This is a genomic window from Lentzea sp. NBC_00516 (assembly GCF_036346835.1).
GTDB lineage: Bacteria > Actinomycetota > Actinomycetes > Mycobacteriales > Pseudonocardiaceae > Lentzea > Lentzea sokolovensis.
In genome coordinates this window covers 2,403,782-2,519,124 of record NZ_CP107840.1, presented here as the reverse complement: position 1 = coordinate 2,519,124, position 115,343 = coordinate 2,403,782, and the positions used below count along the sequence as shown (strand labels likewise).

At 69.2% G+C, this 115,343-nt stretch carries 99 protein-coding genes (2 of these 99 running past the window's edge); 55 read left to right on the top strand and 44 right to left on the bottom strand.

Annotation, left to right across the window (positions count from 1 at the left end; translation table 11 throughout):
* Both OG205_RS11445 and OG205_RS11440 read right to left on the bottom strand, forming a co-directional pair.
* Positions 1-2,149 carry the 5' portion of a SpoIIE family protein phosphatase gene (locus tag OG205_RS11445; protein WP_330276182.1) on the bottom strand. The gene continues 2,069 nt to the left of window position 1, outside the view, so 2,149 of the gene's 4,218 nt are visible here — the first part of the coding sequence; the start codon lies at positions 2,147-2,149; the stop codon falls past the left edge of the window.
* A 172-nt stretch (positions 2,150-2,321) separates the two neighbouring features.
* The gene (locus tag OG205_RS11440) at positions 2,322-3,230 is read right to left on the bottom strand and encodes a LysR family transcriptional regulator (RefSeq protein ID WP_330276181.1); all 909 of its coding nucleotides are present in this window, start codon (positions 3,228-3,230) and stop codon (positions 2,322-2,324) included.
* A gap of 106 nt (positions 3,231-3,336) precedes the next feature.
* On the opposite strand from OG205_RS11440, the gene OG205_RS11435 reads away from it, so the two are divergent.
* Genes OG205_RS11435 through OG205_RS11410 form a run of 6 tightly spaced genes read left to right on the top strand, consistent with a single transcriptional unit; the run spans position 3,337 to position 9,266 of the window.
* Complete coding sequence (locus OG205_RS11435) at positions 3,337-4,314, top strand: fumarylacetoacetate hydrolase family protein (protein WP_330276180.1); 978 nt, start codon at positions 3,337-3,339, stop codon at positions 4,312-4,314.
* Positions 4,311-5,264 carry a cyclase family protein gene (locus tag OG205_RS11430; RefSeq protein ID WP_330276179.1) on the top strand — a complete coding sequence of 318 codons (954 nt, stop codon included), beginning with the start codon at positions 4,311-4,313 and terminating at the stop codon, positions 5,262-5,264. The genes OG205_RS11435 and OG205_RS11430 overlap by 4 nt, the downstream gene beginning before the upstream one ends.
* Before the next feature lie 13 nt (positions 5,265-5,277).
* Positions 5,278-6,402, top strand: a complete 1,125-nt coding sequence (locus OG205_RS11425; RefSeq protein WP_330276178.1) for an FAD-dependent oxidoreductase — start codon at positions 5,278-5,280, stop codon at positions 6,400-6,402.
* Entirely contained in the window at positions 6,393-7,403 is a 1,011-nt protein-coding gene (locus OG205_RS11420; protein ID WP_330276177.1) for an amidohydrolase family protein, read from the top strand. The genes OG205_RS11425 and OG205_RS11420 overlap by 10 nt, the downstream gene beginning before the upstream one ends.
* Positions 7,400-8,338 carry a VOC family protein gene (locus tag OG205_RS11415; protein ID WP_330276176.1) on the top strand — a complete coding sequence of 313 codons (939 nt, stop codon included), beginning with the start codon at positions 7,400-7,402 and terminating at the stop codon, positions 8,336-8,338. Before OG205_RS11420 ends, OG205_RS11415 begins: the two co-directional genes overlap by 4 nt.
* A gap of 1 nt (position 8,339) precedes the next feature.
* On the top strand, positions 8,340-9,266 hold the full coding sequence (locus OG205_RS11410; protein WP_330276175.1) for a fumarylacetoacetate hydrolase family protein: 927 nt from the start codon (positions 8,340-8,342) through the stop codon (positions 9,264-9,266).
* A gap of 76 nt (positions 9,267-9,342) precedes the next feature.
* Here the strand turns inward: OG205_RS11410 and OG205_RS11405 are convergent, their stop codons facing one another.
* Complete coding sequence (locus OG205_RS11405; protein WP_330276174.1) at positions 9,343-10,560, bottom strand: MFS transporter; 1,218 nt, start codon at positions 10,558-10,560, stop codon at positions 9,343-9,345.
* 526 nt (positions 10,561-11,086) lie between these two features.
* Here OG205_RS11405 and OG205_RS11400 point away from each other — a divergent pair.
* The 3 genes from OG205_RS11400 to OG205_RS11390 all read left to right on the top strand — a co-directional run bounded on the left by OG205_RS11400 (position 11,087) and on the right by OG205_RS11390 (position 13,819).
* The gene (locus tag OG205_RS11400; RefSeq protein ID WP_330276173.1) at positions 11,087-11,986 is read left to right on the top strand and encodes a fibronectin type III domain-containing protein; all 900 of its coding nucleotides are present in this window, start codon (positions 11,087-11,089) and stop codon (positions 11,984-11,986) included.
* A 292-nt stretch (positions 11,987-12,278) separates the two neighbouring features.
* Positions 12,279-12,866, top strand: coding sequence for a hypothetical protein (locus tag OG205_RS11395; RefSeq protein ID WP_330276172.1), 588 nt, complete (start codon positions 12,279-12,281; stop codon positions 12,864-12,866).
* A 179-nt stretch (positions 12,867-13,045) separates the two neighbouring features.
* A complete protein-coding gene (locus tag OG205_RS11390) occupies positions 13,046-13,819 on the top strand; it encodes a maleylpyruvate isomerase family mycothiol-dependent enzyme (RefSeq protein WP_330276171.1) in 774 nt (257 codons plus the stop codon).
* A 69-nt stretch (positions 13,820-13,888) separates the two neighbouring features.
* Here the strand turns inward: OG205_RS11390 and OG205_RS11385 are convergent, their stop codons facing one another.
* Entirely contained in the window at positions 13,889-14,635 is a 747-nt protein-coding gene (locus OG205_RS11385) for an MBL fold metallo-hydrolase (RefSeq protein WP_330276170.1), read from the bottom strand.
* 347 nt (positions 14,636-14,982) lie between these two features.
* On the opposite strand from OG205_RS11385, the gene OG205_RS11380 reads away from it, so the two are divergent.
* The 3 genes from OG205_RS11380 to OG205_RS11370 all read left to right on the top strand — a co-directional run bounded on the left by OG205_RS11380 (position 14,983) and on the right by OG205_RS11370 (position 19,508).
* On the top strand, positions 14,983-17,220 hold the full coding sequence (locus OG205_RS11380) for a glycoside hydrolase domain-containing protein (protein WP_330278146.1): 2,238 nt from the start codon (positions 14,983-14,985) through the stop codon (positions 17,218-17,220).
* The gene (locus OG205_RS11375) at positions 17,217-18,494 is read left to right on the top strand and encodes a glycosyltransferase (RefSeq protein WP_330276169.1); all 1,278 of its coding nucleotides are present in this window, start codon (positions 17,217-17,219) and stop codon (positions 18,492-18,494) included. The genes OG205_RS11380 and OG205_RS11375 overlap by 4 nt, the downstream gene beginning before the upstream one ends.
* 153 nt (positions 18,495-18,647) lie before the next feature.
* A complete protein-coding gene (locus tag OG205_RS11370) occupies positions 18,648-19,508 on the top strand; it encodes a hypothetical protein (protein WP_330276168.1) in 861 nt (286 codons plus the stop codon).
* A gap of 42 nt (positions 19,509-19,550) precedes the next feature.
* Here OG205_RS11370 and OG205_RS11365 read toward each other — a convergent pair whose 3' ends face one another.
* The 3 genes from OG205_RS11365 to OG205_RS11355 form a co-directional block, all read right to left on the bottom strand.
* Positions 19,551-20,519, bottom strand: coding sequence for a hypothetical protein (locus tag OG205_RS11365; RefSeq protein WP_330276167.1), 969 nt, complete (start codon positions 20,517-20,519; stop codon positions 19,551-19,553).
* Between the two features lie 29 nt (positions 20,520-20,548).
* Complete coding sequence (locus OG205_RS11360; protein WP_330278145.1) at positions 20,549-20,908, bottom strand: PadR family transcriptional regulator; 360 nt, start codon at positions 20,906-20,908, stop codon at positions 20,549-20,551.
* A gap of 71 nt (positions 20,909-20,979) precedes the next feature.
* Positions 20,980-22,293: a hypothetical protein gene (locus tag OG205_RS11355; RefSeq protein ID WP_330276166.1), complete on the bottom strand. Its 1,314-nt coding sequence runs from the start codon at positions 22,291-22,293 to the stop codon at positions 20,980-20,982.
* Positions 22,294-22,388: 95 nt separating this feature from the next.
* Here OG205_RS11355 and OG205_RS11350 point away from each other — a divergent pair, with 95 nt between their 5' ends.
* Positions 22,389-22,862, top strand: coding sequence for a MarR family winged helix-turn-helix transcriptional regulator (locus OG205_RS11350; protein ID WP_330276165.1), 474 nt, complete (start codon positions 22,389-22,391; stop codon positions 22,860-22,862).
* A gap of 48 nt (positions 22,863-22,910) precedes the next feature.
* Here OG205_RS11350 and OG205_RS11345 read toward each other — a convergent pair whose 3' ends face one another.
* Positions 22,911-23,234, bottom strand: a complete 324-nt coding sequence (locus tag OG205_RS11345; protein WP_330276164.1) for a carboxymuconolactone decarboxylase family protein — start codon at positions 23,232-23,234, stop codon at positions 22,911-22,913.
* A gap of 76 nt (positions 23,235-23,310) precedes the next feature.
* On the opposite strand from OG205_RS11345, the gene OG205_RS11340 reads away from it, so the two are divergent.
* Positions 23,311-24,213, top strand: coding sequence for a helix-turn-helix domain-containing protein (locus OG205_RS11340; RefSeq protein ID WP_330276163.1), 903 nt, complete (start codon positions 23,311-23,313; stop codon positions 24,211-24,213).
* Between the two features lie 26 nt (positions 24,214-24,239).
* Here OG205_RS11340 and OG205_RS11335 read toward each other — a convergent pair whose 3' ends face one another.
* Entirely contained in the window at positions 24,240-24,938 is a 699-nt protein-coding gene (locus tag OG205_RS11335) for a type 1 glutamine amidotransferase domain-containing protein (RefSeq protein ID WP_330276162.1), read from the bottom strand.
* Positions 24,935-25,339, bottom strand: coding sequence for a nuclear transport factor 2 family protein (locus OG205_RS11330; protein WP_330276161.1), 405 nt, complete (start codon positions 25,337-25,339; stop codon positions 24,935-24,937). Before OG205_RS11330 ends, OG205_RS11335 begins: the two co-directional genes overlap by 4 nt.
* A 158-nt stretch (positions 25,340-25,497) precedes the next feature.
* Between OG205_RS11330 and OG205_RS11325 the strand changes: the two genes are divergently transcribed.
* A complete protein-coding gene (locus OG205_RS11325) occupies positions 25,498-27,075 on the top strand; it encodes a Na+/H+ antiporter (protein WP_330276160.1) in 1,578 nt (525 codons plus the stop codon).
* Entirely contained in the window at positions 27,072-28,031 is a 960-nt protein-coding gene (locus OG205_RS11320) for an amidohydrolase family protein (RefSeq protein WP_330276159.1), read from the top strand. Before OG205_RS11325 ends, OG205_RS11320 begins: the two co-directional genes overlap by 4 nt.
* Positions 28,032-28,042: 11 nt before the next feature.
* On the opposite strand, the gene OG205_RS11315 is transcribed toward OG205_RS11320, so the two are convergent.
* Positions 28,043-28,831, bottom strand: a complete 789-nt coding sequence (locus tag OG205_RS11315; protein WP_330276158.1) for an SDR family NAD(P)-dependent oxidoreductase — start codon at positions 28,829-28,831, stop codon at positions 28,043-28,045.
* A gap of 88 nt (positions 28,832-28,919) precedes the next feature.
* Here OG205_RS11315 and OG205_RS11310 point away from each other — a divergent pair, with 88 nt between their 5' ends.
* On the top strand, positions 28,920-29,909 hold the full coding sequence (locus tag OG205_RS11310; protein WP_330276157.1) for an aldo/keto reductase: 990 nt from the start codon (positions 28,920-28,922) through the stop codon (positions 29,907-29,909).
* 589 nt (positions 29,910-30,498) lie between these two features.
* Positions 30,499-32,076 carry an HEXXH motif domain-containing protein gene (locus OG205_RS11305; RefSeq protein WP_330276156.1) on the top strand — a complete coding sequence of 526 codons (1,578 nt, stop codon included), beginning with the start codon at positions 30,499-30,501 and terminating at the stop codon, positions 32,074-32,076.
* A 21-nt stretch (positions 32,077-32,097) separates the two neighbouring features.
* Here the strand turns inward: OG205_RS11305 and fxsT (OG205_RS11300) are convergent, their stop codons facing one another.
* The 4 genes from fxsT (OG205_RS11300) to OG205_RS11285 form a co-directional block, all read right to left on the bottom strand.
* Positions 32,098-36,516, bottom strand: coding sequence for an FxSxx-COOH system tetratricopeptide repeat protein (gene fxsT, locus OG205_RS11300; RefSeq protein ID WP_330276155.1), 4,419 nt, complete (start codon positions 36,514-36,516; stop codon positions 32,098-32,100).
* A complete protein-coding gene (locus OG205_RS11295) occupies positions 36,513-37,544 on the bottom strand; it encodes an AAA family ATPase (protein WP_330276154.1) in 1,032 nt (343 codons plus the stop codon). The genes fxsT (OG205_RS11300) and OG205_RS11295 overlap by 4 nt, the downstream gene beginning before the upstream one ends.
* On the bottom strand, positions 37,541-39,049 hold the full coding sequence (locus OG205_RS11290; protein ID WP_330276153.1) for a VMAP-C domain-containing protein: 1,509 nt from the start codon (positions 39,047-39,049) through the stop codon (positions 37,541-37,543). Before OG205_RS11290 ends, OG205_RS11295 begins: the two co-directional genes overlap by 4 nt.
* Before the next feature lie 102 nt (positions 39,050-39,151).
* Positions 39,152-39,571 (bottom strand): effector-associated domain 2-containing protein, encoded by a 420-nt coding sequence (locus OG205_RS11285; RefSeq protein WP_330276152.1) that lies wholly within the window; start codon positions 39,569-39,571, stop codon positions 39,152-39,154.
* Between the two features lie 199 nt (positions 39,572-39,770).
* On the opposite strand from OG205_RS11285, the gene OG205_RS11280 reads away from it, so the two are divergent.
* From OG205_RS11280 to fxsT (OG205_RS11270), 3 genes are read left to right on the top strand one after another with little or no spacing between them, the layout of a single operon-like run.
* The gene (locus OG205_RS11280) at positions 39,771-41,273 is read left to right on the top strand and encodes a VMAP-C domain-containing protein (protein WP_330276151.1); all 1,503 of its coding nucleotides are present in this window, start codon (positions 39,771-39,773) and stop codon (positions 41,271-41,273) included.
* 2 nt (positions 41,274-41,275) lie between these two features.
* Entirely contained in the window at positions 41,276-42,307 is a 1,032-nt protein-coding gene (locus tag OG205_RS11275) for an AAA family ATPase (protein WP_330276150.1), read from the top strand.
* On the top strand, positions 42,304-46,581 hold the full coding sequence (fxsT, locus tag OG205_RS11270; protein WP_330276149.1) for an FxSxx-COOH system tetratricopeptide repeat protein: 4,278 nt from the start codon (positions 42,304-42,306) through the stop codon (positions 46,579-46,581). Before OG205_RS11275 ends, fxsT (OG205_RS11270) begins: the two co-directional genes overlap by 4 nt.
* A 2-nt stretch (positions 46,582-46,583) precedes the next feature.
* Here fxsT (OG205_RS11270) and OG205_RS11265 read toward each other — a convergent pair whose 3' ends face one another.
* Positions 46,584-48,257, bottom strand: a complete 1,674-nt coding sequence (locus tag OG205_RS11265) for an aKG-HExxH-type peptide beta-hydroxylase (protein WP_330276148.1) — start codon at positions 48,255-48,257, stop codon at positions 46,584-46,586.
* Positions 48,258-48,259: 2 nt separating this feature from the next.
* Positions 48,260-48,502 carry a hypothetical protein gene (locus tag OG205_RS11260; protein WP_330276147.1) on the bottom strand — a complete coding sequence of 81 codons (243 nt, stop codon included), beginning with the start codon at positions 48,500-48,502 and terminating at the stop codon, positions 48,260-48,262.
* Positions 48,503-49,076: 574 nt separating this feature from the next.
* Between OG205_RS11260 and OG205_RS11255 the strand changes: the two genes are divergently transcribed.
* The 3 genes from OG205_RS11255 (at position 49,077) to OG205_RS11245 (ending at position 51,374) form a co-directional block, all read left to right on the top strand.
* Positions 49,077-49,322 carry a hypothetical protein gene (locus tag OG205_RS11255; RefSeq protein WP_330276146.1) on the top strand — a complete coding sequence of 82 codons (246 nt, stop codon included), beginning with the start codon at positions 49,077-49,079 and terminating at the stop codon, positions 49,320-49,322.
* A gap of 244 nt (positions 49,323-49,566) precedes the next feature.
* The gene (locus OG205_RS11250; protein ID WP_330276145.1) at positions 49,567-50,277 is read left to right on the top strand and encodes a ThuA domain-containing protein; all 711 of its coding nucleotides are present in this window, start codon (positions 49,567-49,569) and stop codon (positions 50,275-50,277) included.
* A complete protein-coding gene (locus OG205_RS11245; protein WP_330276144.1) occupies positions 50,247-51,374 on the top strand; it encodes a Gfo/Idh/MocA family protein in 1,128 nt (375 codons plus the stop codon). Before OG205_RS11250 ends, OG205_RS11245 begins: the two co-directional genes overlap by 31 nt.
* A gap of 41 nt (positions 51,375-51,415) precedes the next feature.
* Here the strand turns inward: OG205_RS11245 and OG205_RS11240 are convergent, their stop codons facing one another.
* Positions 51,416-51,901 carry a DUF5980 family protein gene (locus tag OG205_RS11240; protein WP_330276143.1) on the bottom strand — a complete coding sequence of 162 codons (486 nt, stop codon included), beginning with the start codon at positions 51,899-51,901 and terminating at the stop codon, positions 51,416-51,418.
* A 106-nt stretch (positions 51,902-52,007) separates the two neighbouring features.
* Between OG205_RS11240 and OG205_RS11235 the strand changes: the two genes are divergently transcribed.
* The gene (locus OG205_RS11235; protein WP_330276142.1) at positions 52,008-52,424 is read left to right on the top strand and encodes a DUF6892 domain-containing protein; all 417 of its coding nucleotides are present in this window, start codon (positions 52,008-52,010) and stop codon (positions 52,422-52,424) included.
* A gap of 19 nt (positions 52,425-52,443) precedes the next feature.
* On the opposite strand, the gene OG205_RS11230 is transcribed toward OG205_RS11235, so the two are convergent.
* Complete coding sequence (locus tag OG205_RS11230; RefSeq protein ID WP_330276141.1) at positions 52,444-52,827, bottom strand: winged helix-turn-helix transcriptional regulator; 384 nt, start codon at positions 52,825-52,827, stop codon at positions 52,444-52,446.
* Positions 52,828-52,934: 107 nt separating this feature from the next.
* Here OG205_RS11230 and OG205_RS11225 point away from each other — a divergent pair, with 107 nt between their 5' ends.
* Entirely contained in the window at positions 52,935-53,771 is an 837-nt protein-coding gene (locus OG205_RS11225) for an enoyl-CoA hydratase/isomerase family protein (RefSeq protein WP_330276140.1), read from the top strand.
* 11 nt (positions 53,772-53,782) lie between these two features.
* Here OG205_RS11225 and OG205_RS11220 read toward each other — a convergent pair whose 3' ends face one another.
* Positions 53,783-54,253, bottom strand: coding sequence for a nitroreductase family deazaflavin-dependent oxidoreductase (locus OG205_RS11220; protein ID WP_330276139.1), 471 nt, complete (start codon positions 54,251-54,253; stop codon positions 53,783-53,785).
* A gap of 81 nt (positions 54,254-54,334) precedes the next feature.
* Here OG205_RS11220 and OG205_RS11215 point away from each other — a divergent pair, with 81 nt between their 5' ends.
* The 5 genes from OG205_RS11215 to OG205_RS11195 all read left to right on the top strand — a co-directional run bounded on the left by OG205_RS11215 (position 54,335) and on the right by OG205_RS11195 (position 58,087).
* Positions 54,335-54,955 (top strand): TetR family transcriptional regulator, encoded by a 621-nt coding sequence (locus tag OG205_RS11215; RefSeq protein WP_330276138.1) that lies wholly within the window; start codon positions 54,335-54,337, stop codon positions 54,953-54,955.
* A gap of 159 nt (positions 54,956-55,114) precedes the next feature.
* A complete protein-coding gene (locus tag OG205_RS11210) occupies positions 55,115-55,882 on the top strand; it encodes an IclR family transcriptional regulator (RefSeq protein ID WP_330276137.1) in 768 nt (255 codons plus the stop codon).
* 89 nt (positions 55,883-55,971) lie between these two features.
* Positions 55,972-57,006: an aromatic ring-hydroxylating dioxygenase subunit alpha gene (locus OG205_RS11205; protein WP_330276136.1), complete on the top strand. Its 1,035-nt coding sequence runs from the start codon at positions 55,972-55,974 to the stop codon at positions 57,004-57,006.
* Positions 57,003-57,161 (top strand): hypothetical protein, encoded by a 159-nt coding sequence (locus OG205_RS11200; RefSeq protein WP_330276135.1) that lies wholly within the window; start codon positions 57,003-57,005, stop codon positions 57,159-57,161. Before OG205_RS11205 ends, OG205_RS11200 begins: the two co-directional genes overlap by 4 nt.
* Entirely contained in the window at positions 57,158-58,087 is a 930-nt protein-coding gene (locus OG205_RS11195) for a PDR/VanB family oxidoreductase (protein WP_330276134.1), read from the top strand. Before OG205_RS11200 ends, OG205_RS11195 begins: the two co-directional genes overlap by 4 nt.
* 119 nt (positions 58,088-58,206) lie before the next feature.
* On the opposite strand, the gene OG205_RS11190 is transcribed toward OG205_RS11195, so the two are convergent.
* Complete coding sequence (locus OG205_RS11190) at positions 58,207-58,626, bottom strand: MarR family winged helix-turn-helix transcriptional regulator (RefSeq protein WP_330276133.1); 420 nt, start codon at positions 58,624-58,626, stop codon at positions 58,207-58,209.
* 65 nt (positions 58,627-58,691) lie between these two features.
* Here OG205_RS11190 and OG205_RS11185 point away from each other — a divergent pair, with 65 nt between their 5' ends.
* Both OG205_RS11185 and OG205_RS11180 read left to right on the top strand, forming a co-directional pair.
* Complete coding sequence (locus OG205_RS11185) at positions 58,692-60,170, top strand: aldehyde dehydrogenase family protein (RefSeq protein ID WP_330276132.1); 1,479 nt, start codon at positions 58,692-58,694, stop codon at positions 60,168-60,170.
* A gap of 43 nt (positions 60,171-60,213) precedes the next feature.
* Positions 60,214-61,326, top strand: a complete 1,113-nt coding sequence (locus OG205_RS11180; RefSeq protein ID WP_330276131.1) for an NAD(P)-dependent alcohol dehydrogenase — start codon at positions 60,214-60,216, stop codon at positions 61,324-61,326.
* Positions 61,327-61,341: 15 nt separating this feature from the next.
* Here the strand turns inward: OG205_RS11180 and OG205_RS11175 are convergent, their stop codons facing one another.
* Positions 61,342-61,977, bottom strand: coding sequence for a TetR family transcriptional regulator (locus OG205_RS11175; protein WP_330276130.1), 636 nt, complete (start codon positions 61,975-61,977; stop codon positions 61,342-61,344).
* Between the two features lie 58 nt (positions 61,978-62,035).
* Between OG205_RS11175 and OG205_RS11170 the strand changes: the two genes are divergently transcribed.
* The 5 genes from OG205_RS11170 (at position 62,036) to OG205_RS11150 (ending at position 66,293) form a co-directional block, all read left to right on the top strand.
* On the top strand, positions 62,036-62,824 hold the full coding sequence (locus OG205_RS11170; protein WP_330276129.1) for an SDR family oxidoreductase: 789 nt from the start codon (positions 62,036-62,038) through the stop codon (positions 62,822-62,824).
* Between the two features lie 10 nt (positions 62,825-62,834).
* Positions 62,835-63,920, top strand: a complete 1,086-nt coding sequence (locus tag OG205_RS11165) for an NAD(P)H-dependent amine dehydrogenase family protein (RefSeq protein ID WP_330276128.1) — start codon at positions 62,835-62,837, stop codon at positions 63,918-63,920.
* A gap of 119 nt (positions 63,921-64,039) precedes the next feature.
* Positions 64,040-64,435 carry a GntR family transcriptional regulator gene (locus OG205_RS11160; protein ID WP_330276127.1) on the top strand — a complete coding sequence of 132 codons (396 nt, stop codon included), beginning with the start codon at positions 64,040-64,042 and terminating at the stop codon, positions 64,433-64,435.
* On the top strand, positions 64,432-65,340 hold the full coding sequence (locus tag OG205_RS11155) for an ABC transporter ATP-binding protein (RefSeq protein WP_330276126.1): 909 nt from the start codon (positions 64,432-64,434) through the stop codon (positions 65,338-65,340). Before OG205_RS11160 ends, OG205_RS11155 begins: the two co-directional genes overlap by 4 nt.
* A complete protein-coding gene (locus OG205_RS11150) occupies positions 65,328-66,293 on the top strand; it encodes an ABC transporter permease subunit (RefSeq protein ID WP_330276125.1) in 966 nt (321 codons plus the stop codon). Before OG205_RS11155 ends, OG205_RS11150 begins: the two co-directional genes overlap by 13 nt.
* On the opposite strand, the gene OG205_RS11145 is transcribed toward OG205_RS11150, so the two are convergent.
* Positions 66,232-67,635 carry a glutamate decarboxylase gene (locus OG205_RS11145; protein ID WP_442916817.1) on the bottom strand — a complete coding sequence of 468 codons (1,404 nt, stop codon included), beginning with the start codon at positions 67,633-67,635 and terminating at the stop codon, positions 66,232-66,234. The genes OG205_RS11150 and OG205_RS11145 overlap by 62 nt on opposite strands.
* Positions 67,636-67,969: 334 nt before the next feature.
* Here OG205_RS11145 and OG205_RS11140 point away from each other — a divergent pair, with 334 nt between their 5' ends.
* Positions 67,970-69,046, top strand: coding sequence for a BtrH N-terminal domain-containing protein (locus OG205_RS11140; protein ID WP_330276124.1), 1,077 nt, complete (start codon positions 67,970-67,972; stop codon positions 69,044-69,046).
* Between the two features lie 139 nt (positions 69,047-69,185).
* Entirely contained in the window at positions 69,186-69,563 is a 378-nt protein-coding gene (locus OG205_RS11135; protein ID WP_330276123.1) for an STAS domain-containing protein, read from the top strand.
* Here the strand turns inward: OG205_RS11135 and OG205_RS11130 are convergent.
* Positions 69,560-71,548 carry an ATP-binding protein gene (locus tag OG205_RS11130; RefSeq protein ID WP_330276122.1) on the bottom strand — a complete coding sequence of 663 codons (1,989 nt, stop codon included), beginning with the start codon at positions 71,546-71,548 and terminating at the stop codon, positions 69,560-69,562. The two genes, OG205_RS11135 and OG205_RS11130, sit on opposite strands and share 4 nt — an antisense overlap.
* 168 nt (positions 71,549-71,716) lie before the next feature.
* Here OG205_RS11130 and OG205_RS11125 point away from each other — a divergent pair, with 168 nt between their 5' ends.
* Entirely contained in the window at positions 71,717-72,598 is an 882-nt protein-coding gene (locus tag OG205_RS11125; protein WP_330276121.1) for a cyclase family protein, read from the top strand.
* A 10-nt stretch (positions 72,599-72,608) separates the two neighbouring features.
* On the opposite strand, the gene OG205_RS11120 is transcribed toward OG205_RS11125, so the two are convergent.
* On the bottom strand, positions 72,609-73,214 hold the full coding sequence (locus OG205_RS11120) for a response regulator transcription factor (protein ID WP_330276120.1): 606 nt from the start codon (positions 73,212-73,214) through the stop codon (positions 72,609-72,611).
* Complete coding sequence (locus OG205_RS11115) at positions 73,211-74,386, bottom strand: sensor histidine kinase (RefSeq protein ID WP_330276119.1); 1,176 nt, start codon at positions 74,384-74,386, stop codon at positions 73,211-73,213. The genes OG205_RS11120 and OG205_RS11115 overlap by 4 nt, the downstream gene beginning before the upstream one ends.
* A gap of 62 nt (positions 74,387-74,448) precedes the next feature.
* Here OG205_RS11115 and OG205_RS11110 point away from each other — a divergent pair, with 62 nt between their 5' ends.
* Both OG205_RS11110 and OG205_RS11105 read left to right on the top strand, forming a co-directional pair.
* Positions 74,449-75,414, top strand: coding sequence for an ABC transporter ATP-binding protein (locus OG205_RS11110; protein ID WP_330276118.1), 966 nt, complete (start codon positions 74,449-74,451; stop codon positions 75,412-75,414).
* Positions 75,411-76,154 (top strand): ABC transporter permease, encoded by a 744-nt coding sequence (locus OG205_RS11105; protein ID WP_330276117.1) that lies wholly within the window; start codon positions 75,411-75,413, stop codon positions 76,152-76,154. The genes OG205_RS11110 and OG205_RS11105 overlap by 4 nt, the downstream gene beginning before the upstream one ends.
* Before the next feature lie 65 nt (positions 76,155-76,219).
* Here OG205_RS11105 and OG205_RS11100 read toward each other — a convergent pair whose 3' ends face one another.
* From OG205_RS11100 to OG205_RS11085, 4 genes are all read right to left on the bottom strand, one after another.
* Entirely contained in the window at positions 76,220-77,113 is an 894-nt protein-coding gene (locus OG205_RS11100; protein WP_330276116.1) for a CPBP family intramembrane glutamic endopeptidase, read from the bottom strand.
* Positions 77,114-77,209: 96 nt separating this feature from the next.
* Positions 77,210-79,432, bottom strand: coding sequence for a heavy metal translocating P-type ATPase (locus tag OG205_RS11095; protein WP_330276115.1), 2,223 nt, complete (start codon positions 79,430-79,432; stop codon positions 77,210-77,212).
* 6 nt (positions 79,433-79,438) lie between these two features.
* Positions 79,439-81,325: a cytochrome c oxidase assembly protein gene (locus tag OG205_RS11090; RefSeq protein ID WP_330276114.1), complete on the bottom strand. Its 1,887-nt coding sequence runs from the start codon at positions 81,323-81,325 to the stop codon at positions 79,439-79,441.
* Positions 81,326-81,453: 128 nt separating this feature from the next.
* Positions 81,454-82,659, bottom strand: coding sequence for an FAD-dependent oxidoreductase (locus OG205_RS11085; protein WP_330276113.1), 1,206 nt, complete (start codon positions 82,657-82,659; stop codon positions 81,454-81,456).
* 289 nt (positions 82,660-82,948) lie between these two features.
* Between OG205_RS11085 and yicI the strand changes: the two genes are divergently transcribed.
* Positions 82,949-85,174: an alpha-xylosidase gene (yicI, locus tag OG205_RS11080; protein WP_330276112.1), complete on the top strand. Its 2,226-nt coding sequence runs from the start codon at positions 82,949-82,951 to the stop codon at positions 85,172-85,174.
* A 47-nt stretch (positions 85,175-85,221) separates the two neighbouring features.
* On the opposite strand, the gene OG205_RS11075 is transcribed toward yicI, so the two are convergent.
* The 3 genes from OG205_RS11075 to OG205_RS11065 all read right to left on the bottom strand — a co-directional run bounded on the left by OG205_RS11075 (position 85,222) and on the right by OG205_RS11065 (position 87,990).
* The gene (locus tag OG205_RS11075) at positions 85,222-86,061 is read right to left on the bottom strand and encodes an SGNH/GDSL hydrolase family protein (protein WP_330276111.1); all 840 of its coding nucleotides are present in this window, start codon (positions 86,059-86,061) and stop codon (positions 85,222-85,224) included.
* A 104-nt stretch (positions 86,062-86,165) separates the two neighbouring features.
* Positions 86,166-86,975 (bottom strand): rhamnogalacturonan acetylesterase, encoded by an 810-nt coding sequence (locus tag OG205_RS11070; protein WP_330276110.1) that lies wholly within the window; start codon positions 86,973-86,975, stop codon positions 86,166-86,168.
* A gap of 40 nt (positions 86,976-87,015) precedes the next feature.
* On the bottom strand, positions 87,016-87,990 hold the full coding sequence (locus OG205_RS11065) for a pectinesterase family protein (RefSeq protein WP_330276109.1): 975 nt from the start codon (positions 87,988-87,990) through the stop codon (positions 87,016-87,018).
* Positions 87,991-88,142: 152 nt separating this feature from the next.
* Between OG205_RS11065 and OG205_RS11060 the strand changes: the two genes are divergently transcribed.
* Both OG205_RS11060 and OG205_RS11055 read left to right on the top strand, forming a co-directional pair.
* Positions 88,143-91,160 carry a glycoside hydrolase family 2 TIM barrel-domain containing protein gene (locus tag OG205_RS11060; RefSeq protein ID WP_330276108.1) on the top strand — a complete coding sequence of 1,006 codons (3,018 nt, stop codon included), beginning with the start codon at positions 88,143-88,145 and terminating at the stop codon, positions 91,158-91,160.
* 7 nt (positions 91,161-91,167) lie between these two features.
* A complete protein-coding gene (locus OG205_RS11055) occupies positions 91,168-92,055 on the top strand; it encodes an extracellular catalytic domain type 1 short-chain-length polyhydroxyalkanoate depolymerase (RefSeq protein WP_330276107.1) in 888 nt (295 codons plus the stop codon).
* A gap of 15 nt (positions 92,056-92,070) precedes the next feature.
* Here OG205_RS11055 and OG205_RS11050 read toward each other — a convergent pair whose 3' ends face one another.
* On the bottom strand, positions 92,071-92,508 hold the full coding sequence (locus tag OG205_RS11050) for a MarR family winged helix-turn-helix transcriptional regulator (protein WP_330276106.1): 438 nt from the start codon (positions 92,506-92,508) through the stop codon (positions 92,071-92,073).
* A gap of 87 nt (positions 92,509-92,595) precedes the next feature.
* Here OG205_RS11050 and OG205_RS11045 point away from each other — a divergent pair, with 87 nt between their 5' ends.
* Positions 92,596-93,405, top strand: coding sequence for an SDR family NAD(P)-dependent oxidoreductase (locus OG205_RS11045; protein ID WP_330276105.1), 810 nt, complete (start codon positions 92,596-92,598; stop codon positions 93,403-93,405).
* On the opposite strand, the gene OG205_RS11040 is transcribed toward OG205_RS11045, so the two are convergent.
* The 6 genes from OG205_RS11040 to OG205_RS11015 form a co-directional block, all read right to left on the bottom strand.
* Positions 93,406-94,236: an SGNH/GDSL hydrolase family protein gene (locus OG205_RS11040; RefSeq protein ID WP_330276104.1), complete on the bottom strand. Its 831-nt coding sequence runs from the start codon at positions 94,234-94,236 to the stop codon at positions 93,406-93,408.
* 125 nt (positions 94,237-94,361) lie between these two features.
* Complete coding sequence (locus OG205_RS11035) at positions 94,362-95,015, bottom strand: pectate lyase family protein (RefSeq protein ID WP_330278143.1); 654 nt, start codon at positions 95,013-95,015, stop codon at positions 94,362-94,364.
* 8 nt (positions 95,016-95,023) lie between these two features.
* Positions 95,024-95,206: a hypothetical protein gene (locus tag OG205_RS11030; RefSeq protein WP_330276103.1), complete on the bottom strand. Its 183-nt coding sequence runs from the start codon at positions 95,204-95,206 to the stop codon at positions 95,024-95,026.
* The gene (locus OG205_RS11025; RefSeq protein ID WP_330276102.1) at positions 95,203-96,195 is read right to left on the bottom strand and encodes a pectate lyase family protein; all 993 of its coding nucleotides are present in this window, start codon (positions 96,193-96,195) and stop codon (positions 95,203-95,205) included. Before OG205_RS11025 ends, OG205_RS11030 begins: the two co-directional genes overlap by 4 nt.
* Positions 96,196-96,214: 19 nt before the next feature.
* Positions 96,215-97,174: a pectate lyase family protein gene (locus OG205_RS11020; protein ID WP_330276101.1), complete on the bottom strand. Its 960-nt coding sequence runs from the start codon at positions 97,172-97,174 to the stop codon at positions 96,215-96,217.
* A gap of 66 nt (positions 97,175-97,240) precedes the next feature.
* On the bottom strand, positions 97,241-98,338 hold the full coding sequence (locus tag OG205_RS11015) for a pectate lyase family protein (RefSeq protein ID WP_330276100.1): 1,098 nt from the start codon (positions 98,336-98,338) through the stop codon (positions 97,241-97,243).
* Between the two features lie 695 nt (positions 98,339-99,033).
* Between OG205_RS11015 and OG205_RS11010 the strand changes: the two genes are divergently transcribed.
* From OG205_RS11010 to OG205_RS11000, 3 genes are read left to right on the top strand one after another with little or no spacing between them, the layout of a single operon-like run.
* Positions 99,034-100,380, top strand: a complete 1,347-nt coding sequence (locus OG205_RS11010; RefSeq protein ID WP_330276099.1) for an alpha/beta fold hydrolase — start codon at positions 99,034-99,036, stop codon at positions 100,378-100,380.
* A 22-nt stretch (positions 100,381-100,402) separates the two neighbouring features.
* On the top strand, positions 100,403-101,563 hold the full coding sequence (locus OG205_RS11005; RefSeq protein WP_330276098.1) for a sensor histidine kinase: 1,161 nt from the start codon (positions 100,403-100,405) through the stop codon (positions 101,561-101,563).
* Positions 101,560-102,210 (top strand): response regulator transcription factor, encoded by a 651-nt coding sequence (locus tag OG205_RS11000; protein WP_330276097.1) that lies wholly within the window; start codon positions 101,560-101,562, stop codon positions 102,208-102,210. Before OG205_RS11005 ends, OG205_RS11000 begins: the two co-directional genes overlap by 4 nt.
* An 18-nt stretch (positions 102,211-102,228) precedes the next feature.
* On the opposite strand, the gene OG205_RS10995 is transcribed toward OG205_RS11000, so the two are convergent.
* Together OG205_RS10995 and OG205_RS10990 are read right to left on the bottom strand one after the other, a co-directional pair.
* A complete protein-coding gene (locus tag OG205_RS10995) occupies positions 102,229-104,793 on the bottom strand; it encodes an ABC transporter substrate-binding protein (RefSeq protein ID WP_330276096.1) in 2,565 nt (854 codons plus the stop codon).
* Positions 104,794-104,943: 150 nt separating this feature from the next.
* Complete coding sequence (locus OG205_RS10990) at positions 104,944-108,501, bottom strand: S8 family serine peptidase (protein WP_330276095.1); 3,558 nt, start codon at positions 108,499-108,501, stop codon at positions 104,944-104,946.
* Between the two features lie 120 nt (positions 108,502-108,621).
* Between OG205_RS10990 and OG205_RS10985 the strand changes: the two genes are divergently transcribed.
* Positions 108,622-109,122 (top strand): SigE family RNA polymerase sigma factor, encoded by a 501-nt coding sequence (locus OG205_RS10985; protein ID WP_330276094.1) that lies wholly within the window; start codon positions 108,622-108,624, stop codon positions 109,120-109,122.
* On the top strand, positions 109,122-110,195 hold the full coding sequence (locus OG205_RS10980; RefSeq protein WP_330276093.1) for a hypothetical protein: 1,074 nt from the start codon (positions 109,122-109,124) through the stop codon (positions 110,193-110,195). The genes OG205_RS10985 and OG205_RS10980 overlap by 1 nt, the downstream gene beginning before the upstream one ends.
* A gap of 169 nt (positions 110,196-110,364) precedes the next feature.
* Here OG205_RS10980 and OG205_RS10975 read toward each other — a convergent pair whose 3' ends face one another.
* Entirely contained in the window at positions 110,365-110,649 is a 285-nt protein-coding gene (locus tag OG205_RS10975; RefSeq protein WP_330276092.1) for a hypothetical protein, read from the bottom strand.
* Complete coding sequence (locus OG205_RS10970; protein WP_330276091.1) at positions 110,634-112,730, bottom strand: ATP-binding protein; 2,097 nt, start codon at positions 112,728-112,730, stop codon at positions 110,634-110,636. The genes OG205_RS10975 and OG205_RS10970 overlap by 16 nt, the downstream gene beginning before the upstream one ends.
* A 150-nt stretch (positions 112,731-112,880) precedes the next feature.
* Here OG205_RS10970 and OG205_RS10965 point away from each other — a divergent pair, with 150 nt between their 5' ends.
* From OG205_RS10965 to OG205_RS10955, 3 genes are all read left to right on the top strand, one after another.
* Positions 112,881-114,797 (top strand): S8 family serine peptidase, encoded by a 1,917-nt coding sequence (locus OG205_RS10965; protein ID WP_330276090.1) that lies wholly within the window; start codon positions 112,881-112,883, stop codon positions 114,795-114,797.
* A 190-nt stretch (positions 114,798-114,987) separates the two neighbouring features.
* Complete coding sequence (locus tag OG205_RS10960; RefSeq protein WP_442916778.1) at positions 114,988-115,299, top strand: gas vesicle protein GvpO; 312 nt, start codon at positions 114,988-114,990, stop codon at positions 115,297-115,299.
* Between the two features lie 17 nt (positions 115,300-115,316).
* Positions 115,317-115,343, top strand: the 5' end (the start) of a protein-coding gene (locus OG205_RS10955) for a gas vesicle protein (RefSeq protein ID WP_330276088.1). Its footprint extends 279 nt past the window's final position; only the first 27 of its 306 coding nucleotides appear in the window; the start codon lies at positions 115,317-115,319; its stop codon lies beyond the right edge, outside the window.

Here is a 115,343-nt window from a genome sequence, read left to right as displayed (position 1 = left end):
CCTGCCCGGCTCTGGCGGACAGCAGCAGCACCGGCACGGCCATGGTCCGCGGGTCCGCTCGCAGGGCCGCGACCAGCGAAAGACCGTCCATGCGCGGCATCATCACGTCGCTGACCACCAGGTCCGGCGGATGAGCGCGCGCGGTCTCCAGCGCCGCCTGGCCGTCGTTCACGGCACGGACCTCGTACCCGGCCCTGAACAGCAACCGGGTGAGGTACTCCCTCATGTCCGCGTTGTCGTCGACGACCAGCACGGTCGCGGGCACCTGCGGCGCGGCGCCGGCCGCCGGGCTGGGCAACAGCTCCTCGACGGCGGGACCGGAGTCCGGCAGCCACTGCAACGCCTCCTGCACGTAGGGGGCGGCGATGTCCGACACCGTCGGCGGCACGGGCTCCCGCGACACCGCCTCGGCGGGCAGGTGGTCCGTGCCGAACGGCAGCTCGACGGTGAAGCTGGTGCCCTCTCCCTCGACGCTGTCGGCGCGGATGGTGCCGCCGTGCAGATGGACGAGCTCCTGCACGAGCGCGAGCCCGATACCGCTGCCCTCCCTCGACCGCGACCAGCTGTTCTCGATGCGGTGGAAGCGTTCGAACAGCCTGGGGATCTCGTGCCGCGGCACGCCGACCCCGGTGTCGCTGACCGTCACGACCGCGTTGTCCGCCCCGGCGCGCACGGTGATGCCGACCGAGCCCTCGACGGTGAACTTGAGCGCGTTGCTCAGCAGGTTCAGCACGACCTTCTCCCACAGGCCGAGGTCGATGTGCACCGGCTCTGGCAGGGGGGAGCAGTCGATCTCGAAGTCCAGCCCCGCCTTCTCCACGGCCGAGCGGAAGACGCCGGCCAGCTCCGCGGTGATCGTCGCGAGCTCGACGGGCTGGAAGCGCGCCTGCATGCGGCCCGCCTCGAGCCGGGAGACGTCCAGCAGCGTGTTGACCAGCTTGCCGAGCCGCAGGCCGTTGCGGTGGATGACCTCCAGTTCCTGACCTGCCTGCGGGTCCGCCTCCGCCAGCCGGTTCCGCAGGTCCTGCACCGGGCCCATGATGAGTGTGAGCGGGGTGCGGAACTCGTGGCTGATGTTGGAGAAGAACGTGGTCTTGGCACGGTCGAGCTCGGCGAGTTCCTCGGCACGTCGTTGCTGCGCCTGGAAGTCGTGCGCTCCCGCGATGCCGGAGGCGATGTGTCCCGCGACCAGGTCGACGAACCCGCGGTAGCCGTCGTCGAGCGGCCGGTGCCGGTTCAGACCGGCGACCAGGAACCCGTGCGGTGCGCCGCCCGGCCGCTGCAGCGGCACCACCAGGGCGCTGGCGGGAGGTCTGTGCCAGTCGCCGCTGGGAAGATCGGTGAACCGTTCGAGCTCGACCTCGACGGAGCCGCCGCCCAGCACGGTCGCCACCGGCCACGGCGGTGACTCGTCCGAGGGCGAGAGGATCGCCGGAGCGATCGGATGACCCGGCTTGATCCCCGTCGTCCCGGCCAGCCGGGCGCGGCCGTGGTCGGCGAGGTAGATCAGGGTGAACGGCAGGTCCCGCCGGTTGCGCTCGAGCTGCGCGCAGTCGAACGCCAGCACCTCTCGTTCCTGCCGCGCGACGGTGGGATCCGAGCCGAGGTCCCGAAGCGTCGCCATCCGCCGTTCACCGATGACGCGTTCGGTCTCCTCGCTGACCACGCACAACATTCCTGCCACCGCACCGTGGTCGTCACGCAGCGGGCTGTAGGAGAAGGTGTGGTAGGTCTCCTCCGAATACCCGGAACGCTCCAGGAACAACAACAACGCCTCGTCCCAGGTCGCATGCCCGGTGCTGAGCACGCTGTCCACTCTGGGCTCGACGTCCTCCCAGATCTCCGCCCACACCTCGGCGGCCGGTCTGCCCAACGCCCACGGGTACTTGCGTCCCAGCGTGTTGCGCCGATAGGCGTTGTTGCAGAAGAAGGTCAGCTCCGGCCCCCACGCCAGCCACATCGAGAACCGGGACGACAGCAGGACGCTGACAGCGGTCAGCAGGCTCTGCGGCCAGCCGGCCGGCGGACCGAGCGGGGTGGCGGCCCAGTTCACCGCGGCGAGGTCGCGGCCGATCTCCGGGTCCTCGGCGAACACATCGGTGAGCGCGGAACGGTCGTCTCCGTGTCCGTTGTTGTCAAAGCGCCCCACCGACCGTTCCCTTCGCCGCACCCCGACATGCTGATCTGTCCAGGGTGCCGACACCCGGCGACGGCTGCACAACGAGTGGCGACGAATGTGCGGTGGACAACATCGGCGTCGGCCACCCGCCGGGGAGGTCCGAAGTGGACCGGACGAGGCGCGTGAGCACCCGGACCGTCGCCTATCCGGTTCCGTTCACGGCCTGACCGACTTTCCTGATCACCTGGCGCAGCCACGCGTGTCCCGCGTCCTGGGCGTGCACCGGATGCCACCACATGGCCTCCTGGAGCGGCACAGACGGAAACGGGGAGGGCAGCACGCGGACGCCGGCGATCGGGAAAAGCCCGACCAGTCGTTTCTGCACGAGGGCAACGCGTCTGGTGCCCGCGACCAGCATCGGCAGCAGGTGGAACGAGGGGACCGAGACGTCCACTCGGGGGCTGATGCCGAGCATGCTGAGCTGCCGGGTCACGGGTGCGTCGTAGGCGCGTTGGTAGACCGCCCACGGCATGTCCGCGAGCTGGTCCAGGGTGAGTTCGTCGCCGACGGCGGGGTTGTCGTCGGCGACGAGGCACACCCATTGGTCGCTGAACAGTTCCACCGCGGGGAAGCCGTCTATGACGCCGTGCGGGAGCAGGAGACCGTCCACCGTGCTCAGCAGCGTGCCGAGGTTCTCCAGCAACGCCGGGGACGTCTGGTGGAACGTCAGGTGGACTCCGGGGGCCTCGTCGTGCAGCACGCGGGCCAGCGGCACGCCGAGGACCGTCGCGCCGTAGTCGGAGGTGACGAGCGTGAACTCGCGGGTGTCGGTGGCGGGATCGAACGTGGCCTGGCTGGTGAACACGCGTTCCAGCACGTCGCAGGCGGTGGCGGCGCGGTCGCGGAGCACGGCGCCGAGAGGGGTGAGGCTGTAGAGCGAGCCGGTGCGGGAGAGCAGCGGGTCGTCGAAGTGACGGCGCAGGCGCGCCAGGGCCGCGCTCATGGCCGGCTGCGTCAGGCCGATGCGCCGGCCCGCCCTGGTGACGTTGCGTTCCTCCAGCAGGGCGCGCAGGGCCACGACCAGGTTGAGGTCGAGATTCGACAGGTTCACCGCACCTCCGGTCATGCACGGCGTGGATGGAGAGCATCAAGAACATTCATTTCCGTGATCCTCTGGTGGCGGCCACAGTAGTCCTCACGACACGGGAGGACACCTCATGGCAACACCGCCGCAACCCGTCCGGTTCGCGCTCGGCACCTTCTCCCGGGCGGACGGCCAGTCGTTCCCCGGCCTGGTGGTGGACGACCGCGTGGCCGACCTCGGCCGGGCCCTGGAGTGGCGGTCGGCCTCGACGCTCGACGTCCTCGAGCGATGGCCGGAGGCACTGCCCTCGTTGCGCCACCTGGCGGGCGAGGCCCAGGAATGGCTGCCGCTGGACGGGTTGCGCGTGCACGCGCCGGTCGCGCCGCGGCAGGTCTTCCAATCAGGGGCCAACTACCGCCAGCACGTCATCGATCTCGTGGTCGCGCACCGCCCGGCGGACTCCGCCGAGAGCGAGGAGCAGGCACGGGCGCGAGCGGCGGAGCTGATGGACCGTCGCGCACGCGAAGACCAGCCGTACGTGTTCATCGGTCTGCCGTCGGCGATCACCGGCCCCTACGACGACGTCGTGCTGCCGTCGTGGTGCGAGCAGCCGGACTGGGAACTGGAGCTGACGGCGGTCATCGGCACTCCGGCTCACCGCGTGTCGCCGGAGGAGGCGTTGCGGCACGTCGCCGGTTACACGATCGCCAACGACCTCACGGCCCGCGATCTGGTGTTCCGCAACGACATGCGGGAGATCGGCACCGACTGGCTGCGCTCGAAGAACGCGCCCGGCTTCACCCCGCTCGGGCCGTACCTCGTGCCGGCGGAGTTCGTGCCGGACCCGGCGGACCTGCGACTGACCCTCAAGCTCAACGGGGACACCATGCAGGACGAGTCCACAAAGGACATGATCTTCGACGTCGCCCGCATGGTCTCCTACGTCTCGCAGACCACCACGCTGCTGCCGGGCGACCTCGTCCTCACCGGTTCCCCCGCCGGCAACGGCATGCACCACGGGCGCCTGTTGCGCGACGGCGACGTCATGGAGAGCACCATCACCGGGCTGGGCGTCCAGCGCACCCGGTGCGTCGCGCAGGAGCGGGCATGAACCGCGCCGACCCCGAGTCCGCGATCGCCGAGGCCGCCGCGACGTGCTCGAACTGGGGCCGCTGGGGCGCTGACGACGTCCTCGGCACACTGAACTTCCTCACCGAGGACAAGCGCAGGGAGGCCGCCGCGCTGATCCGCAAGGGCGCGAGTTTCTCGCTGTCCCAGCGCTTCGACGTGGACGGCCCGCAGAAGGGCTGGCGCCGCCGCACGAACCCGGTGCACACGATGCTGGACACCGGGACCGACGCGGCCGCCGGGCTGCAGGGCTTCCCGCACGGCATCGGCGGCGCGGACGACGTGATCTCCATGCCGTTGCAGTGCTCGACCCAGTGGGACGGCCTCGGCCACATCTTCGACCACGGCAGGGCGTGGAACGGCCGTGACGCCGCCACCACCGTGACTTCCGCGGGTGACCTGGTCACCGGCATCGAGCACATGGCCGCTCACGTCGCCGGGCGCGGCGTGCTGCTCGACGTCGGCAGAGTCATCGGTGGCGGCGAACTGCCCGACGGCTTCGCCATCACCGAAGCCCACCTCGTCACCACCGCCGAGGCGCACGGCGTCGACGTCGGCCCCGGCGACATCGTGCTCGTCCGCACCGGGCAACTGGCCCGCGCCAGGCGGGACGGCTGGGGTGACTACGCGGGTGGACCGGCGCCGGGCCTGTCGTTCACCACCGCGCCGTGGCTGCACCGCACCGAGATCGCCGCGATCGCCACCGACACGTGGGGTTTCGAGGTGCGTCCCAACGAGTTCGACGACGCCTTCCAGCCGTTGCACCAGGTCGTCATCCCGCACATCGGTCTGCTGGTGGGGGAGATGTGGGACCTGGACGCGCTGGCCGCGGACTGCGCCGCCGACGGCGTGCACGAGTTCTGGCTGACCGCCGCGCCGTTGCCGATCACGGGAGCCGTCGGCTCGCCGGTGAACCCCGTCGCCGTGAAGTGACCGAGGAGCCTTGATGACCCGCACCGTGCTCGTTCTCGGCGGTGGCACCGCCGGCAACGCCCTGACCGTCCTGCTGCGCCGCGCGGGACATGCTGTCGACCTGGTGGAGGCCAGACCGGACTGGAACGCCACCGCCGGATCCGGCATCACCCTGCAGGGCAACGCCCTGCGGGTCCTGCGCGAGGTCGGCGTGATCGACCAGGTGCTGCGCGACGGGTTCCCGTTCGACGAGCTGGGCATCCTCGCGCCGGACGGTGCGGTGCTGACCGTGCGGCCGACCAGCCGCATCGGCGGCGACGACCTGCCTGGCACCCTCGGCATGCAACGCCCGCGCCTCCAGCAGATCCTCATCGACGCCGTCCGCGCGTCCGGCGCCTCGGTCCGCCTCGGCCTCACCGCCACCGGCATCGGCCAGCACGACGAAGGCGTCGACGTCACCTTCAGCGACGGCACGACCGGTCGCTACGACCTCGTCGCCGGCGCGGACGGCCTCCACTCCGCGACCCGCGCCCTGATCGGCGTCGAGGAACGGCCCGTGCCCACCGGCATGGCCATCTGGCGCGCCCCCGTGCCCCGCCCGGCCGGTCTCGAACACACCCAGATGATCTACGGCGGACAGTGCTTCATCGCCGGCTGCTGCCCGACCGGCCAGGACACCGCCTACGCCTACCTGGTCGAGCGCAACCGCGACCGCGACACCATGGACCCGTCCGCCCACGCCAAGGAGATGCTGCGGCTGGCCCAGGGCTACGGCGGACCGTGGCGGGAGATCCAGGCCGCGCTGACCGACGCGGCGGAGGTCAACTACACCTGGTTCGACCGGCTGCTGGTCGACGGTCCGTGGCACCGCGGCCGGGTCGTGCTCGTCGGCGACGCCGCACACGCCTGCCCGCCGACCCTCGCCCAAGGGGCCGCGATGTCGTTGGAGGACGCGCTCGTCCTCGCGGAACTGCTGTCCACAACGGACACTTGGGATGACGCGCTGCTCACCGGGTACCGCGACCGCCGCTATCCGCGAGTGCGCGAGGTCGTCGACGCCTCCGTTCAGATCGGGCAGTGGCTGCTCGACGGCGTACGTGATGCCGACGTGCCAGGGCTGATGGGCCGCACGATGGCCATGCTGGCGCGGTGCCCGTGATCGCCCCGACGGTGGACGTGCACGCCCACGTCCTGCTGCCCGAGGTGGAACGGCTCGTCGCCGACGATCCCGCCCTCGCCGCCGCCCGTGCCCTGGACGCCCGCCGCAACGGCCCCGACGCGCTGGCCGTCAGCGGCGAGATGGTCCGCGACCGGTTCGGGTCGCTGACCGACGTCGCGCAACGACTGTCCGCTATGGACAGTGCCGGGGTGGATGTGCAGCTCGTGAGCCCTTCGCCGTCGCACTACCACTACTGGGCAGACCGCGACCTCGCCCGGACGGTGTGGGAAACGGCCAACACCGCGACCGCCAAGCACTGCGCCCACGCGCCGGACCGGCTTCGCGGCCTGGGACTGGCACCCCTGCAGCACCCGGACCTGGCCGTGCAGGCCCTCGACCACGCGCTGGGAGAAGGACTGGCAGGGGTGGAGATCGGCAGCCACGCACCCGGAGGCGAGCTCTCCGACCCGGCGTACGAGCCGTTCTGGGAACGGGCCGCCGAGACCGGCGCGGTCGTGTTCCTGCACCCCTTCGGCTGCACCCTGGACGAGCGCCTGGACCGCTGGTACCTGTCCAACAGCGTCGGCCAGCCGACGGAGAACGCCGTCGCGCTGTCCCACCTGATCTTCTCCGGTGTGCTGGACCGCCACCCGCGGCTGCGGATCGTGGCCGCGCACGGCGGCGGCTACCTGCCCACCCACCTCGGCCGCGCGGACCACGCGTGGCGGGTTCGCCCCGACGCCAGGAACTGCGCGCATCCGCCAAGCCACTACGTCCGGCGGTTGTGGTTCGACGCGCTGGTCCACGATCCCGCGGTGCTGCGCGAACTGGTCCGCGTCGCCGGACCGGAACGGGTGCTGCTCGGCTCGGACTTCCCGTTCGACATGGGCACTGACGATCCGGTCGCTGCGCTGCGCGCCGCCTGCCTGAACGAGCCCGACTTCCACGCCGTCCGCGGCGGCAACGCCGCCACCCTGCTCAACCTGAAGGAGACCCGGTGACCAGGCGATTGCTCACCCACCTGAGGCACGTCGACCTCGCCGTGCCCGACTACGACAAGCAACTGGAGTTCTACGCCGGCGTGTGGGGCCTGACCGAGGTCGCCAACGACTCGGGCCTGAGCTTCCTGGCCGCGGAGGGCTCACCCGAGCAGTACGTCGTGCGGCTGCGCAAGGCCGACGAGAAGCGCCTCGACCTCGTCGCGTTCGGCGCGGAGACTGCGGCCGACGTGGACGCGCTCGCCGACCAGCTCATCGCCGCCGGCGTCACGCTCATCAGCACACCCGACAAGCTCGGCACGCTCGGCGGCGGCTACGGCTTCCGGTTCTTCGACGTCGACGGCCGCACCGTCGAGGTCTCCGCCGAAGTGGCGACCCGGCAGCACCGCCGCGTCGAGGAGAAGGAAGCGATCCCGGTCCGGCTCTCGCACGTGGTGCTCAACTCTCCCGACCTGAACCGGTCCAAGGCCTGGTACGAGCGGCACCTGTCGTTCGCGTTGTCCGACAGTCTGAGCTCGCCGCACATGGGCGATGTCATGCACTTCATGCGCATCAACCCGCAGCACCACAGCCTCGCGCTGGCCAAGGGGCCGCACACCGCGCTACACCACATCTCGTTCGAGCTGCGCGGCGTGGACGAGTACATGCGCGGCACCGGCCGGCTGATGCGCGCCGGCGTGCGCAAGATCTGGGGACCGGGTCGCCACCTGGCGGGCGACAACACGTTCTCCTACTTCCTCGACCCCCAGGGCAACACGGTCGAGTACACGACCGAGCTCGAGATGCTGGACGAGGACACCTGGCACCCCAGCGTCCACGACTTCTCGCAGCCCGAGGTCACCGACCAGTGGGGCACCGCCAACCCGATGAACGAGCTGGTCGCCAAGGAGTCGTTCAACGACCCCGACCGCGGCTGCTTCGTCGCCCCGCCGGTGTGACATGCGGTTCGCCACCTACCTCCACGACGGCCGGCAGCAGGCCGGCGTGCTGGACGACGACGAGCGGCTGCGCCCCGTCGGCACGGCCTCGCTGACCGACGTGCTCGGCGACCTGCCCGGCGCCGCGGCCCTCGCCGGTCTGGCGGGCCCGCACGTGTCGGAGGTGCGGCTGCTGGCGCCGCTCCAGCCACCGACCGTGCGCGACTTCGTCACCTTCGAGGAACACGTCGAGGGCATGCGCGCGGGCGCCGGGGTGCCCGAGCAGTGGTACGCCGCGCCCACGTTCTACTTCGGCAACCCCTATGCCGTGATCGGCCCGCACGACGACGTGCCCGTCCCGCCCGGTTCGGAACTGCTGGACTTCGAACTGGAGGTCGCGGCCGTCATCGGACGCGAAGGCCGCGACCTCACCCCGGAACAGGCCCGCGACCACATCGCCGGGTACACGATCTTCAACGACTGGTCCGCGCGCGACCTCCAGACCGCGGAGATGGCGGTCGGACTCGGCCCGTGCAAGGGCAAGGACACCGCCACGACCCTCGGCCCCTGGCTCGTCACGCCTGACGAGCTGGAGCACCACCGCGACGCCGACGGCCTGCTGCGCTTGACGCTGACCGCCGAGGTCAACGGCCGGGTGGTGGGCTCCGACCTGCTGTCCAACATGAGCTGGACGTTCGAGGAGATGGTGGCCTACGCGTCCCGAGGCACCGCCGTGCGCCCCGGCGACGTGCTCGGCTCCGGCACCTGCGGCAACGGCGGCTGCCTGGCCGAGCTGTGGGGCAGGGGAGCCGAGCAACACCCGTTGCGCCCTGGCGACACCGTCACGCTCACCGTCGAGGGCATCGGCCGTCTCCGCACCACCGTGGTCGCCGGAGCGGAGGTCAAGCCGCTGCCGCGCGCCCGCCACCGGCCCCGGACCAGGCCTTGACTGCCTACTGTGTGAGTCGCACGCGTATCTGCCCACACACTGGTGCGGGCCGAAGGCGTTGAACAGGTCGATCAGATCACCCATCGGCCAGCACCGGCTTGGCGTCGGTCGATCTCACCGCTCTGGTGACCACGGCGAGCAGGAACGAGAGCGCCCCGATCGCCAGGAGCGCGGACGACAGGCCGCTGATCGCCGCAGACAGGGCCAGAACCACCAGAGGACACACGAACTGCCCGATGAACAGCGCCGCCGTCCACATCCCCGACGCGCGAGGCCGTTGGGCGAAGGTGAGCCGCCCGAGCGCCCAGGTGACCAGCGAGGGCAACAGCAGGCCGTTCCCGAGCCCGGTGACCGCGGCGCCCACGATGACCAGGGGAGTGTTCGGCGCGAGGGCGAGCACCGCCAATCCGATGCCGGACAACAGGAACGCGAGGGTCACGGTGACCCCAGGTCCCCGGTGTGCCAGCGGGGTGAACAGAAACGCCCCGGCGGCGGTGGCGAGCGAAGCCAGCGCGCTGATCATGCCGATCGTGGCCGAGGACTCGACACCGACACCGCCCAGCACGTACGGCAACTCGACGATCAGCGTGTAGAAGACCAGGCCTCCCACCAGCGTTACCCCGATGGGAGCCGCCAGCAGCCGCCACGCGAGCGCGACCCTCCCGGCACGTTCCTGACGTTCGGCGGGTTCCCAGAGGTACCGGACCGCCATCAGGGCAAGGGGCAGACTCGCGGCGTAGAGCCAGAACGGCGTCCTCCAGCCCTGGTTTCCGAGCAGCCCGCCCAACGCGAAGAACAGTGTGGCCGCGACCGTCGTGCACACGGTCTGGAGACCGAAGTACCGCTGCCGTTGCTCGCCGTGGAAGTAGTCGGCGAGCAACGTCGTGCAGCAGGTCATGATGGCGGCCTCGGCGACCCCGACGAGGACCCGGCTGGCCACGACCAGCTCCAGCGTGGGAAGCCACAGCGGCGCGGTGCCGAAGATCCCGTACGCGACGAGCCCGAAGACCAGCAACCTCTTGCGCCCGGTCCGTTCCACGACACGACCCGCGAAGGGAGCCGTCAGCCCGATCATGAGCGCCGGCGCGGTCAGGACGATCGGCGCGAGAACCGAAGCCCCAGGAGTCGAGGCGAACGCCTGGATCGCTGGGAGCACTGGTGCGAGCAGCACCGACCCGAGCACAGGAAGACAGCTCGCGAGTAGCAGTACAAGAGCCTGGGAACGTCCCGCACGGCGCTCCGTGTCAAGGACAAGGCCGCCGACTGCCGAGTGCCCGTCGGCCGGACCTCTCACTGGCTCTTCGGGATGTGAGGCTCGTTGCGACACAGGCGTCTCCGGTGAGGTGCACCTGCCGATCTCCGGTGATCGGCAACCGTGGTCTCACAGTTTTGGTGCCGCTGGTCCTCGTGCGGAAATCACTATTCCTGACCGCAGGTATCGACCGCGTGGATGGCCGAACCGATGACGTCGCCCGCTACGAGGCGAGGCCGCGCCGTCGCCGTCACCTTCAACGGCGGCAAGGTGGTCGTAGCCCGGTCGACCGTTTGTCAGGGCTCTGCCAACCCTTTCCGCTCCAAGGTGCGGCGGAGTGAGATGCCTCGGTTGTGCGCCTCGAGCGTCTTGAACACAAGCCGGCCCGATTGGTCCTGGGGACCGAGCGGCGCAACGCCCGACTCGCGGCAAGAGAGTGCATTCGTTGTGGCGTGGGATGTCCGGCGTTGCTCGGACATCGACTTCACCTTGCTGCGGCTGAATGGTCGACACGTACCGACGTTGATGTGCGGGACACTTTCCGTGGTCGAGTGAACACGGAGAGGACATGAAGTTGCGCAGAAAAGGAAACCCGCTCCGCGTCACCGCCTTGTCGCTGTTGTCCACCCTGGTGGCCGTCGGGGCGCTGACGGGAGCCGCGACCTCGGCGTCGGCGCAGACGACCGCGGTGCGGATGGACTACACCTGCACGACCTCCCTCGGGCCGAGCGCCCGGATGACCGTGTGGGTCGTCGGCGGCCTGCCGGACGAAGGCGCGGGCCTGAACACCGTCGCCAGGCACGAACCCGCCTACATCGACGTGGACCTGGACCTGCGCGAGCTGCGCCCGGTCCTGACGATGGCCGGCGGGGTGCGCCTGGACACCGACAGCACCGCGACACTCGACGCGCACATCACCGGCCCGGACGGGACGCGGACCACCCAGGCCTCGTTCACCGTCGCGCCCACGTGGCTGACGACCACCCAGGGGACCGCGGTGCGGGCCGCGGGCTCCTTCCCGGTGCAGTTCCTGACCACACCGGGTTACTACGACCTGCACGTGGACGACCTGGCGCTGACACTGCGCCCCGAGCGCGCCGACGGCACTCCTCTCGGCACGGTCACCGCGTCCTGCTCGCACGACCCGGCGCAGAACGACCTGCTGGGCACCGTGTGGTCGCAGTCCGTCATCTTCGAGCGGCCGCCGCGCCCCAGCGGGTTGCGGGTGGTCTCGACGACCCCGACGTCCGTGACATTGGCCTGGGAAGCCTCCTCCTGGTGGAACCCGACCCAGGGCTACGAGGTGTACCTCGACGGCGGGCACACCGGCTTGGTCACCGAGAAGCAGGTCACGCTGACCGGGCTGACCCCCGACAGGCAGCACCGGGCGAAGGTCGTCACCAAGGACGTGCAGGGCATCCGCTCGACCATGAGCCAAGGCCTGATCCTCACCATCCCGCCGGCCTGACACCCTGACCCACCTATCGCAGGGCCCGCGCAGCGGCGGACCCTGATGCCGCGACAGGGCAGTCGTCGCGGGCGCGGTCACCCACGTGGAACGCCTGGCTGTCGACGGGCTGGACCGGACTCGGGTCGCGAGGAGCGGCGACACACCGAACACAGGGATTCCACCGTCGTGCCAGGACAAGGATCAAGCGGTGACTGCGAAGGAGTGGTCCCCTACCGCTCATCGGCAGATGCGGATGGTTCGGCACTGGGTTTGTCGAACTGATCGGGCATTGCCCTGCATGCTGACAGGTGTGACAGAACAGGACGGCGCTCAAGATCAGAGTTGGGCGCAGCTGGCTGCCGCACGCGCCGCGTACGAGCGCCAAGTGGCGTCCACCTACGACGAGGTGCTCATCGAGGTAGCGGCGCGCGTTCAGGCTGCGGGAAGCATTGGCAAGTCGGACATCGGCGCGTTGCTCCTTTGGAAGCGGCTTCGGGCAGACACCCCGTGGGCGCGCCGGCTGATGAGCCTGCCGGACATTGAGGTGCGCACCACCACGGCGCGCGTCGTGGACGCGGTCCGTGACGAGCGTGCGTCGACACCGGCGGCAGCATTCCAGGGCCGTCGACTGTTGAGTTCGCTCCCGGGATTCACGACGGGGGACGCCCTGGCCTCCGCGGTGCTGGTAGCCGCCGCCCCACACCGAATGGCCGTGTACGACAAACGAGCCCACCGTGGCCTGGAACTTCTAGGCAGGACCTTGTCCTCCTCCCGTGGTCGATACGGTCGCTACATGCAGCTGATCGACGACCTGCTCAACCTGGCTCACCAGCATGATCACGCCTGGATCGCCCGCGACGTCGATCTCGCCCTCTACTGGCTCGGAGGATCGCACTGACACCCGCACACGCTCGGCGACATGAGCGCGTGCGAGCCGGGATTGCGCCGGGCGCTGTCAGCCCGGCGGGGCCCTGCGGGCCTGCGTGCTCGAGGTGCACCGGTGGCTTCTCGCGACGGCGAGTCAATGTGGGGTTGAACCAGCGGAACACATGCGCGGGTTTGTGAGTTGGGGCTGGTATGAGTCAACTCGTGGACCGCACGATCACTGCCCTGCGTGCCGAGCATGACGTGCTCGCCGGTCTCGTCCGCACCTCGACCGACGAGCAGCTGGCCTTCACCAGCGGCGCCGCGGAGTGGACCGTCGCTCAGGCTCTGTCCCATCTCGGCAGTGGCGCGGAGATCGGCCGTGCGCCGATCGCCAGGGCCGCCGGAGAGACCGTGGCGGCCGAGGACAACCAGACGATCTGGGCCCGCTGGGACGCGTCCGCGCCGCGCGCACAGGCCGAGGGATTCCTGGAGCACAACGGCCGCTGGCTCGACATGGTCGAGGCGCTCACGCCCGAGCAGCGCTCGTCGCTGACCGTCGACCTCGGCTTCCTGCCGGAGCCGGTCCCACTGCTGACCGCCCTGGGCATGCGGCTCAACGAGGTGGCCAACCACTCGTGGGATGTACGTGTGGCCTTCGATCCACACGCCGGAGTGAACGCCGACTCGGCCGCGGTGCTCGTCGACCTCCTGGCCGGGCCCCTGGGCTTCCTGCTGGGCTTCCTCGCGAAGCCGGCCGAGCTCGCGGCCCCCGTGTCCGTCGCGATTCCCGGCGCTGGTGTGGTGATCGACGACGCGGTCATGGTGGTGGACCACCTCGAGTCACCTTCCGCGACGTTCAACGGGCCGCAGGAGGCGTTCGTCCGTCTGGTCAGTGGCCGTCTCAAGGCACCGTACGACAACGGCGTCACGGTCGAGGGCAGCGTCACGCTCGACGACCTGCGTCGCGTATTTCCAGGCTTCTGAGGAATCAACATCTGCCTGATGCGCCGGCCGAGTGGAGGCCGCGAGAATGTTGTCGACCGAGGTCGATGTTCAGGCGAGGGTGAGGGGGATGACGAGATCTTCCTCTGCTGCCAGCACATCGCCACCGAATTCGACCCGCGCGGCGGCCACTGAGGCCGCCCGATCGTTGCCCGGCCAGAAGTGGGTGAGCAGGAGCCGGCGCGCGCCCGCGAGCTGGGCCCATCGACCCGCCTCAGCCGAGGTCATCAGGTCGCGCACCGGCTGGCTGACCTCGCCGTCCCGGTCGGTGGCCTCGACGATGAACAGGTCGGCGTCCCGGCCGAGTTCGGCCAGCAACGGGTCGGGACCGGTATCTCCGGTGTAGGCGAGGGTCATCCCGTCGGCCTGCAGTCGGACGCCGGCATTGGGCACGTAGTGCGGCAGCGGCACACCGGTCAGGGTGAACGGGCCGACCCGATAGGCGCCGGGCAGGGGGTGCACCTCGAAGACCGCGCGCAGGTCCACCTCCGGCTCCAGGCCGCTGAGCCGGGCGAGAACACCGGGCGGGCAGTACAGCGGCACCTTCGTCTCGCGTGGACCGCCGTAGAAGCGTGTGCGGAACAAGCCGTGCAGGTCGATGCAGTGATCGGGATGCTCGTGGGTGATGACCACAGCGTCCACGGCGCCGTCCGGGCAGCGGGCCAGCAGACGAGGCAGCGTGGCGTAGCCGAGATCGAGCACCAGCCGGTATCCGTCCCAGTCCACCAGAAACCCGCTGCATGCGCGACCAGGCTCGGGGAATGCGCCACAACTGCCCAGCACAGTGATCTGTCGCATCCGGACAGCATGTCATTCGATGACATCATCGAGCGCATCTTCCTGGTCTGATCCGCTTTCCCGAACTCGTCTTTCGCATCGCGCGGAATACCGGTGGCCCGTCCGCAACTCGGCATGGTCGGACATTTGGTCAGTTGGACGTCTGCTGCGTGGTGGTGAGCCGGAAGCGGTTGTCGCCGAGCTCGACGTACCTGGTCACAGCGCAGGCCGGCGTGGCCGAACATCGCCCCGGCGCGGATGAGCTCGTGCCACTTGCGCGTGCCTGTTCGGGCGCACCCCTCGGCCATGACCCACATGTTCACGTCGCTGAAACCAACGTGGTGCCCGCGCACACATAGTGTCTCGGCATCCTCGACGAGATTGATCCTTTCATTGGAACGGCTGCCACCTCACTGCCTGCGGCGCAGGGGCTGGCGGCCACCTGGTGGTGGCCGAAAGCGCAGGTCGGCAACACCCACCCCGGCGCGACGTCTCCGCTCGGCATGGTGTCCGCCTGCGCCTACTCCGGTGCCTATCCGACCGGATACGGCCTCTACGCGAAGAACACCGAGGGGCAGCCGGAGGAGCTGTTCGACCGGCCGCAGGCGTCCGGTTTCACCCACTTCCAGCAGTCCGGCACCGGCGCGATACGCAAGTACTACAACTACGTGCGGGTGACCCCGATGGTGCAGCAGCTGGACGTCCTCGGCCAGGCCTGGCCGCTGCACGACGAGACCGCCGAAGCCGGGTACTACGCGGCTGCTCTCGACACCGGCATTCGGTGTGAGGTCACCGTCGGCGCCAAGGTCGCCGTCCACCGGTACACCTTTCCCGAGCATCGCAGCGCACGGGTCGTCGTCGACCTGTCCTGCGGTGGGCTGGCCATCGACCTCGGCCGCACTGTTCCGCTGCGGGCGCACGTGGAAAGCCTTGGCAACGGCCACGCCCAGGGAACGGTGGTCGTCGAAGGCGTGCCGCTGTCGGTGTACATCAAGGTCGACAGTCCTGGCTGGCGGCAGATGCTCTGGCACGACCGCCGGCTGATCGAGGGTGGCACGCGGCTCGACTTCGACCGCATCAGGCAGACCACGCTGCGCCCCTTCGGGATGCTCTACATGGGCCCCACCACCGCCGGGCAGAGCGTCGAGATCCAGATCGGATTCTCTCTGCGCGGCTGTGAACAGGCCCGGGAGAACCTGTATCGCGAATGCGGTGACGGGGTGCCGGCGTTCGACGTCGTCCGGGCGCGCACCAAGGCCCGGTGGCGCGACCACGTGGGCCGGGTGGAGGTCGAGGGCGGGTCACCAGCCAGGCGGCAGGTGTTCGCGACGGCCCTGTACCACTCGCTGATCAAGCCGTGCTTCGCCGACGACGAGAGCCCGTTCTGGCCGTCCTCCGGGCCGTTCGTGTTCGACATCTGCACGATGTGGGACATCTACAAGACCCAGCTGCCGTTGCTCATGGCCATCTGCCCGGACCGGGCGGTCGACCTCCTGGAGTCACTGATCCGGGTCTGTGAGGAGGAAGGCAACTTCCCCATCGGCTATCGGATGGCTCGCGGCGCGGACAGGTTCTTCCGGCAAGCGAGCGCTTTGGTCCACACCGCGCTCGCGGACGTGCACGCCCTCGGTCTAGGCGACCTGGACTGGACCTGGGCACTGGTGCACATGTACGACGACCTGCGCCGGATGTACGGCGAGGACTTCTACGAGCACGGCGTCGTCCACCCGATCTCGCACACGCTCGACCTCGCCTACGCCTGCCACTGCACCGCCGGCGTCGCCCGGGCCCTGAACGACGTCCAGCTCGCCGACGACCTCGACGCGCGAAGCCGCCTGTGGTCCAACGCTTTCGACCCGGACACCGGCCTGCTTCTCGACTCGTCGTTCTACGAAGGCGGCAAGTGGAACTACTCGTTCCGGCTGCTGCACGACATGGCCGCGAGAATCGCGATGGTCGGTGGGAACGAAGCCTTCGTCAGCATGCTCGACGCGTTCTTCGGCTACGGCGCCCCGCGTGTGGTGCAGCCCGGTAAGCGGCCCGGCCCGGCGGAGATGGCGGCCGGCTACCTGCTGAACCGGTTCGAGGGCCTGAACAACGAGCCGGACATGGAAGCGCCGTGGTCCTACCACTACGCGGCCCGGCCGGACCGCACGGCCGAGATCGTGCACGCAGCCTTGACCTGGCAGTTCGGCACCGGTCCCGGCGGCCTGCCGGGCAACGACGACTCGGGCGGGCTGAGTTCCTGGTACGTGTGGGCCTCGCTCGGCCTGTTCCCGGTCGCCGGGCAGAACCTGTTCCTCGTCAACGCGCCTGCCTTCAGTCACGCCACTCTGCACCTCGGGGACCGCGATTTCGTCATCGAGACGCGGGGACACCGCGAGACGTCCATCAGTTCCGACGGGCTGGACGCGGACCCGCCGCCGCAGTACGTGCAGTCCGCGCAGCTGAACGGCAAGCCCCTGGATGCGGCGCACCTGCGCGCGACCGACGTCCACGCCGGTGGCCGGCTGCTGCTCGAACTCGGCCCGCACCCCTCGGAGTGGGGACGCAAGATCCTTCCGCCATCGGTGTCCGACCCGCTCGGAAAGGGGACTCGCACATGAGCAGGCCAAGCCGTCGTCTTGTCATCGTGGTCCGGGCCGACCCGGTCATCTGCGGTCACTCCGGAGAAGCCCGCAACCTGGCGGAGGCCGCGCTCACCCGCGGCTTCGACGACGTCCGGCTGCTGACCTGGCCGATACCCGTGCTGCAGGCGGCGGGCCTGCCGCTCAAGCCGCTGGACCGGATCCTGCCCTACAGCGAAGGCATCACCGTGGAGCGGCCCGAACCGGTCGGCGACTACCGGGTACCCGATGGCCGATACCTGGCCGGGCTGACGGGCCGCCTGGTCGAACTGCTCGCCGAGCCGGTCCCGACCACCTGCGTATCGATGTACCTGGCTCCCCACGACGCCGTGGTGCGCGACGCCGTCGACGCGGCCCGCGCGGCCGGCTACGCACCTGACGTCCACACCATCGCGAAGGCGGTCGGCTCGGACGTCACCAACGTGATTCGCTCGTGCCTGCACGAGAGGCGATTCGGGGCAGCCGTCGTCCTGTTCACCCGGTTCCTCGCCAACGACCAGGTGATCGCCGTGTCGGAGTACACCAGGCAGGAGATCATCGCCTGCGCGGAGGCCATCGACACGCACTGCGGCACCAGGTTCGCCCGCCAGTGCGTGCGCCGGATATCGGTCAGCTACCCGCCGATCGACACCTCGGCGTACCTCGACCTCGATCCGGCGCTCGTGGACACCGCCCTGAAGCGACGCGGTCTGGAACGCGACGGCTACGTGTTGTTCCTGTCCCGGGTGACAAGGGCCAAAGGCATCTACGACCTGGTGGACGCGTTCGCCCAGTGCCAGGCGCAGTCACGGCTCAAGCTCGTGATCGCCGGTAACGGCCCCGAGTTGGAGCACCTCCAGACGATCACTCAGAACAACGACCGGATCCTCTTCCTCACCGACGTGGAGGACGAGGAAAAGCCGATGCTGATGAACGGCTGCGCCGTGTACGCGCTGCCGACCAAGCCCGAACCGGACTTCGTCGAGACCTTCGGCATCGCGCTGACCGAGAAGATGCTCGCGGGCGGCGGGCCGGTGATCACGACCACCACCGGAGGCGTCGGCGAAGCGGTGGGCGGGACGGCCATTCTCGTCGAGGCCGGGAACGCCACCCACATCGCCGCCGCGATCGACCGGGTGGTGTTCGACCTGTCAGCCGAGGAACGGCAACTGATGGCGGACCGAGCACGCGAGCACGCCCTGTCTTTCGACCGTGTCCGGGTGTTCGACAGCCTCTTCGCCACGTCCGACCCGGCGGTCGTCCTGACGGGATGAACCCGTGTCCTCCCACTCGTGTTCGAAAGGTCAACCTCGTATTCCGCGACAGTCATCCCGAGGTGTGAGCGTGCGGTCACAGCGGGTGCTGGATCACCCGCATTCCTCGGGGATGGTGAAAGCTCCCCGATCACCGGCTGACACAATGGACGAATGGCACTGGGTTACGTCCTCGCTGTGCTGGCGACCCTGGCGTCCGGCAGCGGTTCGATCCTGGAGTCGATGGGTGTCCGGCGCGCGGGCGCTTACGGCGGCAGATCTCTGGATCTCATCGCTCTGCGGCGGCAGTGGCTTTACTTCCTCGGTCTCGGCGTGGACATGCTGGGATTCGCCTTCGCGGCCGCCGCGCTGCATCGGCTGCCGTTGTTCCTCGTGCAGTCGATGCTCGCGTTCAGCGTCGGCGTTACCGCCACGATCAGCGCGTTCATGGGCGCCCGCCTCCGCGCGTCGGGATGGGGTGCGCTGGGTGTCGGCGCGATCGGCCTGATTCTGCTGGGTGTGTCCGCCGAACCGGGCCCCGCACAGGCCCTGCCACCGCAGTGGCGCTGGGTCCTCGTGGGCATGACGGTTCCGGTGGCCGCCATCGCCGTCTACGCCAGGCGCCACCACCACGTCTGGGCGACGGTGGCACTGGCGTTCGGCGCCGGTGTCTCCTACAGCGTCGTCGGCATCTCGGCACGCACACTCGAACTCCCGGACGCCGCGTGGCGACTCGTCCTGGACCCGGCTGCCTGGTCCATCGTCCTCAACGGATTCACCGCCGCGGTGCTGTTCGCGATGGCGCTGCAGAAGGGCGGCCCGACCGGGGTCACCGCGATCATGTTCACCACCAACACGGCGCTTTCGTCGTTCGTCGGACTGGTCTACCTCGACGATCACGTCCGCGAGGGTTACGTGACCGCCGCGGCCATCGGGTTCGTCCTGGCTATCGCCGGAGCGATCGCCGTCGCCCACTACTCGGCGGACACCCGGCAGAAGGATGTCGCGGCGACGCCGGCCGGCACGCGGGTGTGAGCTGGACCGCCGTCGAGATCATCCGGAAGTCCTGGCCTGACGTCAGGCGGTGCGCGGACGGTGGAGAAGGCGGCGAAGGTGGCTGAGGGCCGCGGTCACCGCCGTGAACGCCACGGCCGTCTTCGCGACGACCGGGAGTAGTCCGAACAGGACGGTCGCGGCCAGGAACGAGCCCCGCGGGAGCAGATCGTTGATCGGCTGGAGCGTGTAGGCGGTCGCGCTCGCGATCAGCAGAGCGGTGAGCAGGCCACGGCTTCCAGCGCGGTGCAGGACCGGGACGACGGCGACGACGAGCGCGACGACCATGCCGATCGGGAGGGACTGCGAGTCGAGTTCCATCAGGAAGGGCTGCCTGCTGTGGGCCGCCACCTGCGTCCCGGAGGTGGCGGCCGCGAAGACCACGCAGACCGGTGTGACGAGCGCGGCGACGCGTCCGGCGGCCAGACGCTCGCTCCGGCCGGGGCGAAGTGCGGGCGCGAGCAGCACGAGCAGGGCGCCGATGACCACGGTCGTGTGGGCGCCTGAGCCTTCGCCCGCGTCAGGCGCGAACAACCCGGTGAGGGCCGCCGCGGCCGCGAAGACCCTGGCTGACCGGGTGTGGCTCAGCAGCACCGACACCACGATGCCGAGCCAGAACGTCGTGGTGATCGCGAGCGCCAGGTGGTCCAGAGCTGAGCCGACGCGCACGGCATCGGTCAGGCCGGTGGCGTCGAGGGCGATCAGCGCCCAGACCGCGACGAGGTAACCGGTCACCAGGGCCGCGATCGGGACCGTGGCCGCGGCTGTCGCGCCGCGAAGGCCCTCACCCGCTTCACGTACGTGGGCCCGGACGGCGCCGCGGAGCAGACTGGCGCGTTCCCGTGCGGTGGGCTGGGCCTGGCCTGGCTCCGCCATCTCGCACAGGGTGCCCAGCATCTCCTGCTCGCGCTCGGCGCGGTAGGTGGCGGGGTACCAGCGGAGCAGCCTGCGGTAGGCGTGTTCCAGGCGGGACGCGGGGTCGGAGAGGGTCACGAACGAGCTCCTTCGAGGTTCGGGGTGGGTCAGGCCAGGCCGGCGGCAGGATCGGCGCCGAAGCCGAGGCCGCGGTCGGCACGGGCGCGAAGTCCTGCGGCGGCGGCGTCGGCGTTGGCGCGCAACCGTGCGGTCTCGCCCGTGAGGACACCGGCGCCGATGTCGGTGAGCCGGTAGTAGCGGCGAAGGCGGCCGTCGACGACCTCTTCGCGGTCGAGTTCGATCCAGCCGTCGTCCTTGAGCCGGTCGAGCGCGCCGTACAACGTGCCCGCCTGAAGGCGGACGCGATCGCCCGAGAGCGCCGCGACGGCCTGGACGATGCCGTAGCCGTGCAGCGGTTCGGTGGTCAGCGAGGTGAGGATGAAGAAGGTGGGTTCACGCAGCGGCATCGGCACGCCATGAAGCTACAGCGTCCGACATATAACGGCAACCGACCTATAGGGAGGTCGGTACTCGTCGCTCAACTCGCTGCTGTCAGCACGTCGGCGGTCTTCTCCAGCACGGCGACGATCTCGTCGACACGGAGCTGCAGCACTCCTTCGCGCTCACCGACGCCGTCGATCCGCGAACGCAGCCGGTACCGGACCGTGCCGTCCGGGTGCGACTCCGCGGCCAGGTCGTCGGTGGTGGGACCCCAGTGCGCGAAGTCCGGCGACTTCCCCGCCCGGTAGCGGGCGGCGTCCACCCGCAACGAGTTCGCGAACTGCGGCACGTACGCCGTGTTGTCGAACGGTGTGGCGATGGCGCCGTCCAGCCACAGCGTGCAGGTGCGCAGTTGTGGCGCGTCCGGGTCGACCGGCCCGATCTCGAACGCGAGACGTGACCGGTCTCCGATCACCAGGTCCGTTGCGCGCCAACGCGAAACGTCGATGTCGAAGTCGAGCGCCGCGGTCACGGCGTCCACCGTGGCCGCGGTCGCGTCCTCGTCGAGCGGGACGGACTTCGGCAGATCGGTGAAGCCCAGGTGTTCCAGCGCGGCGCGCAGGTTCTGGTAGCCGGGATGCGTGGTGTGCACGCCGATGTTGCGCAGCGCCGGCACGTGCAGCCGGTCCGGGCCGGGCAGCCGGGTGCCGGCCAGGTACACCCGCGCGGCTCGGTGGTGCGGCGCGGAGTGGTCGGCGGCATCCAGTTCGACGGCGAAGCTCTCCCGGTCGCCGCAGACCCTGGCGGTCCGGGCGGCGAACGCGCCGAGCAACTTGTCGGCCACGGCACGCCACTTCGCCGGATCCTCGCTGATGACCTGGGCGAACCCTCTGTGGTTCGCGATGTCGGTCTTCCTCCCGGCCAGGCCGAGCAGGACGTTCGCGCTGTGGTGGCGCACCAGCGACTCCTCGTCGAGCATCCCGCGGTGCGCCGCCGCCACCGAGCGCGGGGTGATCGGCAGCGACGGGAGCGCCATGGCCGCGTCGATCCTGTCGCCCCAGTGGCCGAAGCCTTCGAGCACCGCGGCGACCTCGGACACGTACTCGTCGACGCCGGTCATCTCACACAACACCTGCGCGGTGCGCACGCGGAACACGCCGTGAGCCGAGGGGAGGGCGGACCGCAGCAACTCGGCCGCGTCCGACGGTGCACGGCCGAGGCGGGCCAGAGCGCCCAGCGACTCGACCGCGACGTGATCGTGCTCGGCGACGCCGGCGCGCACCATCCGTTCCGCCCGTTCCGGCCTGCGCTCGTGCTCGGCGGTCAGCGCGCCGACGTCGGCACCGTCGTGCCACACCAGGTACGGATCTCCGAACACCTCTCGACGGAACTCGTGCCACGCATCGCTCACCGGCGTGAGGTTAGTGGCGGCCCGGTCTCAGGTGGAACAAGGGGATGCCAGCCATCAAGCGGTTGATGTGACTGAGTGGGTTGTAAGGTTGCGGCATGACGCGGGATGACGACGAGCCGGTCAGTGCCGACGCGCCCAACCGGCTGCTCTGGGCGCTGCGCCGGGCCGAACTGGGAGCGCGTGCCCTCAAGGAGCAGCGGTTGCGGCCGCTGGGCCTGGCGACCGCGCACTATTCCCTGCTGATGTCGGTCCACGGCGAACCCGGCCTCACCGGTGCGGAACTGGCCCGTCGGCTGGACGTCACACCGCAGGCGGTGGCGTCGCTGGTCACGAGGCTGGTCGACAAGGGGCAGTTGGAGCGGCAGTCGCATCCCCGCCACCGGCACGTCCAGGAACTGCACCTCACCGACGCCGGCCGCCAGGTGCTGATGTCCGCCGACGTCGTGGTCGATTCGATCGAGAAGCAGATCACCGAACGACTCGGACCCGACGACGCCGCACGACTCACCGCGCTGCTCGAGGCGGCGATCGACGCGGTCCGCGAGACGAAGCCCGGTACCGAGCCGTAGCGATGCGGTCGGGTTCGCAGGACCTGTCCGTTGTGGACGGATCTGCGGTCAGCCGGTGTGGAAAAGCTTCTTGGCGACGGCCATCGCGGACATGGCCCTGGGCCAGCCCGCGTAGAACGCCAGATGCGTGATGGCCTCGATCAGTTCCTGCTCGGTCACGCCGTTGTCCTTGGCCCGGCCGAGGTGGTGGACGAGTTGCTCGGTGGCGCCGCTGGTGACGAGGCCGGCCACGGTGATCAGGCTGCGATCACGTGGCGAGAGCTCCGTGCGCTCCCACACCTGTCCGAACAGGACGTCGTCGGTGAAACTCGCCAGTGCCGGTGCGAAGTCTCCGAACATCTGCTGCGCGCCGGACGGTTCTTCGTCAGTCATGTGATGGTGTCCTTGTCTTCTGAATCGGGTTGTTGCTGCAGCGGCATCGTCTGCGGTGAGCGGGCACACTGGGGACATGAACAGCGACAACGGCCGGTTGAAGGACCTGGGGGAGTTCCTGAGGGCACGGCGGGCCGAGTTGAGCCCGCAGGCCGTCGGGCTGCCAGAAGGTCCTGTCGCCCGGCGGGTGCCGGGCCTGCGCCGGGAGGAGGTGGCGCGGCTCGCGGCGATCAGCACCGACTACTACCGGCGGCTGGAACAGGGTCGGATGGCCGCGTCGGGGCCGGTGCTGGACGAGTTGACGCGAGTGCTGCGGCTCACCGACGACCAGCGGGTCTACCTGTTCGAGCTGGCGGGGAAGCCCTCGGGCAAGGCGCGTGCCCGGTCGGCCCAGGAGATCAGTCCGCAACTGCGCCGGCTGCTCGACCAGTTGCCGGAGGCGGCCGCCCTGGTTCTGGGCAGTGGCATGGACATCATCGCCTGGAACCGCCTGGCCGCCGCGCTGATCACCGACTTCGCCCAGATCCCCGAAGAGCGGCGCAACTACGTGCGAATGGTGTTCACCGACCCCGCGATGCGCACGCTCTACCCCGAGTGGGCGGACGTCGCCCGCAAGGCGGTCACCAACCTGCACATGGACGCCGCCCTGCACCCGGACGACCCGCGACTGGCCGAGCTGGTCCGTGAACTGTCCACTCAGGACGCCGACTTCCGGGAGTGGTGGCGCGGTCAGCACGTCGAGGCCAAGGGCCAGGGCACGAAACGGTTCCGCCACCCACTCGTGGGTGAGCTCACGCTCGACTGGGACACGCTGATCTGTGACACAGCTCCTGACCAGCACGTGATCGTGCTGACCGCGCAGCCTGGCACGCCGTCGCACGACGCGCTGCGCATCCTGGCGTCCTGGGCCGGCGAGCACGTGCCGGCTGTCGGCACGAGCGACGCGGGAACACCCGTTGCCGCGCGGCCACCGGGATAGTTGACCCTGTTCGCTGGTCACGCCGATCAGCTCAGGGTCTTCACCAGTTCGTGGGCCAGCGGTACGGCAGAGGCAGGGTTCTGTCCGGTGTGGAGGGTGCGGTCCACCTCCACGTGAGGCGCGAAGGGGTCACCCTCGCGGTAGTCCACGCCCAGGTCGTCGACCAGCCGGTCCTGCAGCAGCCATTTCGCCCTGTCCGCCAGGCCGTTGAGCTTCTCCTCGGCGTTGCTCAGAGCGGTGAGACGGTAGCCCGCGAACGGGGACTTCCCGTCACCGTCCACAGTGGCCAGCAGTGCCGCGGGACCGTGGCAGACCAGGGCCAGCGGCTTGCCAGAGGCCAGCCAGCCGGTCAGCAGCCGCGCGGACTCCGCGTTGTCGGGCAGGTCCTCCATCGGTCCCCAGCCGCCGGGGACGAACACGGCGTCGTAGTCGTCGACGTGGACGTCCTCGATCCGCATCGGGTGCGCCAGTTCGGTCGCGTCCCGCAGCGCGGCCTTCATCCGCTCCGCGCCCTCGGGACCACCGTTGAACTCGGGGGTGAGGCTCGCGGGGTCGGCGGTGGGAGGGACACCGCCGGGCGTTGCCGCCGCGATCTCGTAGCCGGCCCGGGTGAACACCTCGTACGGACCGAGCGCCTCCTCCGCCCAGTAGCCGGCCGGCTGTTCGGTTCCGTCGGCCAGTGTCCAGCAGGTGGCCGCGGTGATCAGGTAGAGGATCTTCGTCATCGCGTGCTCGCCCCGTTCAACGCCTCCTGCAGGACATGGCTGTCGGCTGCCTGCAGCAGGTGTGCGAGCTTGCCGTCCCGGACTGTCCACAGGTGGATGAACCGCGCGTCGGCGGTTTTCCCTGCCTTGGTCTCACCGTGGTAGTGCCCGACCACGAACACGTGGTCGTCGTCGGTGGCGTAGTACTCCTCGGCGCGGGCGGAGAAGGACTCGAATCCCGGGAGGAGTGAGCCGAAGAAGTCGTTCATCATGCTGTGGTAGCCGCGGTAGACCCCGCCGAACGGGAAGCCCGGGGTGATGTCCCAGACGATGTCCGGCGACATGATCTCCTTGGTCACGGCCGGATCGGCGTTCGAGTCGTACAGCCTGCGGGCGAGTGCGATGGTGGCTGGTTCGGGCACGTGTGTTTCCTTTGTGGACCAGTGGATTTGATGTCTGACTTTTCCCAGCATCGCAGCGCTTCTGGCGGAAAGCTCGCCGAGTGAGGGGGAGGGTTTTCTCCCCTGCACGACCGCCGTCGCGAATGGAACTCTCGCTCTGTCACAGGAGAGGGAGGCACATGCCCGGTCTCGAACTCGTAGTGCTGCTCGGTCTGGCGGTGCTGCTGGGTCGGATGGCGAGCGCCCGCTTCGGGATCGCCCCGCCGATCACGCTGCTGGCAGCCGGCGTGCTGCTCGGTTTCGTGCCGGCGCTGCGGGCCGTGCACCTGCCGCCGGAGTTGGTGCTGCTCCTGTTCCTGCCGGTGCTGCTGTACTGGGAGAGCCTGAACACCTCGCTGCGGGAGATCCGCGCCAACCTGCGCGGCATCGTGCTGCTGAGCACGACGCTGGTGATCGCGACGGCGTCGGTCGTCGCGGTCGTGGCGCACGCGCTGGGGCTGCCGTGGGGGCCGGCGTGGGTGCTCGGCGCGGCCGTCGCGCCGACCGACGCCACCGCGGTCGGTGTGGTCGCCCGGCTGCTGCCCAGGAGCCAGGTCACGGTGCTGCGGGCGGAGAGCCTGGTCAACGACGGCACCGCACTGGTGATCTACGGGTTGGCGGTCGGCGTCACGGTCGGCGAGGAGCAGTTGGGTGCGGCGCACGTGGGCCGGCTGTTCCTGCTCGCCTACATCGGTGGGGCCGCGGTGGGGGCGGTGACCGGCTGGGTCGCGGCGCAGGTGCGCCGCCGCCAGGCCGACCCGCTGACCGGGCAGGTCACCATGGTGCTGATCCCGTTCACCGCGTTCCTGCTCGCCGAGGTGATCCACGCGTCGGGCGTGCTGGCCGTGGTGGTGTCCGGGCTGATCATGAGCCAGGCCGCGCCACGGGTGGTTCGTGCCGAGATGCGCGTGCAGGCGCAGGCGTTCTGGACGGTCGCCACGTTCCTGCTCAACGCCGCCCTGTTCGTTCTGGTCGGGCTGGAACTCCAGTCCGCCGTGCGCGGCCTGACCAGCACCGCCCTGTCGAGTGCGTTGACGATGGTCGTCGTGGTCACGGCGGTCGTGGTCGCCGTTCGGTTGGTGTTCCTGTTCACGGTGCCGTACGTGGTCCGCCTGCTCGACCGGAGACTGGGCGTGCGTCAGGGCGACCACCGTCCCCGGCTGGTCAGCGCGTTCGCCGGCTTCCGTGGCGCGGTGTCGCTGGCGGCCGCGCTCGCCGTCCCCGACCTGCTCGCCTCCGGTGAGCCATTCCCGAACCGGGACATGATCGTGTTCGTGACCGGCGGGGTCATCGTGCTCACCCTGCTCCAGGGCCTGCTGCTGCCCGCGGTCGTGCGATGGGCCCGGTTGCCGCGCGACATCGCTGTGGAGAACGAACATCACCTCGCCGAGACCCGCGCCACCGAGGAAGCCCTGCACGCCATGCCCCGGCTCGCCGCCGACCTCGGTACCGACCCGGACGTCGTCGATCGCATGAGCCGCGAGCTCGACAAGCGTCTCCAACTCCTGCGGGCCCACGGCGCCGGTGCCGCGGACCACCCGGCCGTGCGCCACGACGAGCATTACACCTCGCTGTATCGGGAGTTGATCGCCCACAAGCGCACCACCGTCGTGCGCTTGCGCGACGAACGCCGCATCGACGACACCGTGCTGCGCCAGGTGCAGGCCGCGCTCGACCTCGAAGAGGTCCGGCTGTCCCCGAACGGAGTGGTGGAATGACCGGCTTGATCGACGTTCACGCACACTTCGTCACCGATTCCTATGTGCGCCAAGCAACTGCGGCCGGCCATGTTCATCCCGACGGGATGGACCGGTGGCCCACCTGGTCGGTCGTGGCGCACCTGGAGTTGATGGACCGTCACGGCATCCAGACCGCGCTGCTGTCGATGTCCTCGCCGGGCGTGCACTTCGGCGACGACGCCGCTGCCCGCCGGCTCGCCCGTGAGGTCAACGAGGACGCCGCCCGCCTTGTCGCCGGCCACCCGGAGCGGTTCGGCTTCTTCGCGTCCCTCCCACTGCCCGATGTGGACGGAGCTCTCGCCGAGATCGCCTTCGCCGTCGACGACCTCGGCGCGGACGGCGTGGTGCTGATGACCAACACCGGCGGGACGTACCTGGGGGACAGGCGCCTGGAACCGGTTTTCGCCGAACTGGACCGCCGTGGGGTCGTCGTCTTCCTGCACCCCACGTCACCGGTGTGCTGGGAACAGTCGGCGCTCGGGCGGCCGCGGCCGATGGTCGAGTACATCTTCGACACCGCACGGACGGTGACAGACCTGCTGATGTCGAACGTGCTCGTTCGCCACCCGGACCTGTCTGTGATCGTTCCGCACTGCGGCGGCGCGTTGCCCGTCCTGGCCGACCGCGTCAACGAGTTCATGACGCAGTTCCTCGGCGCGCAGGAGCCGGGCCGCACGTCTGACGCGGTGGCGCAGCTTCGGCGGCTCCACTACGACATCGCCGGCCCGGCCTTCCCCCGCCAGGTTCCCGCGCTGCTCGAACTCGTGGACCCCGACCGGCTGCTGTTCGGCAGCGACTACTGCTGGACCCCGCCCTCGGTCGCCGACAGCCACATCGCCGCCATCGACGCCGTCACACCACCGGTCGACGGTGCCACCTGGCGGTCGCTGACCACTGCCAACGCACGGCGCCTGTTCCCGCGGCTCACCCGATGAGCGGCCGCGGGTCAGGCGTTGTGGTACTGGGACGCCAGGGTCGGGCGGTTCCCGTTCGCGAGCAGCGCGCGTTCGCTCGTCTGGAATCGGTCGAGCGCCTCGGGATCGGCCAGTCCCGGGATGCACACGGTCTCTCCGCGTTCGATGGCGATCGCGGCGGCCAGTGCGACGTCCTCGGCGGACATGGTGTCCGACTGGTCCTGGTGAGCGCCGTCGTTCCACTCGGTGGCCACCCGTGGGGGACAGACCACGGTGGCGCTGACGCCGGTGCCGGTCAGTTCGGCGGCGAGGGTGCGGGTGAACGCGACGGTGGCGGACTTCGCTGCCACGTAAAGGGTACGAGCGGGCATCGCGGGCGCGTTGACTCCGGAACTGAAGGCCAGCATGGAGGCGACCGTGGCGATGCTGCCGGTTCCCGCGGACAGCATCGCCGGCAGTGCGGCGTGCGCGAGGCTGATCGGAGCGGTCGCGTTGAGCCGCCACAGCCCGTCGAGGTCATCGGCCGTCACGTCGGACAGTCGTGCGTAGCCGGCCATGCCGGCGTTGGCGACGAGCAGCCTGATGTCGCCGGCCGCGGCCCTCTCCGACGCGGCGGCCAGGCCGTCCGGGGTGGCGAGGTCGATCGGGAGCACCTCTGCGGTCGCGCCGAGGCGTGCGACCTCCGCGGCCATCTGTTCGAGGCGATCACGTCGGCGGGCGAGCAGAACCAGGTCGTAGCCACGGGTGGCCAACGTCCGCGCCAGCGCCGCGCCGATGCCGCTGCTGGCTCCAGTGATCAGAGCTTGAGGTCGTGGTGACATGCCTGCAGACTATCAAGCGTTTGATAGTCTACGAGCACTTGAGTGCTATCAAATATCTGTGATGAAGTCGGCTGATCGGAGGAGGAACATGACGCACACCCGAACCCTCGGCCAGGGCTTGCGAGTCTCGGCCATCGGCCTTGGCGCCATGGGCATGTCCCAGAGCTACGGGTCCAACCCCGGCGACCGCGACGCCATGATCGCCGTGCTGCGTGGCGCGGCCGAGCGAGGTGTCACGTTCTTCGACACCGCGGAGGTCTACGGGCCCTACGTCAACGAAGAGCTGGTCGGGGATGCCCTCGCCCCGCTGCGCGACCAGGTCGTGATCGCCACCAAGTTCGGCTGGCGCATCGACGACGGCAAGTCCGTGGGCCTCGACAGCCGCCCCGAGCAGATCAGGCGGGTCGCCGAGGCATCGCTGCGCCGCCTGCGGGCCGACACGATCGACCTGTTCTACCAGCACCGCGTAGACCCGGACGTGCCGATCGAGGACGTCGCCGGTGCCGTCGGCGAACTCGTCCAGGCCGGCAAGGTGCGTCACTTCGGGCTCTCGGAGGCCGCGGCCGACACCATCCGCCGCGCGCACGCCGTCCACCCCGTGACCGCCGTGCAGAGCGAGTACTCGCTGTGGACCCGAGAGCCCGAGCCGGAGGTGCTGCCCACGTGTGGCGAACTCGGCATCGGTTTCGTGCCGTTCAGCCCGCTCGGCAAGGGCTTCCTCACCGGCGCCGTCACCGCCGACACCCAGTTCACCCCTGGTGACGTCCGTACGAGCATCCCGCGCTTCACCGCTGAGAACCGCACCGCCAACCAGGTCCTGGTAGAGCACGTCACCAGCCTGGCGCGCGCCAAGGACGCGACACCGGGACAGGTCGCCCTCGCCTGGCTTCTCGCCCAGCAGCCGTGGATCGTGCCCATCCCCGGCACGCGCCGCCTCGAGCGGGTCGAGGAGAACGCTGCCGCCACCGGGGTACCGCTCTCGGCGGACGAACTGGCCGGCCTCGACGGCCTCGCCGCACGAACCGGTGTCCACGGCGACCGGTACAACGAGCACCACATGTCCTTCGTGGGCCGCTGACCGCCGCACTCGCATGCTGAGCTGCAGTGATCGGGTCTGGTCGTTCTGTCGGCATGATCGTGGACGTGACGCTACGACTGCCGCTGGTGTTGCGGCACGAGGTTGCGGCGCCTATCTGTCTGTTTCACTCGCCGCCGCAGCACCCCTGCGGACTTGTCTCAGCCTCTCGAGTCCACGGCCGGTGACGCACTGTGGTCACCAATCCGTTCGGACTAGAGGAATTCCCGCCCTGGGCGCTCCCACTGCCGTCTCCTGGCAGGCATGATGGAAATGGCTGTCGGGGCAAGGGAGGGCCAGCGATGGATTCACGACCGGATCTCTTGTCCCACCAGATAGATCTGACCGGGGTTCCGCTTTCCGCACTTCGCGGTTTCCGCCGGCCGGAGCTGAACGCCGCGATTGCGCGGATGATGTCGAACGCCCGGCGTTCCGCACCGGGTGACGCCGTCCAGGAACAACGGTGAGTGGCGGGAACCCGCTGGCCAGACTGAGGCTGCCGCGCTCTGTCTTCGAACAGATCTGTGCAGGTCAAATAGACGCCGAAAGCACTGCGGCGTTGCGAAAAGGCCAATACAGCATTCGGCGGTTGATGCTGAGGTCGTTGTTCGAGGTCGTCGCCGGAGCGGACGTGCGGCCTGGGTTGTTCGAAGATGTCGAACGCGCGTGGAATTTGCTCGCCGACGCGGAAAGTGTCGCGCCCGCTGTAGTGGAAGACGTCGTGATGTATCCGACGGTGGGTGTACAGCTCGCGAAAACGCTGCACGACAGCGGCGGAGTGGCGCCGTCCTGGCGGGAGATCGGGGTGCTGCACTCGATGGCCGCCGCGGCAGCTGTCCGAAGTGGACTGAGGTGCACGATCGCGGTGCCGGTGGTGCACGGCGCCGTCACGTTGCCGACCGTGGGGCAGTGGCAGCTGCGATCCACGGGGTTCCCCGCAGGGCGGGTCGAGCTGAGCATCGCCGACGGTGAAGTCTCCCTCGGGCACGCCTGCACCTTCCTGCGTGCCAAGGAACATCGTGTCTCGGCTGCGGGCCGGACGTTGGCGGTCACGTTCGAGGACCTCGACGTGTACCGCGAGTTCACGGCACCGGTCGCACCCGCTCCGCTCGACGCGGTCGAGTACGAGGAGTGGGTCAAGCTGCTCGACGAGGCCTGGCGTCTGCTGGCGCGGTGGCACGAGGGCTGCGCGGAGGAACTGGCGTCCGGGTTGCGCGCGTTGATCCCGCTCGGTGCGGGTACGGCTGTGTTCGCCGCGTCGTCGTCCAACGCGTTCGGCGCGATCGCCATGTCCGCCAAGGCGACGGCGACGCAGCTCGCCGAAGCCTTGGTGCACGAGGTCCAGCACTCGAAGCTCAACGCGTTGATGGACCTCGTCGATCTGACCACTGGCGAGACAGGGTGGGTCTACGCCCCATGGCGTGACGATCCCCGCGGGCTCCTCGGTCTGTTGCACGGCATTTACGCGTTCACCGCCGTGGTCGAGTTCTGGCACGTGCAGCGCGACCTCGTCCCGCCCGCCGAGTCCCGCCGTGCTCACTTCGCGTTCGCGCTTCGCCGCGCTCAGGTACGTGCGGCAGTCGACTCGTTGCGCGGCAGCACAAGGCTCACCGATCTGGGTCGTGCGTTCGTGGCGGCCGCGTCTGTGCGTCTGTCGGTGTGCGAGACGGCACCCGTGGCGGTCGGGTTGGCGAAAACGGTCACCGGTCTCCTCACCGAGCATCGCGCGGTGTGGCGGGCACACCATCTGAGGCCGGAGCCCGCCGACGTCGAGACGGTCGCGGAGGCGTGGATGCGGGGCGCGAAGTGCGCTGGCCGGGCTCGCAGCCAGGTCGTGCCGAGCGGTGTGACCGGTACGCGGCCGAGGAGCGCGTTGCTGGAAATGCGCGCGCTGACACCTGATCGGTTCGACCAGGCGGTTTCGCTGGAGTCCGCGGACGCGATGTTCGCCCGAGGGGAACGCACCACCGCCGCCACGGCGTACGAGCGCAGAATCCGGACGGATCCACGTGATGTGGACGCGTGGATCGGACTGGGCCTCGCCTCCCAGGTCACGGCGTTGCTGGACGAGCCCGCGACCGTGCGCGCGGTGCACGCCTACGTGACGACACGCACCGGTGCACCGCCCGCGCCAGCCGAACTCGCCGCCTGGATGACGGCGAGCCGGTAGTGCTTCGTCACGACCCGTTCGTCAGAGTTCCATCGTGTCCGAGTCGCAGTTCGCGCGCACGGACTGGCTGGCTGCGATCGTGGCCGGGTGGTTGTCGCCCAGGACCCTGCGGAAACCGGCCATGGTGGAGGCGTGCAGGATCGCCGAGTCGTCCGGCCTGTTCAGGTTGGTGAGGTCGATCGACAGGTTCAGCGACACGGCGAGTGTCGACGGGTGCTCCGCACCGAGCACGCGGGTCAACCTGGCGAGCAGGTCCTCGTCGCGCCTCTTGGCTGCCTCGTGCTCGCCGAGGGCCGCGAGGTCACTGGCGAGGTTCGTCGCCGCGACCAGCGTGAACGGGTGATCGTCGTGGAACACCTCCCGCAGCCCGGCCACCGCCTCCTCGTTGAGCGCGCGGGCCCTCGCGATGTCGCCGGAGAGCCGGCACGTCACGGCGAGGTTCGTGGCCGCGATCAGGGTGTACGGATGGTTCTCACCGCGAATGTCCTTGAACAGCCGGTGACTCTGCTCGGCCAGGTCCAGTGAGCCGCGCAGGTCGGGGATGAGCCGCAGGTCGGCGGACAGACACATCAACGAAGTCACGGTGTCGATGTGCTTGTCGCCGAACCGCCGTCGGTAGAGGGCCACACACTGCTCGGACTGCTGCCGCGCACCGTCGTGATCGCCCGCCTTGCGCAGGGCGACCGCCAGGTTCCGCATGGCGCCGACGGTGAACGGGTGGTCCTCGCCGAAGAGCTCCTTCTGCTTCTCCAGCGTCTCCTCCTGCAGCTTGCCGGCACCCACGTAGTCTCCGGACTCGCGGATGTCCATCGCCAGCGCGTTGCGGGAGCGGTAGGTCATGAGGTGGTCCTCACCCAGCACGACGCTTCGGCGGCTCGTGGTGTCCTGGTCGAGTTCGCGTGCTCGGAAGAAGTCGCCCATCATGCGGAAGCAGCTCGCGAGGTTGGCCGCGTAGTAGAGCGTGGCCGGCTCGTTCTCACCGAGCAGATCCTTGGACCGGTCATACACCAACTGCTGCAGTTCGAGCTCCTCGGTGAACCGGCCCTTCGTGCGCCGGTCCGCTGCGACGGTGTCGAGCATGGCGAGAAAGGTCTCGTTGTCCTCGCCGACCTCGTTGCGCAGCAGGTCGAGCGTCTTCTCGTTGAGCTCCATCGCCTGGTCGATGTTGCCGAGCCGGCGCAGCGCGATCGCGTAGCGGCGTGACATCTCCAGCGTGTGCAGGTTGGTCTCGCCGAGGTTCACCTGCCAGATGCTGAGGCAGTTCTCGGCGAAGTCGAGCGCCCCGCCGTAGTCGCCGCTGGAGAGCAGGTAGCGGACGAAGTTGATCATCAGCTCGCGGACCCACTCGTCGCTGCAGCTGACGGCCCTCGACATGGTGGCGTGGGGGAGCAGAGCCGCGTACTGAGGCCAGTTGGCCGCGACATCGGGATCGCCAGGGTCGCCTTTGACCAGCAGCACGTGCACGGCGTGCCGCATGACGTCCTGCTCGTCGGAGTCCAAGCGGTTCTTCAGCACGGTCTGGACGAGTCGGTGCAGCTGCAACGTGTTGTTCCTGTGGTCGATCTTGGCGAGGCTGTAGCGGCTGATCTCCCTGACAGCCCGGTTGAGCTTGATCGGGTCGGAGAACGCCTTCGCGAGTGCGTCGGGTACGGGCGTGCCGCGGGCGCCGCTGAACAACTTGCGCGAGATGGGCTCCGGTCCGAAGAAGGCGCAGACCTGCAGGAGCTGCAGGGCCGCGCGGTGCTCGTTCTTCAGCCGGTTCAACGGAACGTTCCACGCCGCCGCCACCGGCAGCTGGTAGTCGCTCGACGTACCGGCCTCGAGCAGCTCGATTCGGTTCTGCTCCAGGAGGTCCAGGTACTCCGAGACCTGCATGCCGGTCTGCGCTCGCCACGCCGCGGCCTGCTCGATGGCCAGCGGCAGATCGCCCAGCGCTTCGGCCAGCCGGTCGGCGTCGGAGTCCGTCAGCTCACCGCCGCGCCGGTTCAGCAGCTGCTTGCTCTCGGCGCGGGTGAACAGGTCGACCTCGACCGGCCTGGCGATGTTGCCCCACTCGGAGTTGCGGGAGGTGACGACGACATGACCGGAGCCCGCGGGGAAGAACTGGCGGACGGTCTCGGGGCGGTCCGCGTTGTCGAAGACCAGAAGCCAGCGGGAGTAGGGCTCTTCGCCGCGGCGCAGTGCGTCGAGCACGGCGGGAACCGCGGTGTCCGCGGTCGCCGCGGTGGGCAGGGCCATCTTCTTCGCCAGTTCGACCAGACTGGAGGTGATCTGCGACGGGTGCTCCGCCGAGATCCACCAGACGACGTCGTATTCCGACGCGTGCTGGTAGATGTACTCGACGACCGTCTGCGACTTGCCGACGCCGCCCATGCCGTGCAGCGCTTCCGGAAGAACGGCCGTGGCGCCCGGTTCGAGCAGACGCTGGCGAAGACTCTCCAGCAGCTGTTTCCTGCCGACGAAATCGGGATTTCGCAGCGGAACAGCACCCCAAAGCTGAGGTTTGGTCATGCCTTCGCGTCGTTGTTCCACCGAAAGAGGGAATCCTGGGGCGGTCACGTGTTCTCCCTCGGCCGAGAACGGGTCGCCGGTCGGTGCGGCCTCGTTCGGGGGTTCGGTTACCTGCACGCTGCATTTCTCCTGCTCCGCTGGCTTTTTCGATTCCTGAATCGATCCAGGAAGATCGTATTCCACGCGGAGTCTAAGGCTGGCGAGACGCTTCGCGCGCCTGTGGTAGGGACCGGAGAGCGCCCGGAAAACGGCTTCCTGCACCCGGATGTACGGAAGGTTTTCGACACTCGGCGCCGGATCGGAGATGTCGTCCGGCGCATCCAGTGCCGCGGCGAAGTTCCGCAATGTTCCGTTGACACGTTCGGCGTACTGGCCGATCATTCGCGCGACCCGGATCGTGTCCGCTCGCCGGGCGCCGGAGAGCAGTTCCTCGCGGACTCCGTCGTGGAACTCGTAGGCGACTCGCGTTGGATCGGGAGTCGATCCATTCGCCGGCACGTGTTTCAGCAATCCGCTCAGCACGACTTCGGCGAGTGCGGAGAGACCGGCGCCGGGCAGCATGATCCGCTGGACCAGCTTGATCAGCGGAAGGCTCAGCGGCGTCGCGGCCAGCAGGCCCGCCAGGTGGAAGGCCTGCACCGAGGCCTGAGTCCGGAAGCGCATCACCCGCGTGCGGGCGGTGAGCTGCTCGGTGGACACCTCCGGACTGCCGACCACCGGTACGTCTAGGCGCGGGCGGACCATCGCCGCCGTCGTCTCGACCCAGCCGGAGCCGGGTGTGGTGAGCAGGCGCGACCAACTGGCGAACCACTCGGCGGAAAGTCCGAGGACGGGAACCGCGACCGCGGCCGGATCGGCGACGTCGAGCGCCAGATCCGGCTCGACCACCCGCACTCGCAGATCCCTGTTCGCGGATCCGGGAGCCGGCGCGGACAGCCGCACGCGGCGCGTCGCGAGACCGCCCCAACGCCACAGTCGTTGCTCGAGAACGTGGACGACGGCGGTGGGCATCACCTTTCCCCATCGGAAGAGCAGTTCGCTCGCCGCCCCTTCGTGCCAGGCACGGCCGATGGCGTCGGTCATCACGAGCACGACCCTGCGGCCCGTCGTGTCCACGAGCTCCGACCAGTGCTGGCCGCGTGACTGCCGGCCTTCCGGCGTCAGCACCAGGTCGGCGAGCGACGACTTCGAGCAGTCGAGCCCCAGGAATCGGACGTCCCTGAACGCACCTTGGCGGCGCAGCAGCATCAGGAAGTCCTGCACCGTCTGCTGCCAGATCTCCATCGACGGCGCGGTGTCGGCGACCAGAACGACGTCGAACCTCCGCCAGGGCGCCGGCTGCCATTCGGGTAGCCACGAGCCGTCCTGCGCCGCACGGATCGCCGTGGCTTCTTCGTCGAGCACAGTGCGCCATGGTGACGGTGCGGGACGCATGAACGGTCGAAGCGCGCTTGCGATCCGGCGTGGTTCCGACAGCGCGGGCACAGTGGGCCAGGCGAGAGCCGCCTCGCTGTTCGTCGTCGCGCCACCGCCCACCGGGATGGGAAGCACCCTGACCGGCCCCGGCGTCCAGTTCTCCTCCTCCGCACTGGTGGTGGAGGTCTCCGGCTGGGCAGCGGGGGCATCGCGGTGCTCCGGAGTGGGCGCGCTCGCCTCAGCGGGGCTGTTCCACTCGTGTTCCTCGGGTTCTTCTTGTTCGGTCCTGGCGTGAGCTGCCGGCTCGTTGGCCGGTGGCGGGACCGTCGCGGGTTCCGGGCGGTGCACTTGCTCGGCGAGCCAGAGCGCGTCCCGCACCTCGCGGTAGGTCAGATCCGATGTGGACAGTGGTTGGTCCGGCCCGTTGGTGTGAACGAACTGTTGCAGCACAACAGCGTCAAACCCGGTCGACGCGTCGACCGGGTTCTGTTCTTCCCTCGGGCGCCGGATCATCCCACCTCCGACGACAGCGGATGCCAGATCGCGGTCAGCAGTTTGTTCCAGTCCTGATCCAGCTGGTACGAGCCGGACGTCGCGAGCTGTGTCGCCAGGTGGACGGCGTTGAGCAGCTGGTCCGAGGCGAGCCCGCCGAGCTGCGCGCTGCGTTCCAGGAAGTCGGCGATGAGCCTCGCCAGGTCGACACCCTCGGCCTCGCCGAGGTGCGCGGCGACCATCCCGGCTAGCTGGTCGAAGTCCGGCTTCTCGAAGTGGAGTTTCAGGCAGCGCCGCAGGAACGCGGGCGGGAACTCGCGCTCGCCGTTGCTGGTGATGATGACGATCGGGAACTGACGGCAGCGCACGGCACCGTTGCGCACGACCGCCGAACCTCCGCGATCGGCGGTGAACACGGGGACGTCCGCCTGTTTTCTGGCCAGCCGGACGAGCTCCGGGATGTCGTACTCGCCCTCCTCGAAGACGTTGAGCAGGTCATTGGGCAGGTCGATGTCGCCCTTGTCCAGCTCGTCGATCAACAACACCCTCGGCAGTTCGAACGGCAGCAGCGCGGTACCGAGCGGGCCGAGGTGCAGGTAGTCACCGACGCCTGACTCGCCTTCGCCGCCGGCCTCCCGGCTCGCCGCGGCCTGCACACGTCCGATGGCGTCGTAGAGGTACAGGCCGTCCTTGAGCACCGTCCGACTCGTGATCGGCCAGCGCAACGTTGGACCCAGTCCAAGCTCACGGGCGATCAGGTAGGCGAGCGACGACTTCCCGGTGCCCGGATTTCCGGTGACGAGCAAAGGCCTGCGCAGGTAGATCGCGGCGTTGACCATGAGGACCTCGAGCGGCTGCGGCTTGCGCGGCGTGCTGAGCAACGCGCCGATCCGCCGGTGCTCCTCGGTCCCGTCGTCGTCCGGACGGGTCGCCTCGCCCGTGCCGGTGAACCTGCGCCACGGCGGCGGCTCCGGCAGTTCGGCGATCGGTGACTCCGCGGCGTCCCCGGTGCCGCGGTACACGTGCCATCCGGTCGGATCAGAACTCATACCTGGGCCACCGGTACCCCTTCTGGCGCTGCCGGGGGTACCGGCATCACCACCCTCGCCGGATCGTCGAACAGAACGGTCAGCTTCCCGCAGACGTGTCTCGCCGCTGTGCCCTCCTCGAACGCGGTGGCACGTGCCAGCCGGATCCTCTCGAGCAGATGATGGGGATCGTCCACGCCGTGCAGCAGTTCCTCGACCACCGCGACGAACTCGGCCGAGTCGCACTTCTCCCGGTGCCACACCATCAACGGGACGCCCGCGCGCAGACCGACCGCGACCTCGTCCCGGCCCGACTTCGCCACCTGGGGTGGCTCGCTCAGCACCAGCGAGACCAGCTTCGGCTTGCGTTCGAAGTTCGACATGAGCTCGCGGAGCCCGTCATCGCTCGCCGAACGGCTCCAGCACGCGGAGTCGCGCTGGATCATGCCGTCGTTCGTGAGTTGCACGGACAGCTCTTCCCACCGGGCGTGCCAGGACCTGTGCCACTTGCGCCGCACCATCCGGTCGAGGCTGCGCACCACCAGCGGGTAGCGGCACCCGATCGGTTCCGGAATGAAGGTGTCCGTCTCCCACGGCCATTGGTCGACGTCGAGCGAGATGATCTCACTCGGAAGGATCATCTCGATGTGGATGTCGGGCCGGTACTGCCCCCAGCTCTCCTCGACCTCCTCGATGAGCCCGGCGACGTGCTCCTTCATCACCTCGAGGTCGTCGATCAGGTCCCGGCCGCGATGGGGCGACCATCCGTCCGACAGGTCGAGCTGCCGCCAGTGCGAGAGCCGGTACCTGTCGCCGGTGGACCCCTCTCGTTGGAGCTGCAGCAACAGATAGGCCGCGGACCGCGGTGGCGGCGCCATCGGGCCGGGCGTCTCCGGGGCGTTGTCCCGCACGACCTTCAGCTCTGCTGCCAGGTCCATCCGGACCGCCTGCTGTTCCACCCACCGGCGCAGCTCGATCGCCAGCTCCGGCCGCACCCTGGAGGCGATGTGCTCGACGAGCAACAGCGGTTTCGGTATTCCGCTCGGATCGGAATTCAGGGTCTCAAGTGCGCGGAACACCTCGAGGTAGGTTGTTTGTTCACGCAGTCGTGGCGCGGCCGGTCCCGCGATGGTGTCGTAAATGTCGGCGATGTCGGCCACCACGACACCCTGCAGCAACGTGAACAGCCTCTTGGTTTCCTCGGCGGGGAGGATTTCGAGTGCGGTCATCTCGGCCACGATTGCCCGCAACGCTGCCATGGGCTTGGAGCCCGGTTCGATTCGTTCGAGCACTCGCAGTAACGTGCTCAACCCTTTCGGGTGTTGCGTGCACACCTCCGCGAGGCTGTACAGGTGACCGACCGCCTGCTTGTGCTCCTCGAACGGTAATTGCTCGCGCAGTTCGTCACACACCATCCGGGCAACCAGGTTGCGGCCACTGCGATCAGCCAGAAAACCGATCTTTCGCAGGGCGTCGACCAGGGGCCACAGGGTGCCGCGTTCTGCACTCTCCTCCGCCAGCACCATCCGGGCCTCCCGGGTCGAGGTCGGTGTTCGGAGTATGGCAGTGATCGACCGACATCGGGGGATCGGTTTAACTCTCTGGGGCATTACACAGCGAGGTCAGCTTCAGGGGTTTTCGGCCGCCAACGCCTGCGCGGCCTCCTCCGAACGGCGTACCGGAATGGATTCCCCCTCCAATTCCCGGAGCACGTGCAGCAGGTCGCCGAGGCCGTCGTCGTAGTCCAGGCACGTCCGCACGAGGTCGATCACGTGCAGCCGGGCGCGCTGGTGGTGCGGCACGGCCTCGGAGATCTCCCGCCGCATGCGGGCCAGCACCAGTCGGCGGCTCGACTCGTCGCGCACGGACGGCACCTCCAGCAGCGCGTCGACCAGTGCCTTGAACCTGTCGTCGGACTGTTCGGTGCGTGACGTGGCCGGTGCGTGGACGTGGATCCCGCCGTTGACCGTGCCCGCCTGCAGCACCAGGCCCGTCACCAGGCCCGTCACCTCGTTGCCCACGCCGGGTGTGTGCTCGGGTTCGGTCACGTCCAGCAGCTTGGCACAGCTCCGCCCGCCGGCGCGACTGTCCACAATGGTCTGTCGTGGTCCGCGGAAAGCGATTCGACCCCGGTCCGCCATTCGGTGGAAGCGGCGCGAAGACCGATGGCGGAGCGTTCCGAATCTGGGTAACGGCTGCCGATCGCTGTCATACTTCGATCACCGACCTTGAAATGGGAGGCCGCACATGCCGTGGGCGGAGCAGAACGCTGATAGCGGTGCTTTATGGCCCCTGGTAGAAGGCATGCGGCTGATTCCCTGCCTGAGAGACCGCAACGGCCGCAACCTCGTCGCGCGGCTGGTGTGCGACGAACTCGGCCAGCAGCTGCCGTTCGAAGAACATGACCGCGCCACTGACCACCTGTTCAGCATCGCGGAGGTCTGCAGGCAGCACGCGGAAGGATTGGCCACCCTGATGCTCGTGCTGGAACGGATTGAGCAAGGCTCCAAGCACGTGGTCGCGCTCCGCGACGCACTGCGCGTGATGGCGGCCCCGAGATTGTGGCCGCTCGAGGAAAGCGCGAGGCTTTTCCGGCTATTGGACGGAGCGGTGCTGCCGGACGTCTCCGAGATCTACCACGCCGTCGTAGGGCTTTCGGCGCCCAGCCTGTCCGTCCGGGCCACTCACATCGATGTTCTGCGGGCCCTGGAAACGCTCAATGCTGATCCGAGTGGAATACCCAGACCGCTCGCCTTCGTCGAACGCCTCGCGGTGAAAGTGCCGCCGGAACTGGCTGCGGAACTGCGCCGCTGGTCTGATCGGCAGGCAGCGCACATGGGGCTGACCGCGGAGCTCGTCGCCGTGCGCCGGGAGGCGGTGGAAACGCTCGATCGGACAGCGTTGCGGCCGCGGTCGGAGGCCTACCTGATCCTGCAGGTCCAGCGCGAGGGTGCGGTGGGCGACAAGTACCGGTTGTCGCACTGGCGGCAGCTCGGCCGGTCCGCCGAGTGGTCGCCGCTGCGTGGTCCCGACGTCGTGGGCGACCTCGAGTCGGTGAAGGTGCGCGTCGCCGAGCTGGTCGAGGAGATCGAAGACGAATGGGCTCACTTCCGCCCGGACATCCGCATCGAGTTCGTGCTGCCGAGCGAGATCATCAACCTCGACGTCGACCAGTGGCCGTGGGAGACGGACTCGCCGATCTCCGAACCCATGGGTTGCCGCTACCCGGTGGTCGTGCGCAGCCTGGAGCGAATGACGAAGCGGAAGTGGTACCGGTGGTGGTGCGACCGGTGGGACGAACTGCTCTTGCAACTCAGCGACACCGGCGCGGTGCAGCGCGAGTCCGCCTGGTGGAGCAGGCAGGCGAGCGAGGACGGGCTGCGGAAACTCACGTCGGCGTTCGCGCGCACCCCGAAGCTGGTGTCACTGGTGCTGAGCGCCCCGCCGTCCGCTGACATGGTCGGACGCGACGAGGTGGCCGCGGGTCTGCGAGCGGGCGTCCCGCTCATCCTCTGGCATCGCGAGAAGTGCGACACCGTCGAGTTCGTGACCATCGTCGAGAACCTCCTGCACGGTGACGGCGACCCCCACGACCTGCTGGAGAGAGTTCGGCAGGCGCGGGTGACGGCGTACGAACAGGGCGCGGTGCCGGGGCATGTCGGAGAGAAGCTGACAGTTCTTCTGGACGACCCGGTGAGAGTCGTGGTGCCGCGCGATCCAGGGCCACCGGAAAGGGCGTCGGTGGCGTGAACGTGAGTACCCATGGCAACGGCTGGCAGGTCTACCAGGGCACCGGACAGGTGGTCTCCTCGCCGCTGAACAAAGTGCCGGAGCCGCCGCCGTGGCGACGGTTCACCGGGTCCGGCGTGGTCTTCCGCCCGGACGACGACGGAGGCGAGGGGGACCGGCGCGTCGGCGGGCTGCGCGCTGCCGGACGAAAGCCCCATCCCCGCGAGGTCGCGATGGTGAACGCGGCGATCCACTTGCGACGACCTCTGCTCGTGACCGGCAATCCCGGCACCGGCAAGTCGTCGCTGGCCTATCTCGTGTCCAGGGAGCTGGGGCTGGGGCCGGTGCTGCGCTGGCCGGTCACCAGCCGCACGGTGCTCAAGGACGGCCTCTACCTCTACGACGCGATCGGGCGGGTGCAAGCCGCGGCGGACCGTTCCCCGGAGATCGGCGCCGACTCCGATCTCGGTGACTACATCCACCTCGGGCCGCTCGGTACCGCGCTGCTGCCGTTCGAACTGCCGAGGGTGTTGTTGATCGACGAGCTGGACAAGGGCGACATCGATCTGCCCAACGATCTGCTCAACGTCTTCGAGGAGGGCGAGTACGACATCCCGGAGCTCGTCCGGTTCGCCGCCAGACAGCCCGAGATGCCCGTGCTCACGGCCGACCGAGGTGGTTCCGCCGTCGTGCGGGAGGGCGTCGTGCGCTGCCACGAGTTCCCGATCGTCATCATCACCAGCAACGGCGAGCGCGAGTTCCCGCCCGCGTTCCTGCGCCGATGCCTGAGGCTGCACGTCGATCCACCGGACTTCGACCAGCTGGAGAGCATGGTCGCGGCGCACTTCGGTGAGGCGGACGGTGTCGACCTGGCACTGCTGATCACGGATTTCCTGGAGCGCAGCGGGCAACTCGGCGGACTGGCCTCCGACCAGCTGCTCAACGCCGTGCACCTCGCGGCCCAGCTCGCCACCTCCGGCTCCCGCCAGCGTGACGTCGACTGGAGCGACCTGGTCAAGGCCATCTGGCACCCGCTGTCGGCGGAACTTGAATGAGCGAACGCCGCCCGGACGCCCGGCATCAGGCCGTCGACCCGGCGGCCGGAACATCCGGCGCGCTCGGGGCGAGGCGTGCGGACGACAGCATCTCCACCGCGGACCTGACCTACCACGAACTGCGTGACGCCTTGTGGCTCAGCGGGAAGCTCAGGCCGCGGGTGAACGAGCGGGAGTCGGTGTCACCGGGCGAGCTGGTGGCATCGGCCGAGACCACGGACGACCCGTTGCCAGCGGAGAGCGTGCAGGAGGAGGCAGACCGGCCAGAGGAGGTGCGGGAGGAACCGGAACCGGTGAGCCGAACCGGGTTCAGCTCGCTCGCCGCTCGCACCGATGTCTTTCGTCTCGACTGGCCGACGCTCCTCGCGCTGCCGGAGGCACGAGGGATCGCACGTGCTCTGCGTCCGTTCATGCGCACGACGTCGTCGCCGTGGCGCTCCGTTCTCGACGAGGAGGGCACAGCGGTCCGTGCCGCCGAGGACGGCCTGTGGCTGCCGGAGTGGCAGCCGGCACCCTGGCGCCGGTTCGACATCGCACTGGTGACCGACGTCGGTCCCTCGATGGACATCTGGCATCAGACGGCGCGTGAGTTCCTTGGCCTGCTGCGGCGACAGGGCGCGTTTCGCGACGTGCGGCACTACCAGCTCGACTGCTCCACGTCCTCGCCGGACGACCTGCCGCTGGAGGTCGGCGGTGTGGCGGGCAAGGCGTGGCACTGGTCCCACCTCGTCGATCCCACCGGCAGGCGGGTGGTGCTGGTGCTCACCGACGCGATCGGCGCCGCATGGCACAACGGTGCCGCGGCGGCGCTGCTCACCCGGTGGGGCCGGACGATGCCGGTGGCGGTCGTCCAGGTGCTCGAGCAGCGACTGTGGCACTGGAGTGGGCTGACGACCCGTCGCGTGCGGATGTCCGCGAGAAGAGCCGGCGCGGCGAACCGGCATCTGAAGATCAAAGCGGTGCCGCCGGACGCGGACTTCGGCGCGGAGGAGCTGAAGAACGTGGTTCCGGTTCCGGTGCTGGGGCTGTCCGCGGACTGGATGGCGGGCTGGGCGAAGCTGCTCAACTCCGATGACGGGGGATGGGTGGAGACCACGGCGACCCTGGTGTCCCCGTTCGCCGACGACACCACGCAGACGCCGCCGAACGGGCGCACAGGGCCTCTTCTGCCTCGCGACCGCGTGCTGCGCTTCCGCACCCACGCGTCGGTGGAAGCGTTCGATCTCGCCGGGCTGCTCGCCGCGACACCGTTGTCCCTGCCGCTGATGATGCTCGTGCAGCGGACGCTGTTGCCGGCGTCGACCCTGACCACCCTCGCCGAGGTGATGCTCGGCGGGCTCCTCAGGCAGGTCGCTCCGGCGGACCAGCCGGCGGACGCTCCGAAGATCTCCTACGACTTCCACGAGGGCGTGCGCGACGAACTGCTCGGCACGGTGAAGAGGGAGGACACCATCCGGGTCGCCATGGTGCTCGCCCACCACGCCGACGACACGCACGCGACGCTGCGTGACTTCCGGGCCGTGCTGGACGCCCCGGACGCGGCGCCCGATCCCGAGCTCACCGACGACAACCTGCCCTACCTGCGCGTGCAGGAAGCCGTTCTGCGCGCCCTGTCCGGACCGTACGCGCGAAGGGCCAGGCGGCTTTTCGCCGCTCGGGTCGAACTGGAATCAGCTTCAGCGGAATCCGTTCATGGCATCGAGTCTCCGACGTCAGCAGATTCCTCGATGACGACCGAAGAAGCCGTCACGACCACTGATGCGCCGTCGGCGGGTCAGCATCGCGAGCCGTCCGGCCAGCCGCGGGTGTGGGGACCCGTGCCACTGCGAAACCCCGATTTCGTCGGCCGCCGGGAGTTGCTGGAGAAGCTGCGCCGGCGTCTGCTCGAACCGGGCACGACCGCTGTCCTGCCGGAAGCTCTGCACGGAATGGGCGGCGTCGGGAAGTCGCAGACCGTGGTCGAGTACATCTACCAGCACCACGCCGAGTACGACGTCGTCTGGTGGATTCCCGCGGAGCACCCGTCGCAGATCAGGTCGAGCTTCGTCGAGCTGGCGAAGAGACTGGGCCTGCCCGCCGAGTCCGCCGACACCGCGGTTCCCGCCGTGCTGGAGGCGCTGCGGACGGGGAAGCCCTATTCCGGCTGGATCCTGGTGTTCGACAACGCTGACCTTCCCGAGACGGTGCTGCCGTTCTTCCCCCCTGGGAACGGGCATGTCGTCGTCACGTCACGCAACCCCCAGTGGGCAGGGGTCGCGCGGCCGGTCGAGGTGGACCTGTTCACCCGTGCGGAGAGCATCGAACTGTTGCGACGCAGAGACCCGGTGATCCCGGAAGCCGATGCGGACCGCCTCGCGGAGGCGCTCGGCGACCTGCCGCTCGCGGTCGAGCAGGCGGCGGCCTGGCGGGCACAGACCGGCATGCAGGTCGCCGAATACCTGGAGCTGCTCGACCAGAACCGCACCGAACTCCTCGAGGAGAGCTCGCAGATCGGGTACGAGATCCAGGTCGCGGCGGCGTGGAACGTTCCGCTGGACCGGTTGCGCAAGGAACATCCCGCAGCTCTGCAGCTGCTCCAGCTCTGCGCCTTCTTCGGCCCAGAGCCCATTTCGAGGCGATTGTTCAGCGGTGTGCGTGGCGCACCTGTGCCCGACGCGCTGGCCGAGGCCTTCGCGAACCCGATCAAGCTCAATCGGGCCGTGCGGGAGATCAGCCGGTACAGCCTCGCCAAGATCGATCACCGGAACAACACGGTGCAACTGCACAGACTCGTGCAGTCGGTGCTGAAGAACCGGGTGAACCCGGCTGAACAGAACAACCTGCGGCACGCGGTGCACCTGCTGCTGGCCAAAGGGGATCCTGGTGACGCCGAGGACTCGACGAACTGGTGGAGCTACTCCGAACTGCTGCCGCACGCGACCATGTCGCGAGCGGTGGAATGCGAGGACCAGTGGATGCGCGTGCTGATGCTCAACCTGGTCCGCTACCTGCTCGCGAGTGGTGATTATGGTGGCGCGCTGGATTTCTCGGAGCACGCGGTGCACGTGTGGCAGCAGAACTTCGGCGAGAGCGACCTCGACACGGTCGAGATGACACGTTGGTACGCGATCGCGCTGCGCAGGCTGGGCAAGATCGACGAGGCCATGCACCTCAACGAGAGGAACCTGGAGGTCCTGCGCGAGGCTGTCGGCGAGGACGACGAGAACGTGCTGGGCATGCTCGACGTCGTCGCGGCGGATCGGCGTTCGCAGGGCAGGTTCGCGGAGGAACTCGCGCTGCAGCAGACCGTCTACGACCGATCGCGGCTGATCCTCGGTGAGGACGATCCCGCCACGCTGCGGTACGCGACCAACCTCGCGAGCTGCTACCGGCTGATGGGCAGGTTCTACCCGGCGAGGGATCTCGACGAGGAGACGTTGCGGCGCATCACCGTGGTGCTGGGGAGTGATCACCTTTTGACCTACCGCTTGATGAACGCACTCGCCATGGATCTTCGCGAGTGCGGCGACTACCTCGGCGCGAGCCGCCTGCAACAGGAGGCGTTGCCTCGTCAGCGGGAGCTCCTCGGAGCGGACCACCCGCACACGATCGGCGCGACCCGCAACCTCGCGGTGATCCTGCGCAAGCTGGGTGACCACGCGGCCGCGGTGAGACTGTCCCAGGAGTGCGTGGCCACGTACCGCAGCCGGCACGGTGACCGGCACCTCGACACCGTGACGTCCCTGACGAGCCTGTCCGTCGATCTCCGGCACATCGGCGACCTGCAGGGGGCGCACGAGGCGGCCCAGGCCGGTTACGACCTGTTCCGGGAGATCCGCGGGCCGCACCATCCGTACACGTTGATCGCGGCCGTGAACCTGGCCTCGGTGCATCGGTTGCGGCGCGGTCTGGATCGTGCGCGTGAGCTCGACCTGCTGGCGATGGACGGACTCCGTGCCACGTTCGACAGCGACCACCCGTTCGCGCTGGTCGCCGCGACCAACTTCGCCAGCGACCTCGCCGCGGGGGGCGAGCACGTCGAGGCGAGGCGCCTCGACGAGGAGCTGGTGCGGCGGTCGACGCTGGTGCTGGGGTCAGAACACCCGTCGACCCTGGCTGTCGCGTTGAACCTCGCCCTGGACCTGCGGGAGGCGGGAGAGTCGGAGGAGGCGGCGATCCTTCACGTGCGGACCGTTGCGGCCTTCCGCAGGACGCTGGGGGAGAAGCATCCCGCGACGGTCCTGGCCGGCCGGTACGTCAGGGCCACCTGCGACACCGACACCATGGAGCAGTGAACTCAGGCCGGGCTCAGCCAGGCCGCGAGGTCACGGGGAGCCGGGGCGGTGCCGTCGCGCGCGAGCAGTCGCAGGTGCACGGCCTGGACCGTCGCCGGCTGCGACAGCAGTGCGGGTGCACCTGTCGCCAGGCCGAGCCCGACCCATGCGTCGCGATCTCGCGGGTCTGCCTGGACCAGACGTTCGTAGGCGCCTGCGGCCGCCTCGTGGTCGCCACGGGCGAACAATGCGTGCGCGGACTCGCCGTGACACGACTCCGAGCCCAAGGCTCGTCGCCTGACCAGGGCCGTTCGGGGAGATTCCGCTGCCTGCGGACCGGGCACGACCTCGCCTCGCACGGTGCGGGGGGACGGGCGTGCATCCGTCCACGCGTCCGCCACCTCCGAGACGTCCCCGGCATCCGGCTGGACGTGGTGGATCCGCCAGGTCGCCTGGTGGTCGGCGAGCAGCGTCGTGATCGCATCCGTGAGATCGGCGGGAACTCCTGCGGGATCGAGTGCCGCGAGCCGGGCGGACGCCGCCGCCACGAACCGCCTGCCGAGATCGGTGAGCTGGCCGGCGTCCCCGACCGCGTCGACGGCCTGACGGATCTGGCGGCAGCGGTAGGCGAAGGTGAACTGGCCACGACGGGACTCCGCCGGTGACACGAGATCACGCTGCACGTGCCAGAACTCCACCACGCTGGTGAAAGCGTAGATCCCGTGCAGCAGCCCGCCGAGCGACCGCGGATCGTCGCGCCACGGCGCGTAGAACCAGGTGTGGTCCTCCTGGTGCAGGGGGAGGAGATCCATCAGCGCGTTGAGCTTCGAGTGCTGGACCTCGTGCACGATCGCTTCCGCCAGGTCGGTCGCGGAATCCTTGGGAGACAGGGCGACGCCACCGAACGCGTTGGTCGACGACGCCGCGAACACGGACGTTCCCGCCTCGAGCGGGATCAACGTGGTCAGTCCGGCCGCCAGCTCACCGGCGTAACCCGTGTGCCAGCGCGTCAGGAGGTCCCAGGCCTGGTCGAGCTGCCCGCACCAGGCGTCGAAGGCGGCCGGGTCGAGCGGGTTCGGTGCCGCTGGCGCCGCGAACTCCCGATGCCGGTCCACGTCGTCGAACGCGACCTCCAGCGACCGGCCAGATGCCTTGGCGTGGTGGCGCTTCGCCTTGACGAACGAGGCGCCGGAGCCGACCGCGACCTCTCCCGAGTCGAACCGCAGCTCGACCCGGTCGACGTGATCGGCGAGCCTCCACTGGCCCACCGTCGGCAAGGCGACCGTGCCGTCCACGACGGGCACGTAGAGGGATCCGGTCAGTCCACTTCGGACGGCGGCGGCGGCCGCGATGGCGTGTAGCTCAACGATTTCCGCAGGCTCGGGTGGCGCGCCGCAGACGTCGTGCAGGGTGCGCGCCAGCCAGACTCCCACGGCGGGGTGCATCAGCAGGTCCTCGACCACCGCGGGCGCCGCGTTCCCCGCGTCGGCGAGCACGATCCAGGCCTGCTCGCCGTCGTCCGACCAGGAACCTCGTCCCCGCATCGACTCGAGCAGTGTCCTGAGCCTCAGCAGGCGAATGCTGTACTGGCCCCGCCTCAGCAGCGCCATGCTCTCGTCATCGACAGGACCCGCGCAGATCTGGTCGAAGACGTGCAACGGCACGCGAAGCCGTTGAAGCTCGCTCGTACTGCCCACCGTCACACTCGCTGTTCCTGGATGCCGTCGTCCGACTTGGCACTGCGGGCCTGTTCGACGGTGCGGACGATCGCGGCGTCCAAATCCTGCTTGTGCAGTAACCGCAGCTCGGACAGCGAGAACGAGGTGAGATCGAGCTGGCTCGACAGCAGGTCCGGCCCACGGGTCGCCACCGAGATCGCCTCCCGGGGGTCTGAGCGCGTCCTCGGCGACCCGGCGGCGAGTGGCAAGGGACGGATGTTCACAGTTTTCATCCTAACGCTGCCGATCTTCGGTGAGCGCGGGGCACGGCCACCCGAAAGCGGGGAGTCTAGCCGCGCACCGCCCGTTCGACAGCTGGTTTTGCCTGGTCGGATGCTGTTCAGGCCCCGTCACCGCAGTGCTCGGGCCGCTCCTGGTTCTCCCTTCTGAGGCGGCCGTGTCACCCGTTGTTCCAACGCCTCCCGCACTCAGAAGCACGCCCGGCGGCGCGGTGCCGGTGATCTCCGAGTGGAGCTTCTCGTCCATGGCGGCCTCGGCGTGCCGCCCGGCACCGCACTGTCCTTTGAAGACAACCAGTCCTGGTGGCAGGGGGAGGAACTGCAATGACCGAACGCCGACCTCTGGCGGAGCTGTACCTCGACCTGGATCAGTCCGATGTCACCGGTAGCTCCAGCCGAGGCAACAGGGCTGGCGACCAAGCGCATGATCTGCACGCGTTGTCGGGCCGTTGGCTTGGTGTCGAACGCACGCAGCGGCGAACGAACCTGCAGCAGGGTGTAGACGAGCACCGACACCAGATTTGCCGGCAGCGCCAACACATTTTCCCGCAACCTGCTCGTGGACCTGGAGGACACCGGACACGTCGCGCAGATCAAGTTCCTCATTCGTGACCGCGACGCCAAATACCTCGCGTTGATCGACGAGGTCCGCCGCTCCGCAGGGATTACCACGGTGCCGTCCGGTACCTGGATGCCCCGCATGAACTCCATCATCGAACGCTGGGTCACGATCGAACGCCTCACCGTAGATCGGCAGATCGACGGACCTCCGCGTGTCAAGCCGACTGCGGCATCCTGCCGCTGATCGCGGTTCAGAGGTGCACCTGACCGGCCCAAGTCCGTGGACCCGGGGCGTGACGAGGCTGACCGGCTTCCAGTTCCCGATCCACGACCGGGCCGGCCAACGCCGGGGAAGCGTGAACCTGCGTTCAGCGTCGCCGCGAGCCCGTTCTTGACCATCGGCGACGAGCGCGGCAATGTGCAGTTCGGAGTACCGATCGAGCTGTTCCGAGACCGGACGTGTGGCGAGCGGTTCCCAGGGGGTGAGCGTGGCACGGCCGAAGGCGCTGGTGGTCCGCGGTGGGTGGGAAGGCCACCAGCCGGTGAAGGCCACCGAGTTGTTCATCCCGTTCCTGGAGCACGGCGGCTATGACGTGCGGGTCGAGGAGTCGACCGAGGTGTACGCCGACGCTGCCGAGATGGCGCGCACCGACCTGATCGTGCAGTGCGTGACGATGTCGCAGATCACCGCCGGGCAACTGGCCGGGCTGCGCGCGGCGGTCGAGGCCGGGACTGGCTTCACCGGCTGGCACGGTGGTATCGCGGATTCGTTCCGCGCGTCGTCGGACTACCTGCACCTGGTGGGCGGCCAGTTCGTCACGCACCCCGGCAAGGAGCCGTGCGAGCGCGAGGGCGGGCAGGAGGACAACTACCTGCCGCACACGGTGAACATCACCGCGCTCGGTCGGGAGCATCCGATCACCGCGGGCATCGAGGACTTCGAACTGGTCACCGAGCAGTACTGGGTGCTGCACGACGACCTGGTCGACGTGCTGGCCACCACGACCCACCCGACCCGGCCGTGGCATCCGTGGCACCGGCCGGTCACCAGTCCGGCGATCTGGACGCGCCGGTGGGGCGCCGGGAGGATCGTGGTGACGACGCCGGGGCACAGCCTGGACGTGCTGGAGCATCCGAGCGTACGCGCCGTCATCACGAGGGGGATGTCTTGGGCGACCCGCACCGCGTCGGCATCGTAGGTCTCGGGGTCATCTCCCGCGCATACCTGGACACGCTCGCCAACCACCCCGCGGTGCGCGTCACCGCGGTCGCCGACCTCGACGCGACCCGCTCGGCCGAGGTCGCGGTCGAGCTCCCTGGCGCCGAGGCAGTCAGCGTCGAGCGCCTGCTCGGCAGAGCGGACGTCGACACGGTGCTCAACCTCACCGTTCCCGCGGCCCATGCCGACATCTCGCTCCGCGCGATCGACGCCGGCAAGAACGTCTTCGTCGAGAAACCGCTCGCCGTCACGTTCCCGGACGGCCGAGTGATCATCGACCGGGCCGCCGCGGCCGGTGTCCGGATCGGTTGCGCACCGGACACCGTTCTCGGCACGGGTACGCAGACCGCGCGGGCGGCGATCGACAGCGGGCTCATCGGACGCCCGCTCTCCGCATCGGCCGTGATGGTCACGCCGGGGCACGAACGCTGGCACCCCAACCCCGACTTCTACTACACCGCGGGCGGCGGGCCATTGCTGGACATGGGGCCGTACTACATCACCGCGCTGATCCACCTGCTCGGCCCGGTGCGCACGGTGCTCGGTGCGGCCAGTCGCCTGCGCACCGAACGCGTCATCGGTTCCGGCGCGCGGACGGGCCATCGAATCCCGGTCGAGGTCGCCACCCACGTCTCCGGCGTGCTCGAACACGCCAACGGCGCGCTCTCCACCATCACGACCAGTTTCGACGGGGTGGCCACCACCGCCCCGCCGATCGAGGTGCACGGCGAGAGCGGCACACTCGCGGTCCCTGACCCGAACCACTTCGACGGCGAGACCCGTCTTTTCCCTCTCGGCGGCACCGGATGGCGAACCCTTCCCGCCAGCGCGGGCTACACGGGCGCAGGGCGGGGGATCGGCCTGCTCGACCTCGTCACCGCCGGCGTGCAGCGGCCCCCGCGCGCCGGCGGTGAGCTAGCGCTGCACGTGCTCGAGACGATGACCGCCCTGCTCCGGGCGGCGGACGAGGGACGCCGGATCGAGCTGACGACCACGGCAGAGCGGCCGTTGCCGGTGCCCCTCACGCCCGTGGACTTGTCCCTCGGCCGTTCACCTGAAGATCCGCCGCCCAAGTGACCATCGATCTTGACGTGGACCTGCTCGTCCAGCGCCGGGATTCACGGCCGATTCATGCAGTCCACCCAGGACTCGGTGGTGACGATGATGTCGGTGGGGAGGGTTTCGGTCACGGTCCCGTCCGACACCCAGATGTGTGCGTGGTAGGTCGTCAACGGCACTGAAGTGGGTCCTTGCACGCCGACGAACCCGTTGACGATGATCGAGCCGTCGGGGCGGTGGAAGTTGGAGCCCGGTGGGAGGTAGTGCTCGGTGGCGGTCCAGCCGGGAGGCAGGTCGCGCATCCCGTACTTGAGGTCGGTGGTCCACTTCCCGCTCACCACGAAGATGAAGTAAGAGGCGTGGGTCCTCCCGTCGGGACCGTGCTGAACGCACATCCGGCTGGTCCTGTCGAACTGCTCCAGATGCCACGTCCGGGTCTGCGATGCCGTCTGTGCCGACGCGACTACGGACGTGCCGACCAGGGACAGCAGGAGCACCGAGGCCAGGACGAGCACCGATCTGGCGATCCGAGAAATCACATTCATCGAACCCCTCCTGAAACTGACGCGAACACACTTCGATTCACGCTAGCGACCGGATCTCAGAGCTCTCTGAGAGTGGCGGTGTCACCGCCGCGTATACGGTGCGGGTATGAGCCGGCCGATTCCGTTCACCGACGCCAACTTCAAGCTCGCCGTCGTTCAAGAGCTGATGTACAACCAGGACCTCCTGCCGAAGTTCGACTTGCGCGAGTACGCGGCCGAGCAGGGCTTCACCTACGACGACGGGAGTGTCGCGGCGGTGCCGCAGGCTCTGGCCTACTTCGAGGCGCTCGAGGTTCCCGAGGAACTCGCGGAGAAGATCACCGAGATCGAGATGGACGGCGGCAACGAGATCTACCTCGAGATCGCGCCGAACTGGGACGGCGAGGACGGACTGTTCGACGTCGACGAGTTCGCCGACCTGCGGCACTTTCCCAACCTGAAGTCGATGACGCTGTTCTACACGGGCAACGAGGAGACGCTGGAAACGCTGCGTGCCCGCGGAATCGAAGCAGACTGGCTCTGAACCAGCGCACGGTTCCCGGTCAGCGGGCTGACGACCGCTCGTCGTACTCGTGTTGCGCGGCGACGACCTCTCCGCTGTGCTCGATCGTCCAGTTCAGCAGGCCGATGAACGGTCCGCGGAAAGACTCGCCCAGGGGTGTGAGGGAGTACTCGACGCCGATCGGCGAGGTCTCGAGCACCCGGCGCCGAATCAGGCCGTTGCGTTCCAGCCTGCGCAGCGTCTGGGTCAGCACCCGTTGCGTCACGCCGTCCAGCTGCCGCTTGATCTCGTTGAACCGCGTCGGTCGTTCCAGGACCTCCATCACCATCATCGACCACTTGTCGGCGACCTGGTCGAGGATCGGGCGGCTCGGGCAGTCTGCGCTGAACCGCGGAGCCTCGGCGGGGGCCGGGGTGGTGTCCATGGGGATCCTTAGTGCTCGGAAAGTGCGTTATTGATCGTTCTTGGCGCGTCGACCAGGCTAGGTATGCATCGCAAACCTACTGGCTCATCGACAACCTTGGGACACTCGTGAACCTGGACGCATACACGACACTCGGCGTCGACATCGACGCGGGAATCGCGTGGATCACGCTGGACAACCCTCCCGTCAACGTTCTCGGCGGAACCTTGATCCGCGAACTGCACGAGCTGCTCGGCGCGTTGCGCGACGACCGTTCCGTCCGCGTCATCGTGTTCTCCAGCGCCAACCCGGACTTCTTCCTCGCTCACGTCGACATCCACATCCTCGAGCAGATGGACGAGCTGCAGGAGATCGCCGACCGCAACCCGGACGCCAACCTGTTCCAGGGGGTGGGCGAGCTGCTGCGACACCAGCCCCAGGTCACGATCGTCGAGCTAGCCGGCAAAGCCCGTGCGGGAGGCGCCGAGTTCGTCGCGGCGGCCGACCTGACCTTCGCCGCGAGGGAGACCGCGGGCCTCGGCCAGACCGAGGTGCTGATGGGCATCGTTCCGGGTGGCGGCGCGACGCAGTACCTGCGCGAACGAGTCGGGCGCCACCGCGCTCTCGAACTGCTGCTCACTGCGGACCTGGTGGACGCCGACACCGCCGCCGCCTACGGCTGGATCAACCGCGCCGTGCCCGCGGCCGAACTCGGCACGGTCGTCGACCAGGTGGCGCGGAAGATCGCCGCGCTCTCGCCGGAACTCATCGCCGCCGCGAAGCGGCTGGTCCCGCCGACGGATCTGGCCGACGGCCTGAAGGCGGAACACAGCGCGTGGGCCGAGCTGGTGAGCGGAAGCCTGCCCGCGCAGTTGATGACGCGCGCGTTGGAGCGTGGCGTGCAGACACCGGAGGGCGAGCGCGATCTCGAGTCGCTCATGCGCGACGTCGCCGCCACGCTCTGACGTCCGCAGGCCTACTCGGCAGGGGTGGCGTCTGCGGATTCGAGCACGACCACAGGGATCTCGCGCTCTGTGTAGGTCGCATAGGCCGCATAAGGCTTGTAGACCGCCACTGCCCGCTCCCACAGGCGGGCCCGCTCCGCGCCCTCGGCGACACGCGGACGGACTTGCCGGCGTTCGCCACCGGGCAACTCCACCTCGGTGGTCGCCATCGCCATCAAGTTGTGGAACCACGCGGGATGCGCGTCCACGCCGCCCTTCGACGCGATGACGACCAGCTGCGGCGAGTCGTCGACGTAGATCAGCGGGCTGGTCCGGGACTGGCCCGACTTGCGGCCGACGTGGTTGAGCAGGAGCACGGGCGCACCGCCGAAGAACGACCCGCCCACCTTGCCGCCGGTCTTGCGGAACAGGAACGTGTTGAAGCGCGCCAACTGTCGTTGCAACTTCCAGAAGGGCGATGTCGGCACGGGAGGTTTCGGCATGCCGAAATACTGTCACTCACTGACAAGTGTCGTCAACTGACAAAAGTCGGTACGTGACGCGTTTGTCGTACGCTGGCCGGCATGGAGAAGCACGGTCTGCGCGAGCGGAAGAAGGAGCGGACGCGGGAGGCGTTGATCGACGCAGCCCATGTGTTGTTCTGCGCCAACGGTTTCGAGGCCACGACCATCGATCAGATCGCGGAGGCGGTGGAGGTCTCGTCGCGGACGTTCTTCCGGTACTTCACCTCGAAGGAGGACGTCGCCCTGTCGCTCGCGGACGAGCAGATCACGGCGGTGCTCGAGGCGTTCGCCGCGCAGCCCGGTGACATGCCGGTGCTGACCGCGATGCGGACGGCCGCTGTCGACGTGGTGCGGGTCTACGAAACCGAGGCGCGCTACACCAGCCTGCAGAACCTGATCTCGGTGAGTCCGGCGCTGACAGCCGCGCGCGTCGAACGGGGTGCTGCCCGGTTCGACGACGTGGTGCGTCTGATCAGTGCCCGGATGGGGGTGGACCCGGACGTGGACCCCCGCCCGTGCCTGGTGGCCTCGGTGGCGCTGTGCGCCGTGCCGACGGCAGTCGTCGCCTGGCGAGCCGCCGGCCATCAGACGCCGGAGTCCGAACTGACCGGGCAGGCGTTCGACCTGCTGACGGCCGGTCTCGACTACCCCGCGCGGCCGGCCGTGCCCGGTGAGAACTGACCGCCCGACACCGCTGGCTCAGGCACGCCCGGCGACCGTGCGGCAGCTTGTCCGAAGTGGACCTGAACGCGTCCTGCCCGGACGGCACGGACCGGTAGCCGTGACGTGCGTCCGCAACGGACATAGTGGCCACTGGGCGGTTCCGGGCAAGATGGCGGGATGAGCGTGTCGAGAAGAGGCAGGCCCGCGGGCCCCACCGGGCCGGTGATCAGCCGTGCGTTGCGGCTCCTCGACGCGTTCGACGCCGAGCGCCGCGAGCTGACGTTGAGTGATCTCGCCCGGCGCGCGGACATGCCGTTGTCGACCACGCACCGGCTGATGCAGGAGCTCTGCGCGTGGGGCGCCGTCGAACGAGGCACGGACGGGCTGTACCGGATCGGGCTGCGGTTGTGGGAACTCGGCTCGCTCGCGCCACGTGGTCCGGGGCTGCGCGAGGCCGCGTTGCCGTTCCTCGAGGACCTCTCCCGGATCACCAGGGAGAACGTGCAGCTCGCCGTCAGGGAGGGCACGGAGGTCGTCTTCGTCGAACGGATCGCGAGTTCCGGCGCGGTGCCGGTGCTCACCCGCGTCGGCGACCGGTTCGCGCTCACCGTCACCGGTGTCGGCCTGGTCCTGCTCGCGCACGCCCCCGTCGAGGTGCAGGAGGAAGTGCTCGGCGAACCGATCGCCCGGTACACCGCCAAGACCGTCACCGATCCGGCGCAGGTGCGCCGGATGCTCGCCGACGTCCGGTCGAACGGCTTCTCGATCAGTGATCGCCAGGTCACGATGGACGCCCTGTCGGTCGGCGCGCCGATCCGCGACCGGCAGGGCGAGGTCGTCGCCGCGGTGTCGCTGGTCGTGCGGCACGGCAGCGCCACTTCGCACGCACTGGCGCCGCTCGTGCGCACCAGCGCCCAGGCGATCTCCCGCGCACTGTCGAATTAGGATCGACTTCCATTTTCCGGAAAGTGCTCTACGGCACGGGCTGTGGCCTGCGCCACTCTGTGGTTTCCCACCACGGATGAGGAGCGTCGATGACCGGCTTCCCGCGCGACCAGTGGTACGTCGCGGCTTACGGTTCCGAGATCGAGCACGACCTGTTCAACCGCACCATCTGCGGCGAGCCGATCCTGTTCTGGCGTACTCGCGACGGCGCGGTGACGGCCATGCCGGACCGCTGCGTGCACCGCCGTTTCCCGTTGTCGCAAAAGCCTTCCCGGCTCGTCGACGACCAGGTGGTCTGCGGATACCACGGCTTCACCTACGACGCTAGCGGCAAATGCGTCGCCGTGCCCGGCCAGACCCGCATCCCGCGCACCGCGCGGCTTCTGCCGTATCCCGTCGTCGAGCAGGACTCGTTCGTGTGGGTCTTCATCGGCGATCCGGCGAACGCCGACGCGTCGCTGATCCCGCGCGCGCCGTGGCTCGTCTCGCCGGACTACACGACCGTCGCCGGCATGGAACCGTTGAACGCCCGGTATGAACTGCTCGTCGACAACCTGTTGGACCTCTCGCACGAGACTTACCTGCACGGCGGCTACATCGGCACACCGGAGGTCGCCTCCACCCCGGTCACGACCGAGGTCGACGAGGACGCCGGCATCGTCTACGTGTCGCGGCACATGGACGACGCGGAATGCCCGCCGTTCTACTCCAAGTCCACCGGCCTGCAGGGCAGGATCGCGCGCTGGCAGGACATCGAGTACACGCCACCGTGCCTGTACACACTGCACAGTCGCATCGCGCCGGTCGGCTCCGTGCCCAACCCGGACGGCACCGACCCGGACGCGTTCCACGTCGAGGTGGTGTACGCGATCACGCCGGAGACCGAGTCCTCGACGCACGACTTCTGGTGCGTGGCACGGGATTTCGCACTCGGGGACGAGGAGGTCTCCGCTTTCCTCGCCGAGAACAACCGCACCGTCGTCATGCAGGACGTCGTGGCGTTGAACGTGCTGGAGCAGGTCATCGCGAAGGAGCCGGACGGCTACCAGGAGCTGTCGATCAACATCGACACCGGTGGGCTCGCCGCGCGGCGGATGCTCAAGCGCCTGTGTGAGAAGGCATGAACGCGCTCACCGGCGACCGCGTGTTCCGCATCCACTGGGTGCTGGGCACGGACCGGCTCCGCGCGGTGTGCCATTGCTCCGCCGAGCGCGAGTTCGAAGATCCCGTCGAGCTGTGGGAGTGGCTGCTCGATCATCCCAATGGGCACACGTCATGAGGCTTCTGCTGGACGACAAGGAACCGATCGCCGACGGTGTGGTGCTCCTGACGCTGCGGCATCCGGACGGCGACCCGCTGCCGGGCTGGTCACCGGGTGCCCACGTCGACCTCGTATTCGCCGACGACCTGGTGCGCCAGTACTCGCTGTGCGGCGACCCGGACGACACCTCGATCATGCAGGTCGCCGTCCTTCGTGAACCGGACGGGCGCGGCGGCTCACGGCACGTGCACGACGTTCTCACCGTGGGGCAGCAGATCGAGGTGCGAGGGCCGCGCAACCACTTCGAGCTCGTCGAGGCGAAGCGCTACCTGTTCATCGCCGGTGGCATCGGCATCACCCCGATCCTGCCGATGATCGCCGAGGTCGAGACGACAGGTCGCGACTGGCGGTTGCTCTACGGCGGCAGAACGCGGTCCTCCATGGCGTTCCGCGACGAGCTCGAGCACCGCGGCCAGGTCGAGATCCGTCCGGAGGACGAGCACGGCCTGCTGGACCTGCGAGTGGTGCTCGGCGAGCCGGAAGAGGACACCGCCGTGTACTGCTGCGGTCCGGAAGGCCTGCTGGCCGCCGTCGAGCAGCATTGTGCGGACTGGCGGGAAGGCGCGCTCCACGTCGAACGGTTCGCACCGAAAACCGGTGCGGCACAAGGGCCTGGACACGAGTTCGAGGTCGAGCTGTCGCAGACCGGTGCGGTGCTGCGGGTGCCGGCCGGGCAGTCCGTCCTCGAGGTCGTCGAACGAGCGGGCGTGTCGGTGCTGTCGTCCTGTCAGGAAGGCACCTGCGGAACCTGCGAGACGACCGTGCTCGCCGGGACGCCCGATCACCGCGACTCCGTGCTCACCGACCAGGAACGGGCGGTGGGCGACGCGATGATGATCTGCGTGTCCCGGTCCCGTTCACCCCGGCTGGTGCTGGACCTCTGAGGTAGCCCCAAGAACTTCTTGACAGTTCAACAAGGCAGGCGCATGCTCTCAATATCAGGATTCCTGATATTCGAGACCCTGATACCGCCGCTCGACGAGGAGCTGAACATGCGCGGTCACTAGGAACCGGCGAGAGCGGCGCGGCACCGGTTGAGCAGGTCGTGCAGCGCGGTTCGCTCGTTCTTGTTGAGCCTGCTCACCATCCGTTCCTCGATCGCCGCGATCTCGGCGGAGTGCTCGTCCAGGAACGCCCTGCCCTTGTCCGTGAGGCTGATCAGCAACTTTCTGCCGTGCGCGGGGTCCTGCTCCCGGACGATCAGCTCACGCCGCTCCAGCGCGGCGACCATGTCGGTCATCGTCTGCGCGGTCACGAACGAGTTGCGCGCCAGTTCCGCCGACGTGAGGCCGTCGCGGCCCGCCAGCACCGTCAGCGCGGTGTACTGCAGGGTCGTCACGCCGGCCGGGCGCAGCACCTCGTCCATGAGTGCGCGCACCGCGAGCTCCACCTGCTTGACCTCGTACATCAGCGACGGCCGCACGTGCCTCACCTTCCCCATCACTCTCGTCGATCACTCGAAGCCTGACACAGGAAGGCAGATCCATCATGACCGCAGTCGACGACCGGCCGACCGCAACGGTGCGCCGCCCCGACGTCGCACCCGGCAAGTTGTTCATCGGAGGACAGTGGCGCGCGGCCGAGAACGGCGTCCGGTTCGACGTGGTCGACCCGTCCAGCGGCTCGGTCGTGACGTCCGTTGCCAGAGCGGGGAAGTCCGACGTGGACGACGCGGTCGCCGCGGCGCGCGCGGCGTTGGACGGCTGGGCGGCGACACCCGGCAGACAACGCGCCCGGATCCTGCACCGCGTCGCCGACGTCGTGCGGGCCAGGGCGGACGAGCTCGTCGCGACGGAGAGCCTCGACGTCGGCAAGCCGGTCTCGTTGTGCCGCGCGGTCGACGTGGAGACGACCGCCGAGCAGTACGAGTACTACGCGGCGCTGGCGCAGAGCATCGACGGGGCGACGCGGCAGATCCCCATCCCCGCGCACGCCTACACCCGCCGCGAACCGATCGGGGTGGTCGCGGCGATCACGCCGTTCAACTTCCCGCTGATCCTGTCGAGCTCGAAGATCGCGCCGGCGCTCGCGGCCGGCAACACGGTGGTGCACAAGCCCGCGGAGGACACGCCGCTCAGCGCGTTGCTGATGGCCGAGATCCTCGCCGAGGCCGGTGTGCCCGCGGGTGTGGTCAACGTGGTCACCGGGTTCGGCTCGGAGATCGGCGACCACCTGGTGAGTCACCCCGGTGTGGACAAGGTGGCGTTCACCGGGTCCACCGCGGTCGGCAGGCACGCGGCGAGCGTGGCGGGCGCGCGGCTCAAGCCGATGACGATGGAGCTGGGCGGCAACGCGGCGCACATCGTCTTCGAGGACGCCGACCTCGACAAGGCGATCGGCGCGGCGATCAAGGGGTTCGTCTTCAACACGGGCCAGTTCTGCATGGGCGGACCCCGTCTTCTCGTCGCGTCGTCGTTGTACGACACCGTTGTGGGCGCGCTCGCCGACGCCGTGCCGCACGTTCCGCTCGGTGACCCGTTCGACCCGGCGACCGTGATCGGCCCGATGGCAGGCGAACGTCATCTGTCCAAAGTGGAACGCTACGTCGCACTGGCGAGAGCGGAGGGCGGCCGGATCGTCACCGGCGGGCAGCGCGTGGACCGGGACGGCTTCTTCTTCGAGCCGACGGTGATCGCGGACCTGCCCGACGACTCTCCCGTCGTGCAGGAGGAGATCTTCGGCCCGGTGCTGACCGTGCAGCGGTTCGGCAGCGAGGACGAGGCGGTCGCGATGGCCAACGGCACGTCCTACGGCCTCGCCGCCGGGTTGCAGACCGAGAACCTCGCCCGTGCGCACCGGGTGGCGGCCCGGCTGCAGGCGGGCATCGTCTGGGTCAACGACTGGGCGATGCTCGACCCGGCGATCCCGTTCGGCGGCGTCAAGGACTCCGGACACGGCCGCGAGTACGGCCCGGAGGCACTCGCCTCCTACACGCGCACCAAGTCGGTCGTCATCTCGCTGGCCTGATTCCCGGTCCCGTTCCGCTCGCTGATCCCACGGGAGAACTTCCATGTCCACCACGACAACCGCGGCCGTCGTCGAGTCCGCCGGTTCCGGGTTCTCGCTCTCCGAGGTGACGCTGGACGACCTGCGACCGGACGAGGTCCGAGTCCGCGTCGTCGCCGCGGGCGTCTGCCACACCGACCTCGGCGTCGCCGCCGGCCACCTGCCGTTCCCGCTTCCGGGCGTGCTCGGCCACGAGGGCGCCGGGATCGTCGAGGACGTCGGCTCCTCGGTCACGAAGGTCGCCGCGGGGGACCAGGTGCTGCTGAGCTACAGCTCGTGCGGCCGCTGCCCGCACTGCCGCGACGGCCACCCCGCCTACTGCGACACCTGGCTGCCGTCGAACCTGATCGGTGGCGAACGAGCCGACGGGACGTCGCCGATCTCCCGCGACGGGGTCCCGCTCGGCGGCCACTTCTTCGGCCAGTCGAGCTTCGCCCACCACGCCGTCGTCGACGAGCGCAGTCTGGTCAAGGTCCCCGCCGACGCACCGCTCGACCTGCTCGCCCCGCTCGGCTGCGGAGTCATGACCGGCGTGGGCGCGGTCTGGAACGTGCTGGCGCCGCGCCCCGGCGCCACCCTGCTCGTCACCGGAGCCGGTGCGGTCGGGCTGTCCGCGATCATGGCGGCCCTGCTCACCCCGGCGACCCGGATCATCGCGGCCGATCGCGTGCCGCATCGGCTGGCGCTGGCCGCCGAACTCGGCGCCACCGACACCATCGACACCACACACCAGGACCTCGGCGACGCGATCTCGAAACTCACCTCCGGCCGTGGTGTCGACGGCCTCGTGGAGACGACCGGCAACGCCGGTGTGCTGCGCACGGCGATCTCCGCACTCGCGAGCCGCGGCACCGCGGTGATCGTCGGCGCGCCACCGTTCGGCACCGAGGTGCCCGTCGACGTGAACTTCATGCTGCCGGGACGCCGCGTCGTCGGGCTCACCATGGGCGACGCCGAGACGCAGTCGCTGATCCCCGCGCTCGTCGACCTCGTCGCCGCCGGCAGGTTGCCGATCGACAGGCTCGTCACCCACTACGCGTTCGAGGACATCCAGCAGGCCGTCGACGACGTGCTGGCCGGCGTGACGATCAAACCCGTGCTGCGGCTGGCCGGGTGAGATGCGGTGGGGGCCTTACCGCGACGGCGACGTGGCGGCGGACACCGGGGCGGTGAGCATGCCGACGATCAGGTCGACCAGCTCGGCGGCCGAGTGCGGGTCGTCCGGCGGCAGGTCGCCCGCGCACACGGCCCGCTCACGGTCGGCGAGCAGGGCGAACAGCACGGTGGGAAGGACGCGCAGCCGGCGGCGCCTGACCGCGGGCGAAAGGTCCCGCAGTGCGCGGTCGAGGCGAATGATGATCAGCCGGACCGCGGCCCGCCCTGCTCGGTCGAGGTTGGTGTCCGCGGCCAGCGCGGAGTGGGTGCGGACCTGTTCGAGAAACCGCGCGTAGTGGGTGGCGCCGTGTTCATAGGGGACGGTCAGCATCGGGATCACCAGCGCTGAGACCAGAACGCGGACGTCCTGTGCGACGCCTGCCGCCTCGCTCTCGGCGAGCAGTTCGAGGCGATGCTGCTCGAGGTCGGCGATGCGGTGCTCGGCGACGGCGTCGATCAGCCCGTCCCTGGAGCCGAAGTGGTACTGGACGGCCGAGTTGTTGCGCTGGCCCGCGGCCGTCGCGATGTCGCGCAACGGCACCTCCGGGCCGTGCTCGGCGATCAACCGCTCGGCGGCGACGATGATCCGTTCCCTGGCGTCCGCGCTGGCCACGGCACCACGTTAACACGCGCTTCTTGACTTTTAAGCACGAGCGCTTAAGAGTGGCCTGGTGGTGACGGACATGTTCAGGTTGCCCGGCGCGGTGGCCGTGGTGACCGGCGCGGGCCGAGGCATCGGTGCGGCATCGGCGATAGCGCTGGCGGAAGCCGGCGCGGACGTGGTGATCAGTGCGCGCACCGCGGAGCAGTTGGAAGAGGTCGCGGGCAAGATCGCGGCACTGGGGCGGCAGGCTGTCGTCGTGCCGGCAGATCTGTCCGATGTGGACGCCGTGGCCGCGTTGGCGCACACGGCCTTTGAGCGGTTCGGGCGGCTGGACGTGGTGGTGAACAACGTGGGCGGCACCATGCCGAACATGTTCCTGACGACGACGCCGGACTTCCTGGAAGACGCCTTCCACTTCAACGTCACCACCGCACACGCGCTGACCCGTGCGGCGGTCCCGCTCATGCTCGACGGAGGTGGCGGGTCGGTGGTCAACATCGCTTCCGTCATGGGCAGGCTCGCCGGTCGGGGGTTCCTCGCCTATGGCACCGCGAAGGCGGCCCTGACCCACTACACGCGCCTGGCCGCCACGGACCTCGCGCCGCGGATCAGGGTGAACGCGATCGACGTGGGCTCGGTCCACACCTCGGCGCTGGACGTGGTCGCCCGCGACGAGAAGATCAGGACCTCGATGGAACAGGCGACGCCGCTGCGCCGGCTGGGACACCCCGACGAGGTCGCGGCCGCGGTGCTGTTCCTGGCGTCACGTGCCTCCGGCTACACCACGGGATCAGTGCTGCGCGTCGACGGCGGGATCGTCGCGCCCAACCTCGACTTCAACCTGCCTGATCTCTGAGGAGGCTCGGATGCGCGTGGTGCAGTGGAGCACCGGCAACGTCGGCAGGTGGGCGTTGCGCGGCATCATCGACCACCCCGCTCTGGAACTCGCGGGCGTGTGGGTGTCCGACCCCGCCAAGAACGGCCGCGACGCCGGGGAACTGGCCGGGGTGGACCCGGTCGGGATCCTGGCGACCACGGACGCCGCCCAGCTGATCGCGACTGAGCCGGACTGCGTCGTCTACACGGCGATGGCCGACAACCGGCTGACCGAGGCGATCGACGACCTGTGCCTGTTGCTGCGGGCGGGCATCAACGTGGTCGCCAGTGGTCCGGTGTTCCTGTCCTACCCGGAGGGCACCGTGCCGCCCGAGCTGATCGAGCCCATTCGCCAGGCCGCGGTCGAGGGCGGAAGTTCGCTGTGGGTCAACGGAATCGACCCCGGCTGGGCCAACGACTGGTTACCCCTGCTGTTGTCCGGCACCTGTCAGCGCATCGACCTCATCCGCTGCTCGGAGATCACGGACTACTCCACCTACGACAACCCGCTGGTGCTGTTCGACATCATGGGCTTCGGCACGCCACTTGACCACACTCCGCTGCTGCTGCAGCCCGGCGTGCTCACGCTCGCCTGGGGCAGCGTGGTCCGCCAACTGGCCGCCGCCCTGGACGTCCCGCTGGAGTCGATCGTCGAACACCACGAGCGGTACCCGGCACCGACCCCGTTCACGGCCGCGGGCCGCACGATCGCCGAAGGCACCATGGCGGCCTTGCGGTTCACCGTCAGCGGCATGATCGCGGACCAACCGGTGCTCGTGCTCGAACACGTCACCAGACTGCGCCCGGACCTCGCGCCGGACTGGCCACAGCCGGTCGGCACCGGCTGCTACCGCGTGGAGATCACCGGCGAACCCAACTACGTGCTGGACCTGCGACTGACCGGCGGCGACGGCGACCACAACACCGCGGGCGTGGCGTCCACCGCCATGCGTCTGGTCAACGCCGTTCCCGCGGTCGTCGACGCACCACCCGGCCTGCTCACCGCACTCGACCTGCCCCTGACCACCGGACGCGGACTGGTGTCGGTTCCCGGGCGCCGCGACACGAACGCCTAGGTCACCGACTCCACACTCGACACATCACCTCCACAGTGGACAGCGTGCGGGTGTGGTGGCTTTCTGGGTTGCCGATTTACTGCTTTACTATGGTACTAGTAAAGCAGTGAGGGGCTACCGTGTTCGTCTTCCGGCTCGACACCCACTCCGGCGTGCCGCCGTACCTGCAACTCGTCCAGCAGGTCCGCCAGGCGGTGCTGCTGGGCTTTCTCCAGCCCGGTGACCGCCTCCCGCTCATCCGCGAGGTGGTCGAGGACCTGGCGATCAATCCGAACACCGTCGCCAAGGCGTACCGGCAGATGGAGCAGGAGAACCTGGTCACCGGCCGGCCCGGTCAGGGCACGTTCGTCGATGAACAGCAGTCGGCCGCGGTGTCGGCGTCGACGTACACGTCGCTGCACCGCGGCCTGGCGACCTGGTTGCGCCGCGCCTACGCGGCCGGCCTCGACGAGCAGGCGGTCAACGCGCTCTTCGCCTCCGTCCACCAGCAGACGAGGAACGAGGACGTGGCGTGACAGCGACCGAGTTCGCGCTGCGCACCGACGGTGTGGGCAAGCGGTACCGGAAGGGCTGGGCGCTGCGCGACTGCACCCTGGCCCTGCCTGCGGGCGGCGTGATCGCCCTGGTCGGGCCGAACGGCGCAGGCAAGACCACGCTGCTGCGCCTGGTCGTCGGGTTGCTGGCACCGAGCACCGGCACGGTGGAGGTCCTCGGTCACGACGTCACCGCCAGCACCCCGCACACTCTGTCCCGGGTCGGGTTCCTGGCCCAGGACCACCCGCTGTACAAGCGCTTCACCGTCGCCGAGATGCTCCGCTTCGGCCGCGCCTGCAACCTGCGGTTCGATCAGGGGATGGCCGAGCGCCGGCTGGCGAAGCTGGGCATCCCGCTCGACCGCAGGGCCGGCACGCTCTCCGGCGGGCAGCAGGCCCAGGTCGCGTTGGCCCTGGCCCTGGCGAAGCGGCCGGACCTGCTCGTCCTCGACGAGCCGGTGGCCAGCCTCGACCCGCTGGCGCGGCACGAGTTCATGCAGGTCCTCATGGGCGCGGTGGCCGAAGGCGACGTGACCGTCCTGTTCTCCTCGCACGTCGTGCACGAGCTGGAGCGCGTCTGCGACCACCTGGTCGTGCTCAACAACGGCCGGGTCACGCTCGCCGGTGACATCGAGACCCTCCTCGCCGAGCACCGGCTGCTCGTCGGCCCGCGCACGGACACCGACCTCGACCGGTCCGGCGCCGTCGTGGAGGCCGTCCACAGCGACCGGCACACGACCCTGCTGGTGCGCGACGGCGCGATCCCGGCCGCGCCGGGGTGGCAGACCCAGCCGGTGGCGCTGGAGGACCTGGTGCTGGCGTACCTGCGCCGGCCGTCCGAGCCGAGCGCCGCGAGCACGTCGGAGGTGGCGGCATGGCGTGGTTGATCTGGCGCCAGCACCGGACCGAGGTCTGCGTCCTGGGTGTGCTCGTCGGCCTGTTCGGCATTGCCCTGCTCGTGCTCGGGACGCGGGCCCACGACCTGTTCCCCGGCGGTTCCGCTCTGTGCGCGGGAGAGGCCCGTGTCAACGAGGCCTGCACGGCCTCCTTCCGCCGGCTCGACGAGGAGTACGGGTACGTCGAGAACCTCCTGGCGGCCTTCTACCTGGTCCCCGTCGTCATCGGTGCGTTCCTCGGTGCGCCGTTGCTCGCGCGCGAACTGGAAGAAGGCACCTGGCAGCTCGCCTGGACGCAGGCCGTGCCGAGGATGCGCTGGCTGACGGCCAAGCTCACGGCACTGGCCGGCGTCACCGTCGCGCTCACCGGGATGTTCACCGCGGTGCTCACCTGGTTCCGTCAGCCGTTCGACGCGTGGGAAGGGCGGTTCCAGTACGACGCCTTCGACCTGGAGGGACTTGTCCCGGTGGCGTACGCGCTGTTCGCGTTCGGCGTCGCCACCGCCGCGGGCGCGATCCTGCGGCGCAGCCTGCCCGCGTTCGGCGTCGCGTTCGGGGCGTTCCTCGCCGCCCGGATGCCGGTGGCGCTGCTGGCCCGTCCCGCGTACGCCACGCCGCTCGACGCCATGGAGCCGGTCCCCGTAGGCATCGCAAAAGACCGGGCCGCGCCCAGCTTCGCCGACTGGACGATCGAACGCGGCTACGCGGACGCCACCGGGCGCAGGCTGAGCTCGACCGAGTACTACGAGCTGGAGGCCGCCGCCGACCGGGCCGGCACCAACCTCAACCAGTTCCTGCACGATCGGGGCATCCAGCAGTTCGGGGTCTACCACCCGGCTGACCGGTTCTGGACGTTCCAGCTCATCGAGGCGGCCCTGTTCGTCACCGTCGCGGCGGTCCTGATCGGTGTGGTGGTGTGGCGGGTACGGCGCCGTTTGATCTAGTGCCGTGAGGTTGAGGGTCGGCGCCGTGGGAGAAGGCGGCGCTGTGGGTGTGTCGCGGCTGTTGCTGGGCTTGCAGGACGGGCAGGCACCGGGCGAGGTCGTCGATGAGGAGGTCGGCGAGGTCGTGGGTGAAGCCGTTGCGCACCACGACGCGCAGGACGGCCAGGTCCTCGCGGTCGGCGGGGAAGGTGTAGGCGGGCAGCAGCCAGCCGCGTTCGCGCAGGGCCGCGGACACGTCGAACACGGAGAAGCGCTCGTCGGTGACCGTGAAGGCGAAGACGGGGAGCTGGTCGCCGCGGGTGAGGAGCCGGAACGGGCCGAGGTCGGCGATGCGTCCGGCGAGGCTGGTGGCGACGTCGCGGCTGTAGTTCTGCACGCGGGTGTAGCCCTCTTTGCCCAGGCGCAGGAACGAGTAGTACTGGGCGGCGACCTGGGCGCCGGGGCGGGAGAAGTTGAGAGCGAAGGTGGGCATGTCGCCGCCGAGGTAGTTGACGTGGAACACGAGGTCCTCCGGCAACGCGGCGGCGTCGCGCCAGAGCACCCAGCCGACGCCGGGGTAGACCAGCCCGTACTTGTGGCCGGAGGTGTTGATCGAGGCGACCCTGGGCAGCCGGAAGTCCCACTCCAGTCCGGGATCGCAGAACGGGGCGATCATCGCGCCGGACGCGCCGTCCACGTGCACCGGGATGTCCCAGCCCCGGTCGGCCTGCACCGCGTCCAGGGCGGCGCAGATCTCGGCGACCGGTTCGTAGCTGCCGTCGAACGTGGAGCCGAGCACGGCGACCACGCCGATGGTGTTCTCGTCGCAGTGCGCGGCGACCTGGTCGGCGGTGAGGTGGAAGCGGTCGCCTTCCATCGGCACCAACCGGTACTCGACGTCCCAGTAGTTGGCGAACTTCTCCCAGCACACCTGGACGTTGATGCCCATGACGATGTTCGGCCGGTCGGTCGGCAGGGATGCCGCGCGGCGCCGGTGCTGCCAGCGGCGTTTCAACGCGAGTCCCGCGAGCATGCACGCTTCGCTGGAGCCGGTGGTGGAGCAGCCGGTCGGCTGGTCCGCGTCGGGCGCGTGCCAGAGCGCGGCGAGCATCCGAACACAGCGCTGCTCGAGTTCGGCGGTGCGCGGGTACTCGTCCTTGTCGATCATGTTCTTGTCGACGCACTCGGCCATCAGCGTCGCGGCCTGCGGTTCCATCCAGGTCGTGACGAAGGTGGCGAGGTTGAGCCGGGAGTTGCCGTCGAGCATCAGTTCGTCGTGCACGACCTGGTAGGCGGTGTCGGGGTCGAGCTCGCCGTCCGGCATTCGGTCCCTAGGGATGCTGCCGGGCTCGCGGAGGAACACGGGGTTGGCCTCGACGTGGGAACGGGCGTGGTGGCGCGGGTCTGACGGGTGGATGAGCGGCACGAAACCCTCCTCGGTCCGGGACCATTCTCTCGGTATCGGGCGACCTCGCCACCGGACGCCGAGAGCACGGAGATCCGAGGAGATAGAGTGACGCCCGGCGAGTTCCGCGCCGAACCTCCTGACCGAGTGCCCACGCCACTCGGCTGTCGCGGAGGCAAAGGGGACCTGTGCGCCTCGGGACGCTGACCTCGTCACGCCTTGGACCAAGGCTGTCGCGGCATCTGGGTGCGTGGGGTTCGGGTGCCAACGGCGACGGCCGAGGAGTTCGGTGATGACGTCACGCAAACAGCTCAAGGCTCAGGTCCGCGCACGCATGGCCAAGACCGGCGAGCGCTACACGACCGCTCTGGCGCACCTGGGCGGTGCGTCCCCGGACGGCGGATGGGTGTTGCGCGGAGGCACGGACCCCGACGCGGCCGGCTTGAACGCCATGCTCGCCGCGCGGGGGATCTCCGGGCTGACGGAGGCGCTGTTGTTCGGCATCGGCGGTGGGATCGGTGCGGGCTACATCCTGTGGGAGTTCAAGCACGACGACAGCTGCCACGTGACGCTCGGCTTCTCCAACTCGTGGCAGTACGTCACCCGCCGGACCGAGAAGGTCCTCGCGCGCCTGGGGATCGAAGCCGAGTGGCACCGGTCGGCGCCCAAGGCCGCGCAGGCGTGGCTGACCGGCCGGCTCGACGCCGGAGACGCCGTGATGGTGTGGCCCGACCGGTACCAGATCGGGTACTGGGACCTGCCGGAGACGCTCGACGGCCACGGCGGGCACCCGGTCGTGGTGCACGGCGGTTCCGGCGATCGGGTCTACCTGGACGACCGGAACCTGGCGCCGCTGACCGTCGCACGCGCGGATCTGGACCGGGCAGTCGCCCGCGTGGGTACCTGGAAGAACCAGGCGCTCGTGATCACCGACTCCGATCGCGCACCCGACGTCGAGGCCGCTGTCCGGGAGGGCCTGCGGGACGTCGTCGAGCACCTGTCCCTGAAGTCGGACTCGTTCTCGTTGCCGGCGTGGCGCAAGTGGTCCCGGATGATGACCGACACCAAGGCCGCCAAGGCGTGGCCCAAGGTGTTCGCCGACGGTCAGGGGCTCGATCTCGCGTTGCAGAGCGTCCGTGAGGGAGTGGACGGCCGGTACGGGATCACGGGCGGGAACCTGCGGCCGTTGTTCGCGGACTTCCTCGACGAGGCGGGGCATTCCGGGCTGGCGCCGCGGTGGCGGGAGATCGCCGAGATGTGGCACGCGGTGGGGGAGTCGACCGAGTTCGCGGAGATGGGCAGGCAACTCGCTGAGCTGTACGAGGCGGAGACCGACGCGATCGCCCGGCTGAGAGCAGCCGTGAACTGATCGTACGACGCGGCGGCGGGACGAGTGCGCACTCGTCCCGCTCAAGCGCTGAGGAATCGCAGTGGTCGTGCCGTCTGGCGCTGCGGTTCGTACCATCGGTGAGAAGACAACGGTCGGGGGATTCTAGTGAGGGTGTTCAGTGACTTCGGGTGAGACAGCGCCGGTGACCAACATTCAGACCAGTGATCATGACGGCGTGCTTGTCGCTGCCATCAGCGGCGAACTCGACATGACCAGCGTGGACGAGGTGGGAACAGCCCTGTTCGAGCACCTGGCCAAGCAACCGGACGGCCTGGTGGTGGAGTTGGCCGTGGACTTCATGGGCTCGTCCGCGTTGTCGATGCTGCTGGCGTTGTACGGGCGGGCACAGAGCGAGAAGGTGGGGTTCGCCATCGTGGCCACGGCGGTGGCGGCTGCGCGTCCCCTGATGGCCAGCGCCCTGACTCAGGTGCTGCCGGTGGCTCAGTCGGTGGACGAGGCGGTGAAGTCGATCCAGGAGGAACGTGAGGCGGTCTAGCGGCCCTGACGACGGTGACTTCCTGTTTCGCGGTCCCACAGCAGCTCGGTCAGCTGCGCGACCGCCTTGTCCCGGTGCCGCCGGTAGGTGTTGAACGACAGGTGCAGTGACTCCGCGACGCGCTCCTGCACGCCTGTCGGCCGCAGGAACGTGCGGTCGATCAACACGCCGAAATCGGGCTTCAGCACGGCGACGGCGTCGTCGAGCAGGTCTCGCAGGGATTCGGCCGGCGTGTGTCCTGCTCGTTCGTGCCGCCGGACCATCCGAGACCGCAACAGCGGGTTGGACCGGAGGAGCTCGGGCGTGTGCAGGGCGCGCAGGGCAGAGCGGACGGCTTCGGTGAACTCCGGCCGGGACAGCACCGCATCGCAGGGAACCGGCTGCGCCGGCGTGCCCAACAGGCCGGCGTGCAACAGATCCGTGTACTCCTCGACGTCGGTTCGGCGCCAGTCGTGGGCGAACACCGGGTACGACGACTTGCCGACGGTGTAGCCGGCTTCGGCGACGGCCCGGAACCCGAGGGATTCCATGGCCGGTGCCCACAGCTCGGTGTCGCCGAACGCGCCCACGAGGCTCCACGCCGTGTCGTCGTCGATCAGGATGATCTCCAGCATCTGCCACGCGATGAACAGTGTGAGAGACGGTGACGGGCGTTGGCCGTGGTCGCGGTCGAGGAAGAAGCGCCAGGCGCGGACCCGTTCACCGGCGCGCGGCGGCCCGTACTCCGAGGCGTGCGCCCACATCGCGTCGGCGCCGGGGTCCGCACCGAGGTCGGCTTCGGTCAGGTCCAGGCACGCGCCGTAGCCGCGCGGTTCGCCGGTCTCGCCGCGGAAGACGCGGAAGGCCTCGGGCCGGCGCTTCATCCAGTGCGCCACCAACCCGGCCTGTTCGTGTCCCTGCCACCGGGTGGTCATGGCGACGATCTCCGGCTGGTCGCCGTCGCGCAGCCCGTCGGCGTGAGCCCGCATCGCCGGCGGCAGCGACGCCAGCGCGGCGAACCGGGACCGGGCGCCGTTCAGCGCGACCGTCATGACCATCAGGTCCAGCCGCTCCCGTTCGGTCGCCATCGCCCGGACCTGGCCTTGGAACAGGTCCAGCTTCCTGCGGTATAGGCCGGCGTGGCGGGCGGGGTCGCGCCAGTGCAGGTCGGCGATGATGGCGTCGCGGACCACGTCGTGCGGGTACAGCCCGTACGGGGACTCGTCGACGAACACCTGTGCCCGCAGCCAGGCGAACAGCTCACCGGTGTCATCGCCGGCCATCGAGCGCAACAGGTCCTCGGTCGTGACGAGCAGCAGCGCGCACACCTCCAGCGCTGTGCGGTGGCGGGCGCTCGGTACCTCGCCGATCAGCTGCGCCAGCAGCGTGCCCGCCCCTCCTGGCAGGTCCGACAGGGTGCGCGGCGCGGCGCCGCGGCGCACGGCGTCCACCACCATCGACAGGGTGAGGGGGTGGCCGCTGCTGATCTTCAGCAGCCGCTGGTGCGACTCTTCGGGAACGCCCTGTGCGCGCAGGTAGGCGAGGCCTTCCCGCGGTGACAGGTTCCCGAGCGCGACGACCCTCATCAACGTCCGCCAGGCCGGGTCCGCGCGCCACCGCGGTCCCGGGCCCCGCCGTCCGGCGATCACCACCAGGCAGGACGCCGGGAGCGAGGGCAGGTAGTGCTCGCGGACCCAGTCGTCGATCGGCTCCAGCAGTTCGTAGGTGTCGATGAGGAGGATCGCGGGCTCGTCGCCGACCGGCAGGGGCAGCGCGCCCGCGCCGAGGGTCAGGTGGCGGGCGTCGACTCGGACCGGATCGAAGCCCTTCTCAGCGGCCATGTCGGCGAACACGTCGAGCAGCGCGCTCTTGCCCACCCCTCCGGGCCCGTGCACGAAGACCACGCCGGGGCCGCCCAGCGCGTCCCGGAACGCGGCGACCTCGTCGTCGCGTCCGGTGAAGGACTGCCGCCGCAGCTCCCGCAGGGTGTGTCCGAGTGAGGGCATGCACCCGACAGTAACCACGTCGCCGGCCACCGGCTTTGGGCACCGGGTGGGCAGCGGCTGGGCTGGTGGCAGGAGGACCGTCGCGGTGACGATCTTGGTGCGGCGTGTTCGTCGTGGACGCTCGCGCCGCGAGTCCTGTCCTCATCGCGGAAACGAAGGAAAGCCACCATGGACGAGAGCCCTGCCGAGTTCCCGAGCAACTGGGGGCGTTGGGGCGACGCGGACCAGCTCGGCACCGTCAACCTGATCACCGCGGAGGCCCGCGCGCGTGGTGCCGCGCAGGTGCGCACGGGGTTGTCGGTCTCGCTGGCCCGCAAGACCCCGACCGCGCCGTTGATGGGCGGTCCGATGGCGGCCCTGCGGGCGGACACCACGGGCGTGCAGACCATCATGTCGTTCACGGGCGCACCGCCGATGGCCATGGCCGAGCTGATGCTGGTCACGACACATCATCCCGAGGTCACCCACCTCGACGCGTTGTCGCACATGGTGATCGACGGGCAGGTCTACCCCGGGATCGCGCAGGCGGAGAGTTCAGGGCCCGGGGGAGTGACCCACGGCGCCGCCGACGTGTTCGCCGGCGGGATCGTGACCAGAGGTGTGCTGCTCGACCTGGCTCCTGGCGGCAAGCTGCCCGACGGGCATGCCGTCACGGCAGACGACCTGGAGGCCGCGGCGGCGCGGGCGGGCGTCGTGGTGGAGTCGGGTGACGCCCTCGTGGTGCGGGCGGGCTGGGACCGGGTTCCCGACCACGGCCGGGCGCTGCCGGGCATGACCTCGGGCGCGGTCCGGTGGATGCACGACCACGAGATCTCCATCTACGCCGGGGACATCGGCGACGCGCACCCTCCGGTGAAGGACGACGTCCCTGGCGCGCTGCACCGGCTGGGACTCCTCCGTCTCGGGCTTGTGCTGGTCGACGGCGCCCACTGCGAGGAACTCGTCGCGGTCTGCGAGGAGCAGGGCCGTCACACGTTCCTCTTCGTGGCCGCTGTTCCCCGCATTCTCGGCACCACCGGCCTGCCGGTGAACCCGCTGGCGGTCTTCTGACCCACGAGCGTCAGATCCAGCCGTGGTCGCGGGCGATGCTCGCGGCCTGCCGCCGGCTTCGTGCGCCGAGCTTGGTCATCGCGGACGAGGCGTAGTTGCGCACCGTTCCCGCGGAGACGTGCAGGGCCTGCGCGATCTCGGTCGCGGTGGTGGTGTCGTCGACGAGCCGCAGCACGTCCAGTTCGCGGTCGGTCAGCGGGCAGCTCACCTCGGCGATGGCGTCCGCGGCGAAGTCGGGGTCGACGTAGCGCAGTCCGGAATGGACTCGCCGGATCACCTCGGCGAGCAGGGACGCCGGAGCCGTCTTCGCCAGGAACCCCTTGGCGCCGAACGAAAGGGCTTGCCGCAGCACACCGGGGCGAGCGTGCCGGGTCAGCATCACCGACCGGACGTTCGGATGTGCGACGGCAAGCCGTTGGAGCACGGCGAGACCGTCGAGCACCGGCATCTCGTGGTCGACCACCAGCACGTCCGGACGGTGCTCGGCCACCGCGGCCAGCGCCGCGGCGCCGTCCGGGACCCCGGCGACGACCTCCAGGTCGTGCTCCAGGTTGAGCAGCGACTCGATGGCCTGACGGGTGAGCTGTTCGTCGTCGGCCAGGACCACCCGGATCATCGGGGTACCTCCGCTCGCACCTCGAAGACACCGTCGCGCGCGCCGGCGCTGAACGTTCCCCCGGCTTCGGTGATCCGGCGGGAAAGCCCGCGCAGTCCGGAACCCTCGCGGTCGTCTCGGCGCATCGGGGCGGCTCCGTCGTTGTGGACGGTCAGCACGGCCTGACCGTCGTTGATCTCCAGCATGACGGTGCAGTGGCTTGCCGCGGCGTGCCGCAGCAGATTGGTCACCGCCTCGCGGAGCACCCTGCCGAGCAGTTCGCGAGCCTGGGCGCCGAGGCGCGCCGGATCTCCGCTGAACTCCCACCCGATTCCGGCCGAACGGAGCAGGGCGCGGGCGCCGGGCAGTTCGGCGACGAGGTCGGTGGACCGCTGGCCCTGCACCAGCGCTCGCACGTCGTGGATCGCGCCTCTGGCCAGCTGCTGGATCTCGTCGAGCTCGGCGCGGGATCGAGCCGGATCGGCCTCGCTCAGCCTGCTCGCCAGTTCGCTCTTGAACGACACGACTTCGAGTGCGTGCCCGAGAATGTCGTGCAGGTCCTCCGCGAACCGCAACCGTTCCCTGGTGGTGGCCAGCTCCGCGGCATCACGCCGCGCCTCTTCCAGCTCCAGCGTGAGATGCCACTGCCTGAGCAAGGTCACCTCGGCGTAGGTCGTCGCCAGCACGAGGAACAGCGCGAAGCCGCCCTGGCGGAGCACGTCTCCGATGCTCCTGTCGCCGGTGAGCGCCATGGTGGTGATTGCGGCCAGCGCGACCAGCAGCGCGAACGGAACGCCGAATCGCCAGCCCGCGCGGGGAAAGCGGGCGATGCGCAGATCGTGCGCGAGAAGGCCCGCTGCCAGAGACCAGACGACGGAGTGGCCGGTGGCGACGGAGACCGCCACCATCCCCACCGCGACGACGGTGACCGACCCTGCCTGCCACCACGGCATGAGGCCGACGGGAGTGGTGATCGACCGGAGTGTCCAGCGCCGATGGGACAGCACGAGCACCGCCAGTCCCAGGACGACCACCACGGCGCGCTCGGCCGTCAGCGGCTCACCGAACTCGCTGAGCACGAGCACGGCGGCGATCACGCTCACCGCGACGATCACGTTGTACCGGCTGTGACGGCGAAGGGACCCCAGGGCGCCGTGATCCGGTGACCTCACCTGCCCCCGGAGTCCCCGCACCCGCTCAGGTTAACGACCATGACACCTGTCATGTCGCTCGAGTACGAGTGTCATCTCGTGTCGTGACAGCGACGACTGGGGCGGCGTTCGCGTTCCCGGGATCGTTCTGGGACATGAACGACGAACCCGTGATCGAGGTTTCCCGGCTGAAGTTCTCCTACGACACCTTCACCGCCGTCGACGGTGTGGATCTCAGCGTCCGCCGCGGCGAGATCTTCGCGCTGCTCGGCACGAACGGCGCGGGCAAGACGACCACGCTCGAACTCATCGAGGGATTCCGCCACCCGGAATCGGGGACGATCAGGGTCTTCGGGCACGAACCGGCTCGGGCCAGATCGGTGCTGAAGCCCCGGATGGGGATGATGCTGCAGCACGCGGGACTGATCGAGGAACTGTCCGTCGTCGAGACGCTGAGGCTGTGGGGCTCGCTGACCACTCGTACCGACGATGCCGTGGAACTGCTGGACCGGATCGAACTGGCCCACAGAGCGGACACCCGCGTCGAACAGCTCTCCGGTGGCGAGAAGAGGCGACTGGACTTCGCACTCGCCATCTACGGACGCCCGGAGCTGATCGTGCTGGACGAGCCGACCACCGGACTGGATCCCGAGTCAAGGCAACGGTTGTGGCAGACGGTCGAGCAGTTGCGCGGCAGCGGCAGCACGATCTTGCTGACCACCCACTACCTGGAGGAAGCGGAATCGCTGGCCGATCGGGTGGCGATCATGCACCAGGGCCGGATCTCGGTGGAGGGGACGTTGCCCGAGGTCCTCGCGACCCGTCCGTCGCGGATCACCGCGCACGTTCCCGCCTCGGCGCTGGACCGGGCCTTGCCGGCCTTCACCGGCACGCTGGAGTCTGCTTTGGATGGAGCCGTGGCATTCCTCGCGCTCGAAACCAGTGCGCTGCAAGAGGATCTCGGCGCTTTGCTGTGCTGGGCCCGAGACGGAGGCATCGACCTCGATCACCTGACGGCCAATCAGGCCTCGCTGGCCGAGGTCTTTCTCGCGGTGGGAGCGAACCGATGAACATGACGATGAGGCACGGCGTTCTGGAGATCCGTCTGCTGTTCCGGCGGAAGACCACCGCGTTCGCCGCGTCGGTGCTGCCGATCGGGCTGTGCGTGATGACCTGGTTCACCGTGCGGAACCACGAACCGGAGAGCTGGGGATCACTGGTCAGCGACCGGTTCGTGATGCTGATGCTGCTGTCGGTGTTCATGGCGAGCATGACCGTGTACACCGCCCGGAGACAGTCGCTGGTGCTGAAGCGGATGCGCACCTCCGAGCTCACGGATACCGGCGTGATCACCGCGGTCACCATGCCGGTCGTCACGATGGGCGTGGTCCAGGTGCTCGTCTACGTGGTGTTCTGCCTGGTCGTCGGCGCGCCGATGCCCGCACACCCGTGGTTGCTGCTGCTCGGGCTGGTGTCCGGGGTGCTCATGACGGTGGCCGCAGGGATGGCGGTCGCCGCGGTGAGCAGGAGCGTCGAGGCCACGACCATCACCGCGTTCCCGGTCATCGTCGCCACGCTGGCCGGCCTGTTCATGCAGGACGCGCCGGACGCCTCCGTGGTGGTGTCCGGGGTGATGCTGCCTCTGATCGGTCCGGCCGACCTGGTCGCGAAGGGCTGGTCCGGTTACGACGCCGGCGCGACGCTCACCTCGGTGCCCGCGCTGATGCCCGGCCTGGCTTCCACCTTGGTGTGGGCGGTCGTGTTCGCCGCGGTGATCGCCCGCTTCTTCCGCTGGGAACCCCGCGCCTGAGCGCTGACCACCTTGATGAAGAGCAAGAGCTCGGCTGGGTGTCCCAGCCGAGCTCTTGCGCGAGTTCACCCGACGGCCCTCGTCGTCTGCTGGGCAGCGGCGTCGTAGCCGAGCTTGCCGCGGCTGGCGGCGATCACGATGGCGGAGAGCAGACCGAGGCCGAGCGCGGGACCCCAGAGCCAGCGAGGGTCGTCTCCCGGGAAGATCTCGGAGAACACGACCGACTGGAAGTTGTTGATGGAACAGTGCAGGAGCATGACCAACGGCACGCTCTGCCGTCCCTTGTTGTAGACCAGCGTGATCAGAACGCTCATCTCCAGTGCCACCACGAAGAACAACGCGATGGTCTCGGCGCCGGTGTCGGGCCCGGCCCACGGGGTGAGGAACAGCGGCAGGTGCCAGCCGGCCCACAGGACGCTGAGGATGAGGGTCGCCACGAGCGGGTGGTGCCGGTTCTGCAGGCGGGTCAGTGCGAAGTCGCGCCAGCCGGGCTCCTCGGCGAGACCGGTGGTCAGGAGCTGCAGCACGAGCGCGGGAACGTAGACGGCCAGCACCATCAACGACGGCAGCCGTACAGCCTCCTCCGCGCCTTCCATCGCCAGCGTGCCGAGCAGGATCGCGATCGGGACCGCGAGCAACGCGAACGCGTACCACCGCACACCGGCGCGGAACTGGAACAGCCGCTTGCGCCAGCGGCGCAACCCTTCCCGTCCCTCGGTGATCGCGGTGACGACGAAGGCCGCGGTCAGCGGCCCGAGGTACGCGCCGGGCATGATCGCCGTCAGCTGGTTGCCGACGAGGAAGTCCGGGTAGCGGAAGTGCAGCACACCGAGCCCGTCCAGCGACAGGACGTACGGCGTCCAGGCGAGCCAGCTGATGCCGTAGGCGAGGGTGAAGAACGTGATCAGCGGGTGGCGGAGGACCAGCGCCCGTGCGCCGGCGGCGTCCGTTGAAGTCATGGCACAAAGCTAGGAACCGCAGGTCCGCGAGTCAGTCGAGGCAGGGGGCCTCTTGATGGTGGAGCCCACTCCACCATGCCCGTTCCCACGCGACGCCTACAGGTCGTTCGCGACGCCCTTCTGGTTCTCGAGCGCTGTGCGCAACCGCAGGCTGTTCGCGACGACCAGCACGGAGGACAGGGACATGGCGGCGCCGGCGATGAGCGGGTTGAGCAGTCCGAGTGCGGCCAGGGGGAGTGCGGCGGCGTTGTACCCGAACGCCCAGACGAGGTTGCCCCTGATGGTGGCGAGCGTGCGACCGGCGAGCACGACCGTGTCCGCGATGGCGTCGAGGTCGTCGCGGACCAGGATGACGTCGGCGGCCTGCGCGGCGATGTCGCTGCCGCGCGCGATCGCCATGCCCAGGTCCGCTGCGGCGAGCGCGGGGCCGTCGTTGATGCCGTCACCGACCATCGCGACGTGACGGCCCTGTGCGCGCATCTGTTCCACTGCGGCGACTTTGTCGGTGGGACGGACGTTCGCGATCACCTCACGAACACCGATCTCTGTTGCCACCACCTGAGCGGCGGCCTCGTGATCACCGGTCAGCAGCACGGTGCGCAGTCCCAGCGAATGCAGGCGGCTGATCGCGTCGCGCGCGGACGGATGGACGGTGTCGCGCACGGCGATTCCCCCGACCACCACGCCGTTCCTCGCCACCAGCACTCCGGTCGACGGCCCGAGACCGGCGAGCCACTCCCGCGCGGCAGTCACGACCGTGATGTCCAGCCGTGCCATGAGTTCCGCGGATCCCACGACCACCCGTGAGCCCTCTACCTCACCGCGTGCTCCGGCACCCACCAGCGCCTCGAACGCTGTCACGGCGGGCAGATCGGCGCCTGCCGCGGCGATCGCGACGCCGATCGGGTGTTCGGAGGCGGCTTCCACCGCGCCCGCCCACCTCAAGACGTCCTGCTCGTCCACGCCGTCGAACGCGATCCTGGCGGTGACGGCCATGCGTCCGGTGGTGACGGTGCCGGTCTTGTCCAGCACGACGGTGTCGATGGCACGGGTCGCCTCCAGCGCTTCCGGTCCCTTGACGAGGATGCCGAGCTGGGCGGCGCGGGCCACCCCGACCATCAACGCGGTCGGCGTGGCGAGACCGAGTGCGCAGGGGCAGGCGATGATCAGCACGGCCACCGCCGCGGTGAACGCGTCACGCGCGGGGTGGCCGGTGAGCAGCCATCCCGCCAGCGTCAGCGCGGACAACGCCAGCACGACGGGCACGAAGACGGCGCACACCTTGTCGACCAGGCGTTGCACACGGGCCTTGCGGTCGGCTGCCTGTTCGGCCAGCGCCCGCATCTGCGCGAGCTGCGTGTTGGCGCCGACCGCCGTCGCCCGCACGATCAGCCGCCCGGTGTTGTTGACCGTGCCACCGGTGACGAGGTCGCCGGGTCCCACCTCGACAGGTACCGGTTCACCGGTCATCGAGGCGGTGTCGAGCGCGGAGAACCCTTCGGCCACGACACCGTCCGCGGGCAGCGCCTCGCCTGGCCGTACGACGAGCAGGTCCCCGACGAGCACCCGTGCCGCGGGAACCGTTGTCTCCGTTCCGTCGCGCAGCACCCTGGCGTCTTTGGCCGCGATGCCCGCGAGCGCGGTGAGCAGGCCCACCGCCGATCGCCGGGACCGCAGCTCGAAGTACCGGCCGGCCAGCAGGAACGTCGTGACGCCCGCGGCCACGTCGAGGTAGACGGCGTCCGCGCCCTCGGCCGTCACACCGAAGCCGAGCCAGTGGCCGGGACCCGCCGATCCCGCCACGAGTGACCACACGGCCCATCCGAACGAGGCGAGAACTCCCAGCGATACCAGGGTGTCCATGCTGGACGCGCCGTGCCGCAGGTTGCGCAGCGCGGCGCGGTGGAACGGCCAGGCCGAGTACGTGACCACCGGCAGCGCGAGCAGCACGCACAACGCCTCCCAGCCGGGAAAACGCAGGGAGGGGACGAGCGCGAGGCTGATCGACAGGTTGCCGAGCGGAATCGCGAGCACGGCCGCGACCACGAGCCTGCGGCGCAGCCCGGTGACGGTGTCGCGGGACTGTTCGTGGTCGTGCCCGGCCACGGACGCGTCATAGCCCGCGGCACGCACGACCTGCACGGCGTCTTCGGTGCGCATGCCCTGGGGCAGATGAACTATCGCGCGTTCGGTGGCGTAGTTGACGGTCGCACGCACGCCGTCGACCTTGTTGAGCTTGCGTTCGATCCTGTTCGCACAGGCCGCGCAGGTCATGCCTGACACGGACAGTTCGACGGAGGCGTCCGCCGTGGTGGTCATGATGGGTCAGTTCCTTCGTCCGGAGAGTTCGGCGAGCATCGCGTTGTAGGCGGCGAGGCGGTCGTCGTGGCCGTTGTCGGTGGCGCGGTCGAACCGCACCGCTTCCTTGTGGTCCGCACGGGCCCATTGGTGCAGCAGGGCGAGGACGACCACGAGCATGGGGATCTCCCCGGTGGCCCAGGCGATGCCGCCGCCCAGGCGCTGGTCGGTGAGGAGATCGGGCATCCAGGTGAGGCCGAGGGTGCGGTAGAAGTACTCGGCGATCACGGTCTGCTTGTTCATCAGGATCACGCCGAAGAACGCGTGGAACGGCATGACGGCGAACAACAGGCCCAGCTTGGCCAGATGCGGAAGGACGCGCGGCGCGCGGTCCACGCCGATCACGAGCCAGTAGAAGACGTAGCCGGTCACCAGGAAGTGGATGTTCATCAGCTGGTGGGCCCAGTGGAACCGCATGGCCGCACCGAAAAGCTCGGAGAAGTAGAGCAGGTAGAACGAGCCGACGAACGTCAGCGCGGCCACGGCGGGATGGGCGATGATCCGAGTGACCCGGCAGTGCACCAGGGCGATGACCCACTGCCGCGGCCCGGGAGGCAGCGCCCGAAGCGCCAGCGTCACCGGTCCTCCGAGCACCAGCAGCACCGGTGCCAGCATGTTCAGTGACATGTGCGCGACCATGTGCGTGCTGAACGTGCCCGCCGCGTACCGGCCGACACCGGACGACGTCACCACCAGCAGCACCGCGCACCCCAGCGACCAGGCAGCCGTCCGCCCGCCGGGCCAGGCGTCGCCGCGCCCGCGCAGCCTGCGGACGCCGAGCAGGTACACCAGGGCCGCCAGCACCGCCGCCAGCCCCAGCACGAGGTCGAACCGCCACCCCAGCAGCAGTTCGCCCGCGGTGGGCGGATCGGGCAGGTCGAAGCCGAGCACGGTCTGCTGCGGCGTGGGCGTGCTGTGCGACCAGGCCGGCGGGACGAGGTGGGTGAGCCCCGTCGATGCCGCGAGCGCCAGCCCGAGCACGATCAGCTCGGTGCCCAGAAGCCGTCGTGCACTCCATCGCGCCCGCACCACGGGGATGAGCGCGCAGGCGACGAGTTTGAGCAGGACCAGCACGAAGAAGCCGTTGGCCGGTCCTGCCGGGCCGATGAGCACCGCGGCGGTCACCGAGCCGCTGAGCACCAGCACGAGCACGCACACCAGGCTGAGCCGGTGATAGCGGCGCACCACCGCGTCGGTCGCGCTCGTGCCGGGGCGGCGCAGGTAGGAACGCAGGGCCACGAGGGTGCCGATCCACACCGCCGCGGCCGGGACGTGCCAGACCATCGCGTTGGTGGCCACGTCGTGCCACGCGCCGTTCGCGACGTGGCCCACGATCACCGGCGCGAGCACGCCGAGCAACGCGGGAAGCAGCCACAGAACGGTCGTCACCCAAGTCAGCGTGGCTCGTGCGCCCGCGAACACCAGTGCCGCGGCACCGGCGGTGATCAGCCACGCCTTCGGCTCCTCGGTGGCGGCCAGCAGCCCGCCGAGGTGCTCCAGCGCGACACCGACGGGCTGCCCGGTGGCGTCGGCAGCCGAGAGCACCACCGCCACGGCCGCGGCGCAGGCCCACACCAGCGCAGCCCGCGCCGCGGTGCGCACGGCGGCGTACGCGTGCGCGGTCAGGCGGGCCGGGCGGGACGACGCGGGCACCACGAACGCGGCGAAGACGAGCGCACCCAAGGTGATGGTGCCCGCGGCGTTGGCGAGCGTGCGCACGAGCGCGAACGAGAGCGAGGTCAGTCTGCCGGGATCGCTGTCACCGAGAGGGGCGTGGACGTTTCCCGCCCACAGCACGATCGACACGACACCCAGCACCGCGACGGCCGCCGCGACGACGACAGCCCTTTCCACCTTCACACCTGGGACAGTCGGGCAGGACGAGCCCGGAGTTCCCGTGCACCGGGAAAACTCCGGTCGATGTGATGCTTCTTACTGGTCCCGGCGGTGTGGCTGATTCGACCACTGTGGACGGTGGACGTCTACTCCTCGTGAGAGGGCAGTGGGTCCTGGCCGACGAGTGCGTGCCCACGGCCAGCCGAGTCACGCACGGCGTCAAAGCCGTAGCCCGTCATCTTTTTCTCGTACGCGTGCAACGCCTCCGCGAGCGGCCGACCATCGGCAGCCTGGACGAGATGGTCACTCAGGAGGCGGGCGTCGCGCAGCGCGGTGTTCGCGCCGACGCCGATCGCGGGGCTCATCACGTGGACGGCGTCTCCGAGCAGGGTGACCGCGGTGGGCGGGCCCGTGCCGGTCGGCACGCTGGTGCGCACCGAGACGGGGAAGATCGAGGCGGGGTCCTGAGCCGACACGACGTCGGCCAGCACGGGGTGCCAGCCCTCCAGCAGACTCAGCGTCAGTGCCCGCAGCCGCGGGCCTTCCATCGCGAACAGATCCTCATCGGTGCAGGGGAACTGTTCGCGTCGGGCGCCGAAGACGCACGCGAGGTAGTCGCTGTCGTCGCTGAGCTCGATCTCCGGAGCGATCCGTGCTGTCGCCCGGTGCATCGGCTCGCGGTACCGCACGGGGGCGAGGCCGACAAACCGCTTTTCCGGACCGACCACGGTGGTCCACAGACCCAGCAGTTCGGGCGGGATCGCGCGGCGGTCCTCGTGATCGGCGAACGGGACCTTGCCGTAGAGCAGCCGGAGTCCGGCGTCGACGACCTGGGCCTGCGGCAGGTACTGCGCGCGCATGGCCGAACTGACGCCGTCGGCGCCGATCAGAACGTCACCGGTGGCGCTGGTGCCGTCAGTGAAGTGCGCGGTGACGGTGCCCGACGGGTTGATGTCGTAGCGGCTGAACCTGGCACCGTAGTGGACGGACTCGTCCAGTCCGGACAACAGGATCTGCCGCAGGGTCGTGCGGTTGACCGCGAGGTGGCCGCCTCCCGGCAGGTCCGGCGACAGCGGGAGTTCCTGGGCGTGCACGAGGTTCAGCCGGTGGTCGAAGGTGCTCATGCGCGCCCCAGGGGTTGCGGCGGTGGCAGCGAACACCTCGAACGCTTGCGGCGTCAGCAGTTCCTTGAGCGCGGTGATGCCATCCGAGTTGATGCGGATGCGGTAGCCCTGGTTGCGGAAAGCCGCGTCGGGATCCTTCTCGTACACGGCGACGCTGAGCCCCGCTCGGCGAAGTCCCTGTGCGAGGGCCAGACCACCCAGTCCACCCCCGGCGACGATGACGTGCATGCTCGACACACTGTGTCCCTTCTCGGCAACGAAACGAAAAGGGACGCACCGGACGTGCCTCACCGGGCACTGTACGAGCGCTTGACCGCCATCCGGACTACCTACCGGACCGTGACTTTTGTACGTCCAGTCATCACGCTAGCACTGGTCGAGACGCGTCATGATCCCCGGCTCATTGCTCGGTGTGCTCGGCTTCTGGGGTTCCTCGCCGGGAACCTGATCGCTAATCTCCTCGAAGGAAAGACAATCGAAGCGTTTCGATTCGAATTCGAATGGTGAAAGCGGGCGGATGAAGTTCAGCAACGGGTACTGGCTCCTGCGCGACGGTGTGCAGGCGGCTCATCCGGTCGAGATCCACGACATCACCCAGGCGGCAGGGGAGTTGGTGGTCCACGCACCGACCCGCCCGATTCACCGCCGGGGTGACCTGTTGCAGGGCCCGGTGGCGACGGTGCGGTTCTCCTCGCCGATGCCGGACGTGATCGGCGTGAGCCTGACGCACTTCGAGGGGGGGCGGCCCAGGCACCCGGAGTTCGTCATCGCCGGGACGCAATCCCGCGTGCACCTCGCCGAGGAGTCCCTCACCGCCGGCGCGCTGGAGGTGAGGGTGAGCCGTGACTGGCTGGTCGAGTTCGTCGCGGACGGCAAGGTGCTGACCTCCAGTTCCGCCAAGGGCATGGGTTTCATGACCGTGGACGGCAGGCACTACGTCCGCGATCGGCTTGGACTCGGCGTCGGCGAGGTGGTGTACGGCCTCGGTGAACGCTTCGGCCCGTTGGCCCGCAACGGTCAGGTGGTGGACATCTGGAACGCCGACGGCGGCACCAGCAGTGAACAGGCCTACAAGAACGTGCCGTTCTACCTGACCAACGCGGGCTACGGCGTCTTCGTCAACGATCCGGGGCACGTGTCGTTCGAGGTCGGTTCGGAGAAGGTGTCGTGCGTGCAGTTCAGCGTCGAGGGGCAGACGCTGGAGTACTTCGTGATCTACGGCCCGAGCCCCAAGGAGATCCTGCGCAAGTACACGGCGCTGACCGGCAAACCGGCCATGCCGCCGATGTGGTCGTTCGGTCTGTGGCTGTCCACGTCCTTCACGACGTCGTACGACGAGGAAACGGTCTCCGGCTTCATCGACGGCATGATCGAGCGCGACCTGCCGCTGAGCGTGTTCCACTTCGACTGCTTCTGGATGCGCGAGTACCACTGGTGCGACTTCGAGTGGGACCCGCGCATGTTCCCCGACCCCGAGGGGATGCTGGACCGGCTGAAGTCGAAGGACCTGCGGATCTCCGTGTGGATCAATCCCTATGTGGGACAACGGTCTCCGCTGTTCGCCGAAGGGCTGGAGGGCGGCTACCTGCTGCGCCGGCCCAACGGTGACGTGTGGCAGTGGGACCTGTGGCAACCGGGCATGGCGCTGGTCGACTTCACCAACCCGGCCGCCCGCGAGTGGTACGCGGCCAAGCTGGAAGCCCTGCTGGACCAGGGCGTGGACTGCTTCAAGACCGACTTCGGCGAGCGGATTCCCACCGACGTCGTGTACTTCGACGGCTCCGATCCCGAGCGGATGCACAACTACTACTCCTACCTCTACAACAAGACGGTCTTCGAGGTGCTGCGAAAGCGGCGCGGTGAGGGCGATGCCGTGGTGTTCGCCCGTGCTGCCACCGCTGGGTCGCAGCAGTTCCCGGTGCACTGGGGCGGTGACTGCGAGTCGACCTACGAGGCCATGGCCGAGAGCCTGCGCGGTGGGCTTTCCCTGGGACTGTCCGGTTTCGGGTACTGGAGCCACGACATCGGCGGTTTCGAGGGCACCCCGGACCCCGCGTTGTTCAAGCGGTGGATCGCCTTCGGCCTGCTGTCCTCGCACAGCCGCCTGCACGGCAGCTCGTCGTACCGGGTGCCGTGGCTGTTCGACGAGGAGTCCGTCGACGTGCTGCGGGTCTTCGCGAAGCTCAAGGCACGGCTGATGCCGTACCTGCACCACGCGGCGCTGCAGGCCGCCACCGACGGAACGCCGATGATGCGGGCGATGGCGCTGGAGTTCCCGGACGATCCGGCGTGCACCCACCTCGAACGGCAGTACATGCTCGGCGACAGCCTGCTGGTGGCGCCGGTGTTCTCCGACGGCGGCGAGGTGTCGTTCTACGTGCCGGACGGCGTCTGGACCGACTTCTTCACCGGCGAACCGGTCGACGGCGGCAGGTGGACAACGATGTCGTGCGACTTCCTCACGGTGCCGTTGCTGGTGCGGCCGAACACCGTCCTGCCGTTGGGTGCCGTCGACGACCGCCCGGACTACGACTACGCCGAGGGCGTCACGTTGCGGATCCACCGTCTCGACGACGGTGCCTCGATCACGACCGAGGTCGCCGGTTCCACGTTCCGCACGCGCCGCAGCGGCAACCGGATCGACGTCCAGGTCGAGTCGCCGCCGGCGGCGTGGCAGGTCCAGTTTCCTGCCGGAGAACCGATTGCGGGCACCGGAAGCGCTCTCACCATCGAGGACCGGTGAGCGGTGGGTGGTCCGGCCACTGCGGCGACCAGGCCACCCACCCCTTCTCACTTGAGGTAGCTGGAAAGCGGAATCCGTTGGTCACGCAGTGCCTTCGCGACGACACCGGCGATCTGCCTGGCCCCGGCCGCCTCGAAGTGGGTGTGGTCGTTGCAGAAGAACGCGCCGACCGGGCCCTTGGTGTAGTCACCGTCGTTGGGGCACAGCTTGAGCGTGTTGTAGAGCGTGTAGCTCAGCTTGTGCAGGTCGATGACGGTCGCGCCGGCGGCCCGGCCAGCGTCGGAGGTCTCGGTGAGGAAGCCGCGGGTGCCGACTGCCGCGTTGCCGCTGCACCTGATCGCCGAGACGGGCGTCAGGAAGATCGGGGTGACGCCCCGGTCCTTGGCGGCCTTGGCCATCAGGGCGAGGAGTTCCTTGTACCGTGCGGAACCCACGTGACGAGGGCAGTTGCTGTCACCGTCGTTGATCCCGAACTGGATCATCAGGTAGTCGCCGGCCTTCATCCCGTTGGTGGGATCCAGCATGGTCAGCCAGCGCTGATGGAACGTCCGCGGGCTCACCACGCACTCGCCGGCGGAGTCCTTGGTGCTCTTCACGTTGGACTCGTACAGCCAGGTCTGGATGCTCCGGCCGGCCACCGCGCTGTTCACCACGGTGACGTCGCCGGTGAACAGCGGGTCGAACTGGCTGCCCCAGCCCGCGGGACAGCCGGACTGCGGGTTGGACATCGTCGAGTCGCCGGCGAGCCAGACCTTCACGCTCGCGGCGGCGGACGACTCGGCGGCGGCGGCGGGGGCGCAGTCGGCCTGATCCGCCGAGGCAGGACCGGCATGGGCGAGGAGAGGGAGGACGGCCAGCGCCACCAGTGACAGAAAACGTTTCCGCACAATAGTCTCCAGACGGCAGGATTGTCTGATGTGGACGGCACAGAAAATGATCTCGATGTTCGAGCGTGCAGGCACAACGGTTTGCGGCCTTGGCGCGGGTTCACTCAGGCCGCGGTTCTCGGCCAGACGATCGCACTGGGCGGGACCGCAACGGTGAGCTGCCGGAACGAGCCGGATGGCAGTACTCCCCGGTCGCGCAGGGCGGTGGCGACCAGCCGGGCGACCTCGATCGCGCCGGTCGCCTGGAAGTGCGTGTTGTCCTCGACGCCGTCGGGATAGTTGGGACTCTGCCCGGCCTTGAGGTGCAGGAAGTACTTCTTCGTGCCCTCGACGCCGGCGCGGTTGAACAGCGTCGTGCTGGACGCGGTGAGGTCCACCAGCGGCACGCCCTTGTCCGCCGCGAGCCGGCGCATCGCCGCCGGGTACGCGCCGTGGGTCGGGGAGATGGTGCCCGCGCTGGTGAAGCGGCGACGTTCGACGGACGTGACCAGGACCGGCTTCGCGCCCTTGGCCCTGCTCTTGTCGATGTACTGCGAGAGATAGGACTTGTAGGTCGTCGACGGTTCGGTGTACCGCGCCGGATCCTCCTTCTTCTCGTCGTTGTGGCCGAACGAGATCAGGAGAAGGTCGCCGCGCCGGAGCTGGGCCAGAACGCTGTCGAGGCGACCCTGGTCGGCGAAGCTCTTGGAGCTGGCTCCGGACAGGGCGGCGTTCACCGCCACGGCGCTGGAGGTGAGGAACACCGGCAACGCCTGTCCCCACCCGGTTCGGGGAGCCAGTGCGGACGCGTAGGTCGACGCGGTGGAGTCTCCGGCGACGAAGACGCGGACGGGGGTTGCCGCCGACGCGCTCGTCCCCGTGACAGCCAGCGCGGCCACGAGAACGCCGGTGACGGCCGTGTGTTTCAGGTGCACGGGTGGTCTCCCTTGTGTGCCAGGGTGGAGGACGGAACCCTTACCGGGGGTTCCAGCCGTCGGTGCCCGCGAGGTACTTCTGCGGGGTGTAGTCACCGGCGAGGGAGTCCTGCAGCTGGGGCCGGTTCGAGTTCTGGGTGGCGCCGGGGCCGGTGTTGCGGTACTCGAAGAACCGGGCCTTCTTCCACGAGTTGTCGCTCATGTCGATCCACGGCTGGGAGTTCTTGAGCGTGGCGGTGAGAGTGGACTCGCGGTAGAGGACCTGGCCGTCGGGACGCCACGGCCTGCCCAGCTGGGTGGTGTTGCCGGTCGCGCCGGTGATCGTGCAGCGGTAGAAGAGCAGGCCGTACTTCCTGGCGGCAGGGGTGCTGGCGGCCGTGATCGGGCCGCCGGTGGTGCGCTTCTCGTGCACGGTGGTGCGCTCGAAGACCATGGTGCCGCCACCGAAGACGAAGTCGACGGTCCCTTCGACGTACGAGTCGACCATGTAGGCGCGGGTCTTCTCGTTGACCAGGAACGTGTCCTGGTCGCCGAGCAGGCGGACGTTGCGGAACACGGCGCGGTCGGCGTTGAGGTGCAGCGCCACCGCCTGGTTCCCCTCGGTGCCGGGCTTCTCGGCGTAGTCGTTGGAAATGGTGAGGTTCGTGGCGGCGAAGTCACGGCCGTCGACGAACATGCTGGCGCTGTTGAACGTGCCACTGCTGCTCGCGCTGTTGTTGAACACGAGCACGGTCTGCGCGGGCGTGGAACCCAGGCCCTGCAAGGTGATCGCTGTCCTGGTCGACGGCACCCGCACGATCTCCCGGTAGGTGCCCGCCTTGATCGTGATCGTGGTGCGTGCGGAGCTGTTGGCCGGCGCCGCGTTGATCGCGGCCTGCACGGTCCGGTACTGGGCGCTGCCGTCGGCCGCCACCGTCAGCGTGGCCGCCGGCCCGGCGGAGGCAGGGGCCGCCGCACCGGTGCTCACCAGCGCGGCGAAGGCCAAGGCCGCGGTTCCCGCCACTCTCGGATTCATCGGTCCTCTTCTCCCGCCTCTTGCGCAGAGGACAGGTAAGCGCTTTCCTGAACCGGCCAAGTATGGCGTTCCGGAGCATGAAAATCGCTACAGGGTGGTGGGTTTTGGCTATTCGACGGTCGAATCGATGGTCGAACAGGTTCTGGGTACCCGTGCTCGGCTTCGTGGTCGTGGCCGGTCTGTGCGCTGCCCACCCGGTGGCACAGGCCGAGCAGGTTCGACCGGCTGGAAGGTCTGTCGACTTCACGGGAGGGTGGCAGTTCGCGCTGGTCAACACCACTGGCGAGGACGCGCCGCAACCCGGCGAACTCGATCCGGCGTGGCGGGACACGCGGCTGCCGCACGACTGGAGCATCGGACTCGACCCGGTGGAAGGTCCGCACACGGGCGCTGGAACCGGCTTTCTGCCCGGTGGACTCGGCTGGTACCGCAAGGCGTTCACGCTGCCGTCTCGATTGGCCGGCAAGAAACTGTCGATCGAATTCGACGGCGTCTACATGGACTCCGAGGTGTATCTCAACGGCGTACTGCTCGGCCGCCATCCCTATGGCTACACCGGATTCGCCTACGACCTCGACGCGCGCACCGACGGCTCACCGAACGTGCTCGCGGTGAAGGTGCGCAACCAGGTGCCCAGCAGCCGCTGGTACTCCGGCAGCGGCATCTACCGCGACGTCCGGCTGGTCGTGACCGAGCCCGCGCACGTGACGCGCCATGGCGTGCAGGTGACGACACCCGAGTTGGCGACCACGATCAAGTCCGGTTTCGCCACGATGCGCGTGGCGACGACCGCCGTCAGCGAGAGCGCCACCGAGGCGGAGATCGTCTCGACGGTCAGGGACCCGCGCGGCCGGATCGTCGGCAGGGGAACGACTCGTGCGGCACTGGCCGCGACACCGAGCACGGCCACCACGGACATCAGGATCGCCGGTCCGGCGCTGTGGTCGGTCGATCGGCCGAACCTGTACACAGTGGACAGCGAGGTCCGGGTGCGCGGCAGGGTCGTGGACACCGTCAGCACCCGCACGGGCATCCGGTACTTCGCGTTCGATCCGGACAACGGCTTCTCGCTCAACGGCGTGGAGACGAAGCTCAAGGGTGTCAACCTCCACCACGACCTCGGCGCGCTCGGTTCAGCGGTCTCGTCCGACGCGATCGTCCGCCAGTTGCGGATCATGAAGAGCATGGGCGTGAACGCCGTGCGCACCTCGCACAACCCGCCCTCGCCGGAGTTCGTCAGGGCGTGCGACGAGTTGGGCATCCTGCTGCAGGTCGAGGCCTTCGACACCTGGCGGTCGCCGAAGGTGAAGTACGACTACGGCCGGTTCTTCGACGCCAACAGCAGCGCCGACCTCCGCGAGATGGTGCACGCGGCCAAGAATTCGCCGTCGGTGGTGATGTGGTCGATCGGCAACGAGATCCCCGACTCCAGCTCGGCCGCGGGCCCGCCGATCGCCCGGCGGCTCATCGACGACGTGCGGGCCGTCGACACCACCCGCCCGATCGTCATGGGTTCCGACCGGTATCGCCGGGTACCCGCGATCGGCTCACCGCAGGACCAGATCCTGCGGATGCTCGACGGGCTGGGCCTGAACTACAACAACGCGTCCTCGATCGACGAGCTGCACACCCGTTACCCGGACAAGTTCTTCTTCGAGGCCGAGTCGTCGTCCTCCACGTCGACCCGCGGCTACTACCAGGATCCGGAACAGCTCAACACCGGCGAGAACTACACGCCGGGCAGGCGCAACACGTCCTCGTACGACAACAACCTGGAGACCTGGACCTACAGCGGCGAGTACGGCCTCAAGAAGGACCGTGACCGCAAGTGGTTCGCCGGTCAGTTCCTGTGGACCGGCATCGACTACATCGGCGAACCCACGCCCTACAACGTGTTCCCGGTGAAGTCGTCGTTCTTCGGCGCGGTCGACACCGCAGGGTTCCAGAAGGACTTCTACCACCTGTTCCGCAGCCAGTGGAGCAGTGAACCGATGGTGCACCTGCTGCCGATGGACTGGACCGGCCACCGACCCGGCGAGCCCGTGTCGGTGTGGGCGTACAGCAACGCGGACACCGTCGAGCTGTACCTCGACGGCAAGTCGTTGGGGGAGCGGAAGTTCGACCAGAAGACCACGGTCTCCGGCTCGAACTACCTCGAGACCACCGAGGCGACCGGGGACGACAAGAACGTCGTCACCGGCCCCTATCCCGGCAGTTACACCAGCCCCAACGGCAGCGCGGGCAAGCTACACCTGACGTGGTCGGTGCCGTTCCAGCCCGGCCGGCTCGTCGCGGTGGCCAAGCGCGGTGGCGTGGAGGTGGCGCGGGACGAGGTCCGCACGGCGGGCGAGCCGCACGCGATCAGGCTGACACCGGACCGCAGGGTGACGAAGGCCGACGACAGGTCGCTCGCGTTCGTCACGGCCGAGGTCGTCGACCGCGCGGGTGTGGTCGTGCCGGACGCGGACGACCTGATCTCGTTCCAGGTCAGGGGCGGTGGTCTCGCGGGACTGGACAACGGCCGGCAGGAGAGCGCGGAGAACTACCAGGCGAGCTCGCGCACCGCGTTCAACGGCAAAGCACTGGCGATCGTCCGATCCGGACAGACATCCTCCGTGATCACGGTGACAGCGCGCGCTCCCGGCCTGCGCACCGCGACCACCCTGATCGCGGCGATCGACGGCCGGCCGGGCCAGGTGCGGGCCACCGCCGATCCCGCACCGGTACCGGCGCCCGCACCGGCGGCGGACGCGAGCTACTCGGGTGCCGTCGACACGATCCCGGCCGCGATGCTCGACGGGGATCCTTCCACCTACTGGTCGAACTACTACCTCAAGCGCGCCACCGGTCTGCTGCCCGCGGTGAGCCGTGCGCACGCGACGGACTGGGTGTCGCTGCCCGTTCCCGAGAGCGGTCCGGCAGGCTCCGTGCAGGTCTCGTTCCGCACCGACGCGGCACACGCCCTGCCGGCGTCGATCGCGGTGTCCTACTGGAACGGCCGGGCGTTCGTGCCGGTGCGCGACGCGAAGGTCGAATGGCCCGCCGGCAAACCCGCGAGCATCACCTTCACCCCGGTGCGCAGCGACCGCATCCGCCTGGACCTCACCAGCTCCGCACCGGGAACCACGCAAGGGTTCCTGGCTGTGTCGGAAGCAACGGTCGGACGTTAGGAGCGTCATGTTCCGCATGGCTTTGGCTTTGGCAGTCCTGCTCGGTCTCGTCGTCACACCCCAGGCCTCCGCGGCCGCGCTCGTCGAGGTGACGAACTTCGGGCCGAACCCCAGCAACCTCCGCATGCACGTGTACCGGCCGGACCGCGTGGCCGCGAGGCCGGGCATCCTGCTGGCCCCGCACTACTGCACCGGTTCCGGCCCGGAGATGCATCGCAACACGGAGTTCGCCACGCTGGCGGACCAGTACGGGTTCGTCGTGATCTACCCGTCGGTCACCCGCGCCGAGAAGTGCTTCGACGTGTCGTCGCCGCAGGCGTTGCGGCGCGACGCCGGCAGTGACCCGGTCGGACTGATCTCGATGGTGCGCTGGTCCCTGCGGCAGTACCGGGGAAATCCGGCCCGCGTGTACGTCACGGGCATCTCGTCCGGCGCCATGATGACCAACGTCATGGTCGCGAACTACCCGGACGTCTTCAACGCCGGCGCGGCGTTCGCCGGTGTGCCGGACGGCTGCTTCGCGACGAACAACGGCTCCTCGTGGAACACCGAGTGCGCCAACGGCCTGGTGCTCAAGACGCCGCAGCAGTGGGGTGACATCGCCCGGTCGGCGTTTCCCGGCTACACCGGCAAACGGCCGCGCATGCAGCTCTGGCACGGCACCGCCGACGACGTCCTGCGCTACCCGAACCTCGGCGAGGAGATCGACCAGTGGACCAACGTCCACAGGCTGTCGACCACCCCGACGTCCACCGACCAGCCGCAGCCGAACTGGACCCGTCGCCGGTACAGCGACAAGGTCGAGTCGTATTCGCTGCAGGATGTCGGGCACAACCTGATGGCGTCGGGGATGGCGTTGCGCGCCATCCAGTTCTTCGGCCTGGACAGGGGATAGCCGGTTTCCTGAGTCTCAGCTGTCCTGCACTCGGCCCGAAGCGGGGACGATCTTGTCCAGAACGGACAGCAGGGTGGCCACGTCGTCGGGGTCCAGCGCGGACAGGGGACTGGACTCCACCGTCGTCCGCATGACCTGTGCCCGCACCTGCCGGCCCTTCTCGGTGAGGACGAGCGCGCGGGAACGCCTGTCCCGCGGGTCGGGGACCCGTTCGACAAGACCACGTGCGGCGAGCTGGTCCGCGACGAACGAGAGGTTGGGCGCGTTGCAGTGCAGGCGGCTCGCCACGGTCTTCATCGACGGCGGTTCCTCGTCCGGCTCCAGCGCCCAGAGCGCTTGGGCGGTCGCGGGGGTCAGACCCAGTTCCGCGAGTGGGCCGGTGACCCCCGCCTCGGTGCGCATGAACACCTCGTGGATGGCGCGGATGGCCGCGACCGCCCCTTGTTCGTCCATGGAGGCATTCTAGCAACTTGCTTCGAGTCTCGAAGTTGTTATGCTCCGATCGAAGATACTTCGAGACTCGAACAACTGGAGTGGGTCATGTACTCGTTCAGCGGTGTCACCGCGCTCGTCACCGGTGCGTCGAAGGGGCTTGGGCGTGCGTACGCGCTGGAACTGGCGAAGAGAGGCGCCAACCTCGTGCTCGTGGCGCGCACCACGGCCGCGCTGGAAGACCTCGCTGCGGAGGTGAGGGCTGCCCACGGAGTGACGGCGGAGGTCATCGGCGTCGACCTGGTGGACCCAGGCGGTCCCGAGTCGGTCGCCAAGGCCGTGGCCGACCTGGGTGTGCGGGTGGACCTGCTGGTGAACAACGCCGGCTCGGGCTCGGCCGGCCGGTTCTTCGAGCGCCCCTTCGAGCAGAGCACCCGCTCGGTCGCGCTCAACATCGGCGCGCTCATGGAGCTCACCCACGTGTTCGGTCGCGAGATGGTGGCCAGGGGAGCGGGTGGCATCATCAACGTGGGTTCGACGGCGGCGTTCCAGCCGATGCCCTACCAGGCGAGCTACGCCGCGACGAAGGCGTTCGTCCTGTCGTTCACCGAAGCCGTCGCCGAGGAACTGCGCGGCTCTGGCGTCCGCGTCATGGCCGCACATCCCGGAGCGACCGACACGGGTTTCTTCGACGGCACCACGGCGAAGATGGATCCTCGTGCGACGGATTCACCGGAGTCGGTCGCCGCCCGCACGCTCGACGACTACGCGCGCGGGCGCACCGCCTCCTACCCCGGCCGCGGCGTGAACCGGCTGACCACGCTCGTGGCGCGGGCGTTGCCGCGCCGGACGGTCACCAACGCCGTGGCCGCCCTCAACCGCAAGCTCGGCCTCGACGTGGTCACCGACCTGCCCTGATCATCGAACCGGGTCGGGTTCCGGCCATCGAGGCGCAGGGGCAAGAGTGGGGCGTTTCGCGGTGCGTCCGTCTCCGGATGACTTGCCGAGGGCGCGCCGCAGGAGCCACGGACTGACGAAGCTCACGGCCCAGCGCAGTTCGACTCCAGCGCTCCGCCACATCGAGGGCTTCCGTAGTGGAGCAAGAGGATCGGTCCAGAGATCGACGCTGTCCGGCAGGCCCAGCGCGTGAGCGACGGCTGCGGCGAGGCGGGTGTGGCCGAGCGCGTTGAGGTGCAGCCGGTCCGCGCTCCACAACCGAGGGTCTGTGCATATCGGGTACACCGAAAGGTCCACCACGGTGACACCGTGTCGGTGGGCGGCCACCCGCACACGGGCGTTGAAGTCCTGTGCTCGCTTGGTAAGCACGCGTGCGGCAGGCACCAGGAGCCCCGGGTCGGGCAGCGTGAAGGCGACGACGCGCGCACCGGCGCCGGTCAGCGCCTCGAACATGCTCTCCAGGTGTCCGGCCACGGCGATGGCGTCGAACCGGGGACGCAGCAGGTCGTTCAACCCCGCCAACACGGTGACGAGGTCAGGGCGCAGGCTCAGCGCGGTGGGCAACTGCTCTGCGCGGACCTCGCCCGTGACTCGTCCCCTGACCGCGAGGTTCGCGTACTGCAGCCGCGGTTGCGCCGCGGCGAGATGTTCGGCGAGGCGGTCTGCCCAGCCTCGATACCCGCGGACTTCGTCGCCGTCGTTCATGCCTTCGGTCTGGCTGTCCCCGAGTGCCACGTAACGCAGGTAGGTGCCCGTCACCGCTGTCCTCAGTTCGTAGGTTCGGAAAGCCATGTTCTCAGGAACGGGCGGTCGTAGCGCGATCTTTGTCCATGCGTGGCCGTGCTCGATGCTTGGTGGTCACGCCGCGCTCATCGGTCGCAGAGTTCCTGCGCGGCGGGGCACCGGGGTCGGCGGGCTCAGATCTTGCCGGTACCCGCACCCTGGGTCACCAGCGCTTTCACGTTCGCCGGCGTGTCCAGGGCGTAGGCGTAGTAGCCGCGCGGGTCCTCCACGCTGCCGCCCACCACCGGTTTGCCGCTGTTGACGTAGACGTTGTCCCGCTCGACGATGCTGCCCTTCGGGCCCGCGTAACTGTTCGTCATCGGCTCCTCGACGTTCTCGAAGTAGTTGCCCTCGACCCAGCAGCCGGACTTGTTCTGGCAGGCGACGCCCGTGTCGCTGTTGGCGACGTAGTAGTTGTTGAACACGTGCACCGGGTTGCCGAAGCGGGTGCGCGGGTTGCGCTGCGGCGTCCGGTCGAAGAAGTTGTGGTGGTAGGTCACCTTGAGGTACCCGGTGTCCTGCGCGGCGTTGCCGTCGTCGTGGCCCAGCAGCATGTTCTTGGTGTGGTGGTGGGTGTGGTTCCACGACACGGTCACGTAGCTGGACCCGCGCTTGATGTCGATCAGGCCGTCCTTGCCCGCGGACAGGTCGTTGTGGTCGATCCAGACGTGGTGGGAGAACATCTGCACGTTGATCGAGTCGTCGTTGGCGTTGCGGAACACCAGGTTGCGGATGATCACGTTGTGCACGGCGTTCGCCGGGGGAGTGGTCGCCGCGCTGACCGGCAGGCCGATGTTCAGCCCGCCGCCGTGGAGACCGTGACCTCCGGTCCACCGGCGCCGCCGGTGGACCCGCTCTGGCCGAGCGCCGTCACCGAGGCGAACCCGATGGGCGCGGCCTCGGCGGCGGACGCGGTGGGCACCGACGTGGCACCGCCGACGAGCACCGCGGCGAGCGCGAGAGCGCTTGTCCTCCTCATGAAGCCCTCCGTTGGACTCGGCCGACGCCCGCGCCCGCGGTGACTAGCGCTGGTACGTCGGCGGCGTTGTCGAGCGAGTAGGCGTAGTAGGCGCGGGGTTCGACGACGGTGCCGAGGGTCTGCGGGGTCCCGGAGCGGACGTAGACGTTGCCGCGCTCCACGACGCGGCCCGGTCCGCTCTTGTCGTAGCCGGACAGGACCGGGTGGGCCACGTTCTCGAAGTAGTTGGCCTCGACCAGCACCCCGGCGTCCTCTGTGGACGCGACGCCGTAGAGGGAGTTGCCGCGGTAGTAGTTGTTGTAGACGTGAACGGGCTCCCCGAACCGCACGCGCGGGTGCCGCTGGTCGGTGCGGTCGAAGAAGTTGTGGTGGTAGGTGACGCGCAGCTTGCCGCGGTCGGCGGTGTAGGTGTCGGAGTGGCCCAGCAGCGCGGCCTTGCTGTGGTCGTGGAAGTGGTTCCACGACACCGTGACGTAGTCGGACTGCCGTTTGACGTCGAGCAGGCCGTCGAAGCCGCGCGACAGGTCGCAGTGGTCGATCCACACGTGGTGCGCGGAGTTGGTGACGCTGATGGAGTCGTCCGAGGCGTCGGTGAAGCGCAGGTTGCGGATGATCACGTTGTTGCCGGGTCGGGTGGTCGAGCCCAGTTGCAGTCCGCCACCGGTGATCTCGGCGGTGGAACCGATCCCGAAGATCGTCTTGTTCGCGACGACGGTCAGCATCTCGTCGACCTCGATGCGGCCGGACACCGAGATGACGTAGGGCTCCTTGCGCCCGACGTAGTCCCGCAGCGCCGCCGCGGTCGTCACGGTGACGGCCTGGCCGCCCGCGCCGCCGGTGGTCCCGTTCTGGCCCAGCGCGGTCACGCCCGCGAAGCCGTCGGCCACGGCGTCGGCGGCCGGGCCGGCCCACGCGGCGCGCGGTGAGGTGACGGCGAAGGCGGTCATCGCCGCGCCCGCGAGCAGCCGTCGCCGGTCGATGGGGCTCATGGTGGTCCTCCGCGTCCTGTCAGATCCGGCCGACGCCGACGCCCGCCGGAACGGTGCCGGGCAGGCCGGCGGCGTTGTCGGGGGTGTAGGCGTAGTAGGTGCGCGGCTCCACCACGGTGCCGAGCGTCTCGGGGGTACCGGAGCGGACGAAGACGTTGCCGCGCTCCACGACGCGGCCCGGCCCGCTCTCGTCGTAGCCGGAGTAGATCGGGTGGGGGACGTTCTCGAAGTAGTTGGCCTCGACCAGGACGCCCGCGTTCTCGGTCGACGCGACGCCGTAGAGGGTGTTGTCGCGGAAGTAGTTGTTGTAGACGTGGATCGGCTCGCCGAAGCGGACCCTCGGGTGCCGTTGCGCGGTGCCGTCGAAGAAGTTGTGGTGGAACGTCACCCGGAGCTTGCCGGTGTCCTGGCCCGCGTTGGAGTCGGAGTGGCCCAGCAGTGCGGTCTTGCTGTGGTCGTGGAAGTGGTTCCACGACACGGTGATGTAGTCGGCGCCGCGGACGATGTCGATCAGCCCGTCGGCGCCGCCGCTGAGGTCGCAGTGGTCGATCCAGACGTGGTGCGAGGACTGCTGGATGCTGATCGCGTCGTCGTCCGCGCCGGTGAACCGGAGGTTGCGGATGATCACGTTCTGCCTGCGGTACAGGTCGAGGCCGCCACCGGTGATCTCGGCGGTGGATCCCAGCCCGATGATCGTCTTGTTCGACCGCACGCCCTGCTTGCTGCTGATCCGCATCACCCCGTCGACCTGGATGACGTACGGCTCGTTGCGGTCGCAGTAGTCCAGGAACGCGTCCGCGTCCCGCACGGTGACGACCGGGCCGCCCGCGCCGCCGGTGGTGCCGTTCTGGCCGAGCGAGTTCACCCCGGCGAAGCCGTCGGCGGTGGCGAGCGGGGCCGCCCACGCGGGCTTGGTGGTCGTGGCCAGCGCGGTCGCGGCGGCGCCCGCGAGAAGCGCCCGTCGGCTGATGCTGCTCATGTGCCGTCCTCCTCAGGCTCGGCCGATACCCGCACCGGCGGGCACGGCGCTCGGTGCGAAGCCGTCCTAGCAGCTGCCGTCCGACTCCCTCAGGCCCGTGGCGGCACCCGCCGTGCGGCTCACGATGTTCGGCACGCAGCCGGCCTGGTCGAGGGCGAAGCCGTAGGGCACGGAGACGGTGGTGGTGGACCTGACGTCGGGACCGGCGGGCTTGTGATCGCTGCTCGGGGCGGACCACGTCACGTTGTCGAAGACGTTGCCGCTGACCTGCCAGTAGCCGGCCTCGGTGGTGTAGAAGGTGCCGAGGACGTCACGCGAGTTCTTGAAGTAGTTGTTGTCCACCTTGGCCTTGGCGCCGGCCCGGGAGTTGATGCCGGACTCGTTGAGGCTCACGTAGTGGTTGTTGTACATGTGGGCGATGCCGCCGCGCAGCAAAGGCGCCCGGGAGTCGATGTTCTCGTACAGGTTGTGGTGGTACGTGATGAACCCGTTCGAGCGATCGCTCTCACTGGACCCGACCAGCCCGCCGCGACCGGAGTTGCGCAGGGTGCTGTAGGACAGGGTCACGTACTGGGTGTCGTTCTTCATGTCGAACAGCCCGTCATAGCCTTCCGACTCACCACCCGACGCCAGAAGGTTGACGTGGTCGACCCAGACGTTGCGGACGTTGCTCTCCATCCCGATGGCGTCGCCGCCGTTGGACGTGGGAGAGCCAGACTTCTTGACGTTCCGGACGGTCACGTTCCGGATGATGATGTTGCGGGACTCGCGGATGTGGATGCCCAACTGGTCGAAGACGGCTCCGCCGCCGACGCCGATGATGGTGACGTTGCTGATCCGCTTGAGCTCGATCACGCCGGCGGCGGTGTCGCAGCTGTTGCCCGAGACCTTGGCGGTGTTGCCGTGGTTGATCGTGCCCGAGACCTCGATGACGATCGGCGTGCTGCTGCTCGCCCGGCCGCACAGAGCCTGGTGGATCTGGGTTCCCGTGGTGGCCCGCACCGTCGCCCCACCCTGGCCTCCGGTGGTGCCGCCGTTCTGGGACGCGTAGCCGGTCGCGACGCCGGCCGCCGCCGGTGACATCGCCAGTGCCGCGCTGGTCGAGGTCGCTACGGCCAACGCGGCCACGGCCGCGGGGATCCGCCATGCGACTGATCGCTTCATTTCGTCTCCTGCGTCATTGAAGGTTGGACAGGTGAGGTCGCACTCGCCGGCGGCAATACAGGCGGAAACACCGGTGATTCGCTTTGTTGCGCGCTTGTCCGTACGCAGACCCTTGCGTCGCCTCCTTGCGAGCAGGATTGTCTGAACGCGCCCAGCGAGTATTGCGCAACAGTGCATTACTGGCAATAAAATTCACGGTTATGAACACTGGGCGCGTTGATTGTGCGAGCACGACGTGACTTCCTGGCGACCATCCGACTGATTCACGGATATGAATAGGAGCAGCCGAGACTGCCTTCGTAGTCGGGATTCCCGAGCGCTCGCGTTTCGAGTCGAATAGGTCGCGCTATTCGACTCGAGTAGTCGAATCTTGACGAGGGTCTTGTCGAAAGGGTTCGCGAGGGTGATGGCCGCAGGCATGGCATTCGCGGACTTGACTTGTCGTCCGCCCCGAACGCGAACGAACTGGCTCAGCCGAGAGTTGCAGCACGCCCTGCCCCTGTGCGGGACTCTTGCGACCAGCGCGGCCTTGCAGTGGCTGGCTTCGAGCTCGTTGGTCTCCTCCGGAGGATGATCCTCCGACAGGAACCGCGGCCTGGCGCCACGTCCACGGCTCTCCGTCGAGGGCCTTGTCTCGGCGGAATGTCTGTCGAAAGGCAGACGCGCCGGCGTGATCCGGGTGATCGAATCAGGGCATGAAAGCGCTGATGACGCTCCTGGCCGCGGTCGGTGTGCTCGCAGGAGGCGCGGGGCCCGCCACCGCTGCCGAGGGCCTGACGTGGCGGGAGTGTTACGACGGGCTGCGGTGCAGCGAAGTCCTCGTTCCCGCCGACTGGACCCGTCCGGTCGGCGGCACCCGGATCGCCGTGCCGCTGCTGAAGATCCCGGCTCGGGAGCAGAAGGCCGGTGTTCTTCTGCTCAACCCCGGTGGCCCGGGGTCGAGCATCCCCAACTTCGCGTTTCCCGGCTACCGCGACCAGTTCGCCGACCTCGCGGCGCGGTTCGACGTCGTGGTGTTCGACCCGCGTGGCATGGGCGTCGCCTGTCCGAGTCCCAATCCTGCTCCGTTGTCCTCACCGGTGTCCGAGCCCGCCCATCGCGAGTACGCCGCCGCCAACGGCCGGTTCGCGGTGGACTGCGCGGAGGCGATGGGCGCGTACCGGGGGCGTCTCAACGCTCGCCAGGTCGCGCACGACATGGACGCCGTCCGGCGTGCGCTGGGTGAGCGCCGGCTCAACTACTTCGGCAACTCGTACGGCACGGTGTACGGGCAGTCCTACGCGGAGCTGTTCGGTCACCGGGTCGGGCGGATGTACCTGGACAGCGTGCTGGACCACACCCGGCGCGACCCGGCTGAGTGGGCTCGGGCCGGTGCCGTCGCGGCGGAGAACAACCTCCACCGGATGGCGCGGTGGTGCGCGGCCGACGCCGGTTGCGCACTGCACGGCAAGGACGTGATCGCCGTGTGGGACCGCGTGCTGTCGATGCCCGGCGTGGAGATGTCCGCGGTCCTCAGGTGGGCTGCGGCGCGGATCGGCAACGACAAGGGCTGGCCCGCGTTGGCCACCGGACTCGCACAGCTGGAGGCGGGCGACACGACGGCGATCACACCGCGGCCCGGTCCGTCCGATGTCGGTCTCGCGCGGACGGCGTTCTGCGCGGACTTCCCCTTCCCCGGCGACTTCTCGACCGTGAAGCGGGTGGAGGACCGGTTGCGGGCGGCCGCGCCCCGACTGGGGTGGGCGGCGGCCCCGTGGCGGGTCTCCGGGCACTGCTCGGGTGTGCCTGAGGTAGGGCTCAACCCGCCGGCCGCGTTGTCCGCGATGCCGAACGTGCTGGTGGCGAACGGCGAGCACGATCCGTTGACCCCCGCCGAGCACGGCCGCCGGGTCGCCGCTCAGCTGGGAGGCGCGTACCTGCCGGCGGAGGGCAACCACGGGCTCTACCTCAACGACAACGCCTGCGTCCGCGGCCACGTGCACCGCTACTTCCTGGCCGGGGAGCTGCCCGCGCCGGACGCACGGTGCGGCACGCCGGTCTGATCTGGCCGTGTACAACTGGGGAATGGATGACCGCCGGGTGTCCGGTTCCACCGGCAGCCCGGTGGGACCGCGCTCGTGGTGGTCGTTTCCACGGCACACGCGGGCGTTCCCGGAGCGGCTTCGCGGCACCATCGGAGGCGACGCGTTGTTCGCCGGTGCGGCCGTGGTGGTCGTGTCGGTGCTCGGACTGGTCGAACACCGTTCCGCGAGTCCGGTCGTCATGGTCGCCGCGTCGGTCGCGGTGGCGGTTCCTTTGTTGCTGCGACGTCGTTTTCCTCTGAGCACGGCGTTCGCATCGGCCGCGATCGTGATCGTCATCGCCGTGCCGGACTGGTCCGGGCGCCTGGTCGCCATGGCCGCGTTCGGTTCCGCCGCGTACTACCGTCCGCGGCCGGCGGTGTTCGTCGTGGCCGCCGGATGGTTCCTCGTCCTGTCCGTGGCCGGAGTTCACTCACCGACGGCCGCGACCTGGACGGACCTGCTCCTCCTCGGCATCGCGCCGGTCGCCGTCGGCTACGCCCTGCGCATGCACCGCGACCGCGCTGACCACGCTGAACGCCTCTACCGGGAAGAGACCCGCAGCGTGATCGCCGAGGAGCACGCCCGCATCGCCCGCGAGGTGCACGACGCGGTCGGCCACCATCTCACCGTGATCCGGATGCAGGCCAACGCCGTCCGGCACGTCGCCCGCTCCCTGCCGCCGGTCGCCGACCGGGCGCTGGTCACGATCGCCGAGGTCTCGGCCACCGCACTCACCGAGGTCCGTGACGTTCTGGCCGCACTGCCCACGCACGGCACCACGCTGACCGACCTGGACGCCCTCGTGAACCACGCGACCGGCCCGAACCGCACCGTGACCCTCACCAGGGACGGCCCGGCGCCGGACGGCCTGCCGCCACTGGTCGATCACGCCGGTTACCGGTTGGCCCAGGAGGCACTCACCAACGCGCTGCGCCACTCCGATGCGACCAGGGTGGACCTGCACCTCCACCACACGCAGGAGGCCGTCGTGATCACCGTGGCGGACAACGGTTCCAGCACGCCCGGCCCGACAGCCGACGGCACCGGGCTGCGCGGCATCCGGGAACGGACCCGGCTGCTCGGCGGAACCCTGCGGATCGAGCCGAACCGGCCCAGCGGCTGGTTCGTCGAAGCCCGGCTCCCGCTGGGGGAGCGGCGATGATCCGCACACTGGTCGCCGACGACCAAGAGCCCGCGCGGTGGGCACTGCGCCTGGTCCTCGACACCGAACCGGACATCGAGGTGGTCGACGAGGCCGTGGACGGCGTCGAAGCCGTCGAGAAAGCCCGGCGGTTGGGCCTGGACGTGGTGGTGCTCGACCTGCGGATGCCTCGGATGGACGGGCTGGCGGCCATCCGCCGGATCACCGAATCGGTCAGCCCCGCGCCCGCCGTGGTCGCGCTGACCACGTTCGACGTCGACGAGTACCTGTTCGGCGCGCTCCAGGCGGGCGCGGCGGGCTTCGTGCTCAAGGACAGCGAACCGGCGCTGCTCGTCGAGGCGGTCCGCGCGGCGTCGAGGGGGCAGGGGCTGATCGACCCGCAGGTCACCCGCCGCGCCATCCGCCGGTTCGCGCAGATCGCGCCCCGGCCGGCACCGGCCGGACTGAACCTGCTCACCCCACGCGAGCTGGAGGTGCTGAGGCACGTGGCGCGCGGGCTCAGCAACGCCGAGATCGCCCGTGCCCTGACCGTCGGTGAGGGCACGGTCAAGACCCACGTGGCGCGTGTGCTCGCCAAACTCGGCCTGCGCACTCGCGTGCACCTGGTGATCTACGCCTACGAGCACGCCATCCTGAGCACCTCCTGACGAGGCATCGGTGGTCGCTCAGTCGAAGATGACCACGAACATGGTCACGACGACGAGGAGGTAGACCGGGTAGGCGATGCGCGCCGCCCTGGCGAGGGTGTGCTCCGCGCTGTCGCGGTTCGTCGTGACGAGACGTTTGCGCAGCATGGCGATCAGCACGCAGGTCGCGGCCAGCAGGATGAACGCGTAGTAGCCCCATTCCAGAGCCACGATGTAGCTGATCTTCGGTAGCTGGGCGGTCACGTTGTTGAGCAGGACGGCGGTGCTCAGGATCGCGGTGACGCCCATCGACACCGGTGGGCCGCCGTCGGACGGCTTGAAGAACAGGGACAGGTACGTGACGCAGATCAGCAGTACCAGCGGAAGCAGGTTCTTGATCAGGAACGGCAGGGTGTCCCGGTCGAGGGCGATCTCGGCCGCGTACTGGCTGTAGTAGATGCCGTTGGCGGCGCCCGCGGTCTGGCCGTCGCCCAGCGCGTCGCTGCTGCCGACGGTCTGCCGGTAGAAGCGCACCGACGAGGCGAGCCAGTTCGGGACCTGGTTGATGTCGGCGTCGGCGTCGGCACCACTGCGCAGGTAGTCGCGCGGGTCCTGGTCGAGGATCTCCTTGTCGGTCACGTAGGACACCTGGTCCGCGGTGCGCGTCCTGTTCTGCAGCAGGACGGTGAGCTGTTGGTGGTCGAACGGGAAGTCGTGGAACTGCAGGCCTGTCTTGAAGCGTTCGGCCACCCGGTAGAGCCGGTAGGTCTGCCCGTTCTCGGTCACGTTGCGCAGTGGCTCTCCGAGCTTGAGGTCCGGCTTGACCGCGTTGACGAACTGCACGTCGGCCGCCGCGTGGTCGCCGGCGTACTTCAGCCACACGAAGAAGTCGACGAAGTACGTGCCGTCGGTGGTGTCGAGGTCGCGGACCTCGTTGATGTTGATCCCGGTCGCCACCACCTGCCTGAGGCTGAGGTACCGGTTCTTGACCGTGATGACCCGCCCCTGCGCCAGATCGGCCTTCACCGCGTCGTCGCTGAGCGGGTCGTAGATCGTGAACTGCGTCGGCGCCGAGACGAACCTCGAGCCGTCACTGGTCACCACCGACACCGGCATCTGCGCCGACCCGCTCGCGTTGAAGTACAACGGTCCCAGCAAGGCGGCGAAGGAGTTCTTGCGGTCCTTCAACGACGCCCACGAGTCACGCACCCGGCGGCGGTCCTCCGCCCGGTTCGCCTCGTCGAAGCCGAGCCCGGCGGCCTCCATCGCGTGCAGCCCCACGTTCACGGCCTGGCGGGCCGTCGCGGCCTGCCACAACGGACGTTCGTGGTACCGCTGGGCGTAGTCGTCCGCCCAGACCTGCGCGGGACCGGACAGCGAGTCCTGGGCCAGTGGCGTGCCCATGAACAGGTTGCCGGTGAGCGACCCCGGCCTGGCCTTCGCCGCCTCCCGCTCCAGCAGGGCCGCGTGGAACGCCTGCGAGCTCAGCGCCGAGGTGCCGAGAACGGGCGCCGTGACGCCGGCGGACCGCAGTCCGTCGATCAGGTCGACGCCGTTCTTCTCCTTCAGGGCAAGCACAACGGGTGCGCCGCCGGCGTGTGCCTTCACCTTCGCGACGGCGGCCTCGACCGATTCCTCCCTGCGGTCCGCCGCAGCGGAGATCGCCACATCGGCGGTCACCCTGCCGAACTCGCTGAAGGACTCCACAAAGGTGTCGTGACCTGATCGGCCGTCCTCGTCGTCGTCGTAGATCACGGCCGCGGTCTTCGAGCCGAGCACACGCGAGACGTACGCGGACAGGAAATCGCTCTGCGTGCGGTTGCCGAACATGCTGCGGAAGTACCAGTCGCTGCCGTCGGTGATCCGGGACGAGCTGGCGGAGGGGGTGATGGCCGGGATCTTGGCCCGCTGGTAGATCGGAGCCGCCGCGAGTGAGGTGTCGCTGCTGCTGTGCCCCACGACGTACAGCACCTTGTTCTCGCGAACGATCTGCTCCGCGATGGCGACGGCTTTGTCCACCCTGTCCGCGTCGTCGTAGACGAGCAGCTCCACCGGATGCCCGTGCACACCGCCTGCGGCGTTGACGGTGTCGAGGTGCATGCGCACGGCACGTTCCATGTGCGTGGACGCCATCGCGTTGTCCCCGGTCATCCCGGCCACCAGTGCGATGTGGACGGGCTCGCCCTGGCCGTCTCCCGATGCCGTCCACGCGCCCAACGACGTGAGCAGGACCACCGCGGCGGTACCCGCGGCGATCCACGACCACCGGCGCCTTCCGCTGGTCCCGCCGGTGATCTCTGCCGCTGGCGGCGGCGGATCGACCAGGTCGGAGACCTCGGCAGGTGGTGTCGGAGCCGCCGCGCGCAGTGCCTTGCGCGCACGGCCGGTCGCCGGGTCTGCTTTCAGCGCATACGCCTGGTTCAGGCAGAACAGCCGCTCACCGTCGTCGTCGACCACTTCGGCGAGCCAACGCCAGGCGGGCTCGTACTGATCGTTCTTCGCCAGAGCGGCACCCAGCAACGCACGGGCGCGGTCCCGGTCGGAGTGACGCGACTCGATCGCCTGTCGTGTGAGGGCGACCGCGGTTTCGGGCGTTTCGGGCACGGACAAGACCTCCGGATCTCAGCTGAGCCGACGGTATTTGGGCCCGAATTTCCCGATAGATGAACCCCTTGCCCCCCGAACAGGGGAACGGCAGGTCACAGGCTGCGCGGCGGACGCTGTCGCGACCGCCGCGCAGTCGGCAACCGCGGGTCAGTTCACCTGGTAGGCCCTGATGACCGTCTGGGTCACCGTGTTGCCGTCCTGGTCCGCGGCGTTCGCGCGCAGCGACACGAACCCGGACGCCGGGTTCTGGACGACCGCCAACCAGGTGCCGTTCACGTGCAGCACCGGCACCCGCCGCCAGGTCTGCCCGTCGTTGTGGGACACCTCGACCTGCTTCGGCTCGGCCTTGCCGCCCTGTGCGCCCGGCTGCCGGTCGACGCGGAGCGGTACCGCGAACAGCGCGTTGCGGGGCGCGTGGTTCGTCAGGTCGAGTTCGGGGTCGAAACCGATCGACAGCAACGGCAATGGCGTGGCGGCGGTGGTGTGCCCTGACCGGAAGCCCCATTCCGCGCTGACCTTTGTGGACAGTGGCCATCCCGGGTTGCTTCGGCTCGCCTCGGCGGTGAGCCGGTAGTTCGCCGCGCCCTCGGGCACCGTGAACTGCCCGCTGCCGGGTCGGCCGCTGCGGCCGATCTCCTTGCCGTCCATGTAGAGCACGGTGTCACCGGTGTCACCGGAATCGGGGAACCCGGAGTGGCCGGCCGAATCGGAGAACAGCGGCAGCCGGGCGTTGATCTTCTCGCCCGCGCGGTACGCCAGGTGCGGCTCGGGTGAGAAGAAGCCCGCCGATCCGGTGACACCCGGCCCGATCACGGCCTTGCCCCAGTCCACAGTGGCCTTGTCGCCGGGCTTGAAGGTCCGCTTGGCGGCCTCGTAGTGCTGCGCGGCACCGCCCGCCGACACGTTCACGGAGTTCGCCCAGGTGGCGGGGGAGTAGTACTCGGTCCGCTCCCGGGGAAGCGGAGTCGGCGTCGACTCCAGCGCGCCCTCCAGGTCGTACTTCCCGTCGGTGGCGAACATCGTCGCGTAGCCCACACCGTCCACCGGCGCCCGGTAGGTCGTCTTCACCGTGGCCAGATCGCTGTTGCGCGGCCGGTAGGTCACGTTCGCCGGAATGTCCCCGTAGCTGGGGAACACCAGCTCGTACCGGTACGGGCTCACGGGCAAGCCGGTCAACGTCACGGACGCGTTCGGCAGCTTCGCCAGCCGGGCGCCCTCGGGGCCGAACGTGGCTGTCAACGGGAGTGGCGGCGCCTCCATCAACCGCACGGGGCTGCCGGAGTAGTGGAACAGTGCGGAGTTCGCGCCCGCCTCGGCGATCGCACGCGCCCGCGGGCTGAACTCGAGGCCTTCGCCGTCGCCCAGGGTGAACACCGCGAGTTTGCCCTTGAGATCGGCCGCGGCGATCTCGCCGGGTGTGGCATGCCCAACGTCCACAGCGGACAGTGCGCGGGTGTCGGTCGTCTGCGGCGAGCCCGGTACCCACTCCACGGGGACCTCGAACGACTCGGGCTTGCCGACCGTCAGCCGGACCTGTGGCCGTTCGAGCTTCATCCGGTCGAAGTACCGGAATTCCTTGGTGTGCTTGGTGGTGGGCGCGGTGTAGTCGTTGTAGTTCGAAAAGCTGTAGTAGCCCACTCCACGTGCTCCGGTGTCGACGACCATCCCGTTCGTCCAGGAGAACGGGCGGGCGTCCTTCTCGTCGGTCTGCACGGTGACCTTCTTGCTGTTCCTGGCGTCCAGCGTGACGACGGTGTCCTTGTGCAGGTCGACCTCCGGGTCGGCCACCCTGGTGCTCGTCGGCAGGGGCTGACCGGGCACCGCGGTCTGGACCGTGCCCAGCACGGCGTACCTGCCCGCGGGCAGTCGCACGGTGCTGTTGTTCCCCATCAGGTCGAAATCGTCCTGGCCCGTGCCCAGCGCAACCCACATCGCGTTCGCCAGCAGGCCGCCGGCCGGCGCGGCGCCGTTCTGGTCGATCAGCTTCGTCGTCAGGTCGTAGCTTTCCGGTTCCTTGTACGCGCCGACCGGTGTCTGGATCACCGTGTCGCCGGCGCCGCTCCTGGCAACGAGCCTGCCGCCGTGGACACCGATCTGCGAGGCGGAGTGGTCGAAGGTGACCGTTACCGTGGCCTCGCCGTTGGCGGGCACCACGACCTGGTCGACGTTCGTGCGGAACGCCGGGACGTCCGTGCTCAGCCGCAGCGAAACCGGTGCGCTGCCGGTGTTGCTGTACGTGATCTGCTTGGTCAGCGCGGGCTGGTCGTGCGGCCACCGCACGAAACCGAGGCTCAGGCTCCCCGTGCTGGGGATGATCGTCTGCTGGGACGCCCGGCCCACATCGAGTCGGCCGGCGCCCTGCTGGTAGATCGTGGCGTCGATCGGGGTCGCGCTGCTCATCAGCGCGGCCTTGATCCGCTGGCCGGTCCAGTCCGGGTGCTGCGCGGCCAGGATCGCCGCGGCACCGGCCACGTGCGGCGTCGCCATGGAGGTGCCGCTCAGCCGCGCGTGGTGCTCGTCGACAGCGCGGTCGGCGAGCGTGCCCTCGGCCCGTGCGGCCACGATGTCCTCACCGGGCGCGGCGATGTCCGGTTTGACGGCGTAGTCCTTGAACCGCGGTCCGGGCTGCGAGAACGTGCTGTACTTGTCCTGCTTGCTCACACTGGCCACGGCCAGCGCGGCGTCCGCGGACGCCGGGCTCGCGACAGGCGTGCGCTGGCCGTAGTTGCCGGCCGCGATCACGAACAACGTGCCCTTCTCCGCCGAGAGCCGGTTGACCGCGATCTCCAGCGGGTCGCTGACGCCGTCGCCCGGCCCGCCACCCAGACTCATGTTCACGACCTTGGCACCGCTGTCCGCGGCCCACTGCATGCCCGCGAGGATCGCGTCGAACGGGCAGCCGCCCGTCTGGCAGACCTTGCCGATCAGCAGGTCCGCGCCCTTGGCGACGCCGGTGTACTGGGCGCCACGACCGGCAACGGTCGAGGCCACGTGCGTGCCGTGCCCCACGTTGTCGGCGATGCCTTCGCCGGTGAAGTCCTTCTCGCCCTTCACGATCCCTGCCAGATCGGGGTGTTTCGGGTCGTAGCCGGTGTCGAGGACCGCGACGGTCGCGCCCGCGCCGGTGTGCCCGGCCTGCCAGGCGGCCGGCGCGCCGACCTGCGGCACGCTCACGTCCAGTGACGGCTGAACCTTGCCGTTGAGCCAGATCTTGCCCACGTCGGCCTTGTCGAACAGTTCCGCGGCCTTGTTCTTCGGCGTGGCCACCGCGGAGAGCCCGACCGACGGCAGTTCACGGGTGATCTTGCCGAGCGTCCTGGCGCCTGTGGACTCGACCAGCAGCGGGATCTCAGACGTGTGGTCGTCGTCGTAGCCCAGGTCGATCAGGCCGGTCACGTCGAACAGCTCGCGATCCAGTCTGCCCGCCCGGATCAGCGGCTCGGCGACCGAGGGGATCACCGTGACGCCCTGGGCGCTGACCGACTTGATGAACCGCACCGGCCCGAGCCGGGCGGCCGGCTGGATCTTCGCGTCCCAGGAGCCGTCCTTCCTGGTCACGGTCACCTTGTCGCCGGTGATCAGCGTGACCGTCCTGGGCGCCTCGGCCGGCGCGGGTGCGGGTTGTCGCGCGGCTGCCGGTAAGACGGCCACACCGCTGGCCACCACGGCGAAGACCGCCGCATGGATGAGAACGCGTTTGTGCACAGATCGCCCCTTGTGACGTCGGCTGGTGTTCCCCTTGCCTCTATGACTCGTCGAGCGGATCAACCTGTTTATTCGGGAAGCCGGTAAACGGATCGCCGTCGACGTGAGTCTTCAAGAGTGATGGCTGACTACGACGACTTCGCCCGAGCGCAACTACCGCGGTTGCTGCGGTACGCGACCATGCTCACCGGCCAGCGGGAGCAGGCGGCTGACCTGGTGCAGGACGTGCTGGTCAAGACGTACCGGCACTGGTCCCGGATCAGCGGCACGGATCACCCCGACCGGTACGTGCTGCGGATGGTGACCAACGGCTACCTGTCCTGGCGACATAGCTGGTCCGCACGTGTGATCGCGTCGGGGGACCTCCCCGACGAGGCACGGGCGGACGATTTCGCGTCGGACCACGCCGCGCGCGAGGACATGTGGCAGCGCCTGGCGCGGCTGCCCAAGCGCCAGCGGGCCGTGGTGGTGCTGCGGTACTACGAGCAGCTGCCCGATTCCGAGATCGCCGGGCTGCTCGGCTGTGCCCAGGCCACCGTCCGGGCACACGCCCACAAGGCATTGGCGGCACTGCGAAACGGCTTGGCCATCGAGCAGATGGCGGAAGCCAGGGAGACGTGATGAACATCGAGAACCTGATCAAGGACACCTTCACGGCGCGCGAAGACGACGCGCCCGACAGCGACGCGGTGCTCGCCGCTGCGCGCCAACGCATCGACAGCAGGCGCTCCGGGCTGAGCCTGCCGCTCGCGGTCGCCGCCGGGGCGACCGTGCTGACCCTCGGCGCGGCCACCGCCGTGGTGCTGAACCGGCCGGATCCCGCGCAGCAATCCCAGACCGTCGCCACCGCCAACGGGCCTCAGGACAGCCAGACCCCTGCGGCTACCGGACAGCCCACGCCGGGTCTGCAGATGCCCTACTCCCTCGGCTGGCTCCCGCCTGGCTCGGTCGCCTACCGGGCGCAACGAATCAACATCGGGTCCACAGCGGCCAACCCGGACGCGCCCCTGTACGGCGGTGAGTACATGATGACCGTCACGGCCGACGGCCAGGTCCTGCAGGTCGGCGTCCAGCAGTTCCGGATGGTGTCGGTGGACGAGGCGATGTTCAAGTCGGGCCCTGGCAAGGCCGTGACGATCAACGGGCAGCGCGGGGTCGAGAGTTCGGTGTCCACCGGGCCGGGTGGTTACGAGCTGTACGTGGCGCACCCCGACGGCGGTTCGATGTACGTGCACGTGGCCGCCGAGCACGGCAGCACCGCGCCCGCGCAGCAACTCGTCGACGCCGGTCGCCGGATCGCGGAGAACATCCACTTCCCGGGCACGACGACCGTCACCCCGGCGTACGGCCTGCGCGACCTGCCCGACGGGATGCGGGTCTGCGCCTTCGAAGTAGCACAGGGCTTGGACCGGTCGCCGTCCGTGCCGGGGACCAAGCCGGGGACCATCACGAGCTACTCGCTGGGCACGTGCACCGTCCGGCCGTCGATCTTCGTCAACAGCGCTGTCGTCGGCGACCCGCCCGGCACACCGGGACAACCCGTGCAGGGCCACGAGACGCGCTACGTCGACGAGAACGGGTACCACCGGTTGTGGATCCTCGACGCGGTCGGGGGAGGCCCGGTCGCCATCGCCGGCCAGGTACCGGAGGCCGACCTGTACGACATCGCCAACCGGCTCGTCCTGCCGCGGTGACCGCGGCTCGAACAGGGTCGAGCCAGAACCTGTTGCCGTTCTGGGGGCTACAGGTTCTGGCGGGCGCCGGGTAGCAAGCGTCCTCGGCGCCCGTCGGTCACTCCACATAGGACGAATGTCGCTCGCCGCCCGGTTCACGACACGGACCGTGGCGAAAGCCGCGGGCCGTTCATCGAGGGCTACGCGCGGCAAGGTCGTCGGCGAAGGCCACGAGCGCGGCGTCGTCCAGGGCGCGGCCGAGGCGCTCGGTCCAGCGGTCCCCGAGCACGGCCAGCGCATGATCCCGTGCGGCAGCCACGAACGGTGTGATCTTCTTGCGCCGCAGGCGATCCGCCGATCCCAGCAGTGCGGCGGCAGACTCGGGATCGCGGGCGCAGAGGTACCGGGCGTGCAGGGTCAGGGCCTCCGCGACCGAGTCGCGGTCACGGGTCGTGTGGCTCAGCGAGATCCGCATGGCCTCCGCCAGTTCCCGCCACGCCGTCGCGTCGCGGAGCGCCTGCCGCACCACGCTCGCCCGCAGGTGGACGGTGGCCTCGACGCGGTCACTCCCGTTCTCCCCGACGGTGTCCGCGAGCAGGCGGTCGGCGCGGTGCACGCAGGCGGCGGCCGCCGTCGGGTCGTGGTCGAGCAGCGCCAGTGCGGCGGTGGTCTCGGCCAGAGCGGCCAGCAGGGTGTGGCCGCCCTCGGTGAGCAGGCGGACGGCCTCGGCCGCCTGCTCACGGTGGTGTCCAGGGCGCCGAGGTCCAGAGTCAGCAGCGCGAGGTTGAACAGCGTGCGACCCAGTTCGAACGGTCCGGCGCCCGCTCGGCGTTTCGCCGCGAGCGCCGCCTCCAGTTGACGGATCGCCTGCTGCGGGCGTCCGATCTCGGCCAGCGCCGACGAGAGGTTGTTGAGCACGCGGCCGAGCGTCGCGTCGTCTCCGGAGAGACGGGCGACGGCCAGCGCCTGGCGCAGGTGCGCCAGGGCGGCGCCGGGGTTGCCCCGCTCCACCGCGACCATGCCGAGCAGGCTCAGACCGGCGGTTCGCGTGCTGTGGTCGTCGTCCGCCGCCACGGCCAGCGCCCGCTCCGCCGACTCGCTGGCCGCGTCCAGGTCGCCGCGCAACGCCGCCAGCTGGCCCGATCTGATCAGCAACGGCGGGATCCCGCCCGTGCCCACCTGGCTGAGCAGTTCCGCGCCTTCGCCGAGTCGTCCGGTGGCCTCGTAGAACCGGGTCAGCGCCATCGCCGCCGCCGCGTCGAGCCGCGCGGGGTCCTCGGCCGCCGCCCAGCGCACCGCGGCCCGGATGTTGGCGGCGTCCAGGGCACCGAACGTCGAACCGGCGCGCAACCGGTCGAGGTAGTGCGAGGCGATCCGGGCGCGGGCGTCGGGGGAGTCGAGCTGTTCGGCGGCCAGTTCGGCGACGGTGTCCGGCAGCGTGTAACGCGACGTGTCGCCGTCCGGGGTGAGCCGGACCAGGTTGATGTCGACCAGCTCGGTCAGTTCCGGCAACGGTTGTCCGAGCAGCGTTTCGAGGTCTTCCAGACAGACGCCGCCGTGGAAACCGCCGAGGAAGCGGAACGTGGTGCGCGCTTCGGCGGTCACCATGTCCAGCGTGGCCTCGATCGCCGCACGCAGCGAACGGTGCCGGGCAGGCAGGTCGCGCGGCCCGTCGGTGAGGTACCGCAACCGGTGCGTGAGGCGCGTGGCCAGGTCCGCCGGGCTCATCAGCCGCACCCACCCCGCCGCCAGTTCGATCGCCAGCGGCATGTGCTCGACCTTCTGGCAGATGGCGTGCACCGCGTCGTCAGCGAACTCCAGCCCGGCTCGTCGCACGAACAGCGCTGCCGCCGCTTCACGCGGTAAGCCGCTCAACGCGAGCACGTGTTCGTCGCGCACCCGCAGCGGCCGCTGGCTCGTGACCACGACGGTCAGGCCGGGGCAGCGGCGCGGCAGCGCGGCGAGTTCCGCCGCGGCGTCCACCAGTTGCTCGAACCGGTCGACCACCAGCACCACCCGCCGGTCGCGCAGATGCGCGGCCACCCGGTCCGGCGGCGCCAGCCTGGACGGACCACAGCCCAGCGCGTCTGCCACGAGATCACCGACCAGCGCCACGTCGCTGACGGCGGACAGGTCGAGCGTGCACACCAGAAGATCGGTGCGCCCGCCGAGCAACGCGGCGAGTTCGGCGGCGAGGCGCGACTTGCCGGCGCCCGCCGGGCCGGTGATCGAGACGAGCCGGTGCCGTCTCCGCAGCACCAGGTCCAGCAACGACCGCAGCTCGTCGTTCCGCCCGACCAGACCGTCCGTGCCGGCAGGTGCCGAAGGGGCCGACAGCGTCGAGGGACGTGCCGTGGCCAGGAACGCGGTCAGGTCGTCGCCGGTCAGCTTCAGCGCCGTGGCCATCAGCCGCGCCGACTGCGCTCGCGGAACCCTCTTGCCCTGCTCCAGGTCTCGCAACGCGCGGTCACTGATCCCGCTGAGCCGCGCGAGTTCCACCTGGCTCAGCCCGGCGGCGGCCCGGTGACGGCGCAGCAGCTCGGCGAACGCGGACACCGGGCCGACCGTAGCGGAAGTTCACCGGAAACTCCGGCGGTTTCACTGGCTTCCGCCCGGACCGGGCAGTCATCGTCGGTGCCGGACGTCGGGGGACATGTCCACGATTTCGTTGGGAGGACGGAATTGTCGTACTCATCAAGACGGGTGGTGCTCACCCTCGTCATAGCGGCGCTCGCTTCCGCGGGGCTGGCCACACCCGCGACTGCGGCACAGGGCGAGATCCGCGTGGGCGCGGGGGCGAAGACCATCGCGGGCCGATACGTCGTGGTGCTCAAGGAGAACGCGGACGCGGCCGACATCGTCACCAAGAACGGTGGCGGTGAGGTGCGGGAGACCTGGCGGCACGCGCTCAAGGGGTTCGCGCTCGGGGCCGACGAGACCACGGCCAGGCGGATCGCGGCGGACCCGCGCGTCGCCTACGTCGAACAGGACGCCGAGATCACCGCGGACGCGACCCAGCCGACGCCGTCGGCGTTGTGGGGCCTCGACCGGCTCGACCAGATCACCGGGAGGTCCAACGGCCAGTACGTCTCCGCGGGTTCCGGTGCCCGCGACGTGCGCGCGTACGTGATCGACACCGGCATCCGCACGACACACACGGACTTCGGCGGTCGCGCGAGTTGGGGCACGAACACCACTGGCGACAACAACAACACCGACTGCAACGGCCACGGGACTCACGTGGCGGGCACCATCGGCGGCACCACGCACGGCGTCGCGAAGTCCGTGCGGCTGGTGGCGGTGAAGGTCCTCAACTGCTTCGGTTCGGGCACCACCACGGGTGTCATCAGCGGTGTCGACTGGGTGACCCAGAACGCCGTGCGCCCGGCCGTGGCGAACATGAGCCTCGGCGGCGGCGCCAGCGCGACGCTGGACGCGGCGGTCGAAGCCTCGATCGCCGCGGGCATCACGTACGCGGTCGCGGCGGGCAACTCGAACCTCGACGCCTGCCAGACCTCGCCGGCCCGCGCGCCGAACGCGATCACCGTCGGCGCCACCGACCGCAACGACGTGAGACCGACGAACTGGTCCAGCGGCGGCAGCAACTTCGGCAGCTGTGTGGACGTCTTCGCTCCCGGCGACGACATCACCTCGCTGTCGAACACCAGCGACACCGCCACCAGGTCGCTCAGCGGAACGTCGATGGCCGCGCCGCACGCAGCCGGTGTCGCCGCGCTGTACCTGCAGCGCAACGCGAACGCCTCGCCGACCACCGTCTGGTTCGAGATGGCGTTCGTCGAGTCCACCAAGGACGTCGTGGTGAACGCGGGCGCGGGCTCGCCGAACCTGCTGCTCAACTCCCGCTACACCTTCGGCGGGCCGGACGGCGACTACAACGACGACCAGCGCACGGACACCACCGTGTGGCGTCCGTCGACGGGTCAGTGGTTCGTGCGCAACCAGTTCACCCAGCAGTGGGGCCAGCAGGGCGACGTCCCGGTGCCGGGCGACTACAACGGCGACGGCGTGTCCGACGTGGCGGTGTGGCGTCCGTCCACCGGTCAGTGGTTCGTGAACGGCCAGTTCACCGTCGCGTGGGGGCAGCAGGGCGACGTCCCGGTGCAGGGTGACTACAACGGCGACGAGATCACCGACGTCGCGGTGTGGCGTCCGTCGACGGGCGAGTGGTTCGTGCGCAACCAGTTCACCCGGCAGTGGGGCCAGCAGGGTGACATCCCGGTGCCCGCCGACTACGACGGCGACGGTGCGGCGCAGGCCGCGGTGTGGCGTCCGTCCACCGGGACCTGGCACTACATCGGTGCGTTCGGCGTCGTCGTCGCCGTCCAATGGGGACAGAGCGGTGACATTCCCGTGGTGGGCGACTACAACGGGAACGGCGGGTTCGACCTGACGGTGTGGCGTCCGTCGACCGGCGAGTGGCACGTGCGCGGCGTCAGCTCGACGCAGTGGGGTCAGCAGGGCGACGTGCCGGTGCCCGGCGACTACAACGGCGACGGGGTGGGTGACCTGGCGGTCTGGCGCCCGTCGACCGGGCAGTGGTTCGTGCGCAACCAGTTCACCGTCGCGTGGGGCGTGCAGGGGGACAAACCTCTGGCGTCATGACGACAGAGCCGGGGCCGCCTTCCTCGCGAAGGCGGCCCCGGCCGCGTTCCAACGGACGCGGGTGAGGCGCCTTTCGGCACTGTGGCATTGGAGCAGCCGGACCAGTATTCGACTCGTTCGACGGCCTGAGTGAATGTGTCAATTCTTCCTGCCGGTGGACTCCGGTAACGTTCGGTCCCGTATGCCTAAGATGTTTCCAGTGGGCGCAGAATCGAGCGAAACTCATCCATCCGGCAAACCTGAGAAATTGAGTGCGGCATTCGCCATTCGCGCCGCGACGGAGCAGTTCGGTGCTCTGATCGGCAGGGCGCCGGAAGCCGTTTCGGGGATACGTGCGCTGCCGGACGGCGGCTGGTCGGTGCTGATCGACGTCGTCGAACTCGAACGCATCCCCGCCACCACCAGCATCATCGCCACCTATCGGGTCGACGTCGACCCGGCCGGTGAGCTGTGCGCCTGCGAGCGGCTCAGGCGCTACACCCGTGGAACGACGGACATGTGACGGGACGGTTGCGAGAGGTGAACAACGGATCCAGTTCGCTCGCC

What these genes read in the sequence shown, in the direction of transcription:
- OG205_RS11435 (WP_330276180.1), top strand. Translation starts at nt 3,337, where the DNA reads ATGGCAACACCGCCGCAACCCGTCCGGTTCGCGCTCGGCACCTTCTCC.
- OG205_RS11005 (WP_330276098.1), top strand. Translation starts at nt 100,403, where the DNA reads ATGGATGACCGCCGGGTGTCCGGTTCCACCGGCAGCCCGGTGGGACCG.
- OG205_RS10975 (WP_330276092.1), bottom strand. Translation starts at nt 110,649, where the DNA reads ATGCGGATCTCGCTGAGCCACACGACCCGTGACCGCGACTCGGTCGCG.
- OG205_RS11320 (WP_330276159.1), top strand. Translation starts at nt 27,072, where the DNA reads ATGACCGGCTTGATCGACGTTCACGCACACTTCGTCACCGATTCCTAT.
- OG205_RS11210 (WP_330276137.1), top strand. Translation starts at nt 55,115, where the DNA reads ATGAGCGTGTCGAGAAGAGGCAGGCCCGCGGGCCCCACCGGGCCGGTG.
- OG205_RS11370 (WP_330276168.1), top strand. Translation starts at nt 18,648, where the DNA reads ATGGCACTGGGTTACGTCCTCGCTGTGCTGGCGACCCTGGCGTCCGGC.
- OG205_RS11130 (WP_330276122.1), bottom strand. Translation starts at nt 71,548, where the DNA reads ATGCCCTCACTCGGACACACCCTGCGGGAGCTGCGGCGGCAGTCCTTC.
- OG205_RS11290 (WP_330276153.1), bottom strand. Translation starts at nt 39,049, where the DNA reads ATGGTGCTGGCGGAGGAGAGTGCAGAACGCGGCACCCTGTGGCCCCTG.
- OG205_RS11025 (WP_330276102.1), bottom strand. Translation starts at nt 96,195, where the DNA reads ATGAGCCCCATCGACCGGCGACGGCTGCTCGCGGGCGCGGCGATGACC.
- OG205_RS11120 (WP_330276120.1), bottom strand. Translation starts at nt 73,214, where the DNA reads ATGATCCGGGTGGTCCTGGCCGACGACGAACAGCTCACCCGTCAGGCC.
- OG205_RS11165 (WP_330276128.1), top strand. Translation starts at nt 62,835, where the DNA reads ATGCGCGTGGTGCAGTGGAGCACCGGCAACGTCGGCAGGTGGGCGTTG.
- OG205_RS11015 (WP_330276100.1), bottom strand. Translation starts at nt 98,338, where the DNA reads ATGAAGCGATCAGTCGCATGGCGGATCCCCGCGGCCGTGGCCGCGTTG.
- OG205_RS11140 (WP_330276124.1), top strand. Translation starts at nt 67,970, where the DNA reads ATGACGTCACGCAAACAGCTCAAGGCTCAGGTCCGCGCACGCATGGCC.
- OG205_RS11195 (WP_330276134.1), top strand. Translation starts at nt 57,158, where the DNA reads ATGAGGCTTCTGCTGGACGACAAGGAACCGATCGCCGACGGTGTGGTG.
- OG205_RS11360 (WP_330278145.1), bottom strand. Translation starts at nt 20,908, where the DNA reads ATGCCGCTGCGTGAACCCACCTTCTTCATCCTCACCTCGCTGACCACC.
- OG205_RS11400 (WP_330276173.1), top strand. Translation starts at nt 11,087, where the DNA reads ATGAAGTTGCGCAGAAAAGGAAACCCGCTCCGCGTCACCGCCTTGTCG.
- OG205_RS10985 (WP_330276094.1), top strand. Translation starts at nt 108,622, where the DNA reads ATGGCTGACTACGACGACTTCGCCCGAGCGCAACTACCGCGGTTGCTG.
- OG205_RS11125 (WP_330276121.1), top strand. Translation starts at nt 71,717, where the DNA reads ATGGACGAGAGCCCTGCCGAGTTCCCGAGCAACTGGGGGCGTTGGGGC.
- OG205_RS11200 (WP_330276135.1), top strand. Translation starts at nt 57,003, where the DNA reads ATGAACGCGCTCACCGGCGACCGCGTGTTCCGCATCCACTGGGTGCTG.
- OG205_RS11185 (WP_330276132.1), top strand. Translation starts at nt 58,692, where the DNA reads ATGACCGCAGTCGACGACCGGCCGACCGCAACGGTGCGCCGCCCCGAC.
- OG205_RS11045 (WP_330276105.1), top strand. Translation starts at nt 92,596, where the DNA reads ATGTACTCGTTCAGCGGTGTCACCGCGCTCGTCACCGGTGCGTCGAAG.
- OG205_RS11280 (WP_330276151.1), top strand. Translation starts at nt 39,771, where the DNA reads ATGCCGTGGGCGGAGCAGAACGCTGATAGCGGTGCTTTATGGCCCCTG.
- OG205_RS11220 (WP_330276139.1), bottom strand. Translation starts at nt 54,253, where the DNA reads ATGCCGAAACCTCCCGTGCCGACATCGCCCTTCTGGAAGTTGCAACGA.
- fxsT (WP_330276155.1), bottom strand. Translation starts at nt 36,516, where the DNA reads ATGATCCGGCGCCCGAGGGAAGAACAGAACCCGGTCGACGCGTCGACC.
- OG205_RS11105 (WP_330276117.1), top strand. Translation starts at nt 75,411, where the DNA reads ATGAACATGACGATGAGGCACGGCGTTCTGGAGATCCGTCTGCTGTTC.
- OG205_RS11150 (WP_330276125.1), top strand. Translation starts at nt 65,328, where the DNA reads ATGGCGTGGTTGATCTGGCGCCAGCACCGGACCGAGGTCTGCGTCCTG.
- OG205_RS11030 (WP_330276103.1), bottom strand. Translation starts at nt 95,206, where the DNA reads ATGAGGAGGACAAGCGCTCTCGCGCTCGCCGCGGTGCTCGTCGGCGGT.
- OG205_RS11425 (WP_330276178.1), top strand. Translation starts at nt 5,278, where the DNA reads ATGACCCGCACCGTGCTCGTTCTCGGCGGTGGCACCGCCGGCAACGCC.
- OG205_RS11000 (WP_330276097.1), top strand. Translation starts at nt 101,560, where the DNA reads ATGATCCGCACACTGGTCGCCGACGACCAAGAGCCCGCGCGGTGGGCA.
- OG205_RS11375 (WP_330276169.1), top strand. Translation starts at nt 17,217, where the DNA reads ATGAGCAGGCCAAGCCGTCGTCTTGTCATCGTGGTCCGGGCCGACCCG.
- OG205_RS11085 (WP_330276113.1), bottom strand. Translation starts at nt 82,659, where the DNA reads ATGCACGTCATCGTCGCCGGGGGTGGACTGGGTGGTCTGGCCCTCGCA.
- OG205_RS11215 (WP_330276138.1), top strand. Translation starts at nt 54,335, where the DNA reads ATGGAGAAGCACGGTCTGCGCGAGCGGAAGAAGGAGCGGACGCGGGAG.
- OG205_RS11235 (WP_330276142.1), top strand. Translation starts at nt 52,008, where the DNA reads ATGAGCCGGCCGATTCCGTTCACCGACGCCAACTTCAAGCTCGCCGTC.
- fxsT (WP_330276149.1), top strand. Translation starts at nt 42,304, where the DNA reads ATGAGCGAACGCCGCCCGGACGCCCGGCATCAGGCCGTCGACCCGGCG.
- OG205_RS11040 (WP_330276104.1), bottom strand. Translation starts at nt 94,236, where the DNA reads ATGGCTTTCCGAACCTACGAACTGAGGACAGCGGTGACGGGCACCTAC.
- OG205_RS11310 (WP_330276157.1), top strand. Translation starts at nt 28,920, where the DNA reads ATGACGCACACCCGAACCCTCGGCCAGGGCTTGCGAGTCTCGGCCATC.
- OG205_RS11340 (WP_330276163.1), top strand. Translation starts at nt 23,311, where the DNA reads ATGAACAGCGACAACGGCCGGTTGAAGGACCTGGGGGAGTTCCTGAGG.
- OG205_RS11325 (WP_330276160.1), top strand. Translation starts at nt 25,498, where the DNA reads ATGCCCGGTCTCGAACTCGTAGTGCTGCTCGGTCTGGCGGTGCTGCTG.
- OG205_RS11335 (WP_330276162.1), bottom strand. Translation starts at nt 24,938, where the DNA reads ATGACGAAGATCCTCTACCTGATCACCGCGGCCACCTGCTGGACACTG.
- OG205_RS11180 (WP_330276131.1), top strand. Translation starts at nt 60,214, where the DNA reads ATGTCCACCACGACAACCGCGGCCGTCGTCGAGTCCGCCGGTTCCGGG.
- OG205_RS11230 (WP_330276141.1), bottom strand. Translation starts at nt 52,827, where the DNA reads ATGGACACCACCCCGGCCCCCGCCGAGGCTCCGCGGTTCAGCGCAGAC.
- OG205_RS11095 (WP_330276115.1), bottom strand. Translation starts at nt 79,432, where the DNA reads ATGACCACCACGGCGGACGCCTCCGTCGAACTGTCCGTGTCAGGCATG.
- OG205_RS11010 (WP_330276099.1), top strand. Translation starts at nt 99,034, where the DNA reads ATGAAAGCGCTGATGACGCTCCTGGCCGCGGTCGGTGTGCTCGCAGGA.
- OG205_RS11385 (WP_330276170.1), bottom strand. Translation starts at nt 14,635, where the DNA reads ATGCGACAGATCACTGTGCTGGGCAGTTGTGGCGCATTCCCCGAGCCT.
- OG205_RS11295 (WP_330276154.1), bottom strand. Translation starts at nt 37,544, where the DNA reads ATGAGTTCTGATCCGACCGGATGGCACGTGTACCGCGGCACCGGGGAC.
- OG205_RS11430 (WP_330276179.1), top strand. Translation starts at nt 4,311, where the DNA reads ATGAACCGCGCCGACCCCGAGTCCGCGATCGCCGAGGCCGCCGCGACG.
- OG205_RS11350 (WP_330276165.1), top strand. Translation starts at nt 22,389, where the DNA reads ATGACGCGGGATGACGACGAGCCGGTCAGTGCCGACGCGCCCAACCGG.
- OG205_RS11345 (WP_330276164.1), bottom strand. Translation starts at nt 23,234, where the DNA reads ATGACTGACGAAGAACCGTCCGGCGCGCAGCAGATGTTCGGAGACTTC.
- OG205_RS11315 (WP_330276158.1), bottom strand. Translation starts at nt 28,831, where the DNA reads ATGTCACCACGACCTCAAGCTCTGATCACTGGAGCCAGCAGCGGCATC.
- OG205_RS10960 (WP_442916778.1), top strand. Translation starts at nt 114,988, where the DNA reads ATGTTTCCAGTGGGCGCAGAATCGAGCGAAACTCATCCATCCGGCAAA.
- OG205_RS11100 (WP_330276116.1), bottom strand. Translation starts at nt 77,113, where the DNA reads ATGACTTCAACGGACGCCGCCGGCGCACGGGCGCTGGTCCTCCGCCAC.
- OG205_RS11020 (WP_330276101.1), bottom strand. Translation starts at nt 97,174, where the DNA reads ATGAGCAGCATCAGCCGACGGGCGCTTCTCGCGGGCGCCGCCGCGACC.
- OG205_RS11240 (WP_330276143.1), bottom strand. Translation starts at nt 51,901, where the DNA reads ATGAATGTGATTTCTCGGATCGCCAGATCGGTGCTCGTCCTGGCCTCG.
- yicI (WP_330276112.1), top strand. Translation starts at nt 82,949, where the DNA reads ATGAAGTTCAGCAACGGGTACTGGCTCCTGCGCGACGGTGTGCAGGCG.
- OG205_RS11065 (WP_330276109.1), bottom strand. Translation starts at nt 87,990, where the DNA reads ATGAATCCGAGAGTGGCGGGAACCGCGGCCTTGGCCTTCGCCGCGCTG.
- OG205_RS11305 (WP_330276156.1), top strand. Translation starts at nt 30,499, where the DNA reads ATGCTGAGGTCGTTGTTCGAGGTCGTCGCCGGAGCGGACGTGCGGCCT.
- OG205_RS11050 (WP_330276106.1), bottom strand. Translation starts at nt 92,508, where the DNA reads ATGGACGAACAAGGGGCGGTCGCGGCCATCCGCGCCATCCACGAGGTG.
- OG205_RS10980 (WP_330276093.1), top strand. Translation starts at nt 109,122, where the DNA reads ATGAACATCGAGAACCTGATCAAGGACACCTTCACGGCGCGCGAAGAC.
- OG205_RS11390 (WP_330276171.1), top strand. Translation starts at nt 13,046, where the DNA reads ATGAGTCAACTCGTGGACCGCACGATCACTGCCCTGCGTGCCGAGCAT.
- OG205_RS11205 (WP_330276136.1), top strand. Translation starts at nt 55,972, where the DNA reads ATGACCGGCTTCCCGCGCGACCAGTGGTACGTCGCGGCTTACGGTTCC.
- OG205_RS11055 (WP_330276107.1), top strand. Translation starts at nt 91,168, where the DNA reads ATGTTCCGCATGGCTTTGGCTTTGGCAGTCCTGCTCGGTCTCGTCGTC.
- OG205_RS11410 (WP_330276175.1), top strand. Translation starts at nt 8,340, where the DNA reads ATGCGGTTCGCCACCTACCTCCACGACGGCCGGCAGCAGGCCGGCGTG.